Genomic DNA, 115,343 nt, shown 5'->3' on the forward strand with positions numbered 1-115,343 from the left:
ATTCCATATTCCCCCTTTCAAGCTTGTACTTTAAAATATGCATGTACAAAAATATGTGATTGGACAATTACACAAACCATTTTAAAAATGTCAATTTACCATATATTGTGTAATAATGGAATAAAACAGGCTGGTGAGATTGATTTATCTCACCAGCCTGCGGGAATTGTAATTATCCCTTTAAAGAATCAATTACCAGAATCGGTCTCTTCTGTCTCTTCTGTCACTACGTCTGTCGTCTTTTCTGTCTTCATCGCCAATAATTCTAACTCTATCAGCACGGATAATAACTTCTTCTGCATCAATAAAGACTCTTCTGACTTCTCTGCGCTCATCATCACGACGTCTTCCATCATTACTCATTCCATATCCCCCCTTTCAAGTTTGTACTATAAAATATGCATGTACAAAAATATGTGTTTGGACAATTACACAAATTTTTAAATGTATCTCTTTCCTAGCTAGGATGGCTTTGAAGGAGATTGGTTCTAAAATGTTGAAATAAGGTAAAAATAGAACTAGGCAGCCGATTATTGGATTGGAGGAAGGTTAAGAAATGGATGTAATTGAAAAGGCACTGCAAACAGCAAGTAAAAGTCATGAAGGACAATATCGGAAGAACACGGATATTCCTTATATTACACACCCCGTGGCGGTTGGAATGATGTTATTGAAAGCAGGCTACAGTGATGAAATTGTCGCAGCAGGAGTCCTGCATGATACGGTTGAGGATACGCCGCTTACACTTGAAGATATAGAGAAGGAGTTCGGAGCTAAAATAGCAAATATCGTTGAAGGCAGTTCAGAACCTGATAAATCACTTCCATGGATAGACAGGAAGGAGCACACAATCAACTTTTTAAAAACAGCTTCTGAAGATATTCGAGCTGTTGTCAGTGCAGATAAACTACATAATATCCGTTCTATCATTAGAGATTATGAGAAAATTGGTGAGGAAGTTTGGAAAAGATTTAATGCAGGGAAAGAACAGCAAAAGTGGTACTACACAAATGTGGTAGAAAGTTTAGGTACCCAGTCCACTTTTGATTTATTAAAGGAATTAAGAAATGAAGTAGATAGACTTTTTGAGGGGATGAGTAAGGATGAAGGAATACAAGGTAAATACATATGAAGAAGCGATATCGGTAATACAAGAAATTGGATTTCTGCCATTGGCACAGCTTATCCCTAATTATCCTTCACTAGACAGTATCACTACGAAAGAACATTGGCATACAGGTTCCGAGATGGACCCATGGCTATGGCGTGCGAAATTTCCAGGGGATGGAGTAGCGACATATGGAAAATTTGTTAAGAAGAAATCAGTTTTAATCTCTAGTGAAATGTTACCCTTGATTCGTGCTATATTAGGATCCCCTCTTTCTGTTAATGAGCGATATCGAGATGGAATAATGTCAAGAGAAGCAGTAGAGCTGTACGCACAGATAAGTGAGAATGAAGGAATCGACACGAGAGTTTTGAGAGTTCGAGCCGGAATGAAGGATAAAGATATGAAAAAGCCATTTGATAATGCCTTATTGGAATTGCAGGGCTCCATGGATATTGTGGTATCAGGTACAAAGGCAAAAACAAACGAGGCAGGCGAGAAAAATGGCTGGAGCAGCACTTCCTTCGAAACAATGGAATATTGGGCAGAGAAAAATAAAATAAGTGAAACAACTGTCGAAATAGATGACGCTAAAATGGAACTAAGAGATCATTTTACTAGTTTTTGCAGCCCAGAGACGATAAAAGCATTTAATAAAATATTTAAGTTTTAGTCGAAAAAGAGGTAATCGTAATGATACCGGGTTCCGTTTCCTATCGCAAAATCAAAAAAATGCAACCAAATTTGCACGGTGTTTTGTATATGTTTTTGTAATAAAAAATAAAATGGCTCAGTTCACTATACTGAGCCATTTTTAATATTCATTTTCTATAGTTTGTTGAGCTAACGCACCCCTTTACTTTAAGTACAATATTTCACAATTATAATCGTCATATAATAGGAATTTAGTAATATCATTATTGAGTTTTCAATTTGATAATACGTTCACTAATAAACCCCACTAGCATCCCAACTACGATTGGTAATAGAGCAATCTCAGTATTCGAGAGTGAAATTTTTAATTTAAGAAAATCAATATCAGCTATAAAGCCTATAATATATAGAAATATCATCGTTCCAAAAGAAGCCATTAACGGGATCCAAAAGGACTTATTCACAACTCCACCTCCAATTTATGTATTAATTTCTCAACTAAAGCAACCCGTTAATATAATAAGAAATCTTATTTATATTCAATATCTAAGGAGGAGAAAACTACCTACCCATAATACAATTGCAATTTGTGTTATTAGATACATTGCAAATTCAAAGTTTGTAAGTCTTCTTTCTCGCTTCGTTTTTTTCAACTGTCTTACATAAAAAAATGAACATAAGAGTAGTATTGCTATCGATAATCCATATATGTTTTCCAAAACGTTAATCAAAAGAATATCCTCCTCTATCAGAGAAAAAAGTGCTATATCCTCTTCCAAATAAGTACCCTTTAGTTGAATAATCAGGAAATTAAATTTTGTATCCTATTTAATGAGTTAATAATAATGTATAAAGGCAACTATATAGCAATAACAATATTACTTTCTAAGATTGCTTTTCAAAATTTTATTCCCTTCCGCAACTTAGAAACAAGCAGATATATATAGATGCTAACAACAGAAAAAAATAACCATAAAAATTTACGCTGCTATTTTCACTATTGCACCCGATAGCCATCCATGAAGCGCAAAATCGGCGCTTCACCACAGAGAATGAAAATGGTTATAACCCGTCAATACTGATTCTACGGCTGGGAGAGGAAGGTCGATGAACTATGGTGCGTTAGAGCCCATCCGATAGTCTGACTCCAACGACCACGGTGCACCACTGACTGTCGCTCCCTTACGGGAAGCACACATGGTAGATTAATCCTATTCTGGTTGCTGCACCAGCCTCTTATAATTAGTGCCGTAGAAAGGATGTTTTCAATGGATGTAGTCATTGAAAGAGCATGTGGTATGGACGTTCATAAGGACAATATTACTGCATGTATTGTGACACCTGAAGGAAAGGAGATTAAAACGTTTTCTACTAAAACTGTTTTTCTATTACAGTTGGTTGACTGGATTAAACAACATAGTTGTACTCATGTCGCTATGGAGAGCACAAGTGTTTATTGGAAGCCAATTGTGAATTTACTTGAAGCTGAGGATATTGAGTTTTTAGTTGTGAATGCCCAACATATGAAGGCAGTTCCAGGACGCAAAACAGATGTAAAAGATGCAGAATGGATTGCCAAGCTTCTTCGCCACGGACTGCTCAAAGCAAGTTATATTCCAGATCGAAATCAACGTGAACTGCGTGAGCTAGTTCGCTATCGCCGAAGTATTATCGAAGAGCGAGCCAGGCAACATAACAGAATCCAGAAGGTGTTAGAAGGTGCGAACGTTAAATTGGGATCTGTTGTTTCTGACGTTCTGGGTGTTTCGGCTCGGGATATGCTCGATGCCATTGCCGATGGTGAGGAGGATCCTGAAAAACTAGCAAACTTTGCGCGACGCTCTATGAAAAAGAAGAAAGAAGAGCTGGAACTCGCCCTAAAAGGCTATATCAATTCACATCAACGCCTCATGTTAAAAACCATTTTAGGTCATATTGATTTTCTCACTGAGCAAATCGAAATGCTTGATAAGGAAGTTGCAGAAAGAGTCAGTTTTCATCAAGAAGATGTGGCACGATTGGATTCGATTCCTGGTATAGCGACCAGAATGGCTGAGCAAATCCTGTCTGAAATTGGAACTGATGTAAAAAAACAATTTCCTACAGCAGCTCATATGTGTTCTTGGGCAGGGTTAGTTCCCGGACAAAACGAAAGTGCGGGAAAAAGAAAATCAGCCAAAACTAAAAAAGGAAATAAGTATTTAAGATCGGCGTTAACCGAAGCAGCTCATTCAGTAAGAGGATCCAAAAACTATCTTGGAGCACTGTATAGGCGTACAGCGTCACGAAAAGGCAAGAAACGTGCTGGTATTGTAGTCGCTCACGCAATGTTACGTATCTCTTATTATCTCTTAACCCGACAAGAAATGTATGTAGACTTAGGCGAAGACTACTTTGATAAGCAGAGACAACAATCAATTGTTCGACATTCTCTAAGACGACTCGAAAGTTTAGGATACACCGTTACGCTAGAAGAACCTAAAGCTTCTTAATCCAGTTCACTTTATTACCATAAATCAATGAAATTGGCGCTCTCCCCTTTTTAAAAAAACGAATGAGCTGCGTCTTCTTCAGTATTGCCTTTTTCACTTTATTACAGAAGTTAATTTTCATGGTAGTTCAACAAGCATTATTTCTTTTTAGAAGATTTATACCCAATAATAATAATAACAGCAATAATTACGGCGAACCATATATACCAATCCATTTGATTTCCTCCTTAACTAACATCAATATGATAATTTGTTAAATAGCAGCGGCATTTCGGAAAACAGCCATATACTAAGAGTTATGCTCTTTACACCAGAATATTCCTTATTCCAGTAACCTGCTTCGTTAGTGAAATAGCGATTGCTTTATTAAACAATCTGGCTCCCGTTTGTTTAAAAAGACTATTGGTTTTCTATCTTGCTTCTTACAATAAAAATAGCTCCTAAATTACATCCAATCCCTATTAGATGCATAATAAGATTACCTGTCTTACCAAAGCTATCTACTGTTAATCCAATTAAAAAACTCCCAAACAAAATAAGTAGAATAGCAAAAAATAAGTTCAAATTCTTTTCAATCCTCCTAGCCCGACCACAAAATCAATTTGATGTTCTTCTTAAGTAGTTGTAAAGAAAATCAACTTCTTGGAAACATGTTTTTTTCTTTTTCTTTAATTGTTCGTGTTATACCCCAAAATAAGAAACGATATAAAATTGCAAAACCAGCAAATAAATAAACGAATTCAAAAAGAGTGAAAGGCTCATAATCAATTAAATAAGAATTAATATAAACTAATACTAAAGATAATAATTCTATTAAAGAATCTTTAAATCCGTTTTTTTTATACAATTTTTTAGAACTTTCTATATTTAAAAAATCACTATGATTGTTACTAAAAAAACCTTTAAGAAAGCCAAAGATCAATAAAAAAACTCCTAAAGCAGGTCCATATGAAATATTTATTAGTTGTGTTATAAAACAATAAACTATTGTGAATAAAATTAAGTGCATTTTAAATAAAACACCTCTTTTTTATTTACCAACTATAAAATCAACATTGAGAGACAGTGAATAATACTTTAATACGGTTGAAATAATCACAAGTTTCAAATTTTGTAAAACTTTCCAAAATATAGTTAAAAGCAATCTATCTTATTTAAGATTACTGTCAGTTAGTTGAAGAATATGTGCCACAACTCTTAAGTTGTGACACTTTTTAAATGAAAAAAAGACCACCTCGCATGAGATGGACGTCTTAAAATCATGAAAGTAAAAACAGCGTTTTCCTGTGGTCATGAAAAACGCTGTTAGAAAAATTAACGTTGTGTATCCACTTCACTTTAAGCACGCAGTTTTTTCTAAATTACAAATCCATTTATAAAATCCTAACAGGATTAGAAGAAGGATAGGATCGAGTATAGCAGCGTGCCACAGCTTCCACCAGCCATAATGAAAATATCCCCATGGATTAGGCAGCAAGGTTATAACCTCGTAAATTAAAATAGCAATAACAAAACTGACTAAATAAAAAAGTTGTTTTAACCATGCCTTTTTGTAAGGATACCAATTTAAAAAAATCATATTTACCGGCGGGACTAAGAAAACATGAGGGAGAATTCCTCTCCATTCTAACTCTTTGTCGAAATACCAATAGGCATGATATTTGAACTCCACAAATAGATCAAAAAGTATTTGAAAGGAAATTGTAAATAGCCAAATGTGAAGGATTTGATTCCCTGTTAGTTTTCTGTTTGTTGTAAAAGCTATCAAGTTAAAGGTGCAAATTGCAATCAAAAGTCCTATCATAAATTTTCCCTTTTTTACTTTTAATGTTCCACTAAAAAAAGGTACTATGCAATGATAAAAAAGGATTCAAAATATATACATTTTTATCCATAAATACTATATAGTTTTCATAATAATATGTTTGATATAATAGTCTTAAGAAGTAGTGTCCTATTTTGGGTCACTGCTTTTTCGTACATGTGAATATCAATAGGGAAACGATTTAAATAAGACATGACAAAAGGGGCTAAGGTCACCGCTGTGATTTTGTCATTTAGCTTCACAGCAGATAGGACTAATCGGTATAGATTAGTTGGGAGATGAAAAAGATGTTGAAAAATTTTGAATCACTTAATGAGCTTAAGATACGCATTTATCTTTGGGTAGTACCATGTATTATCATTGCTCTCATCTCTAATACACTTTTACAAAATATTGATGCCGCATATAAATTTAATTTTACGATAAATAACACTCTAACCATATGGTTTTTCATCAGTTGGTTTTTATTATACAAGAGACTTTTTGTTCAATTCACAGAATACTCCAATTTGGTTTTAATCAGTTTTTATCATGTAACGACCTTTTTTGATGCTGTCCGCAACTATATGGTTGTATCTGGGGGTTCACTTGGTGATTTTATCATTTGGATGCCGATTATTACTTTATTCTTTTTCCTAACTCTAGGAACTAAGCGCGGGCTTTACTTTTCAATTGTTATATTTCTTACAACCTTTGTAATGGGAATTATGTATTTAAACAGTCTTTCTGCAGAATCGATTGATTCTTTAGGGCAATATTACTTTGCGAATCTAGTTTACATTATTGTTCTCTACTATGCTCAGCATATGTTTAAGACATATGCTGACCTGGAAATGTTCAGAAAGTACGCCTATTATGATTCATTAACCAGAATTGCAAATCGCCTGCGGATTGATGAATGGCTTGAAGATAAGCTAGAGTTATTAGCGGATAACCAAGAGGAATTTTCGGTTATATTTTTTGATATTGATCATTTTAAGGAAGTAAATGATAACTTTGGTCACAAAATAGGTGATGAAGTACTAGTTGAGTTAGCAGTACTCATCCAACGTCACCTTACCAATCGAGAGCTGTTTGGCCGGTGGGGAGGGGAAGAGTTCATTATCATTTCTAATTCACTAGGGGAGGATACAGTAAAGCTTGCGGAGAATCTTAGACAAGTTGTTACAAAGCACTCTTTCAAAGGGGCTGGAAACCTTACTGCAAGCTTTGGAGTCACTGATTCAAAAGCAGGTGACAGTATTGATTCACTATTGAATCGTGCTGACAGGGGGTTATATCAATGCAAGAACTCTGGAAGAAACCAAGTTAGCTATATTAGGTAAAAAAGGTTAGTGCTGAGCACTAACCTTTTTTAATTCTGCCCTTTTACAGGTACGTTATTTTTGGAAAATAGAAAAGGGGTCAAAAAAAGTGCTTGGTACAGAAGTACCAAGCAGAATTATGGGAAGTTTTTAAGAAATAAGGTTCCTAAAACCTAAGTCTCAAATAAGTTACCTTTATCATAAGATAAACATTTGTAGAAGTTATAGAGAAGTTATGTGGAAATTATGAAGATGATATTAAATGAAAAAAAGGATCGGTACCCGAGTACCGATCAAATTATGGGAAGTTTTTAAGAATAAGGTTCCTAAAACCTAAGTCTCAAATAAGTTACCTTTATCATAAGATAAACATTTGTAGAAGTTGTAGAGAAGTTATGTGGAAATTATGAAGATGAAAAAAAATATTTTTTCATAGAGTGAAAATGGACAAAAAATCTAATACTAAGTTTGCCAGATTCAATTTTTTATTAGGAGATGATTTTTTGAACAAATTTTTACCCAAATTCATGCTGCTGCTTCTTTCCTTTGCATTATTTTTCCCAGCATTCACAAATGCGGAAGAGACCAAACAGGTAGAGCGGCAAACACAGCCGTTAAGTCAGAAAACTTGCCAACTTAGGGTTGATTTGAGGCATCTTTGGAATGAACACGCTTTTTGGACAGAAAAGCTTGTAGTAAGTTCCATTGCAGGGCTAGAGGACCAAAAACAGGTGCTGGCAAGATTATTGAAAAACCAGGACGATCTTGGGAATGCAATTAAGCCCTATTACGGAGAGGAAGCAGGTAACAAGCTTGCACAGTTGTTAAGAGGGCATATTCTGATTGCCGGCAAGGTTGTGGCTGCAGCGAAAAGCGGGAATCAGGCTGACTTAAAAAAATACAATACTGAATGGCATAAAAATGCAGATGATATAACCAACTTTTTATCAGCTGCAAATCCTAACTACAATAAAAGAGAATTAAAGGACATGATGTATACGCATTTAAAATTTATCACAGATGGTGTGGTTGCCAAACTTAAAAAGGATTGGAATGCGAATATTACAGCCTTAGACAATAATCAAGAACATCTAATGCATATGTCAGATTTCCTTGCAGATGGAATTATCAAGCAGTTCCCAAATAAGTTTTAAAAAGAAATGGAGCCCAACTAGTCGTTGGGACTCCATTTTTTAATGTGGTAAGAATGCTAGCTGATAAAAGAACAATACAGCGAAAATATATAAAAGCGGGTGAACCTCACGCCATTTTCCTTTAGCTATTTTCAGAAGCGGATAGCTGATGAAACCCAGTGCAATTCCAGTGGCAATGCTCGATGTTAGCGGCATGCTTAGAATCACAAGGAATGCCGGAAACGCTTCATCTAATTCATTCCATTTAATTTTTGCAATGCTTCCCATCATCATACTACCAACAATAATAAGGGCAGGAGCGGTAATCGCGGAAATACCTGAAACGGCACTGACAAGAGGGCCAAAAAATGCCGACAGAATAAACAAAGCCGCAACCGTAAGGGAAGTTAATCCTGTCCGTCCGCCAGCCGCAACCCCTGAAGTTGATTCAATATATGCAGTTGTTGGACTCGTACCAAACATGGCACCGATGGATGTAGCAACAGAGTCGGAGAGCAATGCTTGACGGGCACGTGGTAATTTCCCATTTTTCATTAAACCTGCTTGATTTGCAACACCAATCATTGTTCCGGTGGTGTCAAAGATTGTTACTAGAATGAATGAAAAGACAACTGCATATAGGCTGTGCCCAATGACATCACTTAAAGCTTTTATAGGGTTTCCTACAATTAAACCCTCAGGAAGAGAGGGAAGTGAAACAAATCCTTGATCAAAAGAAAGTTGGTTGGTAAAAAAGGCGATTAACCCGGTAATAATCATTCCAAAAAATAATGCTCCATTGATTCGCAGCGCCATCAGAATTAGGGTAATAGCTAATCCGACTATTGCCAGCAGGGCCGAAGGAGATTGCAGGTCACCCAATCCGACTAGGTTCGTAGGGTGAGCAGTAATTATATGAGTAAGTCTCAAACCAATAAAAGCAATAAATAAACCAATACCTGCTGTAATCCCGTTCTTGAGGTTATCTGGGATAGCATCAATTAATTTTTCTCTAAAGGGTGTTAAGGACAAGATGACAAAAATGATTCCAGCAATAAAAACTGCCGCAAAGGCTGTTTCATAATTAATATCTTGGTGACCACCAACAACTGAATAGGCAAAGAAAGCGTTTAGTCCAAGTCCAGGTGCAATGGCGATTGGATAATTAGCAAATAATGCCATCCAGAGTGTCCCCACTACAGCGGAAATGATGGTTGCCGTAAAGACTTGTTCAAAGGGTACACCTGCATCAGCGAGAATTACTGGGTTCACAACAACAATGTAAACCATTGTAAAGAAGGTTGTAAAACCTGCGAGTAGTTCTGTTTTTGTGTTAGTTTGATTTTCTATAAGTTTAAACATAGGATTCCTCCAAAACGCGAACATTTTTTTAGCAACTTTTATATAATATTCGTTTTCAACGATAATTTCAATTTTTTTAATATAAAACAAAAGGAGGTTATCCTTAAAGAAGTGGGGTTGTATGAACAAAATTCCTGCTTGGACCGTTAAGGATAAAATAAAAAAAGAGCACTGTGCTCTTTTTTATTATCCCCAAACTTCATCGAGTGTCACACGAAGTAACTGATTTAAAAGTTCGGTGGGATTGGGTTTATCGACAAATAATTCTTTTACATATTGCTCTAAATGCGCGATCTCATTTTCTAGGAACGGATTGATGATCTCAGTCCTAGGCTTACGTGCAAGAACTTCACCAGCCATTTTTTGTTTGATAAGATCGTCTATGAAATTTCTAATATCCCCAGTTGGCAGGATATCCTCAATCAACTGATGAAATCCATTAGGGGGAAACTCTTTATGCTTTTCAATCCATTTAGCCGCCAAGAGCGGCCTAAATATGTTGAAATATCTTTTTATTTTTACTTCCTCCCGATTTAAATAGTCACGATAATTCCCTTTCGCCATTTTTAAATAGTGGTGGATACCGGAAACTGGAGAAAAAATCTGGCTTTCCAGCTCTTGCATTTTACTAATGGTGGAGTATTTCTTGTAATAAACAATATTCGAATGGAGCCATTCCAAGAGGGGCGGATTTGATTTGCGAAACAACCGTAAGGCTTTGGTTAGTTCCCATCCATTTAAGTCAAGGAGTTCGTCTATTGGGATTGAAAGCTTATCGTGTTTTGGAACCTCCAGCACATCACGCCTTTGATCAATTGAGAGATACCACTCCTTTTTATGTACGTAAATAAAGCACACATCATAGTCACTGTTCATGGAAGGAAAGCCCCACGCTCTGCTTCCAGATTCACAGGCATAAAGGATTTTAACTTCATATTCATTTTCTATTTGTTTGAGTACTTCTAAAATGTGTTCTATCAATCCAAAAACCCCAATATTTTCATTTTTACTTCTCCTTAAGACTTAGGGAATAACACTCTTTTTGTTGGAATATATAAACAATAAGGCATTATTCCTTTTTTATTGAAAAAAACAGGAGGAGATGTGATGTTATCAAGACAATTAATTATATACTTCCTGCTTTGTTTAATTGCGATTGTGATGGTGAAGGAATTTTCATTTAGTCCTGAGTCTTTTTCTGGAAATGGTAATCCCGCCATTCTTCTGTTACCCTTTGTTCTGCTCACCTTTTCCCTTTTTGGCTATGAATTATTTTTAAAACTTAAGACTGCTCCTTTTAAAAGAGCTGCTTGGAGGAATATTGTAGTTGGTTCCATCATCGTCCTGATTGCGGCAAGTGTAATGGAGATGGTGTATTTTAACGAGCTAATTCATCAATTAGGCGGACCGCCCACGAATGACGAATCTCGAATTTATCAATTTTCTTGGCTTAATCAATACACAAATACAATATTTGTGAATATGTATACGTTCTTCATATATGTTTCTACATTAACACTCCTCATATCCCTAGTTCGCTGGAGAAAAGAGTAAAGACCATTTATTATAGGTTACCTCAAATAAATTGAAACCAAGTTTTCATAGAATCCCCATAGATAAAATTATTTCCCAAAAGGATCGAACAATTATGTTTGTATATAAAAATCTTCTTAATAATAAATGTTTTTTGCTGTTGTTTCTGTAAAGTTTATCCTATAATAGGTTTATAGATGTTCACAAAATTGTCAAATTTACATTTTTACTTATACTAGAAATAGGGTAAACATAATGAGAAGTATGGAGGGGAACGAAATGATTAGAATGGCTGTTGCAGGTGTTTTGGGTTTTGTTCTAATTTTTATAGAGTCCATGATCGTGATGAAAATAAAAGGATATCACGGAATTGAGTTTGGAGGCTTAGCACCTTTTATAAACGTGTGGGCTATGAATTTCTTTTTTGTATTTGCTATACTCACTCAAATCACAAATTGGTATCAAGATCGAGTCGGTTTTGAACAAGGTGAAGAAGATAATATCTATTAAAATAAAAATGCCTCAATCACAACACTGTGACTGAGGCATTTTTATTTTATGCATGTTGTTTCGCAGTTTCTTTCCCTTTTAATACAGTTTTGCGGATGAATGGTACCACCCAGCGGTCTAAGCCAATGCGGCCAGCGTTGTAACCTGCTGTTAAGATGATGAAGCCTAAGAAAAGGTCAGTTGGAATATGTGAAACGGTTCCTGCTAAGAAGAAAGAGAAGTTCATGACTAAACCAAAGAACATGGCAGCTGTTGTTAAACATCCTAACATAAGTCCTAAACCTACTAATGTCTCGCCCCAAGGAACAATGAAGTTGAAGATATCCACGTTTGGTATCGCAAAGCTTTCAAGGAAGTTCACATACCAGCCGTAAACCACATTGCCATCTGGCCCTTTAACTGGATTTGCCACGGCATTTCCTAAGAAGCCAGAAGCATCGAATGCGCCGCTCTTTAGTTTTCCTAGTCCTGCAGAGAACCAAGCATAACCAAGGTATAAACGTAACACTGTTATGATTCCAGCTCCAATTTTATTTTCTCTTATGAAATTGTTAAACATAAATAATTCCGCCCTTCAAAAATTAATTTGGATTTAATAGTTACAATATAAAAGATTTTTGTAGTTAATAACATAAGTACTGTGATATGTTCACACTTTGTTAAAAATATTTTGACAAACTTTTGAACAACTTTCATTTAAGCTACTGATTTTGCCTTTTCTTTCAATCCAGTCGTTTTCATTGTTTTACGAATAAATGGTACTACCCAGCGATCAAGACCGACACGCCCAGCATTATAACCTGCAGCTAAGATGATAAAGCCTAAGAAAAGGTCAGTTGGAATATGTGAAACGGTTCCTGCTAAGAAGAAAGAGAAGTTCATGACTAAACCAAAAACAATAGCAGCTGTTGTTAAACATCCTAACATAAGTCCTAAACCTACTAATGTCTCGCCCCAAGGAACAATGAAGTTGAAGATATCCACGTTTGGTATCGCAAAGCTTTCAAGGAAGTTCACATACCAGCCGTAAACCACATTGCCATCTGGCCCTTTAACTGGATTTGCCACGGCATTTCCTAAGAAGCCAGAAGCATCGAATGCACCACTTTGTAATTTCCCTAGTCCTGCAGAGAACCAAGCATACCCTAGATATAAACGTAAGACTGTTAAGATACCAGCCGCGATTTTGTTTTCTCTTAAAAAGTTCATAAACATTTTGAAGCATCTCCTCGTTAAATAAGTTATAAATATTTATTACACAGCTAATATAACAAATTAATCTCGAATTGAGGGTAGTTTGTTCACTAGTTCACATATCTGTAAAAAAGATGTGAACAAACTGCGAACATAGAAAGGAATTGACGAAACTAATATCATTAGTTAAAATAAAACTAATGTTATTAGTTAAAGGGGATGACTCATAATGAGGGTAATTAAAAATGGATTTCTATATCAGGTTACGTTTTTGGCAAATCTTTTTCCGGTAAATTGTTACTTGGTCGAGGAAGAGAAAGAGCTAACCTTAATTGATGCTGCACTGCCATATAGTATGAAGGGGATAGTAAAGGCAGCAGACAATATTGGGAAACCAATTACTAAAATTATATTAACCCATGCACATGAGGACCATGTTGGTGCACTTGACAGGATAAAAGAGGCGCTGCCAGATTTGCCCATTTATATTTCTATTAGGGATAACAGAATAATGAATGGTGACATTTCTTTAGACCAGAATGAACATCAAACACCTATAAAAGGCGGAGTTCCAAAGAATTTGAAAACGAGAGCAAATGTTTTACTGAAAGAAGGAGACCTTGTTGGATCATTAGCCGCCATTGAAACACCTGGACATACTCCGGGATCGATGTCCTTTTTTGATACTCGGACTAAGGCGTTGATTGCCGGGGATGCATTTCAAACAAGAGGTGGGATGGCGGTTGCTGGAGATATCAAACCTTTGTTTCCTTTTCCTGCGCTTGGCACATGGAGTAAAGAAACTGCATTACTAAGTGCAAAGAAATTAGTAGACTTTAAGCCAACACTTCTTGCAGTGGGACACGGAGAAATGGTCGAGAATCCAATTAGGGAAATGGACCAGGCGATTCGAAGCCTAGAAAAGAAAGTAAAATAGAGGAGTTTTTATCAATGTCACCGAGACCTAAAGTTGGACTTGAAATAAATGAAATTCTTGAAGCAGCAGGCGAGATTGCGGATGTGTTTGGGATTCAGGAGGTTACATTAGCAAACCTGGCAAAAAAACTTGGAATCCGACCTCCTTCGTTATATAACCATTTTGATGGACTTGGCGGGTTACGAAAAAAAATGGCTATCTATGGGATTAACTGTCTATATGAAGAATTAGCCCCATCTGCAATCGGAGTGTCTGGAGATGAGGCAGTGCTGGCAATTAGTAATGCCTATGTGAATTTTGCACGGAAACATCCGGGTATTTATGAAGCAACCTTAATGGCACCTGATATGGAGGATGAAGATGTTCAACAGGCTGGTGCCAAAGTGGTTGAACTATCTGTTCGTGTATTGCAGGCATTTGAGTTAAAAGGCGATCGTGCTTTACATGCAGTTAGAGGGCTGAGGAGCATCTTACATGGCTTTTCTGCATTAGAACAAAGTGGCGGTTTTAAGATGGATTTGGATTTAAATGTGAGTTTAGAGATAATCATTAAAGCATTTATTAATGGAATGCGTGCTAGCTAGTTTTTAGCGAGAAAATTGAAATCGCGGATATATTTGGTTTAACGCGGATATATTTGATTTAACGCGGATATATTTGATTTAACGCGGATATATTTGAATTATCGCAGATATAATTAAATTAACGCAGATATCCTCTAATCCAAGCTAAGTAAATCTTCCGGAGTGGGGTTCAAACGTCTTCTTCAAGGGGAATTTGTTTAAGAGAGAGGAAAAAATTTATCAAATCCTCAGAAATCCTTAAAAAGCTGACAGAATAAGAAGAAATTCACATATTTCAAGTGACTTGCCAATTGGCAAGTCTTCTTTATTAATTTTGATGTTATAATGATAGTAATATTTAGACCAAAGGAATGAAAATATATGCGGAAACTTGAGAAGTTTGGTTTGGTTGTGGACGTTGAAACAACCGGTTTAGGACCGACTACAGATGAAGTGATAGAGCTAGCATTGAAACTATTTTCTTATCGAACCGATACAGGGGAGGTTCAAGAAATTATAGAAGAAGATTCTTTTTTGAGAGAACCACTTTCCAGTACTGCTAGAAGGAACTATGACCGAGCCTACCAAATTCATGGGATTCCCTATGAATTAGTAGAAGGGAAGAGTTTCACGGATGGAAAAATTAAAACCTACTTTCATCGAGCTGATTCGGTCTTTGCACATAATGCCTCGTTTGACAGAAGTTTTCTTTATCATATGTATCCAGAAGTAAATGAATTAAAGTGGTATTGTACAATGAGAGGTGTCAAATGGAAAAACTATGGTTTTCCTAATGGTAAACTCTTAACACTTTTACAAGCGCACCAAATCACAAACCACCAAACACATAGAGCACTTGATGATATTACATACCTCATGGACCTGCTCACAAAAACAAGTCCAAATGGAAACCTCTATCTTCAAGAAGTACTCGAAAATGGTCCAATGAGAAAATACCAGCCAACAGCTACACGAACTAAAATGGGATAATATCGGTAGTCAGGTTGTAGAACAAATGGCTCTGCTTTGATGACATTAAGCTCACTATATCTGAAGCGATATGGTCATCATTGCCTTCATGATGACACATTCTCTAGTTTTCCAAAGGGATATGGTCATCATCGACTTTATGAAGACCAATTTCTTTGGTTTTCTTATTAGGATTGGTCTTCATCTACCTTATAAAGAAAAGTCGCCAAATCGGCGGCTTTTTGCGTCTTAAATATACCAATCATTATGGGTAAACGTTTATCATTCAGCTAAAAATTTCAGAAAAGCAACTCAAAACGGAGCCCGTTAGTATTTTGTCTTTTTTGTCCGCCTGAGGTGGAAAGTGTCCACGAGCGGTGAATACCTTTTGGGTGTCACCTTGGTGACAGGCACCGTATAAAAGTCACCGTATTACAAGTATCTGTCCTCCACGATTTTGCAGTGGTGCATTTGGTGACCGGCAATGATGTAGGCGATGGCTCTTGTGGTGATTTCCGTTCCGTTTGCGTTGCCTATGTTGGCCCATGCGCTTTCTGGGAGGTTTTGAACAAGGGTGATGGTTGAGTTTCGTGCTGCCTTGAAATCCTCTAGAATCGTTTTTAATGATAAGTTGTTTGTTTGTGCTGCTTGGACGTAGTCATTTTCGTCAAATCCTGCTAAAGGTGTTTGATCGCCGCGGCCAACACGCAAAAGTCGATAACTCATAATTCTTTCGGTATCAGTAATGTGTCCTAACACTTCCTTAATGCTCCACTTTCCCGGAGCATATCGATGTAAACTGACTTCTTCGGAAATGCCTTCAAAAAGGGTAATTGTCTTTTTAAGATTCTCTTGAAGCAGCTGAACTAAGTTAGCTTCAGGAACCAGATTTACATATGGTACATAATAATCAGGATACTCATTTTTAGTTGGACGTTGAAGCAATTTCTATTCTCCCCTTCCAATAACCTCATTAATGGCGAATTCGTAATGGGGCATAATAGCTACCATACTTATTCATAATTAAATAATACATTGAAAACTGAGTTTTGTTAATGTTTCCTAAATAATTACATATCTTAAAAACGGAAAAAATAAATATAAAACGTTTACAAAAAGTTATTGACGAATAGTTTAGAGGGTGATATTCTAAGTGTACAGTTAATTTGTTAGTTCATTAAACTAATTAATTGGAAGGTACAAGCATTCTCGAGATGACAGCATTTATTTTTAGTATTTTAGTATTTTAGTATTTTAGTAAGGGGTTACACAAAATCGGTTTCAATGCAATTCGCAATTATGTAAGGGCTTTATTTTAATTATTTTAGAATGATTTTATGGGAGGGTTAACAATGGCACAAGCATTACAAAAGAAAGTAGAAACCTCACAATCAGGTGGGAAAGCAGTCCGTCCGTTTGGGATGAAGGATAAATTAGGTTATTTGTTTGGTGATTTTGGAAACGATTTCTTCTTTATTCTAGTTGCATCGTTCCTTATGGTTTATTACACCGATGTATATGGTCTTAATCCAGCTGCTGTCGGGGGACTATTCCTGATTGCACGTTTATGGGATGCAGTTGCTGACATTACATGGGGTCGCTTCATCGATACGAGGAAAGCAGGAAAGAATGGAAAGTTCAGACCTTGGATCTTTAGAATGTCATTTCCACTTGTCATTACTGGTATATTAATGTTTGTTCATATTCCAGGAATGTCTGATGGATTTTACCTTGCTTATGCATATGTAACCTATATTATTTGGGGAACATTATATTCTACTGTTAATATTCCTTATGGCTCTATGGCTTCTGTAATCACAGGTGATCCTGTTGAACGTACGGCATTATCTAGCTGGAGAACATTAGGGGGGAACTTTGCTGGGTTAATCATTAATGTTGTAGGACCAATGATTTTGTTTGTTGACAATAAAGCAGATGCAAATCGATTCCTTTTAGGCGCTATCATTTTCGGTGTTCTTGCAATCGCTTGTTATATGGCATGCTATAAATTATCTGTTGAACGTATTGTAATGGATGAAACAAATAAACCAAAAGCGAGCTTTGGCAAAACTGTAAAAGGTCTTGGTAAAAACAGACCACTCATTGTGTTCCTTACTCTTTCTTTACTGTTCTTGGTTTGCTTTATGTTAATTGGTACTGTAAACGTGTATTTATTTAAAGATTTCTTTGGAAACGCTAAAGCATTAAGTATGGTTGGTCTTCTTCAATCAGTTGCAGTATTTGTTGGTATGCCAATGATAAGACCGTTAGTTTCAAAATTTGGTAAAAAAGAAGTGGCCTCAGCTGGTCTCTTACTTGCAGCAACTGTATATGCGGTTTTATTTTTCTTACCTAACTTAACAGCAACACAATTTATTGCAGTTTTAACAGTTGGTATGTTTGGTTATGGAATTTTCAACCTAGTTATTTGGGCTTTCGTTACAGACATCATTGATTACCATGAGTATTTAACAGGACTTCGTGAAGATGGAACTGTTTACTCTATCTACTCAATGGCTCGTAAAATTGGACAGGCAGTTGCTGGTGGTGTTGGTGGTGCAGCGATTGCAGCGGTTGGTTACCATGCTGGTGCCGACGCTCAATCGGCTGAAACGCTACAAGGAATTCATACACTTGCTACATTAGTACCAGCGGTGATACTTACTGTTATATTCTTAATGATTGTATTCCTGTATCCATTAAACAAAAAACGTACTGAACAACTTGCAATTGATTTAGCTGAAAGAAGAAACTCAAAATAAAAACTAAATTATATTTAAAGAAAAAGGTAGCAAAGACTGTTTGCTGCCTTTTTCTATTCTAAAAAAACCCTTTTTGCATTTTGTAACTGGTTCTGTTACCTGTCACAAAAGTCCAAAATGAATATTAAAATGACCATTAAATTGTATTTGAATTTGATGGTCATTTTTTATTGATATAACGTGAAAAATTATAAAAATAGGCGTGAAACTGTAGTCCAATTTGTATATCAAAATGTAAGATTAAAGAGATTTCTGTTACCTTGCAAATTGGACTGCAAAATGCTGTGTTTTTTATTTACAAAACCACGTTTTTCTTTGTCCTCTGCCCTGTTATTATTGATTGTTGATTTTCGTGTAGGTATGAGAATTCATAGGCGGAGAATTTCCGGCTAATGGATAAAGAGGAAGCAGAAGAAGCAGATATAAGCGGAGAAATTCCGGTTAACTGCTCTAAATAAGCTAAAAATCAAAGATTTGGATCATATAAGCGGAAAAACTCCGCTTATTTTTAAGGGAATAAGGGTATTTCCCAATTTAAACGGAATTTTTCCGGTTATTTTTCAAACACAGTGAAATCAACATTCAGTTGTATAACAAAGCCTTGGCCATAAAATGCATTATACAAATACATTAGGTGGCACTTTGTAATATTTTTTCATAACAAAAAGCCCTGCATTTTGCAGGACAAAATGTATAACAAATATAAGGACATTGTTAAACGCATTTTTATAAAAAGTGACAGGTAACAGAACTCGTTATGCATTTTGCTAGGGTTTAATCGTTATTAGGGCGAAAACTGGAAGTCGCCGACACCTACTATGGTTCTCGAACAAACTAACATTTCTAAAAACAGGGAACATTAACACTACAAGCGCATACAAAATTATTGACGAATAATAAAATGGGTGATATTCTAATTGTGCAATTAATTTGTTAGTTCAATAAACAAACTAATTGAAGCGGAAACATTCTCGAGAAGTCATGCTATTGTTGTGAGTATTTTAGTAAGGGGTTACACAAAATAGTTTCAAAGCAATTTATTACAATCTAAAAATGATTTTTTAGAGTATTTATTGGGAGGGCAAAGATATGGCTCAAGCATTGCAAAAGAAAGTAGAAACCCCACAAACAGGTGGGAAAACAGTACGTCCATTTGGTATAAAAGATAAATTAGGTTACTTGTTTGGTGATTTTGGAAACGATTTCTTCTTTACGCTAGCTGCCGCTTTCTTGATGGTATTCTATACGGATATTTTTCATATTAATCCAGCTCATGTTGGAATTTTATTTGCAGTCGCACGTCTTTGGGATGCTTTTGCTGATGTAACATGGGGTCGTTTCATCGATACGAGAAAGGCAACTGCTCAAGGGAAATTTAGACCATGGATTTTAAGAATGTCAGTACCACTTGTAATCATGGGTATCTTGATGTTCGTAAAAATACCTGGTATGTCACATGGCTTTTACCTTGCTTATGCATATGTAACATATATTCTGTGGGGTACATTATATTCTACTGTTAATATTCCTTATGGCTCCATGGCTTCAGTGATTACAGCTGATCCTGTGGAACGTACTTCACTATCAAGCTGGAGAACTTTAGGCGGTCAAATGGCAGGTTTAATTATTAACGTAGTTGGACCCATTATTTTATTCGTTAATAATAAACCGGATGCAAATCGCTTTATTATCGCAGCATTAATTTTCGGTGGACTTGCAATTGCTTGTTACATGGCTTGTTATAAATTATCTGTTGAACGTGTCGTCATAGATGAAACGAATAAAGAAAAAGTGAATTTTGGCCAAACAATGAAGGGGCTTACTAAAAACAAACCATTAATGGTGTTCCTTGTAGCTGCTTTGGCATTCATGATTGTCTTTATGTTAATTGGTACGGTAAACGTATATTTATTTAAGGATTATTTCGCTAATGCTAAAGCATTAAGTATGGTTGGTCTTCTTCAAGCAGTTGCAGTATTTGTCGCAATGCCATTTATTCAACCATTGGTTAAGAGATTTGGTAAAAAAGAAGTGGCTTCTGGAGGATTATTAATCGCAACTCTTGTATACGGAGTTCTATATTTCCTTCCAAATTTAACAGCAACACAATTTATCGGAATATTAACAGTTGCTATGTTTGGTTATGGTATTTTTAACCTTGTGGTTTGGGCGTTTGTTACTGATGTAATCGATTATCACGAGTATTTAACAGGTCTCAGGGAAGATGGTACCGTTTATTCGATTTACTCAATGGCACGTAAAATCGGTCAAGCGGTTGCTGGCGGTGTTGGTGGTGCAGCGATTGCTGCTGTAGGTTACACTGCAGGTGCCGAAGCACAAGCAGCTGAAACGCTACAAGGAATTCATACACTTGCTACTTTAGTACCGGCAGTTACACTTGGTGTTGTGTTCCTACTTATTGTTTTCTTGTATCCATTAAACAAAAAGCGTACTGCACAACTTTCAAGGGATTTAGCTGATAGAAGAAAAGCTTAATAGTTAAAATGTGGAAGGGTTGTTAGGCTGCGGCTTAACACCCTTTTCTTATGCAAAAATCCCCTTTCAAAAAATGAATGAAAGGGGATTTCAAGAAAGCGATTTCAATTTTTATCGATTTTCAAATGGTAAATTTAACATCGGAATATTTAAGAAATGTTTAATGGCAAGAGCGCAGGCACCTAGTTCACATGATTTTTTTCCAATAGTAGAGATCAATAATTCTCGGTAATGACTGATAGACGAATTAAGATTACCTTTAATTTTTTCAAGTGCATCTGGATACATACGCAAGAGTTCACTATCTAGTACAAGCACATCCGGGTTGTACATATTAATCATATTGTTTAAACCTATTGATAAGTAAAAGATAAATTGCTCCATTAAGGTTTGAACTTCTTTATCACCTTCATCAAGCCATTTTTGAATATGTTGATAGGTTAGATGCTTCATTTGTCTAGTTTCGGATAAATATTCGAAAATACTCGATTCAGAGGAGTACTTCTCCCAGCAGCCTTTGTTTCCACAATTGCATGGCTTACCTTCCGGAACGACAATCATATGCCCTATCTCACCGGAAAAGCCATCGTGACCGCGGAAGAAGTCATTATTCATCATCATTCCGAGACCGATTCCTGAATAGAGAGTGGCAGACAATAAATTATTCGTTTCGTGGTGAACAAATACCCGCTCAGCAAAAGCACTCAGATTAGCATTGTTTTCGAGATAGATGTTAATGCCAATTTGTCTTTCAAGATCTGTTTTGAGGTTAATCTTATTCCATTTTAAGCGTGGAATATAGTGAATAACTTCATCCTTTCCTACAAGACCATGAATGGCCAGGACAATGCCGATCATCCCATAACGACAATCAGCGAATTCTGCTTTATATTTTTCAATTTGATTAATTAAGACCTTAATAATTTCTGAGTATTCATTCGTATCTATTTCAATTCTTTTGGAGCGTACTGGACTGCCCTTTAGGTCAGTAACAGTAAAAGAAATATGATCGTAATCAAGGTCTATTCCAAGAGCGTATCCAGCCTCACTATTTAAGGAAAGCATGATTGGCTTCCTGCCAACTGTATAGTGCTCAAGTTGTGTCTCTATAATAAGTCCTTCCTCTATTAAGTCAGCTACCTGTGCTGATATGGTTGCACGGGTTAGGGCTGTAGCTTTCGATATGTCTGCTCTAGATATTAAACCTTCTTTAACAATTTCTTTAAGAATAATTGATCTGTTTATTTTTTTTATATATGCCGCATCACCGGTAATCATTTATTTCCCCCATTTCCAAGTAACCGCTTTCCTATACTAATATTATAACAGTTAATTTCATTAAGGTCTTGTCACTTTTTAATAAAATAATAAACTGTCAATTGACTAAACAAAATAAACATGCTAAGTTAGAAATGTATTTAATTTGTTTACTAAACAAATTAAGAAATAATATATTTTATATAATTTGTAAGGGGTTACAGTGAAATACTATTTATTAAAGAAGGAGGATGTAAAATGAAAAACTTTTTAGACAAAGACTTCTTGCTAGACACAGAAACTGCCATTAGGTTATATGAAAATGCAGCAGAGGGATTACCGATTTTTGATTTCCACTGCCACCTTGACCCTCAAGAGGTATGGGAAAATAAGTCTTACGAAAATATAACTCAATTATGGCTTGGCGGCGACCATTATAAATGGCGTACTTTGCGTATGAATGGTATTGGTGAGAGATACATTACCGGTGATGCAAGTGATTGGGAAAAGTTCTCTGCATGGGCTGAAACAGTACCAAATTTAATTGGAAATCCACTTTATCATTGGACCCACATGGAATTAAAAATGTTTTTTGGGATTGAAAAAAGATTAAGCCCAGCAACAGCTCGAGAAATCTATGATGAATGTAATGAAAAGCTAAAAACGAGTGAATTCACTGCTAGATCGTTTATTAATCGAGCAAATGTGAAGTTTATTGGAACAACTGATGATCCTATTTCAACTTTGGAATACCATAAATTATTGAAAAATGATGAATCCTTCACTCCTATCATTGCACCAACCTTCCGTCCAGATGGAGCTCTTTTTATTGAGCGACCAACATTTGCAAGCTGGGTTGGAAAATTAGAGCAGGTTTCAGGAATTAAGACTAATTCATTAGAGGGATTCTTAGCAGCACTTCAACAACGTGTTGATTACTTCCATGAAAATGGTGGCCGTGCATCCGATCATGATATTCAAAAATTAGAAGTATATGTAGAAACAACACAAGAAGAAGCTGAAAGAATCTTCAATAAAGGGTTGAGCGGCGACCAGCTTTCCGACGAAGAAATCAATGCATATCGTTGTTTCTTATTAACTAAGCTTGGAAAAATGTATGCCGGCAAACAATGGGTCATGCAGCTTCATATGGGTGCAATAAGAAATAATAATACAAAAATGAAAGAGCTTATTGGTCCAGATACTGGCTTTGACTCTGTTGGAGAATCTAATTTTGCGGAAGGTATATCTCGATTACTTGACGCGTTGGAACAGCAGAATGCGTTACCAAGAACCGTGTTGTTTAACCTAAATTCTAAAGATAACCCTGTATTAGCTGGAATGATGGGTAACTTCTATGAAGAAGGCGTTCCTGGTAAGATTCAATTTGGTTCCGGCTGGTGGTTTAATGACCATATCGATGGAATGGAAAGACAAATGAAGGATCTTGCTAACGTAGGTCTTTTGAGCCACTTTATTGGAATGTTAACAGATTCTCGCAGTTTCCTATCTTACGCTCGTCATGAATACTTCCGCCGTATCCTATGCAACATTTTAGGTGAATGGGTAGAAAGAGGACTAGCGCCGGATGATATGGAGTTCGTTGAACAAATGGTTAGAAATATTGGCTACAATAACGCAGAAAAGTTTTTCTTGGAGCGTTAATAAAGTAAAGAATAGGGGGGCCATTTATTATGGTCCAACCCTAGATTACATAGGTTTTAAATCTATTTATTTGAGTATGCTAAAGTTGGACAATAACTTAATAATTAATCAATGATTGCATAAGGAGTCCTTAAGTGTTAAATCCTATCAATACTGAAACATGTGGCATTATTGATTTAAACAGTATTTGGAAATTCTGATATAATAGTCGAATTAATTGATGTTCTTACATTTAATCGGTATTATGGATGGCAGAGCTTTACTGATATATTGAAAAAAAGAAAGAGGGATACTAAATGTCTAAACAACAAATTGGAGTAGTTGGTTTGGCTGTAATGGGTAAAAACCTTGCATTAAATATTGAAAGCAGAGGTTATTCTGTTGCTGTTTTTAACCGTTCTTATGAAAAAACAGAAGAATTTTTAAAGAACGAGGCTGAAGGAAAAAACTTTGTTGGTGCTAAAACTGTTGAAGAATTCGTAAATTCATTAGAAAAGCCCCGCAAAATTTTATTAATGGTTAAAGCTGGTGGTGCAACAGATGCAACTATCGACTCTTTAAAACCATACCTTGAAGAAGGCGATATCCTAATCGACGGAGGGAATACATTCTTCCAAGATACCATTAGACGTAATAAGGAACTAGAAACTGCAGGATTCCATTTCATTGGAACTGGCGTTTCAGGTGGAGAGGAAGGCGCATTAAAAGGTCCTTCTATCATGCCAGGCGGTAAAGAAGAAGCATATAATCTTGTTAAACCAATCTTAGAAGCCATTTCTGCAAAAGTAGAAGGCGACGCTTGCTGTACGTATATTGGTCCAAATGGTGCTGGTCACTATGTGAAAATGGTCCATAACGGAATTGAATATGGCGATATGCAATTAATTTGTGAGGCTTATTTTATTCTAAAGAACGTTCTTGGATTAGATGCGAAAGAGCTTCATGAGGTTTTTGCTGAATGGAATAAAGGTGAACTAGACAGCTATTTAATTGAAATTACTGCAGATATCTTCACGAAAGTGGATGAAGAAACAGGTAAACCAATGGTTGACCTAATCCTCGATACTGCTGGCCAAAAGGGAACAGGAAAATGGACAAGCCAAAATGCATTAGACTTAGGTGTTCCACTTCCAATTATCACAGAATCAGTATTTGCCCGCTTTATTTCTGCTTTGAAGGATGAGCGCGTTAAGGCTAGCAAGGTTCTTAATGGGCCTGAAGTTAAGGCTTTTGATGGCAACAAAGAAGAACTAATTGAAGCTGTTCGTAAAGCTTTATATATGAGCAAACTTGTTTCTTATGCACAAGGTTTTGCCCAAATGCGTGCAGCGTCAGAGGAATACGATTGGAATCTTCGTTACGGCGATATTGCGATGATTTTCCGCGGCGGCTGTATCATTCGTGCTCAATTCTTACAAAAAATTAAAGACGCATATGATCGCGATCCTGAATTAAGAAACTTATTATTAGATCCATACTTCAAAGAAATTGTTGAAAACTATCAGCAGCCATTACGTCAAGTCCTTGCTGTGGCAATCGAGCGTGGAATTCCAGTTCCTTCATTTGCAAGCGCAATTGCATACTATGACAGCTACCGTACAGAAACGCTTCCAGCAAATCTATTACAAGCTCAACGTGATTATTTTGGTGCGCATACGTATCAACGTACTGATAAAGAAGGTATTTTCCATACAAACTGGATGGAATAAGATTCCTTGTTTTCCTATTAAAAGACAAAACTGCCATAAAAGTGGTCGGTTTTGTCTTTTTTTTTGCTGAAACAATAAACTAAAAAGCAATATCAGTCAAAAATAATAAAAATGAAAGCAGTTTCAGAGAATGCTTTATTTTTATTGAAGGGGTAAAATATAAGTAAGCTTAATAACGCTTAAGAAAGGCGTGAAGGCTTTGGAAGAACTAGTTAATTTGCCTTATAAAAGAAAAGTATTGGATGAATGGATGACAGCGTTTTATCGCGTGCAGGGAGTGGATTTCTATAATTTTCAATTTCACTCTCACCATGAATTTGAGATCTATTTCTTTTGCGGCGAAGATTGTAAGTATTTAATTAACAATCGAATTTATGAATTAGTGCCTGGTGATATTATCCTTTTGGATGGCATGACCTTGCACAAGGCAAACCCTGGGGGCGAGAGTGCTTATACGAGAAGTATGGTTCATTTTTCACCAACTTGGATATCCGGATTGATATCCACTCTAGGTATACCGAATTTACTAGATCCTTTTAAAAAACTTAATAATCCACTTTTGCGTACGCGATACGATGAAAATGGTCAATATGTGGATGGACAGATTAAAAAAATTTCTGGACTTTTATCTGAAATTGATGAAGAGCTTCAACGTACAGGTAAAAAGAATGAATTATTAGAGGCTGAAGTTAAACTTGAGATGATTCAACTGCTGCTATGTATTTATAAAATGAGCCAGCAGGACTTGGCACATGTCACAAGTAAAAAGACAGAAAAGGAGATACATGCGGAAGATATTGCTTCGTGGATAAGAGACCACTTTAATGAGAAGATTAGTTTAGACCTTATTTCATCTGAACTTAATTTAAGTAAGTATTATGTCTCGCATGTCTTCAAGGAAGTTACAGGTTTTACTGTAATGGAATATGTAATGGGTTGCAGATTGAACCAAGTTAAGTATTTATTAGAAATGGAACCAGACCTTAGCATAGCTGAAGTATCATCCTCTTCGGGTTTTGAGAGTCTCGCCCATTTCAGCCGATACTTTAAAGAAAAAGTTGGGGTAACCCCTTCCAAGTATCGGAAAAACAAACTTACAACCGGCAACCCATTAATAAAGGAGGAATTCGTTTAAATGAATCAAGATTTAATGATTTCAGGATTTTCAGATGAAATTTCATCAGATTTTGATACACAGCTTGAAGTCGTATCAAATCTGGGAATGAAATATATATCACTTCGTGGTATTGATGGGAAAAATATTGGGGATTTTACCGTCGATGAAATCAAAGAAACAGTACAGCCAAGACTGCAAAAAGCTGGAATTGGTGTTTCTTCCATCGGCTCACCTATTGGTAAAGTATTTATCAATGATGAAGAAGGCTTTGCTAAACAAAAGCTTATGTTGGACACGCTTTGCCAAATTAGCAACTTGCTCGATTGTAAATATATGCGAATCTTCAGCTTCTATATTCCTAAGGGAGAAAATGCAGATCAATATCGTAGTCAAGTTGTTAGCAAGCTTAAAGAATTTGCAGCCATTGCAGAAAAATACAATGTTATTTTGCTGCATGAAAATGAAAAGGATATCTTTGGTGATATCGCAAGACGCTGTCATGAAATTTTAACAGAAGTGGATTCTCCTTACTTTAAAGGGATTTTTGACTTCGCTAATTTCGTCCAGTGTGGTGAGGATTCACAAGAGTGTTACGATCTCTTAAAGGATGAGATTGTTTATATACACATAAAGGATGCTGTAACATCAGATAGTCAAAATGTTGTCTGTGGAACTGGCGAAGGTAAAATACCGGAGCTATTAAGTCAATTTATTAAGAGCGGCTATAAGGGCTTTTTAACTCTTGAGCCCCATCTCGTTCTATTTGATTCTTTAAAGGATTTAGAGCTTGAGGATGCGACCGAGATTATTAAGGACAACAAAGGGCTGGATGGTGCAGGCGGCTACAAGCTTCAATATGAAGCATTATTAGAAATTCTAAACAAAATTGAAAGCGAGGAAGTTTAATTATGGCTGATGTAAGATTAGGGATTATTGGATTAGGTGCTGAAGGTGGTATGTACGCTAATTTGATTGCTGAAGGCAAAGTTAAAAATATGGTGATTGGTGCGATTTGTGATAATGATCCTGCTAAAAAACAAGTAGCAGAAGAGAAGTATCCTGGTGTGCCTTTCTACGATAATTATATCGCTATGATGGAAAGCGGTGACGTAGATGCGGTCGTTACAACTGTTCCGCATTACCTCCATCCAGAAATGGGAATTGAAGCATTAAAACGAAACCTTCATGCATTAGTGGAAAAACCAGCTGGTGTTTATACAAAACAAGTAAAAGAGTTAAACGATTTTGCAGCAACAAAGCCTGAACTTAAGTTTGCAATTTTCTTTAACCAGCGTACAAATCCACTTTATAAAAAACTAAAAGAACTTATTGATAATGGTGAGATTGGCAGTATTCGCAGTACCAACTGGATTATTACTACCTGGTGGAGACCTCAAGGGTACTACAATCAAAGTGAATGGAGAGCAACTTGGGGCGGAGAAGGCGGCGGTGTCCTTGTAAACCAAGCGCCACACCAAATTGACTTGCTTCAATGGATTTGCGGCATGCCGAAAAAGGTTTATGCAAAATTAAACTTTGGCTATCAAAGAGATATTGCGGTTGAAGATGATGTAACAGCAGTATTTGATTATGGAAATGGTGCTACTGGTGTATTTGTAACGAAGACACACGATGTAGTAGGGACAGACCGTTTAGAAATCCATGGCGATAAAGGAAAAATCGTTGTTGATGATAGTAAGAAAATCACCATCAAGCGCCTGAAACAATCTGAGAATGAAATGAGCAATTCCATGGATATGTCAGATGTTATGAAGCTGTTTATGGGCGGCGGTGCTGGAGATATATTCACTGAAGAAGTAATTGAATTCGAAAGCGTTTGGGGCAAACAGCACGCTGATGTATTAGAGGACTTTGCTTCTGCGGTTGTAGAAGGTACACCATTATTAGCACCTGGCAGCGACGGCATTAATGGTGTTAGACTTGCAAATGCGATGCACCTGTCAGCCTGGTTAGGCAAGGAAGTAGAAATACCATTTGATGAAGATTTATTCCTAGAAGAATTAAATAAACGGATTGCCGAAGAAGGTAAATATCCGGTTAGAAAGTAATCAAAACAAATGAAACGAACTCATCGCTAATGCAGCTTTGAGTTCGTTTCAAAAGTCTGCTTTCCTTAATATCGTTGTTAAAAACTTAAAGCCGATTTTAACGTGGAAATATCTTTTTTGCACTTTAGAATTTAGTTTACTGGCCTTTTTCTTATTAAATAAAAGTAACAAAGTTTAAGAGAAAGAGCCTTTAAAAAGGGGAGAAGCAAATGCTTAAAGTTGCAGTTATAGGGCTGGGGACGATTTCAACTATTCATATACCAGCGATAAAAGCTAACCCAAATGCTGAATTGGTGGCTGTCTGTGATAATAACGAAACATTATCAAAATCAGTACCAGAAGCAACCTTTTACAGTAACTATCAAGAAATGCTTGAAAAAGAAGACTTAGATTGTGTTCATATCTGTCTGCCCCATTATCTGCACTACCCTGTTACAAAGGCTTGTGTGGAAAAAGGTGTTCATGTTTTTCAAGAAAAACCATTGGGTCTGAACACGGAAGAAGGTCTTGCTCTGGTGAAACTAGAGGAAGAATACAATGATATAAAAATCGGTGTCTGCCTGCAAAATCGCAACAATGAATCAGTTGAAAAATTACAAGAGATTATCAGTTCTGGTGAATATGGTCCTATTAAAGGGGTTAAGGGTCTAGTAGCATGGTTTAGATCAAAAGACTACTATGACAGCCAGCCATGGCGCGGGCAATGGAAATATGCCGGCGGTGGAGTGATGATCAATCAAGCGCTGCATACCTTAGACCTAATGCAGCTGGTTGGCGGTGAAATTGAATCAATCAGAGGTTCAGTTGATCAACTATTGGATTATAACATCGAAGTGGAAGATACTGCTTCCGCCCGTATACAGTTTAAAAATGGTGCTAAGGGATTATTCTTCGCTACGAATGCAAACGCTGATAATTCTAGTGTTGAACTTGAGGTTCTTTTTGAAAAAGAAAGGCTTATCATCAAAGATAGCATCCTGACAAGAGTGAATGAAGCAGGGGAAAAGGAAGATTTGATGGAGGATGCCAAGCTGCCAGGTTCCAAACATTATTATGGAGCTAGTCATGCAAAAACCATTAATCAATTCTATTCCGCCATTACAGAAAACACAGAAGACTATATTCATGCAAAAGATGCACTTGCATCCATTGCGATTATTGATGCAATTCATCTGTCATCAGAGAAAAAACAATCAATACAAATGGAGGTATTTCAATGAAAAAGGGAAAAATCGGCGTTCAGATGATGATGCTTAAAGGTAAAGTCGAAGAACTTGGTGCCTACGAAACAATGAGAAAAGTTAGTGAGCTTGGGTATCATGCTGTAGAGGTTTCTCAAATCCCAATGACTCCGGAGAACGTAGCGGAGATAAAAAGGGCGAGTGCAGATTTTGATATTAAGATTGCGGCTCTTTCTGCTGCTGTAGAGCCAATGCTTCCTGGAATGCCTGGTGAGACATTGACAAGTGACTTTGAAAAAATCGTGAATGATTGCAAAACACTTGATTGTAATTATTTGCGAATTGGCATGATGCCGTTAATGGCTATGGGGAATAAAGATAAAATTATGGAATTTATTGCCAAAGCTGAAGAGATGGCTCATAGATTAGCAGATCATGGAATTGAATTGTATTACCATACACACCACTTAGAATTCCAAAAGTTCGACGGTGAATATTTATTAGATATTATTAAAAATAATACCACTAAGCTTGGATTTGAATTAGATGTTCACTGGATTCAAAGAGCAGGTGTAAATCCTGTGGAATTTGTTAAAGGATATGCCGGCCGTATTTCACTCTTACATTTGAAGGATTATCGAATTGGTCAAATGGATTTAAGCGATGTTGACTTTAAAGACATGGCTAAATTCTTTAACATATTCACGAATACGATTGAATTTGCTGAACTCGGTGAAGGAAACCTTGATTTAAAAGCAATCCTGGAAGCTGGACTTGAGAGTGGAGCACAGTATTTCTTGGTAGAACAAGACGATACCTATGGACGCGATCCATTCGAATGCCTAGAGGTTTCTGCTAATCACTTGAGAAAACTAGGCTATGCAGACTGGTTTTAAGTTTGCTAGACATATGTAGTAGAAAGCAGCAGCGGGAACCCGCTGCTGTTTTTGTTTGGAGATTAAACTCTATGATTTAAGAATAATTGGATTTTTGAATAAATGGGTCAAGGTAAGAGTGGTAGTTTTGAGGATTTACAAAAAAACCAATTCACATTTTATTTTTGTGAATTGGTTACGATTGGTTCATGTGTATCAAATGGCAAGTATTTGTCATTCTTCTCAAGCTTCTCAATTAATGTTACCAAGAACTTTTTCATGTGGTTAGCCCCCTATTGATTTGATACCTTAATTATGGGGGATTAGGGGATTTTTAACAATGTTGCTGAAAACGGAAACAATTGCAATGAAAACGACAACAATGGTGATGAAAGCGTCACTCATCTGCTGTTATCTCACTAATTCACATTTTTTCTCATATTTTCGCTCATTTTCAAAATTTGTATATATATAGAAAGAAATAGCCTTGATTACGGACTATTTCTAGCAACTTATACGGTATGCAAATTTGATTCTTCAATATTCAAACTTAACTCCGAAATGTCTAAAAATTTCTTAATAGCCAAGGCACAAGCGCCCCGACTACATGCCATCTTACCAAAATCAGATATCAGCAGCTCCCGATAATGACCAACAGTAGAGGTCAGATGGGCATTTATTTCTATTATAGCGTCCGGATACATTTGCAGCAGTTCACTATTAATCACTAGAATTTCTGGGTTATAGAGGTTAATAATATTATTAAGCCCTATCGATAAGAACTTAATATATTCTGCCATTAGCTTACAGGTGATGGGGTCTTTCGTTTTGAGCCAATGGTGAATCTCCTCATTGGTGAGATCTTTCTTATTCTGTCTCTCAGACAATTGTTTGATAAAACTTGACTCAGAGGCATATTGTTCCCAACAGCCTAAATTTCCGCATCTACAAGGATGTCCATCAGGAACGACAATCATATGACCAATCTCACCTGCAAAGCCATCGAATCCTTTAAGTAATTTACCATTTACCATGATTCCTAGACCGATTCCTGAATATAGACTAACCGATAATAAGTTCTTGCTTTGATAATGTTTATAGACAATTTCGGCAAATGAGCACAGGTTCGCATTATTTTCTAAGTAAATATTGACACCGGTTTCAGTTATTAGGTCGGATTTTAGATCTTTGTTACGCCATTGATGATGTGGGACAAAATAGATTATTTCATCATTATTTACAATTCCATGAATTCCAATGACTACACCAAATAGTCCATAACGTTCTTGAGAGCATTTCTGTTTATAGCTTGTTATCTCTTTGATTAGCATCTCTCGAATTACATCATAATCAGTGGTGTCCATTTTCAATGATTTAGTCTCGAGCGGAGTTCCGGTTAAATTGCATAATGTGAAAGAGACATTGTTTTTATCAAGGTCTATGCCTAAAGAAAATCCAGCTTGATGGTTAATCGAAAGCATGATGGGTCGTCTGCCTAGACTCTTATGCTCTTGTTGGGTTTCTATAATTAATTCTTCTTCTAATAAGTCAGCTACTTGGACTGAAATCGTTGCTTTATTGAGGCCGGTTATTTTTGCTAAGTCTGCTCTTGAGATCATCCCATGTTCAATGATTTTAGAAATGATGTGTGATCGATTAATCTTTTTTATAAATGACGCGTCTCCAGTGACCATATAAAGCACTTCCTTGTAAAAAGTCTATTAAAAAAATTTAAATATATTGTTTTTTTTATGGTTGCTTTTATTTGACGAAAAAGTACCATAATGATATTATACAGGTAATTAGTTTGTTTGGTAAACAAATTAAAATATTTTTCCAACAATTTAGTACATAGGGGATTTTGAAAGGGATTACAAGGGAACAATAATCGTGGATTTAGTGTTATTCTATACATGGAATTTAATTCCCTGTGGAACACTTAGTAGTATAAAAAAAAGTGAGGTAATGTAATGGGAATTCTTCAGGACTTATTAAAAGATATTCCAGTGCCAAAGATGGCAAAAGTGAAAGTGAAGTTTGATGATAAGAAAATCGCTGAATTAGAACCAGTATTAACAGAAAGATTACAGCAAGAACACATACGGTCCAAAATCAAACCTGGAATGGAAATTGCTGTTGCAGTTGGAAGTCGTGGTCTTGATCGCCTTGTAGAATTAACTGCAGTAACGGTTAAATTCTTAAAAGATTTAGGCGCGAAACCGTTCATTGTGCCAAGTATGGGGAGTCATGGCGGTGCGACGGCTGAAGGGCAGCGGGAAGTACTCGCCCATCTTGGCGTTACAGAAGAAAGTGCCGGCTGCGAGATTCGTTCTTCGATGGAAGTAGTGAAAATCGGGGAGTTACCGAATGGTTTGCCTGTATATATTGATAAATTTGCTTCAGAGGCAGATGGAATTGTTGTGATCAATCGTGTGAAGCCGCATACTGCATTCCGTGGACCAGTCGAAAGCGGCATTATGAAAATGATTAGTATTGGTTTAGGTAAGCAAAAAGGCGCTGAGGCTTGTCACCAATTAGGTTTTAAGTATATGGCAGAAAACGTACCTGCTATGGCGAAAATGATGATGGAGAAAAAGCCATTTTTATTCGGGGTGGCAACGCTTGAAAACGCATTTGATAAAATAGCTGTCGTTGATGTACTTTCTCCAGAAGAAATTATTGAAAAAGAAGCTGCCTTGCAGGCAAAAGCAAAAGAATTATTACCAAAACTCTTTTTCGAACAACTAGAAGTCCTTGTTATTGATCAAATTGGTAAGAATATCTCTGGTGATGGTATGGACCCAAATATTACGGGACGATATCCTACTCCATATGCACATGGCGGGCCAGATGTTAACAAAATGGTTGTACTTGGCTTAACTCCACAAACAGAGGGAAATGCCAATGGGGTTGGAACAGCGGATTTTACAACGCAGCGTTTAGTAGACAGAATGGATCTGGAAGTAACATACGCAAATGGCTTAACTTCAACAGTTGTAGCACCGACTAAAATTGCCACTACTTTACCAAATGATCATGAAGCCATCCAGGCAGCCGTAAAAACAAGTAATATTTTAGATTTTTCAAAAGTGAAGATGGTTCGTATTAAAAATACATTAGAGCTGAGTGAGATTGAAGTATCAGAAGCTTTAGTCGACTATGTGAAGCAACATCCAAATATGGAAGTAATTTCAGACCTTTATGATTTACCTTTTGATGATAAAGGAAATTTATTTTAAAAACTAGGGAGAGTTGAACATGACAAATTTATTTGATTTAGCGGGAAAAACAGCAGTAGCAGTTGGTGGAAATGGAGTATTGGGCTCGGCGATGGCAAAAGGCTTGGCTGCGCATGGTGCGAAGGTAGCGATTGTTGGCCGTAACTTGGAAACAGCAGAAGCAGTCGTTAAGGAAATTAAAGACAATGGCGGAGAAGCCAAAGCATTTCAAGCGGATGTTAGTTCTAAAGATTCCTTGCTTCAAGCAGCCAGTGAAATTGAACAATGGTCTGGCGGCTGGGATATCCTTTTAAATGCACCTGGTACCAACAGTGCCACACCGTTTTTTGAACTTGGCATGGATGAATACGATAAAATCATGGATATTAACTTGAAGGGCATTATATTAACTTGTCAAATTTTCGCAAAGAAAATGATTGAACAAGATAGAAAAGGCAGTATCATTAATATTTCGTCTGTATCATCTACTACACCTCTTTCAAGAGTATTTACGTATTCAGTATCAAAAGCAGGGCTAAACAGTGTAACACAATTTTTATCGCGTGAATTTGCTCCTAATGGAATTCGGGTAAATGCAATTATCCCTGGATTCTTCCCAGCAGAACAAAATCGAAAAATTTTAGATAAAGAGCGTATTGAATCCATTATGAAACATACTCCTATGAATCGCTTTGGGGAAGCGGAGGAGCTTCAAGGTGCAACTGTATGGCTCGCGTCAGATAAGGCTTCCAGCTTTGTAACCGGTGCTCTTATTCGTGTAGACGGCGGTTTTGGAAGTATGACGATTTAATTCTTGGACATATGACTGATGTCCATTTAATATGTTTAATAGTGGATAAGAGAGTGTAGGGGAGATGAGACACTTGCTAACAGAGAAATACAATAAATTACAGTCTATACTCCGTGACATGGAATCAGTCGTTGTAGCATTCTCAGGTGGTGTGGATAGTACTTTTTTGCTGAAGGCAGCTGTGGACACATTAGGTACGGAACGTGTTCTGGCAGTCACAGCAGATTCGGAAACGTATCCTTCTAGCGAGCTGGAAGAGGCGAGGGTTTTAGCTGAAAAAATCGGCGTTAAGCACCAAGTGATTGAAACATCTGAATTAGCGATTCCTGGTTATGCAGAGAATAACAAAAACCGATGTTACTTTTGTAAAAGCAGCTTATTCGATCATTTACTTCCTGTACTGGAAGAAAAGGGATTCCAAAATGTGATTTATGGAGTCATTGCCGATGATATGAATGAACATCGTCCCGGGATGCAGGCGGCTAAGGAGAAGGGAATCCGAGGTCCGCTTCTAGAGGCCAACTTGTTTAAACAGGAAATACGAGAGCTTTCTCAGAAGTTTGATCTGCCAACATGGGATAAACCCTCCTTTGCTTGCTTATCTTCAAGGATTGCTTACGGGGAGTATATTACAAAGGAAAAGCTGACAAAGGTTGAAAGAGCTGAAAGCTTTTTGAAAAGTCTTCGTATTCGCCAAGTCCGAGTTCGAACACATGATGAAATTGCTAGAATTGAGGTAGAACCGAACGATATGAAGACGGTTCTTGAAAATCATGATTCGATTGTTAGAGAACTTCAAGAGTATGGATATAAATACATTACCTTGGATTTACTTGGTTATCAGAGTGGCAGTATGAACAAAGTTTTATCTTAAAATTAAAGAAAAAGGCTTTGGAAATTTCCAAAGCCTTTTCTACTAATAAAATGACAACAGGATAGTGGAAAAGGAAGATGATTATGTCAAGAGAGTTTGTAATGGGACTAGATTTTGGTACCACTAGCGTGAAAGCATGCATATTTGACATTAATGGCAAATTAATATCAGAATTCGAGAAAATGAACAGTTTTCATTATCCAGAGCAAGGATGGTCTGAGCAAGATCCAGTTGAAATAGAACGATCTGCTGTAATGGCTATCAAAGGGGCAATGGAAAAGGCTAGAATTGACAAGGATGAACTGATTACTGTGGGATTTTCGGCTGCCATGCACTCACTCATATGTGTGAATGAAGAAGGCAGTCCGATTTCCCCTGCTCTGATTTGGGCAGATGGAAGAAGTTATCCTCAGGCAGAAGATGTGAAAAAAACGATAGGCAGCCGCATTTATGCAAAAACAGGAACACCTATTCATCCGATGACACCCTTTAATAAATTGTTATGGATGAAAGAAACAGACTATCAGCCTTATAAAGAAGCAGCCTATTTTATATCCATTAAAGAGTATGTAATCCAGTGCTGGTTTGGGCAAAGGGTCATTGATTACTCAATGGCGTCGGCTACAGGATTATTCAATCCTGCTACACTTGATTGGGAGCCTGAGGTATTAGAAATGACCGGGATATCCAAGGAACAGCTATCTGAAATTGTTCCCCCTACGAAAGTGTTGTCTGGGCTTAAAAGAGAAATTGCTGACGAAATGGGAATTAATCAAGAAATGCCGTTTGTTATGGGTGCAGCAGACGGTCAGTTGGCAAACCTAGGAATTGGCGCCATTCTACCTGGAGAAGTAGCTGTTTCTGTTGGTACAAGTGGAGCAATCAGACAATTCAACAAAGGAGTAAAAATTGATGAAAATCAAGAAACATTTTGTTACTCCTTTACAGCGGATACCTCTATTGTTGGTGGGCCGACAAACAATGGCGGGATTGTCCTACAATGGTTAAAAGATCTGCTTCATGACCAAAGAAGTTTTACCGATTTCCTTGCTGACGCAGAGAAGGTTGCTCCTGGTGCAGATGGAATTTTATTCCTCCCTTACTTAAATGGGGAAAGAGCACCAATCTGGAATCAGCAGGCAAAAGGTAATTTTTATGGAGTTTCGATTACTCACAAGAAAGAACATTTTATTCGTGCAGTCCTCGAAGGTATCACCTTTAATCTCTATCAAATCGGTAAAGCGTTGGAAAGGTTAGCAGGTGAGCCCCAAAAAATCTACGTTAACGGTGGATTGGCAAGGTCTCCACTTTGGCTGCAAATGATGGCCGACATCTTTGAAGCGGAAATTTATGTTCCCGAAAGCCATCATAGTGCTGCATGGGGAGCAGCTTGGACCGCTTTAGTCGGAATTGGTAAGGTAGATTCTTTTGAAGAAATCAAAAAGAATATCCCGATGGGGGATGCCGTGTTACCAAATAAAGAAAACAGTAAAGTATATAAAGCAATTTATGAAAACTATGAAAAGCTTGCTAAGGATATGGTGAAGTTTTTCTAAAAAGGATTGCGGCTGGGTTGTCGGAAAAGGGTTTTGAGGACAAATCTAGTTAGGCTGGACTGGAGATTAGTCCTCAATAAAGGGTCTTGAGGACAAATCTAGTTTCGCGGAACTGGAGATTAGTCCTCAATAAGGGGTCTTGAGGACAAATCTAGTTAGTAAAGACTGGAGATTAGTCCTCAATAAAGGGTCTTGAGGACAAAACTAGTTTTACGGGAATAGGATTAGTCCTCAATCAGCGGTCTTGAGGACAAAACTCATCGAGGAACCAAGAGATTTGTCCTTCATCAACGCAGTAACAGTCAAATCTCATCAAGGAACCGAAATAATTGTCCTTCATCAAGGCAATTAAAGGAATCACACTAGACATAAGGGGGGAATCATGTGCTTGAAGATATTTTAAGACAAGTTCAAAAAGGAACCCTCAGTATTGCTGAAGCAAAAGATCAATTAGCGACATTTGAAAATTTGGGGTTTGCAAAGGTTGACCATCACCGGAAGAAACGCCAGGGCTTTCCGGAAGTTGTCTATGGTGAAGGGAAAACAGCTGAACAAATCATATCGATTATTCAAGCATTAAGGGCAAGAAATAATCAGGTCATGGTTACAAGAATTTCCAAAGAAAAGGCTGCAACTGTTCAACTTGAATGTCCTGAATTTATCTATCATGACGTTGCCCAGATACTATTTTGGAAAAAACAAGAAGATACCAAAGTTAACTCTAATGGATATATAGCTATAATCGCTGCAGGAACCTCGGATTTAAGGGTAGCAGAAGAAGCAGCAGTTACCGCAGAAATATTAGGAAGTAATGTCCATCGTATTTATGATGTAGGTGTGGCTGGAATTCATCGTCTTTTAAATCATGCTGAAGAAATTCAAAATGCGACGGTTTCTGTGGTGGTAGCTGGGATGGAAGGGGCACTTCCAAGTGTTGTGGGCGGACTCGTTTCACATCCAGTTATCGCAGTTCCGACCAGTGTCGGTTATGGGGCAAATTTTAACGGGTTATCTGCCTTGCTTACGATGCTGAATTCATGCGCTTCTGGAATTAGTGTTGTCAATATTGATAATGGTTTTGGCGGCGGGTATAACGCGGTATTAATTCATCAACTTGCAATAAAAGGGGAAAGAAATGAAGACACTTTATTTTGATTGTTTTTCAGGAGTAAGTGGGGATATGGTTATAGGCGCTCTCATTGACGCAGGTGCCGACCCAGTAAAATTGGTAGAGGAATTAAAGAAACTACATATTGAAGATGAATATGAATTGATTTGGAAAAAAATTGTAAAGAACGGGATAACAAGTACAAAGTTTGATGTGGTCTTATTAAATCAAGATCATCAGCATAGCCATCATGACCATGAGCATGAGCACATCCATACCCATGACCACAATCATGACCATGGACACACCCATGACCATGAACATGAACACATCCATACCCATGACCACGATCATGACCATGGACACACCCATACCCATGACCACAATCATGACCATGGACACCACCAGCATGATCACCGCTCTTATAAAGATATTGTAAAGTTAATTGACGAGGCTGATTTTTCACAACAAGTAAAAGATACTGCCTTGAAGATTTTCAAGAAAATTGGTGAAGCAGAAGGGCTGATTCATGGAGTTCCATTGGAGCAGGTTCATTTCCATGAAGTGGGTGCGGTAGATTCAATCATTGATATAATCGGCACAGCAATCCTAATTAATCAATTAGAAATATCAGTAATTAAATCATCACCAATTCCTGTTGGAACGGGGAAAATTCGGATTGATCATGGTCTCTATCCAGTACCGGCCCCTGCAACACTGGAGATTTTAAAAGGTGTTCCGATTGAACATTCGGAAGTTAGATTTGAGCTTACGACGCCAACGGGCGCTGCGATTGTTGCGGTCCTCGCTGAGGAATTTTGCTCAATACCTTCCATGAAAGTTAGTTCAATTGGCTATGGAGCAGGAACGAAAACTTTTAAAGACCATCCTAATGTTGTAAGAGTCATAATCGGTGAATAAGCCTTCCTGAATACCGCCATCTACAAGACTAGGGCGGTATTTTTGTAAGCATAGACCCGTTATAGTGACCCCAAACTTCTCGGAAACAAGTTTACGGTAACTATAGACTCGTTATAGTGACCCAAATCCTTCTAAAACAAGGCTTGCGGTCATATAGAGATACAAAAAATGTGAGAGGAGCTGACCGGAATGAATTCTCACCCTCCTAATCATGAACACATAGATGATCAGATGATGAAAATGGAAGTGAATCTGGATAATATTCCTGGTGAGTGGCTTGGTTATGTAATGGACTTACTTTTCGATGCGGGTGCCAATGATGTCTTTTATACCCCCATCTATATGAAGAAAAACAGACCAGGAATCTTGCTGCAGTTACTTTGCTCACTTGAGAATGTAGCGAAAATGAAGGAAATACTTTTTAGGGAAACAACCACGCTGGGTGTGCGTTACTATCCTTTAACCGTACACAGGTTAGAAAGAGTATACAAAAAAACTGACACAGAGTGGGGACCTGTAACCGTAAAAGAAGGAATACTAAATGGACAAGTTGTACAGCGGGCACCTGAGTATGAGGAATGTAAGAGCCTGGCACAGCTCCATGATATCCCTTTAAAAAAGGTTTATGAACAGGTTTGGAAGGCTCTAGATTAAAAAGGTTCTTAAGAACATAATTAAACAAGGCTGTCCAAAATCCAGGCGCCCTTGTTTAATTATGTTCTTTATTTTAAATATTTCTACCCTATATTGACTACAAAGAACATGAATGCTACACTGGGTCTTAAAAATTAGTTTATTAAACAAACAAAAAAACAAGTTATCCTTGATTTTGCACTTTCAAATTAATGAAAAGGCTTTCTAAAAATCACAACCCTAAAAAAAACACAAATTCTTCTAAAAAAACAACATTTTAAAACATCCTTCATAAACGTAAAATGTTAATAAAGTAAACGTTTTCAACTAAGGGGGGAGTCACTTGGATTTTATCAAAAAGTTTTTTAAAGCTATCGATTCTATTTTCGAAAAATTCACATTAGTAGCTTTAGTATCGCTAATTTTAATTGTCACCACACAGGTTATGACGAGGAAATTATTTAACTTTGTTTTCTTTTGGTCGGAAGAAATTACCCTTTTGCTACTAGCATGGTTTGCCTTTATGTCCATTGCAATCGGCTTTAGGGAATATATTCATTTAGGAATTGACTCGTTAACAAACCTATTTCCAAAATCTTTTAATAAAGTCTTAGATAAAATCATTAGTGCTACTATTTTTGCATTTGGTTTTTATCTGGTCGTCCAGGGTTGGGAATTTACATTGTTGACGATGGAATCAACACTTCCGGCAACAAAACTTCCTAGTAGTATCACGTATGTGGCGATGCCGATTACAGGAATTATGATATGTGGTTACTCGCTTCTGCAATTCTTCAATATTAATACAACCAGACATGATGGTGTGGAGGAGGGAATGTAAAATGGATACGAACACAATCGGAATTATTATCTTAGTCTCAAGCTTTGTTATTCTAGTGCTGCTTCGTTTTCCGATTGCTCTTACGCTTGTGGTATCGTCCTTGCTAACAGTAATCTATATGAAAATCCCACTTCCTGTTATTGGCCAGCAAATGATTCAAGGAGTTAACTCCTTTTCCTTGCTCGCTATTCCATTCTTTATCCTAACAGGACAAATTATGAGTGAAGGTGGACTTGCGCTAAGGATAGTGAATTTTGCCAGTTTACTAGTAGGAAGAATACGCGGTGGTCTTGCAATGGTAAATAGTGTTGCCGCACTGTTTTTTGGAAACATCTCTGGGTCAGCTGTGGCGGATGTTTCATCAGTAGGATCTGTCATGATTCCGATGATGAAAAAGAAAGGATACGAAGCAGATTATGCAGTTGGGGTTACAATTGCCTCAGCTATCCAAGGTGTAGTAGTACCACCAAGTCATAACTTGGTCCTTTACTCTTTAGCAGCTGGGGGCGTATCAATCGCCAGTCTATTTATGGCAGGTGTTGTGCCTGGATTCATTATGTTAGTTGCTCTTATGATTACAAGCTATATTATTGCTAGAAAACGTGGATACGGTAAAGCAGATCCGGTACCAAAATCTCAATATCTCAGCATTATCTTACATGGCTTTTTATCCTTGAGTCCCGCCGTCATCATACTTGGCGGAATCATGAGTGGTTGGTTTACAGCTACAGAGTCAGGAGCATTAGCTTGCTTATACTCTTTTATTCTAGCATTCGTTATCTATCGAGAAGCACCACTTTCAAGTATGTGGAAAATACTTACTAGGACAATGAGAACCGTTTCAATGGTATTTTTCTTAATAGCAGCGTCCGCTTCTTTTGGCTGGATTCTTGCCTATTTGCAAATACCTGCTGCTGTAACAGAACTGTTTTTAAGTATTTCTGATAATCCACTTATCATTTTATTGATTATCAATATTTTATTACTGCTCCTTGGTGCGCCAATGGACATGGCACCAATGATTTTAATCATGACACCGATTCTCCTTCCAGTTGTAACCAGCTTTGGAATGGATCCTGTCCATTTTGGAATCGTATTAATCTTAAACGCAGGTATTGGCTTATTGACACCACCAGTTGGAACCGTTTTATTTGTCGGAGCGGCGATTGGAAAGGTCTCAATCCAGCAAGCTACGAAAGCGATGATGCCATTTTTCTATGCTTTACTTGTTGTTCTGTTAATTATCACCTATATCCCAGAGGTTGTTCTGTGGCTTCCGAATATGTTAGTCAAATAGTCTAGGATTAGGTGAAGATTATATAAAAAATAATAAAAAAGGGGTGTTGATTTTGTTTAAGAAAAAGGTTACAGGTATTTTAGCTGCCACATTGTTAATGGGTACATTCCTTGCAGCTTGCAGCGGGAAAGAAGAAACAACTAAGACTGGTGGAACGAAAGAAGAGGAAAAACCATCTTATACGTTCCGTTTAGCTGACAACCAGCCAGCAGATTATCCGACTGTCTTGGGTGACAAAAAGTTCGCGGAGTTAGTAGAGGAAAGAACCGATGGACGTATTAAAATTGAAGTTTACCCTTCTGCACAGTTAGGCGATGAAAAATCAGTTCTTGAACAAGTTCAACTTGGGGCGATTGAGTTTACACGAATCAATTCCAGCCCGCTTGCCGAGTTCAATAATCAATTTACTCCACTAGGACTTCCATATGTATTTGAGAGTGAAGATCATCTTTGGAACTTCTTAAATGGAGAAATGGGAACGAAATTATTAGATGGACTTGAGCAATCTAAGATGAAGGGATTAGCTTATTACGATTCTGGATCACGTAGTTTTTATTCCACTAAAGAACTTAAGGGTGTAGAAGATTTAAAAGGACAAAAGATTCGTGTTCAACAAAGTAAAATCAATATTGATTTCATGGCTGCCTTAGGTGCTAGCGCTACTCCAATGCCTTATGGAGAAGTATTCAGTGCCCTTCAAACAGGAATCATTGATGGAGCAGAAAATAATCTGCCAAGTTTAGATTCATCTAACCATTTTCAAGAAGCTAAGAACTTGATTCTTGATCATCACCAACGTATCCCTGAAGTTCTCTTAATTAGTAAAGTTGCTTGGGATAAGATTGACGCAGAAGACCAAAAGCTCATTAAACAAGCTGCTTTAGATTCTGTTGAAACACAAAGAGCTGAGTGGGATAAATACGAAGAGAAATCTACAAAGAAATTAAAAGACGCGGGTGTTACATTTACCGAAGTTAAAGATCTTAAGCCTTGGACAAATGCTGTAAAGCCTATGGTTGATGAATATACAAAAGAGTACAAAGAAGTTATGGATGCGATTGAGAAAGCTCGCCCATAAACTTTTATTACAAAAATGCCTAGCTGGTTATTTTCACCATTTACCAGCTGGGTGTTTTCTGTTTTTATTATAGGTAAGAATTAGAAATAAGGAAGTGGAAGAATGCAAAGTCGATGGAAGAAATTAGATGAGTTTTTTGAACGATATATTCTCTTGAAAAATCAATCTCTAATGACGAAGCTTTGCATTTTTTCTAGCTTTCTCGTTATTTTTCCTGTCCTTTCAGTGGCAATCATTTCATATGCACGCTCCTCCGTTGAATTGGAAAACGAGCTCCGACAATATAGCGGACAAATTATAGATCAGGTAGAATCACATGTTGAATATTATTTACAGGAATTTGAGATTACTAGCTTAAAAATTATCAACTCTCCAGATGTATCAAGCCTTTTAAAAAATGAAAAGAGTGTTAATGTAGTGGAGGGAGCACGGAACACGTTAAAAGATGCTGCGTATTCTCGTGCAGATATATCCAATATCACAGTTTTAGTGGATGACGATATTGTCATTGATACCCTTGGGGTAAGGAATTTCTATCCCTCTCCCAATATAAAACAAGAATATTGGTATTCATCCGTTCCTTTAAACGGAATGACTATGTTAGTAACTAGAACTCTAAAACTAAAAAATAAAGAGCAGCCGGTCATTTCTCTTGTAAGGAGATTATACAATCCTGATACTCTCCTCCCTGTCGGAATGCTCATTATAGATATTAATTTTAGAAGAATTGAGGAAATTTCAAACAAAGTCACGATTAGTAGAAACGGATATTTTTTTATATTAGATGCAAACGGGCATTATGTATATCATCCTGATTATTCAAAACTTGGCACTAAGATAGAATATAACCAGCTTACAAAGCTTAAAACGAATGAAAACAGTACACAAATTTTAGAAAATGAGCGCAAGGACTTTGTCACCTATACGTATTCCCCGAATATAGGCTGGAGCTTTTTTACCGCAGTACCTTATAAAGATATAACGGGGGGAATTATTCAAATCGGAAGAACAATCATCTTGACTATCCTGATCTCATTGATTATTGCCTATACAATTGGCTTCTTCTTTGCAACAAGTATCATTCGGCCTATCCGGCGCCTAAAGCGATTTATGAAGGAAGTTGAAATCGGAAATCTCAGTGGTAGGGTACTGGTCGAGTCAAACGATGAAATTGGACAGTTATCAGCTGGTTTTAATAATACAGTTGAGAAACTCTCTAATTTACTTGAAGAAGTATATATTTCTAAATTAAGAGAAACAGAAATGTCACTTAAACAAAAAGAGATTGAAATTAAGATGCTTCAGTCCCAAATGAATCCACATTTTTTATACAATTCCTTAGAAACCATCAGAGGGATGGCGTTAGAAGAAAATCAGGAGAATATTGCAATTATGTCTTTTTCCCTTGCGAAGCTTCTCCGCTATAATCTTAAAAATGATTCTTCCACTGTTAGCTTGGGAGAAGAAATTAAGTTTTGTCAAACGTATCTGCAGATTCAAAAATTTCGCTTCGAGGAACGATTTGAGTATGAAATAGATATTCCAGAATGGGCCATACAGCAACAGGTTGTTAAATTTTCACTTCAACCCTTAGTTGAAAATTGCTTTGTTCATGCCTATGGTCAATTTAGTCAAAAATTCAGGATTACCATTTCAGTTGTTCTAGATTCTGAATCTTCTTTTACCATTCGAATTGAAGATACAGGTACTGGAATACCAAACCATATTTTAGATGAACTTACAAGAAAAATTGAACAGAAAACAACAAACTCTGATGGGAAACATATCGGAATCTTAAATGTCCAGCAAAGGATTCATCACGTGTTTGGTTCAGAGTTTGGACTAACAATTAGGAGTCAATTGGGAGCAGGAACAGTGGTAGAGATGCATCTGCCAATAAAGGAAAATAGTGATGTAGGTGAGATGAAATGAAAAAAATCTTGTTAGTTGACGATGAGAGATGGGTACGTACTGCTCTTAAGTGGACAATAAATAAATTGAATCTTCCCCTGCAGGTTGCCCATGAATGTCAAAATGGATTAGAAGCCTTGGATTGGATTAAAGTGAATGAGGTAGACCTAGTGCTAACGGATATCCGAATGCCTATTATGGACGGTCTTGTCTTAGTGAAAGAACTTAGTAAATTAAATGGATCCTATGATGTTATTGTCATCTCAGTTCATGATGAGTTTCAGTTTGTTCAGCAAGCAATCCGGAGTGGTGTCACAGATTATCTCCTTAAACCGATTGAAGAAACGGAATTAAAAGCCTGTCTAGAAAAATGGTTAAATGAAAAAGGCAATGAAGAAAAAGCGATTAAAAACACTTTTTCTGAGAAGGAAAATCTTCCTTTATCAACAATTGAGAGAGTCATTGAATATATCAAGAAAACACCTCTTGATCAAATTACATTAAAAGAAGCAGCAGAGAGTATTCATATAAATCCCAGTTATCTGAGCCAGCTGTTTAAACAACAGCTTAATAAAAAGTTTGTTGATTATGTAACGGAATTAAGAATCGAAGAGAGTAAGCGTTTATTGCAAAATACAACCTTAAGAATGTCTGAAATTGCCGAAAGAGTGGGATATTCTGATTTAGCTTATTTCAGTAATAACTTTAAGAGAATAGTAGGAAGTTCTCCATCAGAGTTCCGGAATATCAAAAGCAAAACCAGCGCTGGTAAATTAAATAAAAGATAAGGGTGAATCAGAAATTTATATTTCTGATTTTTTTTACAAGTAGGAAGAAAGTCGTGGGTATTATTGACTAAATATTCCATATATTAAAAAATTACAAAAAAACCTAAAAAAACTCGCTATTTGTAAACCTATCCCGAATTATAGAATTAGATATGGAAGCGCTTTCCATTAAAAAGAGTAACTGGTTGTTTAGAAAACTCTTTTTAAAAGAATTTCTTTAGGAGGGGATAGAATAGTAGTTTTGAAACGTATTGAAGACTGATTAATTACCAAAATTTCAATTTAAAAAAGGGGAGGAAGAAAAAATGGCTTCATTATCAAAACAAATAAAAAAATCTTCAAAACTAAGAAAGAAACTTCTTGCAACCGCACTTACTCTATCATTAGTTGCTCCAGTTATTGGACCACAGGCAATTTTTGCACAGGATGACCAAGGATATACAGGTGAGGAAGGAGAAGCTACTCCTTATTCTGGACGAGGTGCAATTACAACTTTTAAAATTGCAAAAGCTGAAGGCCAGCCAGAAATTGAAGTAGCAACTCAAGATCGAATTCTTGAAATTGACGGCAAATATTTTAGAGATGCCAATGGCAATAAAAGATTAGATGGATATGAAGACTGGACAAAGCCAGTTTCAACACGTGTTGCAGATTTGATTAGTAAAATGTCCCTTGAGCAAAAAGCTGGATTGATGTACATAAATACTCACACTCCAGAAGCAGATCCATCAGATGGGAAATTTGTAACCCCTAATAACAGTAAAATTGTTACTGATAAAAAATTGCGCCACGTTATTTACCGTCTATCTCAAAACTTAGGCGATGTTGCCAATTATACTAACCAAATGCAGCAATTAGCAGAGGGTCTAGAATTAGGTATTCCGGTTGTGATCACTTCCAATCCAAGAAATTCTGCTTCAACAGATTATACCAATATTACCAATGCTAAAGACCAACATACCTTCTGGCCAGGAACTTTAGGTTTAGCAGCAGCCAGGGATGTGGAAGCTGTTGCTGAATTTGCCGATATTGCTCGTCAGGAATGGAGAGCGGCTGGTATTCGAAAAGTTTATGGATATATGGCTGACGTTGCAACAGATCCACTTTGGGCACGGATTGAGGAGACATTCGGCGAAGATCCAAAATTGGTTGGAGACATGAATTATGAAATCATTAGAGGGTTCCAAACTGAAAAACTTGGCAATGACAGTGTGGCCATCACAGTTAAACACTTCCCTGGCGGTGGAGCTCGTGATGATGGACAAGATCCTCACTTTGCAAACGGAAGCTTTAACATTTATCCTACTGAAGGAAGTTTGGAGAAGTATCATATTCCTCCTTTCCAAAGAGCAATCGAAGCGGGTGTAGCATCCGTAATGCCTTATTACGCATATCCAAGTAATGATAGTGCTGATCAAGGTTTAGAACCATATAGTGAAACTAAGCAATTTGAAGAAGTTGGTATGACTCTAAATAAAGGAATCATAGATTACTTACGAGAAGGTCTTGGTTTCAAAGGATACATTAACTCTGACTCAGGTGCAGTTGCGGGCAGTGCATGGGGTTATCTAGTAGATGAAAATGGAAATCCAATTCCAAATGTACAAAAAGTGGCCAAAGCATTAAATGCAGGAACCAATATTATTTCAGGTGGGTCAACACCAGAGTTAGTAATTCAGGCTGTTAACGAAGGTTTAACAGATGTATCAAAAGTTAACGAATCCATTACTTATACCCTATCAGAAATGATGACATTAGGTCTGTTTGAAGACCCATATGTAAATCCTTCAGAGGCCATCGCTGCGGCAAACAATCAAGAAAATAGAGCATTAGCTTATGAAGCACACCAAAAGTCAGTCGTTCTAATGCGTAATGATAAAATCGAAGATGGTAAAAAACTATTACCATTAACGAATGGAAAGTTAAAAGATGTTAAACTATATGTTGAAGGATTTATTGGAGTTGCTCCAGGAAGAAATAATCCAAATCCTCAAAAAACTATTAATGAAGAATCAGCAAAACAAACTGCTGCATTTAATGCAGACTTAAAGAAAATGCTCAAAGAAAAATTCCCTAACATTACGTTAGTAGATAGTGTTGATCAAGCAACTCATGCATATTTATATATTAAACCAACTCAATCTAACTGGGATAATGACCCACGTATTGATGTTAATGAAACAACAGGTATTCTTGAATTAGATCGAATCATTGAAATTCAAAAAGCTGTTCCAACAATTACTGCGGTAAACTTTACTAACCAATGGTTAATTAACGAACTTGAGCCAAATGCTGCTGCATTAATTGGTACTTTTGGTACACAACAAGAGGCAGTATTTGATGTAATCACAGGTAAATTCAAACCTGCAGGAAAACTTCCATTCGCTATTCCAGCTAGTGCGGAAGCAGTAGAAAAAGAAGTTGGGGATGTTCCAAGCTTTGCGCCTGAAGAATATGCAGATTTCGAATATGTAAATAAAAATGGTGACAAATACGAATACGGATTTGGTCTTTCTTACAGCGATGGCAACAACGGTAAAGCTGTTGGTAAACCTGACCATGCAGGCGAAAAAGGGAAAAAATAGTTCACTAGCTTTATTATAGCTATAGATTGAAACAAAAAGAGATGCTGCCTCATTCCCTAAAGCAGCATCTCTTTTATTTATACTCTTTTTTCGAAATTTACGCGTTTGTTAATGAAATATATAATCGGCATACCTACTGCCATCACTACAAATTCACCTGCTGCTACAGTTAGCCAAGTAAATAAGAATGGCAGCTCAAATGCTAAGTTTAATTCGAAGGCGATAATAAACATAGTAACAGTGAAAACTACCGTATTGACAATCATTCGTTTCCATATCCCTTTAATATAACGTGCGGATAGGATCGTAATGGTCAAAGCAATCACGGATTGTCCTACTCCGAAAATAAGGTCATAAGCAACCATTGGTGAAAAGAAAAGATTGCTGAAAAATACACCCAAAATGATTCCGAAAATGTACTTTTTATTGAAAACGACTAGATGGTTAAACATTTCGGATACACGAAATTGTACATTTGTGAAGCCAAAGGGTGCGATTAAACCGGAAACAGCAATATATAACGCTGCTAATATCGCGTTTACGACAAGTGTTTTTATTTTCATTAAAGTTCTCTCCTTAGTTTTTTTACGTGGGAGGTTCTCGAACCACGTTTTATTGACAATTTATTATTTTAGTATATATGAATCTACTAGTCAACAAAAAGTATTAACTAGTATCTTCGTTTAATAAATTATGTCAATAAAGTATATTTTATGTAAGGGTATTGGATAATTTTTCCCTTTTTGCACATTCTAAAAGTAAAAATGAAATCTGGCCTAGATTTATTCATGAAAAATTTATGCTCCAGGATACCCCCTTTTAAGACTTCGTGCTATTATATTTCTTATGAATCCATTACTATGGTTGAATAATATTCTGAATATTAATAAAATAGAAGTGAGAGGGGGAGCTAGATGGAACCCATTATTGCTTTAGAAGATGTATCATTTACATATAAAATCAATGAAGACTCTTCCGTTCCTGTTCTTAAGAATGTCTCTTTTTCCATTTATCCAGGTGAATATGTTGCGATTATCGGCCACAATGGTTCTGGTAAATCAACATTATCCAAGCATTTTAATGGGCTCTTAACACCTAGTTCAGGGGATGTTTGGGTGCAAGGTCATAATACGAAGGACGAAAGCAAGAAACTCGACATTCGTAAAACGGTTGGTATGGTCTTTCAGCATCCTGATAATCAAATTGTTGCGACCATTGTGGAGGAGGACGTAGCTTTTGGGTTAGAGAATATCGGTGTACCGAGAGCAGAGATGAAACACAGAATTGATGAAGCTTTAGAGGTAGTGAAAATGTCGGAGTTCAGGAAAAGGCCGCCACACCACTTATCTGGAGGACAAAAACAACGAGTGGCAATAGCTGGAGTACTGGCAATGCAGCCAGACTGTATCGTGTTCGATGAGTCTACAAGCATGTTAGATACCTTTGGCAGAAATGAAGTCCTCCAGGCTATAAGGAAAATGAATAAGATGGGGATGACGATTATAACAGTTACCCATCGTATGTCTGAGGCAGCAGAAGCAGGCCGCATTATTGTGGTCGAAGACGGGAAAATTGTTATGGACGGAAATCCTCGTGAAATTTTTAAACATAAACAGGTATTAATGGATCTTCAATTAGATGTCCCAGCCGTTAGCCAGATGGCTGATATCGTCCATAGTCAAATTCCGATGTTTTCAAAAGAGTTAATCCAGGAGGATGAACTAATTAATGAAGTAAATAGAGTATCAAAAGCAAGGAGCGGGGAGATGGTCTGATGCCTGGGCAGCCAGTTATAGAAATAGAAAATTTATATCATACATACATGAAGGGAACCCCAATGGAGCATACAGCCCTGAAGGGGACTAGCATGGTTGTCAACGAGGGAGAATGTATTGCCATTATTGGCCACACCGGTTCAGGAAAATCTACTTTAATCCAGCATTTTAATGGTCTAATCCGCCCGATTTCTGGGAAAGTCATCATTGATGGAGTAGATTTATCTAAAAAACGAATTGACATAAAAGCGTTACGGAGAAAAGTTGGGCTTGTTTTTCAAAATCCAGAGGACCAAATTTTTGAAAAATTAATTGGCGATGATATTGCCTACGGACCTTTTAAACTTGGTTTGCCTTTGAAAGAAGTAAGGGAACGGGTTAAATGGGCGATGGATATGGTCGGCTTAAATTTTGAGGAAATGAAGGACAGGCAAACATTTGCCTTAAGTGGTGGTCAGAAGCGTAAAGTTGCACTAGCTGGAATCCTAGCGTTACAGCCAAAGATTTTAGTTCTTGATGAACCGACAGCAGGTCTTGACCCAAGGTCTCGGAATGAGGTGCTTGATAAGATTAAATTCTTAAATAAAATGGAAAACCTAACAGTCATTTTTGTTTCACATAATATGGAAGAAGTCGCTTATTTAGCAGACAGAGTTTATGTCATGGCCAATGGTTCTGATGTGTTATCAGGTACTCCAGAAGAGATTTTTACTGACAAGGAAAAATTACAGCGCTACCAAATTGGAACACCTGAAACGGTACAGGCTCTTTACCGGCTAAAAGACCTTGGATACAATGTGGATACTGCTGCTTTTACAATATCGGAAGCTGCTAACGAAATCATAAAGGTTCTTGCCAATGGGGAGGGGGAGAATCATGGCTAGTGAATTTGAGCTATCGCGTAACATAACGATTGGACAATACGTACCAACCGCTTCCTTTATTCATCGGCTAGACCCAAGAATAAAGCTGTTAGTGTTCACTATTCTTGTTTTAGCCATAGCTCTCAATACTAGTTATTTGGGGAATTTTCTCGGTCTGCTATTGTCTATTTATTTATTTTGGGCATCCAAAATACCAATCAGTTATGGCTTATCTGGCATCAAGCCAGCTATTCCCTTTATCATAATATTGGGTTTGCTTCAGCTTATTTTCCAAGGTAGTGTTTTTTCAGGCGGGACTGTATTCTTTCAGTTTGGGTTCATCTTGATTACGAGTGAAAGTATTCGATTAGTGATTGTTTCGGCCATACGTTTTGTAGAAATCATTTTATTAAGCAGCGTTCTGACGCTATCGACTTCAACAACTGAGTTAACCCATGCCATTCAAAGTCTCTTAAGCCCTTTGAAAAAAGTAAAATTTCCTGTCCATGAGATTTCATTGATTATTACCATTGCCATACGGTTTGTACCAACCTTTGCAATTGAAATGGAAAAAATGATGAAGGCGCAAGCTTCAAGAGGGGCAGATTTCGGATCTGGGGAATGGTGGAGAATTATTCAGAGGACGAAAGATATGTTTCCGATTATTATCCCCTTATTTACAATTGCGTTATCTAGGGCAGAGGATCTCATCTTAGCCATGGAATCCCGCTGCTATACACCAGGAAATGAGAGAAGTGCCTATTCCGTTTATAAGGCACTAGGACGAGATTACATCGTTTTAATTATTGGACTGATATTATCATCATTATTACTTTTTTATCCATTTCCATTTTAGATAAATTTAAAGGGGAGAAATTGAATGAAGGGTTCATTAACGGTTAGAAATATTGTTATAGCTGGTGTACTTGGTGCGATTGCCATTCTTTTGGGTGTAACCCGAATCGGATATATTCCTGTACCTACAGCAGCTGGAAATGCGACCATCATGCATATTCCAGCAATTATTGGTGGGATAATGCAGGGACCGGTTGTTGGAGCTATCGTCGGCCTTATCTTTGGTGTTTCGTCTTTCTTAAATGCAACGGTGCCCCTGTTTAAAGATCCATTAGTTGCTATTCTGCCACGGCTTTTTATTGGGGTTATTGCATGGTTGGTGTATGTTGGGATTCACAAAAAAAGTGAATATCTTGCTATTGGTGCTGCGGCATTTTTAGGGACCTTGACCAATACGGCACTTGTTTTAACGATGGCTGTAGTCAGAGGCTATATGGCGGCTGGAGTAGCATGGACTGTTGCCATAACGAGCGGAATTCCTGAAGCTATTGTTGGGACGATTGTGACTTTAGCTGTCGTCTTAGCTTGGAAACAAATTGGAAAAGGGAAAAAATCTAAGATTTCAGAGGATTTATAATCATTGGTAACCTTAAAAAAAAACCCATTGGCGGCTTGGTCCACAATGGGTTTGTTATTAATACGATAATAAATGGGGATTATATATGCTGCACCATGTTGAAATATATGTTTCGAATCTTACTAAAAGCATTGAATTTTGGGAATGGTTATTAACGGAATTGGGATATGAGGAGTATCAAAAGTGGGATAGTGGAATTAGTTGGAAACATCAAGAAACGTATCTTGTTTTTGTTCAAGCCGAGGAACGGTTCTTAGATATCCCCTACCATCGAAGTAGAGTGGGATTAAACCATCTTGCCTTTCATGCAAAGTCCAAGGAACAAGTAGATGAATTTACCAAAAGATTGAAGGGAAAAGGGGTCAAAATCCTTTACTCAGATAAACATCCGTACGCTGGAGGTACAGACTATTACGCTGTTTTTTTTGAAGACCCAGATCGAATCAAAGTAGAATTAGTTGCGCCAAGTTCGCCTTAATTTGTTTGGGCTTTAAAAGTGTGATTTATATCACGAAACTCTGCCTGTTTTTTCTTTATAATCAAAAGAAAGTAAAAGGGGTGTGTGACTTGGAATATAAATTTAAGACACTTTATAGTGAAATTGGCGGTCAGGAAACGATTGATAAGCTTGTCGCTGCTTTTTATCCTCGGGTATATGCAGATCCTGAATTAAGACCGTTGTTTGAAGGGGACATGGAGGAAATAATGAGGAAACAAAGAATGTTTCTTCCACAATTCTTAGGAGGTCCGGCTCTTTACAGTCAAGAATTCGGTCCACCGGCAATGAGAGATCGACATCTTCCGTTTGAAGTGACGCCAAGAAGAGCACAGAGCTGGCTTCGCTGTATGAAGGAAGCCTTTCAAGAAATTGGTCTTTATGATAAACCAGCAGGACTTGCTTTTTATGATCGGTTAACACAGGTTGCTGGTATTATGGTTAATAGTCCGGATTTAGATTAGAGTATCAAAAGGTGTCCTCAAACGTGGTCACCCTTTTTTGATGCTTGTTACCCATTTTGCATCGGCACGCGATAGGGATACTTTATCACTGCTTATTTTTTTAGCAAAGGGAAAAAGAGCGAATTATTTGTAAATTAATGCACGAATATTTAACTAGATTTTTTTACATTACATTAATCAAGTCTAAACGTAGATTACATATTAGCTAAACAATTCTCCCATACAATTACATTTGTAGACACATAGAAAAGGGAGATGGAGAAAAATGAAAAAAGCATTTGTGATTGGAGCAGGCCTGGCTTTTAGTTTATTATTTAGTCCTTTTCAACAAGCTTTTGCAGCAGAAACAACTGGGGAGTTACGAAAAGTGGATAATGTTGCTCACCGCGGAGCAACTGGTTATGCACCGGAAAATACGATTGCCGCTTTTGATAAAGGTGTCGAAATGAAAGCTGATTATATTGAAATTGATGTCCAAAGAAGCAAGGATGGGGAATTGGTCATCATTCATGATAATACGGTTGACAGAACAACAGATGGTACGGGATATGTGAAAGACTTAACCTTTGAACAGATTAGAAGTCTTGATGCAGGCAGCTGGAAGGGCGAAGAATTTACAGGTGAGAAAATTCCTACATTCGATGAAGTTCTTGACCGCTATCATGGTAAAACTGGTATTTTAATAGAACTAAAATCACCTGAGCTTTATCCAGGAATTGAAGGACAGGTTGCACAGAAATTAAAAGAACGAAACCTTGATAAACCACAAAATGAAAAGATCATTATTCAATCGTTTAATTTTGAATCTATGAAAATAACAAACAGCTTGCTTCCAAAGGTGCGGATTGGTGTCCTTACATCCAATAGGGCTCACACAACGGAACAAGCTTTGAAAGAATTTGCAACTTATGCTGATTACTTTAACCCAAGCTATGGAATCGTATCAAAAGAATTGGTTGATCAAGTACACTCGCTTGGAATGAAAATCCAATCCTGGACAGTTCGAAGCCATGAAGCAGCTCAATTTCTATTAGATATGAACGTGGACGGAATTATTACCGATTATCCTGATTATGTAGATCCAAGAAAATAGGACAAACTATCACCAAAAGAGGGAAAGCTTTCATCCCTCTTTTTTCTAGTATTCCAGACGTCTGTATACCCCTGGAGAAACGCCATACTTCTTATGAAATACTCTATGAAAATAAGGATAACTTCCGAAGCCACAATCCTCGGCAATTTGCTCGAGTGTCAAGGATGTGTATTTCATTCGCTCAATTGCAGCGGACAAACGGATTTCAAGGGCATATTCAATCATCGTTTTTCCAACGCTGCTTTTGAAAAGATGAACGGACCGGGAGATGCTAAGACCAGCATGCCTTGCCACATCCTCGACTTTAAATGCGGTTGTGGCATGTTCTTCTATGTACCGCATCATCCTTGTCACAGTATAGGGGACGTTGAAAGAAGGCACCGTTTCATTAATGGCCCGTTCTAAAGTTAAGCAGAGAGCTCGCAGCAAATAGCCTGTGAGCTCTTCGTTTTGGCTGGAGGCTGGACGGCGTTTTTCAATCATAATATGTCGCCATAGAACCAGCAGCTTATTATCCAAATCGATTCTGGAGACATCTGGCCTCTCGGAACGGTTCCACCATTCGTCCACCCATGCACCTTCGCATACTAAATGATAGTCGCCGCTGTTTTGGCCCGCATTTACCAGTAGTTCATAGTGATCCCCTGGTTTTATGAGCAGGAGGTCTCCCTTCTCGAGTTCCATTTTTCTACCCTTCACTATTACTTCACAAAGGCCTTCTGTTTGCAGGCGGAATAGATAAGAGGGGTATCCGGATTTATGCTGCGAATGATATCCATTTGTGTGATACGAATAGCCGCAAAAAAATATGTTCGTTGTCATAAACATTTCTCCCTTTTTATAAGGCTCTGTTAATTATTATTGTTGTCCGACCTGTTTTCTGTCACGTAAAACTCTTCTATGTAACATCTAACTTCCTTATGCCATTGATTACGGTCATCATTTACGCCTCTTGGTTACCACATTTTCATTTCCAACAAGACTACGGTCACCAATAGCCCTCGTTGATGACCACTTTCTCAATTTCAACAAGATTACGGTCACCAATAGCCTTCATTGGTTACCACATTCTTAATCCCAACAAGAATAAGGTCACCAATAGCCCTCTTTTGTGAACAATTCTTATTAGCAATATATCAACAAAGTAATTTAACAAAGCCTTTAATAAAATAGCAAAATAGTAGATGTTTTGATTATATCATCTATGTTTAAATGCAGATTCAGGCATTATGATGTAATCAAATAAGGTATGTTCTGAGAAATGGGGGAGAAGGTTGACAAACATTCCAATAGCAGTACAAATGTACACTTTGCGGGAAGAAAGTGAAAAGGATTTTGCTGGCACATTAAAACGAGTAGCGGAGCTTGGCTACGATGGTGTTGAATTTGCGGGGTATGGCGGATTGACTGTGAATGAGGTAAAAGTGTTATTGGATGAATTTGGGCTAAGGGCAACAGCCAGCCACGTGCCTCTGGAAGAATTGGAAAACAATCTATATCAAGTCATTGAAGAACAGAAAATATTAGAAAGCCGTTATGTGGTTTGTCCGTATTTACAGCCAGAACGCCGCAGCATAGAGGATTACAAAGCCCTTATTTCATTTTTAGATAGAGCTGGTGAATTATGTCGTCGGGAAGGCATCACCCTTTGCTATCATAATCATGATTTTGAACTAGAGCGCTTGTCCAATGGGAGATCAATCCTTGAAGCCATTTTTGATAAAACGAGCGCGAACAATGTTAAGGCAGAGCTGGATGTGTATTGGTTGGCAAAAGCGGGTGAAAACCCGGTTGAGTGGATGAATCGTTATAAAAATCGAACACCTCTCATTCATTTGAAGGACATGACGACAGATGATGAACAATTTTTTGCTGAGCTTGGAACAGGCTGCGTTGATATTGAAGCAGTACTGAAAATAGGAGAAGAATCAGGGGTCCATTGGTGGATAGTTGAGCAGGATTTTAGCCGCCGTACACCATTCGAGAGCATTGAAATCAGTTTAAATTACTTAAAATCAGTAAAGGGTAATTAAGTTATTAAGTTCAATATTTTACACCTTATTTGTCAATGTAAGCCGTTTCATTATTTTTTCCATTCTCTAAAATAAATGGTAAGTAAAAGATATAAAAGGAGTAGATTGATTATGTTGAAAGTAACTGTATGGAATGAAAACCGTCACGAACAAAAAGATTCGGTTGTAAGGGATATTTATCCTAACGGCATCCACGGTGCAATCGCTGAATTTCTTAAATCTGAGGGATACGAAGTAGGAACAGCTACTCTAGATGAACCAGAGCATGGCTTAACGGACAAAGTTCTGGAAAATACAGATGTATTAGTTTGGTGGGGTCATTTAGCACATGGTGAAGTAAAGGATGAAATTGTTCAAAAGGTTCAGCAGCGTGTCCTCGACGGCATGGGCTTAATAGTTTTACATTCCGGGCATTTCTCAAAAATCTTTAAAACATTAATGGGAACAAGCTGTAATTTAAAATGGCGGGTAGCAGACGAAAAAGAACGGCTTTGGGTCGTGAGCCCAAGCCATCCAATTACAGAAGGAATCTCTGAATATATTGAATTAGAAAAAGAAGAAATGTATGGGGAGCATTTTGATATCCCACAGCCAGATGAACTGATCTTTACAAGCTGGTTTGAAGGAGGAGAAGTGTTTCGCAGTGGATGTACATACCAACGCGGGAACGGGAAAGTATTCTATTTCCGTCCAGGTCATGAAACATATCCTACTTACCACAATAAAGACATTCAACGTGTCATTATTAACGCTGTGAAATGGGCAGCGCCGGTAAAACGTGAACGACCAGTTTATGGAAATGCTAAACCACTTGAAGTAATTGGAGGGAAGTAAACATGGGAAAATTACGAGTAGCTGTGATTGGCTGTGGCAGTATTGCCCAGCACCGCCATTTACCTGAATATAAATCGAATAAAAATGTTGAGCTTATTGCTGTTTGTGATATCAATGAGGAACGCGCTTTAGTCGTAGCGGAAAAATATGCTGTAAAAGCCTGTACAAACTATGAAGAGTTATTAAGCAACGGATCAGTGGATGCAGTAAGTGTTTGTACTCCCAACTATCTTCATGCCCCCATTTCAATCGCTGCATTAAAATCTGGAATTCACGTACTATGTGAAAAACCAATGGCAACATCTAAGGATGAAGCAGAAGCGATGATTGCAGCAGCAAAGGAAAGCGGAAAAAAGTTAATGATTGCTCATAATCAGAGGTTTGTACCCTCTCATCAAAAGGCACGCAAGTTAATCGAGGACGGAGAAATCGGTAAAATCTATAGTTTCCGCACAGCATTTGGTCATGGAGGTCCTGAGGGCTGGAGTGTCGAAGGTAAAGAAGGCTGGTTCTTTCAAAAAGAAAAAGCATTTGTAGGTGCCATGGGTGACCTTGGTGTTCATAAGACCGATTTACTCCGCTATGTCCTAGGTGAAGAAATTACAGAAGTAGGATCTTTTGTTGAAACAAGTGCAAAAGATTTCGCTGATGTTGATGATAATGCAGTATGTGTCCTAAAAACCGAAAGTGGTATCATAGGAACCCTTGCAGCAAGCTGGGCTTACGTCAGCAAGGAAGATAACTCCACGATTATTTATGGAGAGAAGGCCATTCTTCGTTTAGAAGATGACCCAACTAATTCTTTAGTGGTTCAATATGCGAACGGAGAAATAGTGAATTATCAGCTTGGCAAAATCCAGTCCAATGGTGCTGGTGGTCAGAAAAATTCTCATGTGATTGATAAATTTGTGGATTCAGTTGTTCATGATCAAGAAGTGCTTGTAACCGGTGAGGAAGGTATGAAATCATTGGAGGTTATTTTGGCAGCACTCGAGTCCAATGAAACAAAACAAATAGTAAGAGTGAGAGAAGGATGAAAAAACTTCGCATTGGAATTATTGGGGTCGGCGGTATTGCTCAAAGCCGTCATATTCCTGCGTTTCTTCAGTTAAATGATATTTGTGAAATTACTGCACTAAGTGATGTTAACCTTGAACGAGCACAGGAAACCGGTGATAAATATAACATCGCTCATGTTTTTGCGAATTATCATGATCTTTTTTCACAGGTTGATGCTGTATGTATTTGCACACCAAATAAATTCCACGCAGAAATCACGATTGCTGCCTTTGAAGCGGGTGTACATGTATTATGTGAGAAGCCGATGGCGTTACGGGCGGAGGAATGCGAGGCGATGATCACGGCTTCTAAAAAAGCGGATAAGGTTCTCGCTATTGCGTATCATTACCGTTTTATGAAGGAGTCCCAGGCAGCCAAAAAGGTCATGCAAGAAGTAGGGACACCGCTTGTGGTAAGAGTTCAGGCGTTAAGACGGCGCAAAGTACCTGGATGGGGAGTTTTTACTAATAAAGACTTGCAGGGTGGCGGCAGTTTGATTGATTATGGATGTCATCTGCTTGATTTAGCTCTTTGGCTGATGGGAAATCCAAAACATCTCACGGTGACAGGCACCGCCTATAACACGTTAAGTAAGACAGCTAATCAAGTCAATCAATGGGGTTCGTTTATTCATGAAACCTTTAATGTCGATGATCATGTGACCGCCTATATTCAATTTGAAAGTGGTGCTTCTATGTTGTTTGAAACATCATGGGCAGCCAATATAAAGGATGACGCCGAGCACCTCAGCATTTCAGGTGTAGACGGAGGGTTAAGTGTCTTCCCATTTGAACTATACACCTCGAAAAACGGAATGCTGGTAAACAGTGAAGCTGCTTGGCTTCCAGGTGAGGAAGAACCAGGTCACTCTCAGGCGAAGAATTTTATTCATACTTGTTTAGGAATGGAAGAGTTGGTAGTGAAGCGAGAAGAGGCGCTTCAGGTTTCACAGATCATTGATCGAATATATGAGAGTGGGGGAAATCATTTATGAAACTAGGGGTATTTACCGTCCTTTTTGCAGAAAAGTCCTTTGAAGAAATGCTCGATGCTGTAAATGAAGCTGGCCTTCATGCAATTGAAATTGGAACCGGCTGTTACCCAGGGAACAGTCATTGTGACTTAGATGGTTTATTAGAAAGTGAGGAAGCACGCAAGCACTACATCCAAAAAGTCGAGGAACGGAATCTAATTATCAGTGCGTTCAGCTGTCATGGCAATCCCATTTCTCCTGAAGAGGCATTTGCGAAAAATTCTCATGAAACTCTATTAAAAACGATTAAACTTGCTTCACTTTTGGGAGTACCCGTTGTTAACTGTTTTTCTGGTACCGCAGGAGACCATGAGGGAGCAAAATATCCAAATTGGCCTGTTACTCCATGGCCGAATGAATATGGGGATGTGCTAAAGTGGCAATGGGAAGAAAAATTAATCCCATACTGGAAAGAGGTCGGCCAATATGCGAAGGAGCACAATGTAAAAATTGGACTGGAGCTTCATGGCGGCTTTTTAGTACACACACCTTACACACTTTTAAAACTTCGTGAGCAAACATGTGACGCAATTGGTGCCAATTTAGACCCAAGCCATTTATGGTGGCAGGGAATTGATCCCGTGGCAGCAATCAAAATTCTAGCAAAAGAAAATGCGATTCACCATTTTCATGCGAAAGACACATACATTGATCAGGAAAATGTGAATATGTATGGATTAACGGATATGCAGCCTTATGGAGAATTAAGAACGCGCGCTTGGACCTTCCGATCAGTTGGCTGTGGACATAGTTTAAAAGAATGGTCAGATATGATGAGTGCGCTGCGGACCTACGGATATGATTATGTTGTTAGTATTGAGCATGAGGATGCAATCATGTCGATTGAAGAAGGCTTCAAACGTGCTGTAACCAATTTGAAATCAGTTTTAATTGAAGAGCCAGTTTCGCAAATGTGGTGGGCGTAGACATCAAGGAAGGGTTGCGGATATGAATAAAAAATGGTGGAAAGAAAGTGTTGCCTATCAGGTGTATCCCCGAAGTTTCATGGATAGCAATGGCGACGGGATTGGCGATTTAAAAGGAGTTACTTCCAAATTGGACTACCTGAAAGAATTAGGAATCGATGTGATTTGGCTGTCTCCGATGTACAAATCACCAAATGATGATAATGGTTACGATATTTCTGATTATCAAGATATTATGGATGAATTCGGGACGATGGCCGATTTTGATGAACTGCTTGAAGGAGTTCACAGCCGGGGAATGAAATTGATTCTTGATTTGGTCATCAACCACACGAGTGATGAGCATCCTTGGTTTATTGAGTCCCAATCTTCAAAAAACAATCCTCAACGAGATTGGTACATTTGGAGTGAGGGCAAGGATGGGAAGGAACCGAATAACTGGGAATCCATTTTCAGCGGTTCTGCGTGGAAATATGATGAAAGTACTGAGGAATATTTCATGCATATTTTTTCAAAAAGGCAGCCCGATTTAAATTGGGAAAACCCCGAGGTTCGAAATGCTTTATACGATATGGTGAACTGGTGGCTGGATAAAGGAATCGACGGCTTCCGTGTTGACGCGATTTCCCATATTAGAAAAGAACCAGGTTTCCCAGATATGCCGAATCCAGCAAATTTAGATTATGTGCCATGTTTTCCTTACATGATGAATGTGGACGGAATTGATGAATGGTTAGCGGAGTTTTCTCAGAAAACGATTAAAAACTATGACATTATGACTGTAGGGGAAGCAAATGGTGTCGGGCTTGATGACGCGGATAAATGGGTTGGCGAAGAAAACGGTTATTTTAACATGATTTTTCAATTTGAATTTTTAGGACTTTGGGAAAAAAATGCAAAGGGAGAAGTTGATATTCGTGCGTTAAAAAAGAATTTAACCAAATGGCAAAAAGGATTGGAAGGCAAGGGCTGGAATGCTTTGTTTATCGAAAACCATGACCAGCCTCGCCGGGTTTCAAGCTGGGGGAATGACAAGAAATATTGGAAAGAAAGTGCGAAAATGCTTGGCGCGATGTATTTCCTTATGAAAGGCACCCCATTTATCTATCAGGGCCAGGAGATAGGGATGACCAACGTTCAATTTCCTTCAATTGAAGATTACAACGATGTTGGGATGGTTAACTTCTATAAGGTCGAAACAGCAAAAGGCCGCCCCCATGATGAAATTATGAATATTATCTGGAAGCAATGCCGTGACAACGCACGAACCCCGATGCAATGGAATGCCGGCAACATGGGCGGATTTACTACGGCTGAACATACATGGCTGGGTGTAAATCCAAATTATCGTGAGATTAATGTCGAAGATCAATTGGATGACCCGGAATCAATTCGTTCTTTCTACAAAGAATTGATTCAATTACGTAAAGAACATCCATTGTTTGTATATGGAACATATGAATTGTTATTATCGAACCATCTTAAATTATTTGTCTATACCCGTAGATTGGGAAGTAAAAAAGCAATCATCATCAATAATTTTAGCTGTGAATCAACGAGGGTACATGTTCCAAACAGTGTGTCTTATTCTAAGTCGAAACTAGTCCTTCATAATTATCAAACAGCAGATAAAAAGCTCCGGAAAGAATTCACACTTAAGCCTTATGAAACAAGAGTTTATTTACTGAAGTGAAACAAAATCTTCATCAAGCAGGTTAGATTAAAACAATATAAAAAACGTAAGGAGGAGAAGCCCCTTACGTTTTTTGTATGCTATTCTATTATGAATCTAATACTAGTTTTGTAACTCGCTCCCAAGGTTTGGAGAGCCATCGCTTTAGCGCAAAGCAGCCGCGCAGCCATTCATCTGCTCCCTGAGCAAGCCATACTCCTAAAAGTCCTAGGCCATAATGAACACCAAATAGATAGCTAAGAAGAACTGCTACTCCCCACATAGAAATAATACCAATAACAACTGGAAAACGAACATCCCCAGCAGACTTTAACGAGCTCATCAAGACGATATTCATAGCTCTTCCAGGTTCAACGAAGACAATAGCCCATAACACTGGAAGTCCAATCATAATAATTGTTGGGTCCTCTGTAAATAAATTTAATATAGAGTGCCCGCCAATAGCAAAGACCAGCGATGCAAAGGTTGAAGCAACCATTGCGATTTTTAAGGTGCTGATTCCACGTTTTAAGGCCCGATCAAATTGTTTCCCTCCAATATATCGTGCTACTAAAAGCTGGGTACCTTGACCAATCGCGAATGTGAACAAAAAACAAAGCATGCTAATATTCAATATATAAACTCTTGCAGCTAATGAGGATGTACCCATTGTAACAACAAAGCTAGTGATGACCACCTGAGATAATTGGTAAGAAAGATTTTCTCCAGCTGAAGGAATCCCAATCCGGAGTAATCCCCGAATATCATCTTTTGATACGTTGAATATGTCTTTGAACACTATTTTTAAAGAAAGTCTGCTATATAGCAAATATAATAGGGCGATAACAGCATAGGCACGTGCCGCAAAGATAGCCCAGGATACACCAGTCACACCAGTAACCGGCAGTCCGAAGATTCCGGTAATTGCTATGATATTTCCGCCAATACTTATTAAATTCATATAAACGGTAACCATCATTGATTCCTTGGTGTATCCATTACTGCGAAGGATTGCACTTAAAGCCAGAGATAAGGATTCGAAAAAGAGTGAAAGTGCACATATTCGTACAAAGGTAAGTCCATAGTCAAAAACGGCACCATGAACATTATATAAACGAAGCAGCGGCTCTCCTAAAAAGAAAACAATAATGGCAATCGATATTCCAAACCAGAAATTCAATCCAAATACGGAATAAGATAATTGCCTGGCACGCTGAAGTTTTCCTGCACCAAGATTTTGACTGATTAAAACAGTTGCACCAATTGAAGTGACATTAAAAACCAAAATGAAGATATTTAGCAGTTGGCTAGCTACACCAACACCTGCTACTGCTTGATCGGAATAATGACTTAACATTAACGTAGCCACAATCCCCATTCCCATATGGAGTGCCAGCTCAATAAAGAGCGGCCAAGTAATACTGAAAAGACTCTGTTCTTGATAGTTGTTTTTTTGTTCCTCCACGATTTTCTCCTAATCCAACGTTGTTTTATCAAATAAGCTTTATTCTACTCCTATATGATTGATTTATAAATAGGAAAATAAAAGTTTAATAGTGTAAAAATCGATGCAATATGTAAATATAATTGAATTTTTATATATCCAGTAATTTGCTATTTTAAATCTATACCATCAAAAATTGGAGACAACCATGTTAAAAAAAGGAAATATATATAGGTTTTTGTTAATCCTCATTATTTGTTTATTGGCTACTCTGGAAATAGCTGATATTGTAATCCTAGAAATAACCAGAAAATAGAATAAATTTAATAAGAGCCTGCATACTAAATTCTAAAGAACAAAATAACTATTTCCACGTTAAAATCGGCTTTAAGATTATAACAACAATATTTACGAAAACAGCCTATTCCAAAAAGGAGACCTTCATTTGAAGGTCTATTAGTTTCCCCATTGTAATTGTACTTTTAATGTACAACAGTTCGCGGGTGCATTTGGGTCTACGTGTGCTGTAAGTTCAAATGTCACACCAGTTGGCGTATATTTTGTCCTCACAGGCACTTTTAGTCCAATTGTTTTAATTAATTTATCCACTTCGGAAGTGTTTCCCTGTTGTGCAGCTGACATTATCTTAACATCAAAATCTGAATCTCCTAATCTGTCCAAAAGGATACTACCTTGGTCCATTAATAGCCGATAGGTCTTAATGGATTTCTTGAAAACATTTACATCCACCTGCGGATATTGACGGGGTATTGGATTATGATAATTCGGGTAAACAGGCGGCCGAGGTTGTGGTGGGTAAGGATAATGGTAATAATACATCATAGCGCTCCTTCCATAGTAAAGCACAAGGCATTATACGTTATGAAAGATAGACATTGTTGGTTACACGTAAAAAGCGCATGGATGATGAGCTCCATGCGCTTTTTATAGAATTAGAAAATATAAACATCGCCGCTTGAAACGGAAACATCTATCTTATGCTTACCAGAACCATAGGCTCCTTTAAGGCCTTTCTTATCACTGCTAGTAGTGGTTAAAGGAAACTCACTCGAAATATTTCCACTGCTTACGTTGCCATTTAAAATAAAATCAGCGTTATCAGGCAAATCAAGGTTCACATTTCCAGAACTAAGGTCAATATCAATTGAATCATTTAATTTATCCATTTGCACGGAGAACGTTCCTGATGAAACATCTGCATTTAGGGCGCCGGTATAGTGTTCAATATCTAAATTTCCAGAGCTAAGGTCAAAAGTACCTGTTTTTGTAATTAAAGTGTCAATTTCAACTTTGCCAGAAGAACCATCATGTGTAAATTCATCAACTTCTAAATGATCGAGATTTACATTTCCTGAACCAATATCCAAAGAAAGTTTATTTAATTTCATTGATTCGCCAGAGAAATCCAAGCTGCCTGAACCAATTTGAATGTTTATATTCCTGTTATAGTCTTCAGGAATATAGATTTTTAGTTGGCTTTTTTCTGAAAAAGAGAACCAATTAAACATTTTCCTTTTCGTTTCAACTATAATCCTGTTACCTGTTTCCTCAACGATTAGCGAGCCTTTGCCAGTTAACACTGCTTCTACATCATTTCGGTCTTCAGGAATAATCGTTGTCTGAACGCTGCCCACATTTATCTCAATGGTGTCTATTGTCTTCGAAAGTGCAGCCCTGCCATCTTTACTTCCTTCAAATGCAAAACCATCAAACTCGAATGACTGATTAAAAACAATATATAACCCCGAGATAATTAATAGAAGAATCACTATTCTCTTCATCTTAATATCCCTTCCCTTCACTTCTATAGCTTAATCATAAGGGATTTCTCAAAAACTACCAATGCACCAGAGATTTAATTATTCCTAAGACCTGAGATGTATTACGGACAAAATCAGTTAATGACTCAGCCTAGAAATATTACTTGTAATTTTTGTCGAATACCGAAATATTGAAAATGTGATATTCTTTGTAATGGAGGTGTTAACATTGAAAAAAATTAGTCCAAAAGAACTTCATGAAAGAATGCAAGGAGAAGAAAAAGTACTTCTGCTAGATGTTCGAGTAGAAGAAAAATATAATGAATACCATATTGAAGATTCACAGGTGCTCTGTCTTAACATCCCGAAAACGGTAATTTTCAATCTTGAAGAAAGGGATGAGCTAGCACAAATAACGAAGGAACAACCAATCGTTGTTACCTGCACCACTGGAAATTCCGCCACGAAATGTGCCGATATTCTTGACGGTCTCGGCTATCAAGTCGAAGTCTTAGAAGGTGGTCTTACGGCTTGGAACGAATATAGAAAATAAGCTTGGAGAGAAGCAACATGCTGCAGAAGATAAATAAACAACTAGAAAAAATTATGCCCTTAATTACTCCCACAAGTGTAGTATTGGGAGTTTTACTTTCTGTTTATATTACAGACTTTTCCTATTTAATTCCTTGGATATTTGCGTTTATGACATTTGCAGGAAGTTTGAACTCGAATTTTAAATCATTATCAGATGTGGTCAGGCATCCGCTTCCAATACTTGCTGCGATGGTGTTATTGCATATCCTGATGCCAATATGGGCCTTGGGTGTCGGTCATATAACGTTTCAAGAGGATGTTTTTACGATTACAGGCATTGTGTTAAGCATGGCCATTCCTACTGGAATAACCAGCTTTATGTGGGTTTCAATTTATAAAGGAAATATCCCATTGACCTTATCCATTATTCTTATAGATACGATTCTTTCCCCGTTGATTGTTCCGTATTGTTTGTCTTTCTTAATAGGGGAGAAAATTGAAATGGACTTTATAAGTATCATGCAAGGATTAGTTGGAATGATTGTTTTGCCTTCGATTCTTGGAATGCTGCTAAATCAGCTTCTAAAGAGGAATGTGACGAAAAAGTTAAGTGCAAATTTGGCACCTTTTTCAAAAATCAGCCTTGGCGTTGTAGTCATGCTAAATGGAGCAGTCATTGCACCTTATTTAAAAAATATAAATTTAAAACTAGTTAGTATCATCCTAGTGGTCTTTTTTATTGCGTTAACCGGTTACCTGTTTTCGTTTCTAATCGGTAAACTAATTAGAAGTGATCGAGAAACAGTCGTTTCTTTGACTTTTTCAGGTGGAATGAGAAATATAAGTGCCGGGGCTGTTATTGCTGTTACCTATTTTTCTCCGGCAGTTGCTGTACCGGTAGTTGTTGGAATGCTATTCCAGCAAATCCTTGCTTCCTTAACCGGCCATTTTTTAGCCCGTTATTATGACAAGAAAACGATTTATTTAGAACAGAGTCATAGAGTTTGAAATTTTGGCACTTCTGCATAGAAGTGTCATTTTGTATGGCAAAGGGTTGTAATGGGAAAAGTAAATGAGAAAATTTTCGTTGACATGAAACCAAATGGTTTTATATAATTCAGGAAGCGAAACCAAATGGTTTTATATCAAAGTGTGAAGGTAGGAGAAATCAATGGAAAATACATTACAAGATATTAAACAAACAGTTGTCATTCATGCACCTATTAATAAGGTCTGGGAACAAGTATCAACTGCAGAAGGGATTGCAGCTTGGTTAATGCCTAATGACTTTAAACCAGAAGTAGGATATGAATTCCATATCCAATCTCCATTTGGTCCATCTCCGTGTAAAGTGACTGAATTTAATCCTCCTCATTCTCTGTCGTTCATTTGGGATACGGATGGCTGGTTTTTATCGTTTACTTTAAAGGATTTGGGTGATAAAACAGAGTTCACCCTTATTCATGGCGGCTGGCCTCAATCTGACGCAATTATTGGCAAGGCAAACCAAAAAGCTTCTGCTATTCGTGATAATATGTCTCAGGGATGGGCAGGTATCGTTCAAAAACTGCGTACCCTATTGGAGAGCTAAGTGTCACCCTCCGCACAAAAGCATGATGTATTTCAAGCGATTGCTGACCCCACCCGAAGAAAAGTACTTAAGTTACTCGCGGAAAAAGAGTTACCCATTTCAGAAATAACATCTCATTTTCCTATGAGTCGTACAGCTATTGCCAAGCATCTCCAAGTCCTTTCAGAAGCAGAATTGGTAAGCGGACGAAAGGTTGGGAGAGAAAAAATTTATCGGCTGCACCCTGAGCCGTTAACGGAACTAAAACAATGGCTTTCCTTCTACGAAAAATTTTGGGAAAACAAACTTTCGATACTCAAGCATATCGTTGAAAGCTCTGAAGATCATAGGTTGCTGGTAATAAAATCAGAAGAAACCGACAAAAAATAATGTCGGTTTTTTTGTGTAGGGTTATAGTGACCGAGAGATGGAATAATAAAGTGTTTGGGTAACTATGATAGGTTCATAGTGTCCGAAGAGCATGTAGAAAAGGCATTTGGGTAAATGCAGGAAGCCTGGAGTGTCCGAAGAGCATGTAGAAAAAGCATTTGGGTAAATGCAGGAAGCCTGGAGTGACCGAAGAGCAGGTAGAAAAGGCATTTGGGTCAATGCAGGAAGCCTGGAGTGACCGAAGAGCATATAGAAAAAGCATTTGGGTAAATGCAGGAGGCCTGGAGTGACCGAAGAGCATGTAGAAAAGTCATTTGGGTCAATGCAGGAAGCCTGGAGTGACCGAAGAGCATATAGAAAAAGCATTTGGGTCAATGCAGGAAGCCTGGAGTGACCGAAGAGATGTAGAAAAGTCATTTGGGTCAATGCAGGAAGCCTGGAGTGACCGAAGAGCAGCCAATCTCCAGGTTCCTCATTTTTAAAAAGCTAATTCCAAGAATATTATGATAAGATAGTGGTAATCACGTGTATAGGAGAGAGGGATATGTTGGCGTTTATTTTGGTCGTGCTGATACTTTTTCTAATCCCAGGGCCAGCAGTGTTATTGACCTTGACTCAAACCGTAAAAGGCGGATTAAGGGCTGGAATCATTACCGGTGTTGGTATTGCTGTTGGAGACTTAGTTCATACGATTGCAGCAGTTCTTGGACTCTCGGCCATTCTAATGACATCAGCATTAGCCTTTGAAGTGGTGAAGTATTTAGGTGCAGCCTATTTAATCTTCTTAGGAATAAAGGCATTGTTCGAATCAGCAAAAAAGCAGGAACAGCCAAATGTAAAAAAAGAGAAATCTGGGGTATCTTTTCGACATGCATTACTAATTGAATTACTTAACCCAAAAACGGCGTTATTTTTCCTAGCGTTCTTTCCGCAATTTGTTAAAACAAATGGCCCCCCAGTGGTCTATCAACTATTAATTCTAGGGTTAGTCTTTGTATTAATGAGTATTATGTACACCTCGACCTTAGCCTTTCTAGCAAGTTCACTAGGTAATAAGCTGTTTGCAAAAAATAGCATGATGTCCCGCTGGCAGGGAAAAGTCGTAGGAACTATTTATATTGGATTGGGTTTACAATTGATCCTCCAAAGTCAAAAATAAAAGCAGGCGGCACATTTAAAAGTGTGTCGCTATTTTATTGACAACCTCCAAGGATTTGTGATATTTAAATAATGTCGGTGTTAGCACTCTGAGGTCGAGAGTGCTAATGGTTAAAAAACTATTTAATCCAATAAGTAAGGAGAGATTTCGATGGCAAAAAAGCAGTTTAAAGCTGAGTCCAAAAGGCTGTTAGAAATGATGATTAACTCTATTTATACACATCGTGAAGTATTTTTAAGAGAGTTAATTTCTAATGCAAGTGATGCGATTGATAAAATCTATTACAAAGCGTTAACAGATGATACGTTAAGCTTCGATAAGGATAGCTACTTTATTAAAGTAATCCCTGACAAAGAAAATAGAACCTTGAAAATTATTGATACAGGCATTGGTATGACCAAGGAAGAACTTGAGACTAACCTTGGTACTATTGCGAAAAGCGGTTCATTAGCCTTTAAAAAGGAAACCGAACTAAAGGACGGCTATGACATTATTGGTCAATTCGGCGTCGGCTTTTATGCTGCATTTATGGTGGCAGACCTAGTTACTGTAACGAGTAAGGCATTAGGCAGTGAGGAAGCATACAAGTGGGAATCGAATGGAGCAGAGGGTTACACAATCGAATCTGCTGAGAAAGATTCTTTAGGTACTGAGATTGTTTTAAAAATCAAAGAAAATACCGAAGATGAGAATTATGATGAGTTTTTAGAAGAGTATCGTTTAAAGTCAATTATTAAGAAATACTCAGATTTTATTCGCTACCCAATTAAAATGGATGTTTCTGGCAGCAGACCAAAAGAAGGCAGTGAAAACGAGTTCGAGGAATATGTAGAGGAACAGATAATTAACAGCATGGTTCCAATTTGGAGAAAAAATAAAAGTGAATTAATTGATGCTGATTATGAGAACTTCTACGCAGAAAAACGTTACGGTTTTGATAAGCCTATTAAACATATCCACATCAGTGTGGATGGGACAGTTCGATATAATGCCATTTTATATATCCCTGAAAAAACTCCATTTGACTTTTATTCAAAGGAATTTGAAAAGGGCTTAGAACTCTATTCAAATGGCGTTTTAATTATGGACAAGTGTGCTGACCTGCTGCCGGACCATTTTAGCTTTGTCAAAGGTATGGTTGACTCTGAGGACCTGTCTCTTAACATTTCAAGAGAAATGCTCCAGCATGATCGCCAATTAAAGCTTATTTCAAAAAATATCAACAAAAAGATTAAAAGCGAATTGCAAAGCTTGTTAAAAAATGAACGAGAAAAGTATGAAGAGTTTTATAAATCATTTGGCCGCCAGTTAAAATACGGGGTTTATAGTGAATTTGGTGCCAATAAAGAAGTATTACAGGACCTAATCATGTTCTACTCTTCAAAAGAGAAGAAGTTCGTAACGTTGGATGAATATGTATCAAGAATGCCAGAAGAACAAAAATATATTTACTACGCTTCTGGTGAATCGATTGAAAGAATCGATAAGCTGCCGCAAGCAGAGTTCGTTACTGAAAACGGCTTTGAGATTCTCTACTTCACTGAGGATATCGATGAATTTGCCATCAAAATGTTAATGACTTACAAGGAAAAAGAATTCAAATCTATTTCAAGCGGAGACCTAGGAATTGAAGCGGAAGATAACAAGAGCGATTCCGAATCAGAAGCAAACGAAAACAAAGAAATCTTTGACTATATGAAAAACATTTTAGAAGGTAAAGTTAAAGATGTTAGAGTTTCAAAACGGTTAAAGTCTCACCCTGTTTGCTTGGCTACAGAGGGTGACATATCCATAGAAATGGAAAAAATACTTGCTGCCATGCCTGATAATCAAAACATCAAGGCAGATAAGGTGTTAGAAATTAATAAAGATCATGAAGTCTTCCAATCATTAAAGGAAGCTTTTGAAAATGATAAAGAAAAATTAAATCTGTATACAAAGTTACTATATAATCAAGCACTACTTATAGAAGGACTACCAATCCAGGATCCGGTAGAATTTACAAATGATATATGTAAAGTAATGGTATAAACAATCCGAATTTCACCTAATTCATTGTTTATTGAATACTTTTAAAAAAAACATGTATAAGCTGCCGCTCTCACACAAAAGTGAGGGCGGCATTTTTTATTATGACTTACTTATTACTTTTTGATTTCCTTGTTTTACTTTTATTAGAGTTTTTGGCATTTCGGTATTGTGAAGGAGAAAGATTGGTTACCCGTTTAAAGGATTGAGCAAAAAAGGACTGGGAAGAAAAGCCGGTAATGGTTGATATATTAGAAATCGGGTAGTTGGTGGTTTCTAATAATATTTTACTTTCCCGAATACGGGTTTGAATCAAGTATTCAATCGGAGAAACACCGAATGCTTTCTTAAAGGAATGAGCAAGGTAGTATTTATTGATATGACCAACCTCAGCTAAAGTATCCAAATTGATTTCTTCACGAAAATACTGCTTAATATAATTTTTGATAAAGGCAACATCTTTACTAATCTTTTTAGTAGAGGTTTCCTCCAATGTAAATGCCTTTTTCCTCATCATTTTAAGCAACAAAATTTCTAATATGTTTTGTATGAGCAACTCATAATCTTCTTTTTGGTTTTCAACTTCTTCAATCAATTGTTGGAGGTAAAAGAGATAGACGTTTTGCTCCTGTTTATAATTGAAAAAAGTGACCTCTAATCCCGGATCATCTGGAGATGAAAAAGCTAGACCTTGGATGCCAAGTGCAATATATTCAAGGGGGTGATCGACACCAGACTTTTCCGTGTGCTCGGCATTCGGATTGATGACAATTAAATCATGCTCTTTGACGGGGATTTCTTTTTTTGAAAAAATGAAAGTCCCTTTGCCCTTAGTAATATACAATATTTCAGTAAAATGATGAGTATGATTGGTGCTATGCCAATCTTTATCGTATTTTGCTTTTGTTACATAGAGAAGTTTAACTGGAAGATGGCCCCGTGCTGATGGTGGAACCTCATAAATTTCATTCGACAAATTACTTCCTCCTTCAAAGGCATTCTATTAAACTGAATTATAGGTTTTTTAGTGAATAATTACAATGGATAGCAAGATACCTAAAAAATAGAACAAGATGTTTATTGTGAAAGCGTTTTTCTAAACGTATACTTTACCTATAAAGATATAAAGAAATAAGGGGAGGATCAACATGAAAAAGAAACTTTTGTTGGCAGGTTCGATTGCAATGTTATCTCTAGGCCTGATGGCCTGTAATAACGATCAAAAGGTAGATTCAAAGAATGGTAAAGCCTCTAGTGAACAACAGACCCTTCATGTGGCAGCATTAGAGTCAGCATATGGTAAAGATATGTGGACCAAAGTGATCGATGCGTATGAAGCAGCAAATCCAAAAGTTGATGTTGAATTGACTGTGGATAAGAATCTCGAGGATGTTATCAGCCCGAATATGAAAGCAGGGAACTATCCGGATGTAGTTTTATTGGCAACCGGAAGAAAACTGGCACTGACAGAAAATTTGATTAAAGATAAAGCTTTAGAAGACATTTCGGATGTTTTGGATAAAAACGTTTATGGTGAGGATGTCAAGGTTAAGGATAAGTTGGTACCAGGTTTTACTGATACACTGGCGACCAGCCCTTATAATGACGGGAAAACTTATATGGCACCGATGTTCTACAGTCCAACTGGATTGTTCTATAATGCCGGCTTGTTAAAAGAAAAGGGCTGGGATGTACCGAAGACTTGGGATGAGATGTGGGCGTTGGGTGATAAAGCGAAAGCTGAAGGAATCGCATTATTCACTTACCCTACCACCGGTTACTTTGATGCATTCTTCTATTCTTTACTATTAGAAGCTGGCGGACCTGACTTTTACAATAAGGCGATGAAATATGAAGATGGCATTTGGGAATCTCCTGAAGCAACGAAGGTTTTTGAAATTGTTGGAAAGTTAGCTAAATACACAGAGCCAACGACTGTTGCCAATGCCAATGACAAAGACTACACGAAAAACCAACAATTGATTCTTGATAACAAAGCACTGTTTATGCCAAATGGTACGTGGGTCGTTGGTGAAATGGGAGAAGCACCTAAAGTGGATGGCTTTGAGTGGGGTATGACAGCATTGCCGGCTATTGATAATGGCGGTGATCGTTACGCCTTTACCTTCTTCGAACAAATGTGGGTGCCAGCTCAAGCTAAAAATAAAGATGCAGCGAAGGATTTCTTAACGTATGTTTATTCCGATGAAGCAACGGAAATTTTTGCAGAAGCTGGTGCGATACAACCAATCGAAGGGATCTCCGAAAAGCTGACCGGTGACAATAAGCTATTCTATAGTATTTATGATTCCGGAGCTAAAGCAGGTATGGGTGGATTTGCCGCAACAGAAGCCGTTGAGGGTGTCAGCATGGCAGATACATTATTCAGAACGATCGACAGTATTGTTTCTGGTGATAAAAAAGTAAAAGATTGGCAAGAGTCCGTTGAAAAAGTGAGCGACCAATTACGGTCAGCATTAAAATAATAGTTCACTAGTATAACGGTGAGTATCTTCCTCACCGTTATATTTATTAAATGAGGTGATATCCATGAATAAGACAACGGAAAAAAGGATTTTTATTTTTGTTTGTACGGCACCCGCACTGATTTTGTTAACCATTTTTATGATTTTCCCTACGATTGAGGTTTTCAGGATGTCCTTATATAAGTGGGGTGGGTTTTCTAATAATAAGGTATTTGTCGGGCTCGATAACTTTAAAATCTTATGGAATGATATGAACTTCTTTCGGTCTCTCCAAAACAGTATTGTATTGATTGTTATCGTCACAATCATCACCATGCTAGTAGCGATTTTGTTTGCCACTTTGTTAACGAGAGAAAAGATGAAAGGCAACAGCTTTTTCCGGATTATATTCTATATCCCTAATATCTTATCCGTTGTGGTCATTGCTGGGATTTTTTCTGCGGTTTATGATCCTACCACAGGCTTGTTGAATAATCTATTTGCTTTATTTAACCTTGAGAACCTTCAAAAAATGTGGCTTGGCGATCAAAACATTGCCATCTATAGCATCGGCGGGGCACTCGTTTGGCAAGCGATTGGTTACTATATGGTCATGTATATGTCGAGTATGGCGAGTATCCCAGAAAGTTTTTATGAAGCATCTGCTTTGGAGGGTGCTGGACGAGTCAGACAATTTTTCAGTATTACCTTGCCGTTGATTTGGAATAACATTAGGACAACATTAACCTTCTTCATTATCAGCACAATTAATTTAAGCTTTCTTCTCGTCCAGGCGATGACTGGCGGCGGTCCTGACGGGTCAACGGAAGTATTTTTAAGCTATATGTATAAGCAGGCTTACACCAATTCTTCTTATGGTTACGGTATGGCTATTGGGGTGGTAATCTTCCTTTTCTCATTCGCATTATCTGCGATTGTCAGTCGCGTTACCAAACGGGAAGTCCTGGAGTATTAAGGGGGTCCATGAACAATGAAAACACAAAAAGGAATGAGTGCAGAAACAGCTTATCGCTTGTTTATCTACGTCGCTCTGATTACATTAGCAATCTCTATCATTATCCCTGTGGCATGGGTTTTCTTAGCTTCAGTGAAGCAAAATTCGGAATTCTATGGCAGCCCTTGGGTCATGCCGAAAGGCTTCTATTTTCAAAACTTCATCGATGCTTTCCAAAAGGCAAACATGGGTACCTACATGTTGAATTCGGTCATGGTGACTGCCTTGGCGCTGCTCATTTTATTGATCGTCGCCTTGCCAGCAGCCTATGTGTTGGCCAGATACACCTTTAGAGGCAGTCAATTTATGAATTCCTTGTTTAAAGCTGGATTATTTATCAATGTGAACTACATAGTTGTTCCAATTTTCTTGATGTTATTAGACGGGGATAACTTTTTACGCGAACAATTTGGAAATGGATTCCTACTGGACAATCTATTTAGCTTAGCTGTGGTTTATGCGGCGACTGCTTTGCCATTTACTATTTACTTGTTATCCAGCTATTTTCAATCACTGCCATCAACATACGAAGAAGCTGCATTGGTCGATGGGGCTGGATATTTCAAAACGATGATTTCGATTATGATACCGATGGCTCGGCCAAGTATTATTGCTGTCATTTTATTTAACTTTCTTGCTTTTTGGAATGAATACATTATTGCCCTGACTTTGATCCCAGGTCCAAATAAAACCTTGCCTGTTGGGCTGATGAACTTAATGGCGGCACAAAAATCAGCAGCAAACTATGGCCAAATGTATGCGGGAATGGTTCTTGTTATGCTGCCAACCTTGATTTTATATATCATTGTTCAAAAGAAATTGACACAAGGGATGACCCTTGGCGGTTTAAAAGACTAGAGGAGGATTTACATGAAAAAGAAAATAGGCCGCGTTACTTTGCCAAGTGAAGAAAATTTTCTTAAAGAAACAAAAGAATTGATGGAACGATGGGGCGCGGATGCGATTCGAGATAGCGATGGAACAAAATTAGATGATGATATTAAACAATTGGATGCAAAAATTTATACGACTTATTTTGTGGCCCGCGGCCACAATGAGTTCGCCGAGAGCCACATGGATGAATGCCAACAGCTTTATTTAATGAGTTTGTTCAATACTGCACTTACGGACACACTGGAAGTTCATTTTATGAAAGGCTATTTTGAAGAACAATTACGGCCGGATTACATCCATGATCCTAAGAAATACTGGGAAGTCATCGACCGGACAACCGGAGAAGTGCTCGACACGAATGATTGGGAAGTAAGCAAAAAGGACAATCGTGTCTTGATTACGAAGGCAATTCCTTGGCATGAATACACCGTGTCATTCTTAGTTTATGCGATTTGGGATCCTACACAAATGTACAATCATATTACCAACAATTGGGGCGATAAGCCGCATGACATTCCTTTTGATGTTAGACAGCCATACTCCAATGAATATATGAAAACCTATTTAAACCAATGGCTGACAGAAAATCCGGATACCGATGTGGTTAGATTCACAACATTTTTCTATCATTTTACACTGGTGTTTAATAATCTCGGCAAAGAAAAGTTTGTAGATTGGTTTGGTTATGGGGCCAGTGTTTCGGTGGCTGCCCTAGATGCTTTTGAACAAGAAAAAGGCTACCGCTTAAGACCAGAAGACATTGTTGACCAAGGCTACTACAATACAGCTTTCAGAATTCCGACGCAAGCCTATTTGGACTATATCGATTTTGTTCAACAGTTTGTTGCTAAGGAAGCCAAAGAACTCGTCGACATCGTTCATGAAAGTGGCAAAGAAGCTATGATGTTCCTTGGTGATAACTGGATTGGTACGGAACCGTATGGAAAATACTTCGAAAGCATCGGCTTGGATGCCGTGGTTGGAAGTGTTGGCGGAGGTGCTACATTACGAATGATTGCCGATATCCCACATGTCCGTTATACAGAAGGTCGGTTCTTACCTTATTTCTTCCCGGACACGTTTTATGAAGGGAACAACCCGGTGATTGAGGCCAATGAAAATTGGGTCACGGCTCGAAGAGCATTACTAAGGAATCCTGTTGATCGGATTGGCTATGGCGGCTATTTGAGCCTTGCTTATCAATTCCCTGATTTTGTTGCTTATATTGAAAAAGTGACAGGGGAATTCCGCGAAATTTATGACATCATCAAAGGCGTTACACCTTACAGCGGCCTTAAAGTAGCGATTTTGAATTCATGGGGCGGGCTTCGAACTTGGCAGACACATATGGTTGCCCATGCATTATGGTATAAACAAATTTATTCTTATTTAGGTGTTTTGGAATCGTTGAGCGGGGCTGCCGTGGATGTTACCTTCATTAGCTTTGACGACGTCATCAATGATGGGGTGCCCGTGGATGTTGATGTCATCATTAATGCTGGTGACGCTGGAACAGCTTTTTCAGGAGGGGAATATTGGACGAATGAAAAGTTAGTCACCACCATCAGAGCCTGGATTCATAACGGCGGCGGCTTCATAGGAATTGGTGAGCCTACAGCCTATCAACATGAAGGCCATTATTTCCAATTGGCGACTGCCTTAGGTATTGATAAAGAACTAGGATTCAGTTTATCAACAGACAAATATTTTGTGACTCCTGTCGAAGAGCATTTTATTTCTGCTGACAGCACCCAATTCAATTTTGGTGAGGGTATGAAAAATATTTTTGCATTGTCAGAGGAGACGGAGATTATTGAGTATTCAAATGGAGAAGTGCACCTATCCAGCCACTCATTTGGAAAAGGCAGAGCCGTCTATATCGCAGGGCTTCCATACAATGAAGAAAACACGAGGCTGTTGATGCGCGCACTATACTATGCTGCCAATAAAGAAGAGGAATTCCACAAATGGCATGCAAGTAACATCTATTGTGAAGTCCATGCCTACCCATCCATTCGAAAAATGGCAATTGTCAACAATTCGATGAAGGAGCAAACGACGGTAGTCTTTGATGGAGAAGGAAACAGTAAAGAAGTTACCTTGGAGCCTAGTGAAATCCGCTGGGAGGATTTTTCCAATGAAAGCTAAGGTATTAATCATACTAAAAATGGTTGTGTTTATCATTTGTTTGGCATTGATTATCACCGGACAAAAGACAGTTGGTAAACTCGAGCTGGGCATGATGTTGCTCGGATTAGCCGGTCTCTTAGGACTGCTATATGATTACAATCGGAAATATGTGTAAATACCACCCATCATTTCATATACAAATGTAGTGGTGAGGATAAATGAATATTAATAACCCACTGTGAAAAATAGAAATAGCTTCAATTTACTTTGATGTTATTTCTATTTTTTTGTTGTTGAGAAGAAGAAAGAATGATTGAGGTGAAATAAGTGATTCACAATTTAGTCCAACAATTAATCAATCAAGCGTTAACCACACAATTGATTGAGAGGGTAGATGAAAGATATGCCCGCAATCAACTCCTGTCGCTTCTCCATTTGGAGGAGTTTATGGAATTGGAATCGACTAGGGGCAAATATGACGAAATTCCTGATTTACTTGATCAAATCGTTAATTATGCCTGCGCTCAAGGGATTATAGAAGATATTTTTGATGAAAAAGAAATTTTTTCAAGCAAAATTATGAACTGCCTTATCGCCCGCCCATCAACCGTTAATCAGCTTTTCTGGGAGAAATATAAACAGAGTCCAAAAAAGGCGACACAGTATTATTATAAATTAAGTAAAAACAGCAACTATATTCAGATGAAGCGGATTCGAAACAATATCGAGTTTAAGGCAACTACTGAATATGGGATGTTAGATATTACAATTAATTTATCGAAACCTGAAAAAGATCCAAAAAGTATTGAACTAGAACAAGCGGCAAAAAAGAATGACTATCCGAAATGTTTGCTTTGTGTGGAGAATGAAGGGTATGTGGGGCGGATTGGTCATCCAGCCCGTTCCAATCACCGCATGATCCGGGTGAATCTATTAGGAGATCAATGGTACTTGCAATATTCACCATATGTTTACTACGATGAGCATTGTATCCTGCTTTCAGAAAAGCATTCGGATATGAAAGTTAGCCCGAAATCATTTTTACGGCTATTAACCTTTGTAAAACAGTTTCCACATTATTTTGTTGGTTCTAATGCAGACTTACCAATTGTCGGCGGCTCAATTTTATCCCATGATCATTACCAAGGCGGTCATTATGAGTTTGCCATGTCAAAGGCCGAGGCCGACTGGATCTTTGAAATGGCAGGGTTCCCGAAAGTGGAGTGTTCTGTTGTCAAATGGCCAATGTCCGTAATTCGCCTTCGTTCAAAACAAATAAACATGCTTGTTGAAGCAGGGGCGTTTGTTTTAGAAAGATGGAAAAATTATAGTGACGAGGGACTTGAGATTGTGGCGAAAACTGGTGAGACGGTGCACAATACGATTACCCCAATTGCCCGTAAAAATGGGGAACTATTTGAACTAGACCTGGTGCTGCGTAATAATCGAACGAATGCGGAGCATCCACTGGGAATTTTCCATCCACACGCCGATGTACATCATATTAAGAAGGAAAATATTGGTCTGATTGAAGTGATGGGGCTTGCCGTTTTGCCTGCACGCTTAAAAGAAGAGCTTGGGGAAGTGGAAAAATACATTCTTGGTGAATCACATATGGTAGCCGCCTATCATTTAGCGTGGGCTGATGTAATGAAAGTACGATACCAAGCGATTGCAAATAATGCAAACATTGAATCACTAGTAAGAGAAGAATTAGGGAAAAAGTTTTTGAAAGTATTAGAAGATGCTGGTGTTTTTAAGAGAAATGAAGAGGGAAGAGCTGGGTTTCAGCGATTTATCAAAAGATTAGCATAGGGACGAGGGGACAGAAACCTCGTCTCTATGCAATTTTACTATAAATCTGGAAATCACTAAAAAAACAATATTTCTAAAAATTTGGACAATATCTTTATTGTGTAAGCGTTTTAATAAAAGTAAGCTAGATTACAAGTAGAGGGTGGTACTTGATGTTTAGGCATCATCTTCTATTTAAATAGGAAATTCAAAGGAGGAGAGGAATTGAGCAGAAGAAATTACAAGAGATTTAGCCATACCCTGCTTGCACTTGTGTTATTTTTGCCAACGTTATTGACGGGGTTTATTCCGCCGTTACATGTGGTAGCAGAAGTGACGAATCCATGGGTTACCATTTCAAATGGAGGAAATGAAGTAAATGAAATGGTCAACAAGAATGGGAAGGCCTATGCAAGGCTTGGGGCAGGCGCTGGAAATGACAATGGAGCCAAAGCAGCTATTTTTCAAGAAGAAAAGGCAGCAGCAAAAGAAGCAGGAACGATGGAATATACCTTTATTCCTGAATTGAATGGGGCAGATACCAGATTGGGTTTCTATCCTCATTATATTGATCATAATAATTTTGTTTTTGTAGGCTATGACTCTATAGGATGGTTCTATGAATACAAATATCAAGGCAGTGGAACCTGGCTGCAAACTAGACCAAACGTGCCACTTCCAGATGCAGGAACTAAACATTCTATTAAAATTAATTATAGCGGAACCACTTTAAATGTTACTTTAGATGGCCAAGATTTATTTGGACCGGTTACTTTATCTAATGATGTAAATAACCTGCTTACAGGTAAGGAAGCGGTTAAACTGGGTGCATTTGGAGGTAAAAACAGCCAAGTCCTTATTGAACTGGGGGACGCTCTTGGAGATGGAGGCACAGATCCAGGTGATGGAGAACTTGTCGATATTACCGATAGCCAACTGGAAGAAGGAGATTTAAAAATAATTTCAGGCGACGGAAAGGTTTCCTATAATGAAGATGGTTCAGCTACCTTCAAGGTCACCTCTACTCAAAAGAATCGAATTGTCTACAATCAAATGAAACCAATTAAGAATGGTGTTTTTGAAGCGGATATTACACCAGGAACTGGTACGATGAACCGATTTGGCCTCATTTATCGTGTGCAAAATCCATCCGCCTACACGTATGTCGGAACGGGGGATCAGAATAATCAATATTTTGGTGAGATTTTTGGCCCCGCTAATTCGTGGACATCGATGACATCAGACGTGGCATTAGAAGCTAATAAAACATACCATATGCGCTTGAAGTTCATGGATGATGTCGCAACCCTTTATATCAACGATAAAAAGGTGAATTCGTGGACATTATCAGGCGGTGTCGATCAAGCAGGATTACTTGGATTTGAAAAAAGCCGGGGTGCTGCAGACATCACGATTTCCAACATCAAAGTGAAAGAATATATTCCCCCTAAAGCACCAGAAACACCACCAGTAGAAGATACAGTAAGTTCCGACTATATGAATGTTAAAATTGACCAAGTGTTCCCTCGTGTCATCGAATACCATGTTGGTGATAAGGTGATGGATGGTCAAAAAACTCCTGTTTACGGTTTAAAAGTGAACGGCGTTCTTTATTATCCTGAAGTAAGTTTTGAAAAGAAAAATAAAAGTGAAGCATTATATACCTTAAAGGTTGTCGATGAGTATGAAAATCTTGACGCGGTATTTAAGGTCTCTTTAAAAGTCCAAAAAAATAAAGTGATTTATACCTTTGAAGAAATCAAGAATGCCAAGAGCGCCAAGATAGAAACGGTTGAATTTGCGGATCTGAACTTTATCTCCGTCAATTCCACTCAAACCAACGCGAAAGCCAAATTAACGAATCTTAGCAGTGATGTGACCAAACCAGGGGATGTCGATGTCACTGTCGATACATCCTTAGGAGACATCGGAACTTCAGGAAGCTACTATACTGGTTTCCTTTCAACGGACCAATTGAGTGCTGGTGTATGGTCTAGTTCAGAAGTCAATGGTTACCGAAATATAGTAGCGAATCGTTATCAGAGTGGAGATGGCACGAAAGGCCTCGGAATTGGTTCTAGCTTGCTTTATTATCAAAGAGCATTTATGTCCAATCCACAAGCTGATAAACCAACTATAAAAATTGCAATTGCAGAAGATCTGAACGAGGATAAGGAAATTGACTGGCAGGACGGAGCCATTGCCTACCGTGAAATCATGCAGAATATCCTGGGGGCGAATAATGTAAACAATCTTGTCGGCACCCGGATTGCCATGAATTTCGGCTCCCAAGCACAGCAGCCATTTTTAAAAACATTGGATAATGTTAAAAAGGTGGCTCTCGCTACGGATGGATTAGGTCAGTCCGTCCTGTTAAAAGGATATGGAAATGAAGGTCATGACAGTGCGCACCCGGATTATGGCAATGTTGGTGAGCGAATCGGCGGCGCGGATGATTTAAAAACGCTAATAGAAGAAGGTCATAAATACAATTCTGAATTTGGAGTCCATATTAATGCTCAAGAAACGTATCCTGAAGCCAAAGCATTTAGTGAGGATTTTATTGATGGTAAAAATTCCCTAGGTTGGGGCTGGTTGGACCAATCCTATACCATTAATAAATTAAAAGATTTGTATTCTGGGTCACGGGCAAAAAGACTGGACGAATTAAAAGCAGCTGCACCTGGCCTTGACTTTGTTTATTTAGACGTGTGGTATCAAGATCAATGGGAATCGGATCGAATCTCCGAGCAATTTCATGACCGCGGATGGAGAGTCACAACCGAATTTGGTACATCAGTAGCTAATTATTCTACCTGGCAGCACTGGGCTACAGATAAGAATTATGGCGGACCTGCCAGCAAGGGAATCAACTCAGAAGTACTCCGGTTTATTAGTAATCATCAAAAAGACTCTTGGGTATTGAATTGGCCGGAAGCAGGCGGAACGGCTGATCATCCATTGCTTGGCGGATTTGAATTAGCCGGTTTCGAGGGGTGGCAATCGGATAAGAACTTTGACCAGTTTATCCGGATGACATTCGATACCAATCTGGCAACGAAATTTTTACAAAAGTATTATGTCACCAATTGGACAGATGTTGAAGGTGACAAAAACAAAACAAACTTGGAAAAGGAAATTAAATTAGCGGACCCAAGTAATGGGGACGATGTGGTTGTAACAAGAAAAGACAATTCTAGAGAGCGTATCATTACACTTAATGGGAATGTTGTCCTTGATGAACATGCCTATTTACTTCCTTGGGTGGAACAAGATTTTAAAAATCCTACACCTGCTGCTGAAAAATTGTATCATTGGAATTTAGAAGGTGGTACTACAACTTGGACATTGCCAGATGGATTTGTTGGTCCATCTAAAAAGGTTTATGTGTACAAATTGACCGATCAAGGCCGGAAAGATGTGCAGAAAGTCGAAGTGGTCAATAATCAGGTAACCTTGATAGCTGAGGCAGCAACTCCATATGTTGTTATTCCGGACAAAAAGGAAAAGGGCTTACAGGTCGAAAATTGGAGCGCCGAAGCTCATGTCTATGACACGGGATTCAATTCGGGAACCGTCAAAGATGAAGTGACAAAAGTGGCAGGAGATAAAGATGCTGTAAGTGTCATCAGAACGAATCAAACTGGAACAGCACGTAATGTAAGCAGCGGCGACTATTATCTGAATATGGAAAGTCCAGCGGAAAATACAACCGTTTCCCGCTCCATTACTGACCTTGTGCCTGGCAAGGATTATGTGGCAGAGGTATATGTAGAAAACAATAGTGATGTAAAAGCCGAAATCACAGTAACTGGCGGGGTAAAAGATGTAAGTAATTACACACTAAGGAGCCTGCAAAAGAACTTTGTAAAAGCAGACTCGCATGCTTCAAATGATGGATACAATAGCAAAATGCAACGAATGCAAGTAAGCTTTACGGCTACATCTAAAAAGGCTGAAATCATTCTCAGCCGTGAGTCCGGAGAAGGAACTACCAAATTTGATGATATTCGGGTCGTACAAAAATCCTTGAATAATGAAGGTTCATCCAGTGTATTCGAACAAGATTTTGAATCGATCGTGCAAGGAATTTACCCATTTGTTATCGGGAATACGGAAGGTGTAGAAGACAATAGAATTCATTTGTCAGAATTACATGCACCGTATACACAAAAAGGATGGGCAGGCAAAAAATTAGTGGATGATGTCTTAGGCGGAAATTGGTCCGTTAAAGTAAATACTGGTAACAAAGGATTAGTGTATCGCACGATTCCGCAGCACTTCCACTTTGAACCGGGAGTTACCTATAAAGTATCCTTTGACTATCAAACTACGGCCAATGCTTATCGCTTTATCTCAGGGGATCAAGAAATCGATGTTCGAGATATTGCGGCTGCCAAGGGACTGAGTATGAATAGTACACTACCAGCATCTACTGATACTAAAACGGCTGAATTTACTGTCACTGGTTCTGAGAATGGACAAACGTATATTGGGATCTTCAGCGATGGAACTAGCTTGAATGGAGATACCGGGGCAGGAACGTTTATTTTAGATAACCTTCGGATTGAACAGGTGCCTGTCATTACAGGTAATTAGTCGAGTGGTTAGTGACAGAAAAGAAGAAGTTGGAAAAATCCATGTATTCAATTAGTTTGGTTAAATTCAATAATATTACATTTGCTAGTTTTTATGTTAAGTCTGTTTTTAATGGTCAATATTGCATCTCATGTTACTAATACGATTAGGCATGGAGGTAAATAGAAGGGATATTATTCCCTTTTATTCCCCCATGTCTTTTTGTATATGATTTCAAAGGCAAGGATAATTTTCACCTTGTTTTGAGGGTGGATTAAATCATTCGAAAAAGAAATTAATTTTCTGAAGGAGGTAATGAACGTGATTAAAAAGCAATTCTACTTTTTAACTATCGTATTCTTGCTAGTAAGTGGTATCGTTAGTCCATTTAGTAATGTTGTAACGGCCAATGAGGCTCCATCCAGTAATTCGACAGAAGGTAATCAATATGAAATTTACCCATTACCACAAAACCAGATCTATTTAGGAACCAATTTTACCGTGACGGATGTGGTGAATATCGTCATTGAACCTACTATAGATGAGTCCACACGTAACTTTTTAAACAAAATATTGGAATCTAAATCGATCGGGGCAACAATTTCAGAAGAAGTAGTTTCAGATAAAACTAATATCTTAATTGGGACGAAGAATTCCAAGGGATATGTAGAGAACTATGTTAATAAGAATATTGAATATGATTCAGCTATTTTCAATGAATTGGATGCTTATGTTTTGCATATGGACAAGGGACTAGAAGAAAAGGGGACAATCGCCATACTAGGGTCGTCTACGGATGCAGCCTATTATTCCCTTGCTACGTTAAAGATGATTTTTGATCAGATTCCTGGAAAAGACTTAAAATCAGTGAAAATTGAGGACTTTGCTGATGCAAAATGGAGGGGGTTTATTGAAGGTTTTTATGGTTTTCCATGGTCACATGAAGATCGGATAAGTCTTATGAGATTTGGCGGAAACTTTAAGATGAATACTTATATATTTGCGCCAAAAGATGACAAGTATCACAACTCCTCATGGAGAACCCCTTATCCAGCAGAAGAATTAGCTAAAATCAAAGAACTTGTTGATGTGGGTCATGAATCTAAAACTCAATTTGTTTGGGCAATTCATCCTGGATTTAACATGATCAACTGGAATAATTATGACAATGAACTTCAAATCTTACTAAATAAGCTGGATCAACTTTATGGAATAGGCGTTCGTCAATTTGGATTATTCATGGATGATATCAGCACTTCCCAGTCCTTAGCAGAAACAGACAAACATGTAAAGTTAATTACGGATGTCGCTAATTGGCTTGATGCCAAGGGAGATGTGAAGCCATTGATTTATTGTCCTCCTTTCTATAATCAAGGATGGACCGGAGAAGGTGGTAAGCCGTATCTGCTTGCCTTAAAGAATGTTCCAGAAAATGTAGAAATTATGTGGACAGGAAGAAGCGTTGTTGGTTCAGTCAATACGACAGATATGCAATGGCCAAAGGATTTACATGGAAGAGATCCTTATATGTGGCTAAATTGGCCAGTTAATGATTACAAGGATTCAAGGTTGTTGTTGGGTAAGGCAGAGGTATTAACGCCTGGAACCCATAATATTGCAGGTGTGGTCTCGAATCCTATGGGACATGCGGAGCTGTCGAAAATTGCCCTATTTGCAGTGGCGGATTTCACTTGGAACAGTGATGATTTCAATGATGATGAGAGCTGGCTGAATTCGTTTAAATATGTGGCACCTGAGGCTGCAGAAGAACTTCATATCATCGCTTCTCATCTTAGCGATCCATCCCCAAGCGGGCATGGCCTTGTGGTAGGGGAATCAGAAGAAATGAAGCCAGCACTAGAATTATTTTTGAGTAAATTTTCTAATGGGGAGTCTGTTCAGGAAGTAGGGAATCAATTACTAGCTGAATTTGATCGTGTGTTACTTGCGATTAAGGACTTTAGAGAGAAAAGCCAAAATAAAAACATGGAGGAAGAAATTAACCCATGGCTAACTGTTCTGAAATACGTAGTTGAAGCAGATAAAAGTGCTGTTAAATCAGCGATGGCCCTTCAAAATAACGATTTAGATCCAGCATGGGAAGGGCTTGCGAAGGCTGCAACTTCCTTATCAGAATCAAAGACTATTAAAATAAAAAAGTTGAATTATCCTGATGTAACCGTAGAAGCAGGAGTAAAAAGGTTAGCGCCTTTTGCCAATGATCTGATAAAAATGCTAGATGCAAAGATTTCTTTATCACTTAATCCAGAATATACTCAAACCATCACAAGGAGTTCTTACGGGTCTCAAACTTTAGACCAAATGATTGATGGAGATTTAAACACCTTCGCCTATATCCAAACGATTCAAAAGAACGGTGATTGGTATGGAGTAGATTTTGGAAAATCTATCAAGGTTCATGATATCGAAATCATTCAAGGAAGAAATAATTCTGATCATGATATCTTCCAAAGGGGAATTTTAGAAGTATCAAATGATGGCCTGAATTGGACTGCAATTGGCTCAGAAAGGTCAGGATCCAAAATATCAGAAAAAGGACTTGATATTGAAGCAAGATATGTAAGGTACAAATTGACTCATGCCGGCATTCCGGGCGGGAAACCTGACTTATGGACAGCGATAAGGGAATTTACAGTGAATGGCGGCAGTGAAAACGCAGGTATCTATACGAATGTGCCTGAGCTTATGGAAACTCAGTTAAGTACTTCTGAAGAAACGGTGGAAATAGCAAATGTTGAAAATATTACGTTAAAACCATCGCAATATATTGGAATTCAACTTCCGACGATTGAAGAAGTATCTCAGATCACATTGGATCGTTCGGATGTTAATCTCGTGCTGGAGTTGTCAGAAAACGGAGTGGAATGGACACCAGTAACGATTGATGGCCCATTTGCAAATGCCGCCTATGTAAGGTTAATCAACAATGGAGAGGAAGAGGTCACCTTTGAATTACGTAAACTCTTAATAAAAATTCAAAAGTTTACTGAGCCAAACATCACTCATAATTATGAAGGTGTATATAGTGGCACGGTAGATACTTTATTTAATGGGAAATTGGAAGAGAAAACGTGGTTTAGAGGACTGCAGAATGTCGGAAACTACGTGCAGCTTGATTTGGGTGGTATTGTAAAAGTTGAAAATGTTGCCGTGGTCATTAATGATGGAGAAGGGGACTATTTCCGAGAAGGAGACCTGCAGATTTCTACAGATGGTACTACTTGGGAAACAATTCACACCTTTAACAATCCAAATGACCGAAGTTTAAATTTTCCAGAGCATGAGGTTCCTTACCGGTATAAAAGGGCTCAGGTTGATGGTAAATCTGCGAGATATGTAAGGCTTATATCAACAAAAAACCACCCGTATTGGCTTTCTCTAAATGAAATAATCGTTAACGAAGGTTTAGAGAGACCAGGTACTGAAAATCATACACTAAAAGCGGTACCACAAGGTGATCCTGGCAGAGAAGCGATCAATGTAATTGACCAAAAACTATCGACTTTTTATAAGCCAAAAGGGGAGTCGCAGGCGGGATCCTTAAATTATAAAATTTCAAAAAATACTCAGTTAAGCCAAGTCATTATTTTACAAGATCCATCCGCCATTTCAGATGCAGAGGTTTCAGTACGAGACGTGAATGGCTGGCATAAGATAGGTAAACTATCACAATCTTTCAACAGCTTGAACACATCTAGATATAAACATGTTCTAGAAGTTATGATTCAGTGGACTGGTGATGTGAGTCCAATAATTAATGAAATCATAACAGTTAAGAGGGATGGTAATCTACCACGTATCCAGCTTGATCTTCTAGATGAAGAACTGCAATTAGCATTTGATCAAAAACTCGTCACCCATATTGGTATTTTAAATAGCTTGCTTGCGAAGGCCAACACTATTCAGAAACATCAAGGAAATAAGGAACAAACCCTTAAAGTATTGAATGCCTTTGAAAATGAGGTTAAGGCACAATCTGATAAAAAAATAAATAAGGATTACTCAAAATTATTGTTAGAAATTACGGATGAAATGAGAATGTATTTCACCTCTAAGGAATGAAGAACATCGTCTAGTCGAATATAAAATAAGAATGGCAGGCACCGCTAAGCTTATAGTGGTGCTGCCATTCTTTTTAATTTTTTGGCTATTTCGATTTTGATTTTATAGTACCGGGCAACCTGGCGGCCCTATGCAGTATTACTATTAATCTGGAAATCACTAAAAAAACAATATTTCTAAAAATTTGGACAACATCTTTATTGTGTAAGCGTTTTAATAAAAGTAAGCTAGATTACAAGTAGAAGGTGGTACTTTATGTTAAGGCCTCGTCTTCTATTAAAATAGTAAATTCAAAGGAGGAAATATGAAAAATTCAAGAAATAAGTTTAAGAAAACGATTGCAGTACTTTTAGCTGGGTGTATGGTAGGCTCTACATGGTATGCGAATAGTTCCCTGGTACTGGCTGAGGGAAATACGGCAATTAAGCAAGAAGGAAGTCAAACTATTCCACAAGGTTCACAAACGGTTATTTCTTCTAATCAAATGAACGTTCTTGTCGATGTGAATTTTCCAAGAGTAAATCAGTACAATTTAAAATCTGGAAATGGAGCAGGGAAAACTTTTTACGGACAGACTGAGGCATTAGATACAATCCTTATTAATGACGTAGCAGTAAAACCACAAGTAAAAGCAATCATTTCATCCGATAAAATTGAGTACAAGATGACTTTAATAGACGATAGTAACAATATCAATGCGGTTATTACTGCAGAATTGGTTGTTAAAGGAAATATTTTAGAATTCAATATTACAAAAATTGTGGACAACAAAATCGTAAAAACAATTGAAATTCCAAATCACAATTTAATTTCAGTAAATAGTAGTCAAAAAGATGCTGTACTAGATGGAGTACAGATGTCTACAAATACACACATCAATGGTGACAGACAGATAAAGGTTGATAATAATTTGAATACGCAAGATGAAGAGCAAAAAGGATATATGTATGCTTTTCTTTCTAATGATGAATTAAGTGCAGGTATATGGTCTAATACGGAGAATAGTTTAGCAAAAAAATTAGATCCAAATTCTTATGCTGCAAAAACTGATGCACAAAGAATTACAGCTAAGGCTACGACTAATAGTGCAGGGCAAAAAACAATTGGTTTAAGTAGTACATTCTGGACATATCAAAAATCAGAAGAGCATCGTAAGGAAGATGGCACTTTGGAGCTAGAAGATGGAACAGTAAACAAGGTAGATGAATTGCCATCTGCGAAGGTTGTTATTACTGGTGATGCTAATGGTGATAAAAAAATAAACTGGCAAGACGGAGCTATTGATTATAGAAATATTATGAACGAACCTCTTGGGTCAGAAAAGGTTCCAGACTTAGTTGGTTACCGCATTAGCATGAACTTTGGCGGTCAAGCCCAAAATCCTTTCTTAATGACTTTAGATGGAGTTAAGAAGTTTTCTTTAGGTACCGATGGACTAGGGCAATCTATTCTTTTGAAAGGTTATGGTAGTGAAGGGCATGATTCTGGTCATTTAAATTATGCAGATGTTGGAACTCGTATCGGTGGCGCAAAGGATATGAAAACATTGCTAGAGAAGGGTAAAGAATATGGGGCAACTTTTGGGATTCATGTGAATGCAAGTGAAACTTATCCAGAGTCAAAATATTTCCAAGAAGATCGTTTATTAAAAAATCCGGATGGAACTTATAAGTATGGTTGGAACTGGATTGATCAAGGAATAAACATTGATGCTGATTATGATTTAAGAAATGGTAGAGCACAACGATTCAAAGATTTGTATGAAGTTCTTGGAGGCAAAAAGAATGATTTAGATTTTATTTATGTAGACGTTTGGGGTAATGGCCAGTCAGGTGATAATAGTACATGGCCAAGCCGTCAGTTAAGTAAAGAAATTAACAGTTTAGGTTGGCGCTTAGGTAGTGAGTGGGGATATGCAAACGAGTATGATTCTACATTCCAACACTGGGCAGCCGATTTAACTTACGGTGGTTTTACTCTAAAAGGTATCAATAGTACCATCACTCGTTTCATTAAAAACGATCAAAAAGATGCATGGATTGGCAACTATCCCAAGTATGGTGGCGACGCGGATGCTCCATTATTATTTGGCTACAGCATGAAAGACTTCGAAGGATGGCAAGGTAGAAGTGACTACAAAGCCTATATGGATAACTTGTTTGCAGTGAACGTTCCAACAAAATTCATCCAACATTATAAAGTAACACAGTGGGAAGATGGAAATGCAGTTGAAATGACAGATAATAATCAAACTTACAACTGGGTACCAGGCATGAAGGCATTATTAAAAGATGACTCTGGTAAAAATACACTTGTAATTGAAAGAAAGTCTAATGATTTTGCAAATGATAAAGATGGTTACCGTACAAGAACTATGACATTTAATGGTAATAAAATATTTGAAGGCAAACCTGGTGATGAAAAGTATTTAATTCCATGGTCTTGGGATCAAAATGGTAAAAAATTGCCAACAGCGAAGGGAAAATTATACCACTGGAATACAAATGGTGGAGAAACTACTTGGACTGTTCCAACTGGCTGGAAAGGTACAGTTAAAGTTTATGAGTTAACAGAATTAGGTAAAGAAAATGTGGAAGACGTTACGATTAAAAATGGTCAGATCACATTAAATGCAAAAAAATCTACTGCATATGTAATTCATAAAAGAGCGGAATCTAACAAAGATGTTAATTGGAGCGAAGGAATGCATCTTGTAGATACTGGCTTTAACAGCAATTCCTTAAAAGATTGGATAGTTACAGGAGATTCAGAAGCGGTTAAGATTACGAAGAGTGAAGGTAATAATAACATGTTAACAATCTCTAACAATAAAGAGAAAGTAAATGTTACTCAAAAAGTAACGGGATTAAAACCAAATACTAAGTATGCTGCTTATGTTGGTATAGACAACAGAAGTGAAGAACAAGCAAGTATAACAATTTCTTCTAACGGCAAAAAGTATACAAATAGTACTGGTAAATCTATCGCTAAAAACTATGTTAGAGCTTATGCACACAATACTCTAGGCTCCGAGAAAGCAAAAGCAGATGGTCAAATGGCTTCAACAGTAGATGGAACAAGCTATTTCCAAAATATGTATGTGTTCTTTGAAACTGGTCAAGAAGCATCTGATGTAACCATTGATTTATCTAGAGATGCTGGGAATGGTGCAAGTTACTTTGATGATATTCGTATCGTAGAAAATAACGCTAATAACCAAGTAAGCAGTAATCAATTCATACAAGACTTTGAAAATGTTCCACAAGGTATCTATCCGTTTGTAATTGGTAATATTGAAGGTGTAGAAGATAATAGAACTCACCTTGCTGAATTAAATGCACCATATACTCAAAGAGGTTGGAACCAAAAACTAGTAAATGATGTTATTGCTGGTAAATGGTCAATTAAAACGAATGGTTTAACACAACGTAACAAACTTGTATATCAAACAATACCTCAAAACTTCAAATTCAAACCAGGTGTAACGTATAAAATCACTTTTGATTATGAAGCAGGCAGTGATAGAACTTACGCAGTAGTTACAGGTAATGCTCCATTTGAAGAAAAAGGAGTATTAACCATGGATGAATTAAAATCAACAGCAAGTAGCGATAAGGATGCAAAAGCTGGCACATATTCCTTTACATTAGAAGGGGATGAATCAGGTCAAAGCTGGTTTGGTATTTATTCTACTAACAAAGCTGCCGATACTCAAGGTGTGACAGGTGCACAAGCTAACTTTAATGGCTATAAAGATATTATGCTTGATAATCTAGTTATTGAAACGGTATCAAACAAATAGAATCAGTTGTTTTAAAATGGGGGAAATTGACTGCAATGAACAGGTGCCTGTCTCTCCCTGAGTTTTGTCAAAGAGGGAAGTGTTTCTAACACTTCTCTCTGTCCTTTTTACCGTTAGTTGTTGGGTTGATTGTACAAGTGTTGGTGATGTAATTTAGGTTAATAAAAATGTAAATATCGTTGGAGGCAGGGTGAAAATGGAACCATTGCAGCATGATAGTTTAATTCCGTTATATCACCAATTAATGGAAAGATTAAAGGTTTCAATTGAAAAAAAACAATGGTCACCAGGTGATAAAATCCCATCGGAAAATCAGTTAATGGACCAATTTGGTGTGAGCCGAAACACCGCCAAAAAGGCAATTGAGGAGCTTGTACAGGTCGGAATCCTTTACCGCATCCAAGGAAAAGGAACCTTTGTGGCAAAACCGAAATTGCAGCAGTCATTGATGGGGTTCTACAGCTTTAGCAAAGTATTAAGAGAAAAAGGATTAAATCCCAAGGATATTATCCTGAAGATTGAAGAAGTAAAACCAACTGCAAAAATCCGCGAAGCGATCCAGCTTAGAGAAGATGAGCATGTGATTGAAATGAAACGCCTTCGCTGTGCCAATAATGAGCCGTACCTTTTGGAAACATCTTTTATTCCAAAAGGTGTGGTTTCCGATAAGGAACAGCTGAAGAAAGTGGGAGATATATCTTGATATGATCTATTTTCGCAACAATTCAACATCGTGGTAACCAGAGCAAAACAGGCATTTGAACCAGTCCTCATCCGTGCTGACGAAAGTAAATATCTCCAAACGGCGCATAAAGTGATTGAGGCGATGAGGGAATTTTCCAAAGCACAGTATCAAGTGGATGTACTGAAAGTTGAAGTTCTTGTGGATATGAATTTTGTTGAAGGGTATGCAGAGGGTGAAACCGACTATAGTCAGGAAGAAGCTGCTACGTATTTCAAAGAGCAAAGTGAGGCTACCGAGCTGCCGTTTATTTTTTTAGTGCAGGAGTAAGCGCTGTATTATTCCAGGAAACGTTGGAATTTGCCAAACAATCGGATTCGACCTTTAATGGCGTGTTATGCGGCCGCGCTACCTGGAAAGACGGTGTCGCCCCTTTTGGTTCTGGGGGTGAACAGGCAGGCCGTGAAGGGTACAACTTATTTGTAAAAAGAATATTGAAGAATTAAATGTTGTTTTGAAATAGCCCGCCAGCTCCTGGTTTGAAAAGGTTAAAACTAATCATAGATTCGTAGGTCATTAAGTTAGAGGCTATGTCCAAGAGCTTCGGTCACAGGAAGGCCAGTTTCCGCTTTTCATAAAAGATAAGGAAGTATATTAAGTAGAAGCCGTTCTTACATTGATGGAGGGCACTGAAAAAAAATCCTCAACTTAAAACAGCGAGCCTTTCCTCAAATTTTTAGACTAGCGATGGAAGGCTCGTTAAACAATTCTCCATGCAGAAAGATCAGGTTCGAGTCGAATAGTTCCTTCGAGGAAGGGCGTCCAGTACTTGCCTTTCCTCTCCGCTCTGTTTGAAGACCTAATTCACCTGATTTCTCAAAGGTTGCACGCCATCTTTGTAAACATCTCTTTGGCTGATCTTTACCAATTACTTCAATGTTAAAGTCGTTCTCGATAAAAATTTGGGAAGGACTTTTCCCTTTATGATATTCCTTTACGGATTTTATTTTGAAGTCAGGCTCACAGGAAATAGATCGATTTGAAACACGTATAACATTAGGATTCTTCTCTAACTCTTTAATTTGGTATTCGGTAAATAGATTCTTACTCATTTTAAATCCTCCGTCCACAATAATTCTTTTATTATAAACGGGTTTTCATTCAGGGGACATAAAAAAACCCGATTAAGGGGCACTTTTTATTTAGTGTCCTTTAATCGGGTTATAATTCATTTTTTAAGTGAGGGCGGTTTCTTTTTGGGGGCATCATTGAGCGTGTTCATAAGAAAATTCCCAAGAACCACAGCCTAAACATTTTCTATATAAATTAAAATCATAAATATTTCATAATATCTTCACCCTTTTGTCATTATATCGTCCTATGAATACAAGACTTTTAATATATACTCATTTTATTGGAGTATGTACTATATGCATTGTATGTACCATATGCATTGTGAAATTATGAACAATGTTTGTATGGAAGCCCTGAAAGCATTTTTCTACACAATTAGAGCTTAAAGTTTGTTTAGACCTTTACGATTGCTCATTATTTCACAAGGTGTTCTTTATTTATAAAAACAGAAGGGAGTTAAAGAGATATGAAAACTTTTCTTTACTTATTAATAAATTTTATGATTGTCGTTTCCCTGTTAGGCTGTGAGCAGCAAGAAGAAAGCATAAAAGAAAAAATTCAAATGGTTCCAAATGAAGAATATGTGGGTAATCCAAATCCTACCGTAAAGAAAGAGATGAAATTAACGGAAGAAGAAAAGATAGAATTCGAGAAGCTTCAAAAGGAAATCCAGTTAACAAACGAGGTTGAATAATATGACTATCATACAAGAAACGGTAATGAAACAAGATGAACGATTGTTATATTATCAGTTGTTTTGTCATTACTATCGAGGGGATCTACTTCAACTGACCACAGCACAATGGGGACAGTTAGTCAGTATTATAAAAGAATATCAAAATACTAGTTTAATAGACGAAGTGGCTCAAAGTTTACAGATGTTAGAAGAAGTAAAAGAGAACACCATTCAAACTCTTGAGCATGATTACAATCGTTTATTTGTGGGTCCTAATAAGTTATTAGCGTCACCATTTGAATCGAGTTATCGGAACTATGAAGGAAACGTTTTGCAACAGGAAACGTTGAATGTACGGAATTTTTACCATTATGTTGGACTTCAAGTAGCGAATGAAGGGCAGATTCCAGATGATCACATCCAATTTGAATTGGAATTCATTCTACATGTATTAAGTAATCCAACTACTCAAGATAATCTTCAAATCTACAAGATGTTTTTAGAGAAACATCTTATGCAATGGGTATTCGAGCATTGTGGACGAATCGTGCAAAATAGTCAAAATCCGATTACTCACGCGATGGCCGTTTTATTAAAAGAATTTTTACAACTTGAATGCAAAATCATGGAAGGTGGGAATGAAGATGTTATCTGAAAATGTTTCTCGCCGAACTTTTTTAAAGGGTTCTGCAGCATTAAGTACACTTTTAGGACTAGGGGCAATCGGAAGTAAAACTGTGAAAGGCCTTGTTCCGACAGTATCAGCTGAGTCCAATAGTAAGAAACAACAATTTTACAATGCCTGTCCTAGAAATTGTTATGATACATGTTCGATTGTCACAACGGTAGAAGACGGAAGAATTACGTTTGTTACTGGAAACGAAAAAAACCATTACACAAAAGGGAGACTTTGTGTAAAGGGAAATACGTATCCACGAATCGTCTATTCTCCAGACCGAATTAAATACCCTATGAGGCAAAAAGGGCGCGGAACTGGAAATTGGGAAAGAATTAGTTGGGATGAAGCCTATACGATCATTGCCAAGAAAATACTTGCCATCAAAAAAGAGTATGGAAACACGCTGCCAATCTGCTTAAATAAGTATTCTGGTAACTTCAATATATTAAACTATGCAACAGAAGGAATGCTTTCGAGTATTGGGTACACCACACGTGCTCAAGGAACACCTTGTGATCCAGCTGGTTCGGATGCCCAAGCCTTTGATATGGGGACGGCTTATAACAATGATCCAGAGCAATTTATGGATGCTGAGTATATTATTCTTTGGGGAGCGAATCCAGCGTGGACATCTGCCCACTCAATGTACTTTATTGAGCAGGCAAAAGAGAAAGGGACTAAGCTCGTTGTCATTGATCCATTGATTACACAAACCGCTTCAAAGGCAGATGAGTATATTCAAATTAAACCAAGTACAGATGGTGCCTTAGCCCTTGGAATGATTCGTTATATTATGGATCAACACTTATATGATGAGGAATGGGTAAATAACAATTCCATTGGGTTTCATGAATTTATGTCTTATGTAAAAAAGAATATTACGGTTGAATGGGCATCTGAAAAAACAGGTGTACCAAAGTCGTTGATTGAACGGATTGCACGTGAATATGCGACTTCGAAACCTGCTAATATATGGATTGGTTTTGGGATGCAGCGTCATACAAACGGAGGATCTATGGTTCGCGCGATCGATGCTCTTGCTGCCATTACAGGCAATATCGGTAAAAAAGGCGGCGGCGTTAATTATATTGGCGGAGAGACATGGGGATTTAATTACCATACGATGAGCTTTGGAGCACCTCAAGGAACTGTAGGCGAAGCTGATCGTTATGTCAATATGAATAACTTTGGTGCGCAAGTCCTTGAGACAAACGATCCTCCGATTAAGATGATGTGGATTGCCTGTCGTAATCCAATTGCTCAAGACCCCGAGCCAAATGTAGTCAAGAAGGCATTTGATAAGATGGATTTGATTGTTACAGCAGATCTATATATGAATCAAACAGTGGAATATTCGGATATTGTCTTACCTGTCACAACACCATTTGAGACGGTGGGAATCAACGTGAGTTACTGGCATTACTGGATGAATGTGAATGAGCAGGCGATTAAACCGCTATATGAAACGAAGAGTGATTTAGAGATTGCCATGGGCCTTTCAAAGAAATTGAATGAGTTAGAATCAGGTTCATGTACATTCCCTGTTTCAGGTAATCTTGTCGAATGGGTTGAAAAAGAATTTAACGATGACATTAGGGAAATGTTCGGCGTTAAAAGCTGGGATGAATTACGAAAAAAAGGTGGAACAGTTAAGGCAAACGACAAGGTAACCGTTGCCTGGGAGGACCTAAACTTCCGAACTCCATCTGGTAAATATGAATTTTACTCAGAAAAGGCAGTTGAATATGGTCATCATCCACTTCCAGTATTTGTTGAGGAGTATAAAGCACCAAAAGAATATCCGATACGCTGTATTTCACCACACTGGAAATTAGGCATTCATAGTCAATTTCAACATATCGATTGGTTAGGTGCCATCCAAGAGCATCCGTTTGTCGAAATGCATCCGGACTTAGCAAAGAAATATTCCATACGTGAAAATGATATGGTTAACATCAAAAATGAAGCAGGGTATTTGACGCTGCCAGCCAAATTAACAAAAACCACAGATACGGTTGTGATGTATGAGGGCTGGTGGAAAGATGTGAATTATACCGAAAACTTTAATGTAAAGGCATTGCCTTCCGATATGGGTAACTATAAAAAAGGCCAGCTCGGAATCGCCTTCCATGATAATTTTGTCAAAATAGAAAAGGCATAAAGAGGAGGGAGAAACAATGGCGAAAAAACTAGGCTTTTTAGTAAATATTGAACGTTGTATCGGCTGTCATGCTTGTGAAATTTCTTGTAAAAGCTTCTATCAGCTTGAACCATCTATGAGAAGGAGAACGGTGCGGGAGCTGCCGGAGGATCTTGTGGGTTCTCCCGTCCGGGCTTTTGTATCCACTGCGTGTAATCACTGTGATGAGCCTGCCTGTAAAAAGGCATGTCCAGTTGGAGCTTATACAAAACGGGATGAAGATGGAATTGTTGTTCATAATCAAGACCTTTGTATCGGATGTCAAATGTGCGGCAAGGCATGTCCATATGGTGTTCCACAATACAATCCTGTTAAGAAAAAAATGGACAAATGCAGTATGTGTTATGATCTGCTCGATGTAGGGGAATCACCTATCTGTGTATCGAAGTGTCCAATGGAGGCCATTGAAATTGTTGATTATAATGAAGTTCAGCCTTCTCGTGGAGTGTCAATAGTGCCGACATTTGCCGATCCGGCCATTACACATCCAACTACTCAATTTATTTTGCCAAAACCAGGCAAACAGTTTAGGAGGGCATAATAATGCATGATCTTCCACTTGTGATCTTTACCATTTTGTCTCAGCTTATTTTAGGCGGATTTGTGACACTATGGTGGATCGATCGAAAAAAAGCTGGTATATCGCGAAAAACAGGATTACTGATATCGAATTCTTTTCTTATTCTTGGCGGTGTTTCGCTTCTCGTTTCAATGCTCCATTTAGGTCAGCCATTTTTCGCGTACCGCGCGATTTTAAATTTTGGAGTCTCATGGTTAAGTCGAGAGGTGACATTTTATGGAGCATTTGTCGGATTGATTTTATTCTATACATGGTTTTGGTATAAGGAAGATCGCGCAAAGCGCAGCACCATCGGTTGGATCACTTCTATTATTGGAGTTATCGCGATCTTTTCATCCGCCAAAATCTACATGATCCCGGCCATTCCTGCTTGGGATGGTGTAAGTACTCTTTTCGCTTTCTTTCTAACGTCGGTTTTATTAGGGCCGCTATTCGTGGCTGCCATTTTAGCGATCAGAGGAGAAGTAAACGTTAATATTTCTGGTCTTTCGGTTTTAACCCTTGCTGTCACAGCGGTTGTAATGGCAGGTTACTTTTCATCATTGCTCGCTGGTCTGCCAGAAGCGGTTGAAACAGCCAGATTAACGTTCAACCATATATTCTTTTGGATTAGGCTTGTGACGTTTGCAGCAGCCTTTACGTTATTATTTTTATCCTATAAAAATAGCAAATGGCAAAATGTAAAAATCTATTCTGTAGCATTTGCCGTTTTACTCGTCAGTGAATTTTTAGGCAGACTTCTATTTTACGAAACAGCCATCCATTTATAGGTAAATGTTCAGAGGGGGGAATAAGATGAATTTGTTCAACTGGGTAAATGTCATAGATCAAAAAGTGATGACGCTGAAGATTGAGCCAAATCTATGTACCCATATGATTTCGCCTAAAAGCACCTGTCAAAGCTGCGTCAAAAATTGCCCAACAAAAAGCATTTCTTTTTCGAAAAAACAGATTGAAATAGATGATAATTGTTTGGAATGCGGGCTTTGTTCAACCGTATGTCCAACCAATGCTCTTGCTTTGAATCGCCCCCCTCTCAAACAGGTCATTTCAGAACTTGTTCATCAATGTGAGCAAAATGAAAAAGTGTACTTGCATTGTGAAAAAATGCCTGTTTCGGATAGGGATGTGACATCTTTAACGGTGCCGTGTTTAGGAATGATTCCAAGAGAAGCATGGGTTACCGTTATGAGTAAGTGTCAAAATCTTACCATCTATCATTCTGATACAGGTTGTTCCGACTGTGAAATAATAACAGGGGAAAGAGTTTGGAAAGAGGAGCTTCATGCAGGAGAAACGATGGCAGGCTCTTCTATGAATATTACCTCCAATATCACTCATTCAGCAAAACAGAAACCGTTTGATAAAGATCGACGGGCCTTCATATCTAGCTTTTTTAATGAAATCAAAGCAACGAATAAGTTAGCAGTTAAAGAACTATTAGGAAATTCTGAAGTTTTATCCTACCAAGAAAGAAGGCAGGAGAATACACTTTCAAAAGTTAAAAGAGAGTTGGAGGAAGTGTCCCATCATCTATATGAGAAGATGACCAATGAATCTGCTCTTCCTTATATGAATAAACGAGCTTTTCTTTTGGCTCAATTGAAGGAAAATGAAACCTTACAAAAACAAAAGGATATCAGGCTTCCAACTATTACGGCTGATTGCAATTTTTGCGGTGCTTGTACGATTTTGTGTCCAACAGATGCATTGAAAATGCAAACAGAAAATAACAGTCAATCCATTACACTCCAACCTGCAAAATGTTTAGATTGTTCATTATGTGAAGACATCTGCTATTCGAAAAGCATCCAATTACATCAAGTACAAAACAGTACTCTGCTCAAACAGGAGCAAAGACTTATATCACACTGTTGACGGGCAGTACCCCCTTCAAATCTGGAAAACCTTTCATAAGGCATAAAAAAATAACAGCCCGAATTGAAGTGAACCAAAAAAGTTAGACATATCTATATTAAGCAACCTGTTGGATCTGAGACCGGTATTCTATTGGGCTCAGGTCCTTTAACTTACTCTTCATGCGGATATTGTTGTAATAGTAAATATAATCATGTAACTCCTGTATAAAGTGCTCTATATTTTCAAAATCCTGAAGGTAGAGGAGTTCTGTCTTTAGAATGCCAAAGAAGTTTTCAATAACTGCATTATCGAGACAGTTTCCCTTCCGGGACATGCTTTGTGTAATATTCCTGTCTTCCAGAGTTTTTTGGTACTTTGCCATCTGGTAATGCCATCCTTGATCGGTGTGGAGGATTAACTTATCCTCTGGTTTTAATACCTCTAAAGCTTGTTCAAGCATGTCGCCCACTAAATCAAAAGAGGGTCGGAACTTAACTGTATAGGAGATAATCTCACTATTGAATAAATCAAGAATAGGTGATAGGTAGAGTTTCTGTCCAAAAAGGTTGAATTCTGTTACATCCGTTACCCACTTCTGGTTAGGCTTATCAGCTTGAAAGTCCCGATTTAGCACGTTAGGGGCAACTTTCCCTACATTTCCACGATAGGACTTATATTTCTTCATACGAACTTGGCACTTGATCCCCATCTGGTTCATTAGCTTAAGAACAGTCTTGGGGTCAAGAATCAAACCTTTCTTATCAAGCTCCTTTTTAATGTTACGATGTCCATAACGACCTTTATGTTGGTGATATATCTCTTGTATTGCCTCTTTAACCTCAGCGTATTTATCAGGGCGGTCCATGTGTTTTGTCCAATAATAATACGTACTTCTTTTAATCCCCGCAATCTTGATCAGCTCAGCGACTTTATAGTCATTCCTTAGTTCAAAAATTACTTGCGCTTTGATTTTTGTTGTAATTTTTTCTGTTCCTGAACTAAGGCATTCAACTTTTTTAGATATGCGTTCTCCATTCGTAAACGTTCGACTTCTTGGATAAGGGATTCATTTGTTTCGTTGGTCAAATCGTTCTTCTTTCTTTCTTTTGTCATGGGAGGTCGCCCCTTCTTTTTTGGTAAGAGGGCTTCCGCTCCTTCTGTATCAACAGCTCTCCTCCAAGCACTGATGGTTGAGGGATCGGGAATTTTAAATTTCGCCGCTGTATCATTAAGAGATGCCCAATTGTCGTCCATATATTTGAGTACCTCCATTTTAAACGCAGCAGAGTATTTTGTATAACTTTTTCTTAAGGAATCCTCTCCATGTTCCCTATAAAGATTTATCCACTTTTGAATTGTTTTATGAACAGTGCCTAGCTTATTAGCAATATCACGATGTGACAGGGTTCCTTTTTCATACTCTTTTACTGCCCATAACTTGTCCTCAAATGTAAATTTAGCCATATAAAAAACTGCACCTCCATTGTTAGTTTTGTGTCTAACAATTTTGGTGCAGTTCAAATCTGGGCTGTTATCTTTTTTGTTGATTTCATAAAACTCTTTTAAACTCCCTTATATGCCTTACGGTAAATTTCAGCTAATTCGGTTACTAAAGGGAGCTTAGGGTTAGCAGTGGTACATTGGTCTTCAAATGCTTTATCTGCGAGGTAGTCAACCTTGCTATCAAAAGTGTGAGCATCAACATTATTTGCTTCTATACTCATTGGAATGTCAAGCTCTTTTGCAAGGCGGATGATCGCTTGAACAAGGCTTTCAACTCCTTCTTCTGTTGTACTCGCAGGCAGTCCAAGTGTTCTTGCAATTTCCGCATAACGCTTATCTGCAACAAAGTGTGAATATTTCGGGAATGCTGTAAACTTATTTGGTTTGGCTGCGTTATAGCGAATTACATGTGGCATTAATATTGTATTTGCACGTCCGTGAGCAATATGGAATTCTGAACCAAGTTTATGAGCAAGGCTATGGTTGATTCCAAGGAATGCATTCGCAAAGGCCATACCAGCAATAGTTGAAGCATTATGCACTTTTTCACGTGCCAATTCGTCACTGCCATTTCGATAGGCTCTTGGTAGATATTCAAATACAAGCTGGATTGCTTTTATCGCAAGTCCATCTGTAAAATCATTAGCCATACATGACACATAAGCCTCAATGGCATGAGTCAATACGTCCATTCCCGTATCTGCCGTAATATGTTTTGGAACAGTCATAACAAACTGTGGATCGATAATCGCTACGTCTGGTGTTAATTCATAATCGGCGAGCGGATATTTCAAATTTGTTTCTTTATCGGTAATAACCGAAAATGACGTTACTTCTGACCCTGTTCCTGATGTTGTGGGAATCGCTACAAATTGAGCTTTTTCTCCTAACTTAGGATATTTTACAATTCGTTTTCGGATATCAAGAAATTTTTGTTTTAAACCAAAGAACTCAGATTCTGGGTTTTCATAGAACAACCACATGCCTTTGGCAGCATCCATCGCTGAACCGCCGCCTAGGGCAATGATTACATCTGGCTGGAATTTAGCCATCATTTCGGTACCCTTCATTACTGTTTCAATGGATGGATCCGGTTCTACTTCTGAAAAAATTTCACAATGTACATAATCAGGACGTTTCCTTAAATAATATAGTACTTTATCAACATAGCCTAGTTTCACCATTCCAGGGTCCGTTACAATGAATGCTTTAGAGATATTCGGCATTTTAGCTAAATACTGAGTTGAATTTTTCTCGAAATAGATTTTCGACGGAACTTTAAACCATTGCATATTAACATTCCTTTGGGCTACTTTTTTAATATTGATTAAGTGAATCGCACCAACGTTTGTTGAAACAGAATTTCCTCCATAAGAACCACAGCCAAGTGTTAGTGAAGGCATATAAGCATTGTAAATATCACCGATGGCACCTTGTGACGACGGGGCATTGACTATGATTCTTCCAGCTTTCATCCGGTAGCCATACTGCTTAATTACTTTTTGGTCTTGAGAATGGATGACTGCAGAATGTCCTAAACCGCCAAACTCTAGCATTTCTTCTGCTCTTTTTAAGCCTTCTTCAAGATTGCTGACCTTGTAACAAGCTAGGACAGGGCTTAATTTTTCTCTTGAAAGCGGGTACCCTGGTCCGACGCCATTTAATTCAGCAATAAGAATTTTTGTATTTTCAGGAACATTTACTCCTGCCAAAGCGGCAATTTTGCTTGCAGCCATTCCAACAATCTTCGGATTAACAGCACATGAAGTTTCATTAATAACTAATTTTTCAACTTTTTCTTTTTCTACTTCATTTAAAAAATAACAATTATTCGAAATCATTTCATTTTTGACAGCTGAGTAAATCTCTTGATCAATAATAACTGCCTGTTCAGAGGCACAAATCATTCCATTGTCAAAAGTCTTTGATAAAATTAAGTCATTTACTGCTTGATGGATATTGGCCGACTTTTCCATATAGCATGGAACATTTCCGGGCCCAACACCGAGGGCTGGTTTACCAGAGCTATATGCGGATTTAACCATTCCTGCACCGCCAGTTGCAAGAATCATAGATATCTTTGAGTGATTCATTAGTGCTTGTGTAGCCTCAATAGATGGTGTTTCAATCCATTGTATGCAATTCTCTGGAGCACCTGCGATTATAGCTGCATCCCTAAGGATTCTTGCCGCCTCGCTGCTGCATTTCTGTGCGGATGGATGGAAGGCAAAGATTATTGGATTTCTCGTTTTTATGGAAATTAGTGCTTTAAACATCGTTGTGGATGTTGGATTGGTTACAGGTGTAACACCTGCGATCACACCAACCGGTTCGGCAATTTCAATGATTCCTTCGTGTTCGTTTTCGTTGATGATGCCGACGGTTTTATCATACTTGATATTATGATAGACATATTCAGTCGCAAACATATTTTTAATGATTTTATCTTCATAAACGCCTCGTTTGGTTTCCTCAACAGCAAGCTTTGCAAGCAGCATATGCTGATCAAGACCAGCTAAGGCCATTTGCTTCACAATAGTATCAATCATTTCTTGGTCAAAGCTGCGGAATTCATCTAACGCTTTTAGACCATTCTCCACCAAGGTATCAACCATTGTAGTTACACTTTGTATGTCCTTGCTCATTTTTTCTGTCACTGACATTTTAATTCCTCCTATTGCTTAAAACTTTGTGAAACATTTCACAATCATATATAAAAAAATAATAACAAACCAATTGATAGGATCTTACATTGTTACTCACAAACTGGATTTCGTGGTATCTTTTCAAAGGAGATGTCATTAAGTACTTTAGAATATTTTTTTACAATGATGACAAAATTTACTGTCCAAATATAACATGGAATGTTTTCATTATCTTTAAACATCACTGCCTCAAATTCATCACCAACAGTTTCTTCAAAAGTTTCTTTTGTATAAGTTTCAGAATCTGTTGAAAAGGATTTCCATTCGCATACCATCATGTCAAATCACTCCTCGTGCTCTTTATAAATTAATAATAACACCGATTTTTATTAAAGTTTTGTGAAATATTGAACAAACTTTGAAATATTAACGAATATACCAAAAATGGTCCTTTTTTCCTAAACGGAGGGACAGGAGGCAAAAAAAACAGCCCAACTGATGGGCTGTTAGTTATCTTGCTTTTCTTTATCGAACCAAAGCAGCTCTTGGTCCTCTTCATCGCCATTATAGTTTATTAGAATCTCTTCACCAGCTTGAATATCTTTGTAAGCAAAAAAATCAAAGGTATGGTTTTGAAAATTTATTTCATAGGTGGCATTTGGCTGATAGGAATGGTTAAATAACATTCCATAACCTAAGAGAAGGCATGTATGGTTTATGCCATATTCAAACGCATAATCGGCAAGCAATGTTTTTTCAATATGTTCATGCTCCGCATTGGGGTAGGCAATTACAGGTGCCTCGTGGATAAGTTCGCCTTTTTTTATATCACGTGTAGCGAAAACGCCTCTATTGAACTCTCCGTCACTGAGCTTTGAAGATTTTATTTCTATCATGTTTGTCACCTACATTTACTTTCTTTGAAATCAATATCAGGGCTCTTTTTGCGAAACTTTATTGCTTTTTGTAACAAAATTTAATAAGAAAAGAGCTGCAAACTAAATTCTAAAGCGCAAAATAACTATTTCTACGTTAAAATTGGCTTTAAGATTTTAATAACCAGCTTTAAGAAAACAGCCAATATCCTCTTAGTTTGACAGGTAATTGCATTGAAAGCAACCGTTTTTCGAATCCCTCACACGATAGTATGTCGAAAAAGAGCAGAATTTAATCGGCACTGATGTCAATATGCTCGAATTTTGATACCTTAAATAGGCCTTTGTCTGTAAGTTTTAGTTCTGATATGACCGGAAGAGCTAAAAACGAAAGTGTTAAAAATGGATTAAATTCATTGTTAGCGCCAAGCTTTTCGAGAGCGAGATGAAGTTCTTTGAGACTTGAATATACCTCTTGATAGGGTCGGTCAGAGATTAGACCTGCAATTGGCAGTTCCAAGGAAGCAAGGATTTGCCCTTGTTTAACGACAGCCATTCCGCCCTGCATGTCTTTAATTGTATTTGCAGCCATAACCATATCATCATTGTTAGTGCCAGCGATTATTAGATTATGTGAATCATGGGCAATGGTTGTTGCAATTGCGCCTGATTTCAATCCTAAACCTTTAACAATTCCTAACCCAATTTGTTTCGTCATGTGATGTCGTTCGATTACGGCGAGCTTTAACTGGTCAGCACTTGTTGATGGTTGGAATAACCCTTGCCCGCAAACATCCACTTCTTCCACGATATGCAGTGTAACAAGACTGTTGGGAATGATTTCAATGATATTTCCCTTGTTCGAGGCTAGCGGTATGTCCAAATTACTGATAATAATATCATCAAAATTGACTGATTGTCTTAAACCATCCGTGTTGACCTTTTGGTTGTGACCGTAATCTGAAATGAGCTTTCCATCTCTAACTACAGCCATTCCTTCCTTGTAAACCTCTGATATTTTTACAGCATCAAGGTCTTCGAGCAAGGAAAAATCAGCTTTATATCCAGCTGCAATTGCACCCTTATCTTCAAGCCCAAAACATTCCGCTGCATTGATGGTGGCCATTTGAATAGCGGTGATTGGAGATATTCCTTCGGTAATTGCCAGTCGCACATTGTGATCAATACTGCCTTCAAGAACAAGATCATCTAAATGTTTGTCATCGGTAACAAATAAGCACCTTCGGGCATTGTGATGATTTATGGCCGGTATTAATTTCTGCAAATCTTTAGCAACAGTGCCTTCACGAATCATTAGAAACATTCCACTCTTAAGGCGTTCCTTTGCTTCTTCTGCCGTAGTACTCTCATGGTCCGTACGGATGCCTGCGGCCATGTAAACATTCAAATCACTTCCACTAAGACCCGCCGCATGTCCATCTACTTTTTTTCCAAATTTCTTCGCGTCCATTATTTTTTCCAGCATATCAACATCAGCGTTTAGGACAGCTGGGTAATTCATAACTTCCGCTAAACCAAGTACTCTTGAATGCTGATAAAAAGGTGATAAATGTTCGGCCTTTAAATGGGCACCTGAGTTTTCAAAGCTCGTAGCTGGTACACAAGAAGGAAGCATAATATAAATATCAAAAGGAAGGTTTTCAGATGAATCAAGCATATATTGAATGCCAGCAGCACCTAAGACATTGGCAATTTCGTGGGGATCCGCAATAACGGTCGTTACACCATGGGGCAAAAGAACTTTTGCGAATTCGCTAGGTGTGACTAAAGAGGATTCGATATGAACATGACCATCGATAAAGGCAGGAACAACATAACGGCCCTTTGCATCCACAATGTTTTTTCCTTCATATTTTCCGATACCAGCAAAGTAACCATCCACGATGGCGATATCACCTTCGATTATTTCACCATTAAAAACATCAATAATCCTGCCGTTTTTTACAACGGTATCCGCAGGTTCTTTTCCTGAAGCCACAGAGATTCTTCGGGTTAATTGATTTCTCTCCATTTCTCAACACCCTCTAGTATTAGATTAATAATCAACTTTGTTCTTTGAACTTTCCCATGTTCGAAAAGGGAGATTCGCATCCGCAGGGGAAATTTGTTTCATTGGTATCTTTCTGGATTGCATCGGAAGTTCGAGCTGGTCATAGATGAATTGATCATCAAACCCTATTTTTGCTGCATCCAGTTTGGTGCAGGCATAATAAACAGCCTTTGGTCTCGCCCAATAAATGGCTCCGATGCACATTGGACACGGTTCGCAGCTCGTATAAATTTCACAACCTGTTAGCTGAAAATCATTTAAGTAGCTACAGGCAGCACGAATGGCTTGCACCTCTGCATGTGCTGTAGGATCATTCGTGGCAGTGACTTCATTGCGTCCGACACCAATTATTTTTCCGTCTTTCACCACGATGGCTCCAAACGGCCCCCCGTGGTTGGTGAGGACATTATCGAGCGCTTCATCGATAGCTTTTTTCATAAATTGATAATCTGACATATAATCTCCCCTTACTTCATAATTTTATGTCATTCCTGGCAATGTACATATGAAAAGATGATTTGCTTTAAGCAACATTATTCTATATCGAGCATAAAATTACGCTCTTATTGTCAGCTTTGCTAACAGACATTTTATAAAAAAACTTGTTAGATTATATGATGATTATGTAGATACTATTTCGTCATTTCGATATTATAGTGAAAAATAAGAGGAGCAGTTTGCTATGTCACCGATAGCTAACAATAACCGAGCCATTTAGGCAGATTCATAAAAATAGAGAAAGAACAGGTAGTTATTTTTATGGGATCTAGAATATATATAGTTTTAAACAGAACGACAGTAACCTTTAGAAAGTTGGTGATATGGCAAAAAGAATGGAAAGGAGTGGCAAAATTCATGATTGAGGATGTGAATGAAATAAACAGGGAGGAATTTGTTCGAAAATTTGGCTGGGTGTTTGAGCACTCCCCGTGGGTGGCTTCGCTAGCCTGGGAGAGTATGCCGTTTACATCACAAGAGGACCTCTTACAAAAGATGATTAATATTGTTCAAAATGCCGAGGAATCTAAGCAGTTGGCACTGCTTCGTGCACACCCTGATTTAGGAACAAGATTGCAAATGTCCGAGCTTTCTCAGAAGGAGCAGGCTGGTGTGGGGCTTGATAAGCTTACAAAGGAGGAATTTGCAGAGTGTGTTTCCCTTAATAAACGCTATGTAACCAAATTCAATTTTCCTTTTATTATGGCGGTAAAGGGGCAAAACAAGGAAAGTATTTTATTGGCAATGAAGCAAAGAGTTCACAATGCTTACGAGGAAGAATATCGCATCGCCTTGCAGGAAGTCTATAAAATCGCCGGCTTTCGATTGAATGATATTTTTAAATAATTGTAACTTACGGTCAATGCAGAGGGACAGAGTGACCGAAACGTAGAAAAAAATGAATTTACGGTCAATGCAGGATGTCTGGAGTTACCCAAGAGAAGAAAAAAATGAGTTTACGGTCAATGCAGGATGTCTGGAGTTACCCAAGAGAAGAAAAAAGTGAGTTTACGGTCAATGCAGGATGGTCTGGAGTTACCCAAGAGAAGAAAAAAGTGAGTTTACGGTCAATGCAGCTAATCTTAATTAACCTACAAGAAAATAATCTGAGCCTTTTAAAAACAAAAGGAGGCTACCAATATGAAAAGAACGATGAGCTACGGAAAAGCGGATGTTTGGGTTTATCGAACGTACGCAAAGCCGTTAACAGGAATTCGTTTCATTCCCGAATCGACCTTTACAGGACGCAGAAACATTCTGTTTGGCATGAATGTGAAGGTGGCTGTTGAGGGGGATGCATTTTTTTCCTCTTTTAAAGAAGGGGATAACACATTAGTGGTCGCCACCGATTCGATGAAAAATTTTATCCTCAAACATGCCGGAGATTATCAGGGGGCCACACAGGAGGGTTTCCTTGAATTCGTCTCACACCGCCTTCTTGAAACCTATTCACATATGACGACCATCAATATTTCAGGTGAACAGATTCCCTTTGAAGAGCTTCCTGTCCCGACAAATGGCAGCTTTGAACCAAGCCCACTGGTATTCCGCTACTCATTAAATGAACAGGCGGGTGCTTCGATTGAAGTGAAACGTGAAAAGGATGAAATTGCGACTACTAATCACGTAAGCAGTTTAAAGGGTCTCAAGCTTATAAAGGTAAAAGGCAGTTCGTTTTTCGGCTATGTGAAGGATGAATATACCACTTTGCCGGAATCCTTTGATCGTCCGCTGTTTATTTTTCTAAATATTGATTGGCGTTATAACAATCTTGAGGACGCAAGAGGCAATACACCAGATGGGTATGTGGCTGCAGAACAGGTTAGAGATATTGCTTGCACCGTCTTTCATGAACAAAAATCTCCATCCATCCAAAACCTTATTTACCGAATTGGAACGAGAATCCTAGAACGCTTTCCACAGCTACTGGAGGTTGTTTTTGAGTCGAATAACCGAACATGGGAAACCATCTTAGATGAAATTCCTGCCTCGCAAGAAGGGAAAGTATTTACTGAACCTCGTCCCCCCTATGGATTTCAATGTTTTTCAATGACGCGTGATGATCTCAAATCTGACGGAGAATCAAATAAATGACAGGAAAGCTAACTACACATGTCCTTGACATAAGCATCGGAAAGCCAGCCTGCGGTGTGTTAGTGGAATTGGTTAGTGTGGGTCTAAATAGAAAGAGAGAAACCATCGATGCCTCCTATACAAATGAGGACGGCAGATTAAACAAACCTCTTTTAGAGGGAAAGGCTTTGAAAAAGGGAATCTATGAACTTCATTTTTATGTAGGAGACTATTTCCGTAATCGCGGAGCTTCAGCTGAAAATCCATCGTTCTTGGATTGTGTCCCCGTCCGATTTGGTATTTCTGAACCGGCCTCCCACTATCATGTGCCGCTTTTGATCTCGCCAGGAGGGTACAGTACCTACCGAGGGAGTTAGGAGGGAAAATGAAAACAGAACTTTGGGTGAAAAACGGATATGTTTTTACAGACAAAGAATTTCGGTTTGCAACGATAGAAATTAAAGATGGGGTAATCGATGCCCTCTATGAAAATGAAGCTGAACCACTGTTGGATAACGGAGTCAATAGCATTGATGCTAGCGGCTGCTTAGTTGTTCCTGGATTTATTGATGCCCATGTTCATTTTAATGATCCCGGCCGTACGGATTGGGAAGGAATCGAGACAGGCAGTCGTGCAGCAGCTATTGGCGGGACGACAACTATTTTTGATATGCCACTCAACTGTTCCCCTTCGGTTACAACCGTGAAAAATTTGAACAATAAAAGAGATTACCTTACTTCTAAGTCTTATATTGATTATGCATTGTGGGGTGGAATGACGGGTTTTAACGTTAAAAATAGTGCAGAACTCGCACATATGCGTGAGGGGATTATTGCCTGGAAGGCGTTTATGTCAGATAGCGGCATAGATGATTTTCCATTTGTCTCTCCCGACCAATTGAAACTGGCTATGAAAATTGTAGCAAAACAAAATAAAATCCTAGCTCTTCATGCAGAATGGCAAGAGGAGATTCATAGTCTTACCGCTTTTTATAAAAATCAAAAGGGTATAAATGGGCGACAGGCATTTCTGCATAGCCGGCCAATATCAGCAGAAGAGCAGGCAGTCAGCTTTGCACTAGAATTAGCCGCAAAATATGGTACGGCTATCCACTTCGTCCATATCAGTTCACCAAAAGTAGTTGAAAAGATTCAACAGGCTAAAAAAAGTGGGATAAACGTTACAGTAGAAACCTGCCCTCATTATTTAATTTTTGATGAAGAAGATTTCCTTAAAACGGGTGCTGTCCTCAAATGCGCTCCCCCGCTTCGTCCTCGGGAAGAGGTGGAAGGATTATGGGATTGTATTGCAAAAGGCTGGATTGATACGTTTGGTTCCGATCATTCACCCTGTCTTTATTCTATGAAAACTACCGGTTCGATTTGGGAGGCATGGGGTGGAATTCAAGGGGTTCAATTTACATGGCTTGCCTTATTAGATGAGGCACTTAAAAGGAAGATTCCTCTTAAACAAATACTTCCTTTAGGCACTGCAAATGTAGCCGAGCGTTTTGGCATATCGGGTAAAAAAGGGAAGATTCAACAAGGGTTAGATGCAGACTTAGTCCTCATTTCATTGGATGAAACCACAGTTTCAGATCAACAGTCATTTGCTTTTAAAAATAAATATTCCCCCTATGAGAATAGAAAATTTCTATTAAAAATAAAGAAAACAATTTTACGTGGGAAAGTAATTTATGACGACCAAACAGGAGTAGCTAAGGAAAAGTATGGTGAATACATCCAGCCAAGGGAGGGAGCTTATGGGCCAATTCCCCACTAACTTAGGAGAGGCAATAGAGTGGTTAGCCTCATTTGGAGGAGAGCCAGATGCCGGTGTGACTCGGACTCTTTATACCCAGACTTGGAAGGAAGCCCAGCAAGCATTAAAGGGATGGATGGAGGAAACTGGGCTGCTAACAAATTATGATTCTATTGGAAACTTATTTGGGAGATTGCCTTCACCTTACTCGAATGCCCAGACTATCTTAATTGGATCACATGTAGACACGGTTAAGTCCGGCGGCAAATACGATGGAGCTTATGGAATTATTGCCGGAATTCTGGCATTAGATTTTCTAAAAAAGCAGTATGGACAGCCAAAGATTAACCTAGAAGTCGTTTCTTTTTGCGAGGAGGAAGGAAGCCGTTTTCCGTTAGCGTGCTGGGGTTCTGGTATGATGACAGGTGTTTATTCATTAAGAGATATAAGTACTATCAAGGATTCAGATGGAATTAGTTTTGAGACCGCGATGATGGCAGCAGGATTTGGAATTTCTGAGTTAAGGGTCCGAAATGATATTCAAACCTTCATTGAACTACATATCGAACAAGGACCTACTCTTGAAAAAGTAGAAAAGTCAATTGGCATAGTCAAAGCCATTGTTGGTCAAAAACGGTTTCGAATTACAGTGATTGGCGAATCGAACCATGTTGGTACGACCTCAATGAAATGGAGACGAGACGCCCTTCATGGGGCGATAAATATGATTCATGGCTTGTATGAAAGTGTGAAGGAATACGATGAAGATCTTGTGACAAGTGTTGGACAGCTTTTTGTCGAGCCCAATGTCCCTAATGTAATTCCTAATCAAGTTCAGTTTACGGTAGACGCGAGATATCCAAACGAATCGGTTTTACGCTCTTTTTGTCAAGAATTCACCGTAATGTTTGAAACCTATGCTAAAAAACATGATTTGGATATAAAGGTTGAGATGTGGCATGAAGTTCAGCCGGCCCAGATGGATCGTAAACTTAATGAAATCATACAAAGTATCTGCACTCACAGCAATATTCCTTCTCATTGGATGAATAGTGGTGCGGGGCATGACGCCCAACTGTTTGCACGAATTTGCCCTACAACCATCCTATTCGTTCCCAGTAAGGGAGGTATTAGCCATTCTCCACTCGAGTATACTTCAACACAGGACTTAGAAAAAGGTATGGAGGTTCTCATACAACTTTTACATCAATTAGCATACAACCGCTGAGGAGTGATTTTATGAATGAGGATAAAGCAAAGATTGTGCAATGGATACAGAATCATGAGCAAGACCTAGTTGCTTTTTTAAAAAAGTTAGTGCAAACTCCATCTGATAATCCAGCTGGTGATTGTTTACCGATAGCTAGAGTTTTAGAGAAGCAGCTTTCCGAGCTTGGATTTGAAAATGTATCCCTCCTCGAAGTAGACGAAGAAGGTGTAAAGGCAAATGGGATGATTAGTATGGCTAACGTACTTGCTCCTACAGTCTTTGGTGAAGGGGAAAATATTGTGTTAAATGCACACGGAGATGTTGTTCCTCCTGGGTTAGGATGGAGTGTCGACCCATACGGAGGAGAAATTGTTGATGGAAAAATGTATGGGCGAGGAGTGGCGGTATCAAAGTCAGATATTGCTGCTTATACCTACGCGGTACTTGCATTAAAACAGGTCAGAGCTAAGCTTTCTGGAAGTGTGGACCTGGCATTTACATTTGATGAAGAAACAGGGGGAGAAATAGGTCCGCGATGGCTAATTGACCAAGGCTATATCAAGCCCAATCAAGCAATTGTGGCGGGATTCACCTATTCAGCTGTTAACGCTCATAATGGCTGTTTACATTTTGAAATCAAGACAACTGGAAAGTCAGCACATGCGGCATTACCGCATACAGGAATTGATGCCATTGAAGCGACTACTAAAATCTTGCAGGTCCTATATGATTATCGTAAAATACTCGCAGAAAAAAAATCATCGATACCAGGCATTGACTTTCCGACATTGAATATAGGGCTCATTTCAGGTGGAATAAACACCAATGTGGTTCCAGATGAATGCACCATTAGAGTAGACAGACGATTGATTCCTGAAGAGGACTTTGTTGCAGCAGAAGCAGAATTCAGAGAAATTGTTCAGCAAGCAGTTGCTGACAATCCTGGGTTGAAAGTTGAAATAAGGAAAATTCTTCATGCAAAAAGCTTTGGACCTGTACCAGAAAAAACACCGCTTATTCAAGCATTAGCTGCTAACTGGCAATCAATTTTGAAGGATGAGGGTCAGTTACCAATCCACGGAGTACCGCTATATACCGATGCACGTCACTTCTTTGCCGCAGGAATTCCAACGATTATGTTTGGAGTCGGACCCAAAGTATTAGAAGAGGCAAACGGACACCGCGCGGATGAAAACATTCGTCTTTCTGATTTACAGGCTGCTACCAAAATCATCGCTTGTACACTTTATGATTTATTAGCGGGAGGGGGATAAATTGAGTTGTGGTGGGAAAACAGTTTGACACGTAAATCAGAAATTCGGCACGTAAACAAAAAACTTGGCACATAAACAAGGAGATCGGCACGTAAATTAAAAACCTGGCACGTAAAGCATAAAATGAGCCAACGATTTTGTTGGCTCATTATTAAAAAGTATGGGCTAAATCTTTCGCCCTAGCAATGGCGTTTTCCTTAATTTCTTGGGCTTTGTCAGGCATTGCATTGTGACCCTCTACAAATAATCCTTCAAAAGATGGGACTCCATAGAATTTCATTACAATATCAAGGTAGCGGTGACCCATCTCCATTACTGCAGCAGGTCCTTCAGAATAGATACCGCCGCGGGCTTGAATATGTAAAGCCTTCTTATCCGTTAAAAGACCAATTGGGCCTTTTTCTGTGTATTTGAAGGTTTTTCCTGCAACCGATACTGCATCTATATAAGCTTTCATGACAGGCGGAAAGGAAAAATTCCATAATGGTGTTACAAAAATATATTTATCTGCAGAAATAAATTGCTCACAAAGCTCGGAAAGCCTTCCAACCTTTGCTTTTTCTTCGTTGGAAAGTTGTTCGAAGTCCGAACCTGAACGAAGTTTTCCCCAACCGCTAAAGACATCTACATCCAGTTGAGGAATATCTTCTTTATAAAGATCCATATTAATAATCTCATGATTTGGATTCACTTCTTTGTAAGAATCAAAAAAAGCTTTCCCAACTGCCATACTATACGACTGTGTATCATCATGAGGATGAGCTGTTATGTATAATACTTTTGTCATTTACATCCCTATCCTTTCTTAAAAAGCGTGCAGTTTAGTTTGTGACATACACTTTAATTATATTCGGATAAAGTAAGGGAACAAAAAAAGGAATTTGCATGGTTACAAATTCCTTTTTCTTTTAGTTATTATTTCCACTCATGTAGGGGTTACCACTAATGTTTACACGCATTTCGTCTGTTAATGTAAATGGCTCGTTTACTGCTGCGCTGCTGGTGGAAGATTCATTGTTTTGAATACTGCCATCATAATGAATTGGGTTGTTTGTCATAGGTAAATTCACCTCCATATATTATATTGTATACACAATTTTACTATTTATTTGTACCTATTCATAGGTAATTTTTAATATTCTAAAGAGTTGTTTTCTTGGTATATACTGCCTATGAATGGAGTGAGGGCAGCCGCATTTAACCTTTTTATTGTATTTATGATAAAATTTTTAAAAAAGGAGTATCCGATAATGAAATTAATTGACCTGCATTGTGACGCATTATTAAAGCTTTATGAGGGGCAAGGCACGCTGCGTTTTTCTGATGCGAAAGAATTGCAGACAAACAAAGCTCGTTTACATAAAGGGCAAGTCAAGGTGCAGTGTTTTGCGATCTTTATTGATCCAGACATCCCATCAGACCAGAAGTTTCAGGTGGCGCTTGAGCAAATAGATTATTTTTACAAGGAAGTCCTCGGGAAGAATCCAGATATCATTCATATTAAAGAATGGTCAGATTTTGAACGAATTACTATCGGCCAAATTGGTGCCATGTTAACACTTGAGGGCGTCGATGCCATTGGCAATGATTTAATGAAGCTTCATATCCTTTATCAGTTGGGGGTTCGTTCTGTTGGGTTAACCTGGAATAATGCCAATTTAGCTGCGGATGGGGCTGGTGAACCGCGCGGTGGCGGGTTGACGATTTTTGGAAAAGAGATTGTAAAGTTTAATAACGAGCACCAGATCCTTACGGACATTTCTCATTTAAGTGACAATGGAATCTGGGAGGTAATCGAATTAGCCAAGTTTCCTATAGCCAGCCATTCTAATTCACGTACTCTCTGTAATCATCTTCGTAATGTAACAGATGAACAGGCGATGGCGATGTTTAATAGAAACGCAATGATTCATGTGATCTATAATCCCCCTTTTATAA

At 38.0% G+C, this 115,343-nt stretch carries 102 protein-coding genes, 1 pseudogene and 1 riboswitch (2 of these 104 cut by a window edge); of the genes and pseudogenes, 76 read left to right on the forward strand and 27 right to left on the reverse strand.

Annotated elements, in window-relative coordinates:
* A protein-coding gene (locus J2Y03_RS09580; protein WP_165903244.1) for a hypothetical protein crosses the window boundary here: on the reverse strand, positions 1 to 2 show a 2-nt sliver of it. 172 nt of this gene lie to the left of the window's left edge; only 2 of the gene's 174 nt are visible here; only part of the start codon is in view: it crosses the left edge, with 2 bases visible at positions 1 to 2; its stop codon lies off the left edge, out of view.
* Between the two features lie 190 nt (positions 3 to 192).
* Positions 193 to 363 (reverse strand): hypothetical protein, encoded by a 171-nt coding sequence (locus J2Y03_RS09585; protein WP_310193304.1) that lies wholly within the window; start codon positions 361 to 363, stop codon positions 193 to 195.
* Positions 364 to 556: 193 nt separating this feature from the next.
* On the opposite strand from J2Y03_RS09585, the gene J2Y03_RS09590 reads away from it, so the two are divergent.
* Both J2Y03_RS09590 and J2Y03_RS09595 read left to right on the forward strand, forming a co-directional pair.
* Positions 557 to 1,132 (forward strand): HD domain-containing protein, encoded by a 576-nt coding sequence (locus tag J2Y03_RS09590; protein ID WP_310193306.1) that lies wholly within the window; start codon positions 557 to 559, stop codon positions 1,130 to 1,132.
* Positions 1,104 to 1,781 carry an AlkZ-related protein gene (locus J2Y03_RS09595; RefSeq protein ID WP_310193307.1) on the forward strand — a complete coding sequence of 226 codons (678 nt, stop codon included), beginning with the start codon at positions 1,104 to 1,106 and terminating at the stop codon, positions 1,779 to 1,781. The genes J2Y03_RS09590 and J2Y03_RS09595 overlap by 29 nt, the downstream gene beginning before the upstream one ends.
* 244 nt (positions 1,782 to 2,025) lie before the next feature.
* On the opposite strand, the gene J2Y03_RS09600 is transcribed toward J2Y03_RS09595, so the two are convergent.
* Positions 2,026 to 2,226 (reverse strand): ATPase, encoded by a 201-nt coding sequence (locus J2Y03_RS09600; RefSeq protein WP_310193309.1) that lies wholly within the window; start codon positions 2,224 to 2,226, stop codon positions 2,026 to 2,028.
* 75 nt (positions 2,227 to 2,301) lie between these two features.
* Entirely contained in the window at positions 2,302 to 2,514 is a 213-nt protein-coding gene (locus J2Y03_RS09605; protein ID WP_310193987.1) for a hypothetical protein, read from the reverse strand.
* A 516-nt stretch (positions 2,515 to 3,030) separates the two neighbouring features.
* Between J2Y03_RS09605 and J2Y03_RS09610 the strand changes: the two genes are divergently transcribed.
* On the forward strand, positions 3,031 to 4,254 hold the full coding sequence (locus J2Y03_RS09610) for an IS110 family RNA-guided transposase (protein ID WP_310193990.1): 1,224 nt from the start codon (positions 3,031 to 3,033) through the stop codon (positions 4,252 to 4,254).
* Positions 4,255 to 4,888: 634 nt separating this feature from the next.
* Here J2Y03_RS09610 and J2Y03_RS09615 read toward each other — a convergent pair.
* Positions 4,889 to 5,176, reverse strand: a complete 288-nt coding sequence (locus J2Y03_RS09615; RefSeq protein WP_310193311.1) for a hypothetical protein — start codon at positions 5,174 to 5,176, stop codon at positions 4,889 to 4,891.
* A gap of 1,190 nt (positions 5,177 to 6,366) precedes the next feature.
* On the opposite strand from J2Y03_RS09615, the gene J2Y03_RS09620 reads away from it, so the two are divergent.
* Positions 6,367 to 7,404 (forward strand): GGDEF domain-containing protein, encoded by a 1,038-nt coding sequence (locus J2Y03_RS09620; protein WP_310193314.1) that lies wholly within the window; start codon positions 6,367 to 6,369, stop codon positions 7,402 to 7,404.
* Positions 7,405 to 7,886: 482 nt separating this feature from the next.
* Positions 7,887 to 8,537 (forward strand): glycosyltransferase, encoded by a 651-nt coding sequence (locus J2Y03_RS09625; RefSeq protein WP_310193316.1) that lies wholly within the window; start codon positions 7,887 to 7,889, stop codon positions 8,535 to 8,537.
* A gap of 39 nt (positions 8,538 to 8,576) precedes the next feature.
* On the opposite strand, the gene J2Y03_RS09630 is transcribed toward J2Y03_RS09625, so the two are convergent.
* Positions 8,577 to 9,878 (reverse strand): NCS2 family permease, encoded by a 1,302-nt coding sequence (locus tag J2Y03_RS09630; RefSeq protein ID WP_310193319.1) that lies wholly within the window; start codon positions 9,876 to 9,878, stop codon positions 8,577 to 8,579.
* A 186-nt stretch (positions 9,879 to 10,064) separates the two neighbouring features.
* Positions 10,065 to 10,859 carry a nucleotidyltransferase domain-containing protein gene (locus J2Y03_RS09635; RefSeq protein WP_310193322.1) on the reverse strand — a complete coding sequence of 265 codons (795 nt, stop codon included), beginning with the start codon at positions 10,857 to 10,859 and terminating at the stop codon, positions 10,065 to 10,067.
* A gap of 126 nt (positions 10,860 to 10,985) precedes the next feature.
* On the opposite strand from J2Y03_RS09635, the gene J2Y03_RS09640 reads away from it, so the two are divergent.
* Positions 10,986 to 11,432, forward strand: a complete 447-nt coding sequence (locus tag J2Y03_RS09640; RefSeq protein ID WP_310193324.1) for a hypothetical protein — start codon at positions 10,986 to 10,988, stop codon at positions 11,430 to 11,432.
* 258 nt (positions 11,433 to 11,690) lie between these two features.
* On the forward strand, positions 11,691 to 11,921 hold the full coding sequence (locus tag J2Y03_RS09645; RefSeq protein WP_132096291.1) for a hypothetical protein: 231 nt from the start codon (positions 11,691 to 11,693) through the stop codon (positions 11,919 to 11,921).
* A gap of 46 nt (positions 11,922 to 11,967) precedes the next feature.
* On the opposite strand, the gene J2Y03_RS09650 is transcribed toward J2Y03_RS09645, so the two are convergent.
* Together J2Y03_RS09650 and J2Y03_RS09655 are read right to left on the reverse strand one after the other, a co-directional pair.
* Complete coding sequence (locus tag J2Y03_RS09650; RefSeq protein WP_310193327.1) at positions 11,968 to 12,480, reverse strand: DoxX family protein; 513 nt, start codon at positions 12,478 to 12,480, stop codon at positions 11,968 to 11,970.
* 137 nt (positions 12,481 to 12,617) lie between these two features.
* A complete protein-coding gene (locus J2Y03_RS09655; RefSeq protein ID WP_310193329.1) occupies positions 12,618 to 13,136 on the reverse strand; it encodes a DoxX family protein in 519 nt (172 codons plus the stop codon).
* A gap of 208 nt (positions 13,137 to 13,344) precedes the next feature.
* Between J2Y03_RS09655 and J2Y03_RS09660 the strand changes: the two genes are divergently transcribed.
* The 3 genes from J2Y03_RS09660 to J2Y03_RS09670 all read left to right on the forward strand — a co-directional run bounded on the left by J2Y03_RS09660 (position 13,345) and on the right by J2Y03_RS09670 (position 15,605).
* On the forward strand, positions 13,345 to 14,052 hold the full coding sequence (locus J2Y03_RS09660) for an MBL fold metallo-hydrolase (RefSeq protein ID WP_310193332.1): 708 nt from the start codon (positions 13,345 to 13,347) through the stop codon (positions 14,050 to 14,052).
* Positions 14,053 to 14,066: 14 nt separating this feature from the next.
* Positions 14,067 to 14,636, forward strand: a complete 570-nt coding sequence (locus tag J2Y03_RS09665) for a TetR/AcrR family transcriptional regulator (RefSeq protein ID WP_310193335.1) — start codon at positions 14,067 to 14,069, stop codon at positions 14,634 to 14,636.
* 360 nt (positions 14,637 to 14,996) lie between these two features.
* Positions 14,997 to 15,605, forward strand: coding sequence for an exonuclease domain-containing protein (locus tag J2Y03_RS09670; RefSeq protein WP_132096301.1), 609 nt, complete (start codon positions 14,997 to 14,999; stop codon positions 15,603 to 15,605).
* Positions 15,606 to 16,016: 411 nt separating this feature from the next.
* On the opposite strand, the gene J2Y03_RS09675 is transcribed toward J2Y03_RS09670, so the two are convergent.
* Positions 16,017 to 16,529, reverse strand: coding sequence for a DinB family protein (locus J2Y03_RS09675; RefSeq protein WP_310193339.1), 513 nt, complete (start codon positions 16,527 to 16,529; stop codon positions 16,017 to 16,019).
* Between the two features lie 407 nt (positions 16,530 to 16,936).
* Between J2Y03_RS09675 and J2Y03_RS09680 the strand changes: the two genes are divergently transcribed.
* Together J2Y03_RS09680 and J2Y03_RS09685 are read left to right on the forward strand one after the other, a co-directional pair.
* Positions 16,937 to 18,346 carry an MFS transporter gene (locus J2Y03_RS09680; protein ID WP_310193340.1) on the forward strand — a complete coding sequence of 470 codons (1,410 nt, stop codon included), beginning with the start codon at positions 16,937 to 16,939 and terminating at the stop codon, positions 18,344 to 18,346.
* Between the two features lie 1,089 nt (positions 18,347 to 19,435).
* The gene (locus tag J2Y03_RS09685; RefSeq protein WP_310193343.1) at positions 19,436 to 20,842 is read left to right on the forward strand and encodes an MFS transporter; all 1,407 of its coding nucleotides are present in this window, start codon (positions 19,436 to 19,438) and stop codon (positions 20,840 to 20,842) included.
* A 111-nt stretch (positions 20,843 to 20,953) separates the two neighbouring features.
* Here the strand turns inward: J2Y03_RS09685 and J2Y03_RS09690 are convergent, their stop codons facing one another.
* Positions 20,954 to 22,120, reverse strand: a complete 1,167-nt coding sequence (locus J2Y03_RS09690) for an ROK family transcriptional regulator (RefSeq protein WP_132095788.1) — start codon at positions 22,118 to 22,120, stop codon at positions 20,954 to 20,956.
* 237 nt (positions 22,121 to 22,357) lie between these two features.
* On the opposite strand from J2Y03_RS09690, the gene uxaC reads away from it, so the two are divergent.
* The 7 genes from uxaC (at position 22,358) to J2Y03_RS09725 (ending at position 30,736) form a co-directional block, all read left to right on the forward strand.
* Complete coding sequence (uxaC, locus tag J2Y03_RS09695) at positions 22,358 to 23,764, forward strand: glucuronate isomerase (RefSeq protein WP_310193347.1); 1,407 nt, start codon at positions 22,358 to 22,360, stop codon at positions 23,762 to 23,764.
* 296 nt (positions 23,765 to 24,060) lie between these two features.
* Positions 24,061 to 25,473, forward strand: a complete 1,413-nt coding sequence (gene gndA, locus J2Y03_RS09700; protein WP_310193348.1) for an NADP-dependent phosphogluconate dehydrogenase — start codon at positions 24,061 to 24,063, stop codon at positions 25,471 to 25,473.
* A gap of 199 nt (positions 25,474 to 25,672) precedes the next feature.
* A complete protein-coding gene (locus tag J2Y03_RS09705; RefSeq protein WP_310193350.1) occupies positions 25,673 to 26,608 on the forward strand; it encodes an AraC family transcriptional regulator in 936 nt (311 codons plus the stop codon).
* Positions 26,609 to 27,496, forward strand: coding sequence for a sugar phosphate isomerase/epimerase family protein (locus J2Y03_RS09710; protein WP_310193353.1), 888 nt, complete (start codon positions 26,609 to 26,611; stop codon positions 27,494 to 27,496). It abuts the gene before it with no gap.
* Positions 27,497 to 27,498: 2 nt separating this feature from the next.
* Positions 27,499 to 28,659, forward strand: a complete 1,161-nt coding sequence (locus J2Y03_RS09715) for a Gfo/Idh/MocA family protein (protein WP_207909497.1) — start codon at positions 27,499 to 27,501, stop codon at positions 28,657 to 28,659.
* A 209-nt stretch (positions 28,660 to 28,868) separates the two neighbouring features.
* Positions 28,869 to 29,879 (forward strand): Gfo/Idh/MocA family protein, encoded by a 1,011-nt coding sequence (locus J2Y03_RS09720; RefSeq protein ID WP_310193356.1) that lies wholly within the window; start codon positions 28,869 to 28,871, stop codon positions 29,877 to 29,879.
* On the forward strand, positions 29,876 to 30,736 hold the full coding sequence (locus tag J2Y03_RS09725) for a sugar phosphate isomerase/epimerase family protein (protein ID WP_132095803.1): 861 nt from the start codon (positions 29,876 to 29,878) through the stop codon (positions 30,734 to 30,736). Before J2Y03_RS09720 ends, J2Y03_RS09725 begins: the two co-directional genes overlap by 4 nt.
* A gap of 491 nt (positions 30,737 to 31,227) precedes the next feature.
* Here J2Y03_RS09725 and J2Y03_RS09730 read toward each other — a convergent pair whose 3' ends face one another.
* The gene (locus tag J2Y03_RS09730; protein WP_310193360.1) at positions 31,228 to 32,409 is read right to left on the reverse strand and encodes an ROK family transcriptional regulator; all 1,182 of its coding nucleotides are present in this window, start codon (positions 32,407 to 32,409) and stop codon (positions 31,228 to 31,230) included.
* A 276-nt stretch (positions 32,410 to 32,685) separates the two neighbouring features.
* Here J2Y03_RS09730 and J2Y03_RS09735 point away from each other — a divergent pair, with 276 nt between their 5' ends.
* The 13 genes from J2Y03_RS09735 to J2Y03_RS09795 all read left to right on the forward strand — a co-directional run bounded on the left by J2Y03_RS09735 (position 32,686) and on the right by J2Y03_RS09795 (position 48,336).
* Positions 32,686 to 33,954: a nickel pincer cofactor-dependent isomerase, group 22 gene (locus J2Y03_RS09735; protein WP_310193364.1), complete on the forward strand. Its 1,269-nt coding sequence runs from the start codon at positions 32,686 to 32,688 to the stop codon at positions 33,952 to 33,954.
* Between the two features lie 19 nt (positions 33,955 to 33,973).
* The gene (locus tag J2Y03_RS09740) at positions 33,974 to 34,744 is read left to right on the forward strand and encodes an SDR family oxidoreductase (protein ID WP_310193367.1); all 771 of its coding nucleotides are present in this window, start codon (positions 33,974 to 33,976) and stop codon (positions 34,742 to 34,744) included.
* A gap of 73 nt (positions 34,745 to 34,817) precedes the next feature.
* Entirely contained in the window at positions 34,818 to 35,618 is an 801-nt protein-coding gene (larE, locus tag J2Y03_RS09745; protein ID WP_132095811.1) for an ATP-dependent sacrificial sulfur transferase LarE, read from the forward strand.
* 83 nt (positions 35,619 to 35,701) lie between these two features.
* Entirely contained in the window at positions 35,702 to 37,174 is a 1,473-nt protein-coding gene (locus J2Y03_RS09750) for a gluconokinase (protein WP_310193370.1), read from the forward strand.
* 384 nt (positions 37,175 to 37,558) lie between these two features.
* Entirely contained in the window at positions 37,559 to 38,329 is a 771-nt protein-coding gene (gene larB, locus J2Y03_RS09755) for a nickel pincer cofactor biosynthesis protein LarB (RefSeq protein ID WP_310193372.1), read from the forward strand.
* The gene (larC, locus tag J2Y03_RS09760) at positions 38,310 to 39,203 is read left to right on the forward strand and encodes a nickel pincer cofactor biosynthesis protein LarC (protein WP_310193375.1); all 894 of its coding nucleotides are present in this window, start codon (positions 38,310 to 38,312) and stop codon (positions 39,201 to 39,203) included. The genes larB and larC overlap by 20 nt, the downstream gene beginning before the upstream one ends.
* A gap of 189 nt (positions 39,204 to 39,392) precedes the next feature.
* The gene (larC2, locus tag J2Y03_RS09765; RefSeq protein WP_132095819.1) at positions 39,393 to 39,857 is read left to right on the forward strand and encodes a nickel pincer cofactor biosynthesis protein LarC2; all 465 of its coding nucleotides are present in this window, start codon (positions 39,393 to 39,395) and stop codon (positions 39,855 to 39,857) included.
* Between the two features lie 322 nt (positions 39,858 to 40,179).
* Positions 40,180 to 40,677, forward strand: coding sequence for a TRAP transporter small permease (locus tag J2Y03_RS09770; protein ID WP_310193381.1), 498 nt, complete (start codon positions 40,180 to 40,182; stop codon positions 40,675 to 40,677).
* A 1-nt stretch (position 40,678) separates the two neighbouring features.
* Positions 40,679 to 41,974 (forward strand): TRAP transporter large permease, encoded by a 1,296-nt coding sequence (locus tag J2Y03_RS09775; RefSeq protein WP_310193384.1) that lies wholly within the window; start codon positions 40,679 to 40,681, stop codon positions 41,972 to 41,974.
* A gap of 52 nt (positions 41,975 to 42,026) precedes the next feature.
* Positions 42,027 to 43,052, forward strand: a complete 1,026-nt coding sequence (locus J2Y03_RS09780) for a TRAP transporter substrate-binding protein (protein ID WP_310193386.1) — start codon at positions 42,027 to 42,029, stop codon at positions 43,050 to 43,052.
* A gap of 102 nt (positions 43,053 to 43,154) precedes the next feature.
* Entirely contained in the window at positions 43,155 to 44,984 is a 1,830-nt protein-coding gene (locus J2Y03_RS09785) for a sensor histidine kinase (protein ID WP_310193389.1), read from the forward strand.
* Positions 44,981 to 45,751 (forward strand): response regulator transcription factor, encoded by a 771-nt coding sequence (locus J2Y03_RS09790; protein ID WP_310193390.1) that lies wholly within the window; start codon positions 44,981 to 44,983, stop codon positions 45,749 to 45,751. The genes J2Y03_RS09785 and J2Y03_RS09790 overlap by 4 nt, the downstream gene beginning before the upstream one ends.
* 305 nt (positions 45,752 to 46,056) lie before the next feature.
* Entirely contained in the window at positions 46,057 to 48,336 is a 2,280-nt protein-coding gene (locus J2Y03_RS09795) for a glycoside hydrolase family 3 protein (RefSeq protein WP_310193393.1), read from the forward strand.
* Between the two features lie 77 nt (positions 48,337 to 48,413).
* On the opposite strand, the gene J2Y03_RS09800 is transcribed toward J2Y03_RS09795, so the two are convergent.
* Positions 48,414 to 48,899 (reverse strand): QueT transporter family protein, encoded by a 486-nt coding sequence (locus tag J2Y03_RS09800; RefSeq protein ID WP_310193396.1) that lies wholly within the window; start codon positions 48,897 to 48,899, stop codon positions 48,414 to 48,416.
* A gap of 7 nt (positions 48,900 to 48,906) precedes the next feature.
* Positions 48,907 to 48,951, reverse strand: a riboswitch (PreQ1 riboswitch).
* A 299-nt stretch (positions 48,952 to 49,250) separates the two neighbouring features.
* Here J2Y03_RS09800 and J2Y03_RS09805 point away from each other — a divergent pair.
* The 7 genes from J2Y03_RS09805 to J2Y03_RS09835 all read left to right on the forward strand — a co-directional run bounded on the left by J2Y03_RS09805 (position 49,251) and on the right by J2Y03_RS09835 (position 54,459).
* A complete protein-coding gene (locus J2Y03_RS09805; protein WP_310193399.1) occupies positions 49,251 to 50,111 on the forward strand; it encodes an energy-coupling factor transporter ATPase in 861 nt (286 codons plus the stop codon).
* Complete coding sequence (locus J2Y03_RS09810) at positions 50,111 to 50,995, forward strand: energy-coupling factor transporter ATPase (protein WP_132095835.1); 885 nt, start codon at positions 50,111 to 50,113, stop codon at positions 50,993 to 50,995. The genes J2Y03_RS09805 and J2Y03_RS09810 overlap by 1 nt, the downstream gene beginning before the upstream one ends.
* Positions 50,988 to 51,830, forward strand: coding sequence for an energy-coupling factor transporter transmembrane component T family protein (locus J2Y03_RS09815; RefSeq protein WP_132095837.1), 843 nt, complete (start codon positions 50,988 to 50,990; stop codon positions 51,828 to 51,830). The genes J2Y03_RS09810 and J2Y03_RS09815 overlap by 8 nt, the downstream gene beginning before the upstream one ends.
* Positions 51,831 to 51,854: 24 nt before the next feature.
* Positions 51,855 to 52,406, forward strand: a complete 552-nt coding sequence (locus J2Y03_RS09820) for an ECF transporter S component (RefSeq protein ID WP_310193404.1) — start codon at positions 51,855 to 51,857, stop codon at positions 52,404 to 52,406.
* Between the two features lie 85 nt (positions 52,407 to 52,491).
* Positions 52,492 to 52,884 (forward strand): VOC family protein, encoded by a 393-nt coding sequence (locus tag J2Y03_RS09825; RefSeq protein ID WP_132095841.1) that lies wholly within the window; start codon positions 52,492 to 52,494, stop codon positions 52,882 to 52,884.
* A gap of 89 nt (positions 52,885 to 52,973) precedes the next feature.
* A complete protein-coding gene (locus J2Y03_RS09830; protein WP_132095843.1) occupies positions 52,974 to 53,366 on the forward strand; it encodes a globin domain-containing protein in 393 nt (130 codons plus the stop codon).
* A 265-nt stretch (positions 53,367 to 53,631) separates the two neighbouring features.
* Positions 53,632 to 54,459, forward strand: coding sequence for a glycerophosphodiester phosphodiesterase (locus J2Y03_RS09835; RefSeq protein WP_310193409.1), 828 nt, complete (start codon positions 53,632 to 53,634; stop codon positions 54,457 to 54,459).
* Positions 54,460 to 54,504: 45 nt separating this feature from the next.
* Here J2Y03_RS09835 and J2Y03_RS09840 read toward each other — a convergent pair whose 3' ends face one another.
* Positions 54,505 to 55,281 carry an AraC family transcriptional regulator gene (locus J2Y03_RS09840; protein ID WP_132095847.1) on the reverse strand — a complete coding sequence of 259 codons (777 nt, stop codon included), beginning with the start codon at positions 55,279 to 55,281 and terminating at the stop codon, positions 54,505 to 54,507.
* Between the two features lie 452 nt (positions 55,282 to 55,733).
* Between J2Y03_RS09840 and J2Y03_RS09845 the strand changes: the two genes are divergently transcribed.
* The 6 genes from J2Y03_RS09845 to J2Y03_RS09870 all read left to right on the forward strand — a co-directional run bounded on the left by J2Y03_RS09845 (position 55,734) and on the right by J2Y03_RS09870 (position 62,037).
* On the forward strand, positions 55,734 to 56,492 hold the full coding sequence (locus J2Y03_RS09845; RefSeq protein WP_310193415.1) for a sugar phosphate isomerase/epimerase family protein: 759 nt from the start codon (positions 55,734 to 55,736) through the stop codon (positions 56,490 to 56,492).
* Between the two features lie 111 nt (positions 56,493 to 56,603).
* Complete coding sequence (locus J2Y03_RS09850) at positions 56,604 to 57,326, forward strand: ThuA domain-containing protein (RefSeq protein WP_310193417.1); 723 nt, start codon at positions 56,604 to 56,606, stop codon at positions 57,324 to 57,326.
* A gap of 2 nt (positions 57,327 to 57,328) precedes the next feature.
* On the forward strand, positions 57,329 to 58,363 hold the full coding sequence (locus tag J2Y03_RS09855; protein ID WP_310193420.1) for a Gfo/Idh/MocA family protein: 1,035 nt from the start codon (positions 57,329 to 57,331) through the stop codon (positions 58,361 to 58,363).
* Positions 58,360 to 59,379 carry a Gfo/Idh/MocA family protein gene (locus tag J2Y03_RS09860; RefSeq protein ID WP_310193423.1) on the forward strand — a complete coding sequence of 340 codons (1,020 nt, stop codon included), beginning with the start codon at positions 58,360 to 58,362 and terminating at the stop codon, positions 59,377 to 59,379. The genes J2Y03_RS09855 and J2Y03_RS09860 overlap by 4 nt, the downstream gene beginning before the upstream one ends.
* Positions 59,376 to 60,344: a sugar phosphate isomerase/epimerase family protein gene (locus J2Y03_RS09865; RefSeq protein WP_310193426.1), complete on the forward strand. Its 969-nt coding sequence runs from the start codon at positions 59,376 to 59,378 to the stop codon at positions 60,342 to 60,344. Before J2Y03_RS09860 ends, J2Y03_RS09865 begins: the two co-directional genes overlap by 4 nt.
* A 22-nt stretch (positions 60,345 to 60,366) precedes the next feature.
* The gene (locus tag J2Y03_RS09870) at positions 60,367 to 62,037 is read left to right on the forward strand and encodes a glycoside hydrolase family 13 protein (protein WP_310193429.1); all 1,671 of its coding nucleotides are present in this window, start codon (positions 60,367 to 60,369) and stop codon (positions 62,035 to 62,037) included.
* A gap of 88 nt (positions 62,038 to 62,125) precedes the next feature.
* On the opposite strand, the gene J2Y03_RS09875 is transcribed toward J2Y03_RS09870, so the two are convergent.
* From J2Y03_RS09875 to liaG, 3 genes are all read right to left on the reverse strand, one after another.
* The gene (locus J2Y03_RS09875) at positions 62,126 to 63,481 is read right to left on the reverse strand and encodes an MATE family efflux transporter (RefSeq protein WP_310193431.1); all 1,356 of its coding nucleotides are present in this window, start codon (positions 63,479 to 63,481) and stop codon (positions 62,126 to 62,128) included.
* A gap of 435 nt (positions 63,482 to 63,916) precedes the next feature.
* Entirely contained in the window at positions 63,917 to 64,300 is a 384-nt protein-coding gene (locus J2Y03_RS09880; protein WP_310193433.1) for a hypothetical protein, read from the reverse strand.
* Between the two features lie 113 nt (positions 64,301 to 64,413).
* Positions 64,414 to 65,262: a LiaG family protein gene (gene liaG, locus J2Y03_RS09885; RefSeq protein ID WP_310193436.1), complete on the reverse strand. Its 849-nt coding sequence runs from the start codon at positions 65,260 to 65,262 to the stop codon at positions 64,414 to 64,416.
* Positions 65,263 to 65,461: 199 nt separating this feature from the next.
* Between liaG and J2Y03_RS09890 the strand changes: the two genes are divergently transcribed.
* The 7 genes from J2Y03_RS09890 to htpG all read left to right on the forward strand — a co-directional run bounded on the left by J2Y03_RS09890 (position 65,462) and on the right by htpG (position 70,925).
* The gene (locus tag J2Y03_RS09890) at positions 65,462 to 65,794 is read left to right on the forward strand and encodes a rhodanese-like domain-containing protein (RefSeq protein WP_310193993.1); all 333 of its coding nucleotides are present in this window, start codon (positions 65,462 to 65,464) and stop codon (positions 65,792 to 65,794) included.
* 17 nt (positions 65,795 to 65,811) lie between these two features.
* Positions 65,812 to 66,783, forward strand: a complete 972-nt coding sequence (locus tag J2Y03_RS09895) for a bile acid:sodium symporter family protein (RefSeq protein WP_310193439.1) — start codon at positions 65,812 to 65,814, stop codon at positions 66,781 to 66,783.
* A 163-nt stretch (positions 66,784 to 66,946) separates the two neighbouring features.
* Positions 66,947 to 67,366 (forward strand): SRPBCC family protein, encoded by a 420-nt coding sequence (locus tag J2Y03_RS09900; protein ID WP_132095873.1) that lies wholly within the window; start codon positions 66,947 to 66,949, stop codon positions 67,364 to 67,366.
* Complete coding sequence (locus J2Y03_RS09905; RefSeq protein ID WP_310193442.1) at positions 67,367 to 67,735, forward strand: ArsR/SmtB family transcription factor; 369 nt, start codon at positions 67,367 to 67,369, stop codon at positions 67,733 to 67,735. It abuts the gene before it with no gap.
* Positions 67,736 to 68,073: 338 nt separating this feature from the next.
* Positions 68,074 to 68,217: a hypothetical protein gene (locus J2Y03_RS09910; protein ID WP_310193445.1), complete on the forward strand. Its 144-nt coding sequence runs from the start codon at positions 68,074 to 68,076 to the stop codon at positions 68,215 to 68,217.
* Between the two features lie 62 nt (positions 68,218 to 68,279).
* The gene (locus J2Y03_RS09915; protein WP_310193448.1) at positions 68,280 to 68,894 is read left to right on the forward strand and encodes a LysE family translocator; all 615 of its coding nucleotides are present in this window, start codon (positions 68,280 to 68,282) and stop codon (positions 68,892 to 68,894) included.
* A gap of 150 nt (positions 68,895 to 69,044) precedes the next feature.
* On the forward strand, positions 69,045 to 70,925 hold the full coding sequence (gene htpG / locus J2Y03_RS09920; protein ID WP_310193450.1) for a molecular chaperone HtpG: 1,881 nt from the start codon (positions 69,045 to 69,047) through the stop codon (positions 70,923 to 70,925).
* Positions 70,926 to 71,031: 106 nt separating this feature from the next.
* Here htpG and J2Y03_RS09925 read toward each other — a convergent pair whose 3' ends face one another.
* A complete protein-coding gene (locus tag J2Y03_RS09925; protein WP_310193453.1) occupies positions 71,032 to 71,898 on the reverse strand; it encodes an AraC family transcriptional regulator in 867 nt (288 codons plus the stop codon).
* A gap of 172 nt (positions 71,899 to 72,070) precedes the next feature.
* On the opposite strand from J2Y03_RS09925, the gene J2Y03_RS09930 reads away from it, so the two are divergent.
* The 11 genes and pseudogenes from J2Y03_RS09930 to J2Y03_RS09980 all read left to right on the forward strand — a co-directional run.
* Entirely contained in the window at positions 72,071 to 73,408 is a 1,338-nt protein-coding gene (locus tag J2Y03_RS09930; RefSeq protein WP_310193456.1) for a carbohydrate ABC transporter substrate-binding protein, read from the forward strand.
* 64 nt (positions 73,409 to 73,472) lie between these two features.
* Positions 73,473 to 74,363, forward strand: a complete 891-nt coding sequence (locus tag J2Y03_RS09935; protein ID WP_310193458.1) for a carbohydrate ABC transporter permease — start codon at positions 73,473 to 73,475, stop codon at positions 74,361 to 74,363.
* 15 nt (positions 74,364 to 74,378) lie between these two features.
* Complete coding sequence (locus J2Y03_RS09940) at positions 74,379 to 75,260, forward strand: carbohydrate ABC transporter permease (RefSeq protein ID WP_283954003.1); 882 nt, start codon at positions 74,379 to 74,381, stop codon at positions 75,258 to 75,260.
* A 12-nt stretch (positions 75,261 to 75,272) separates the two neighbouring features.
* Complete coding sequence (gnpA, locus tag J2Y03_RS09945) at positions 75,273 to 77,444, forward strand: 1,3-beta-galactosyl-N-acetylhexosamine phosphorylase (protein ID WP_310193466.1); 2,172 nt, start codon at positions 75,273 to 75,275, stop codon at positions 77,442 to 77,444.
* On the forward strand, positions 77,434 to 77,601 hold the full coding sequence (locus tag J2Y03_RS09950) for a DUF6903 family protein (RefSeq protein WP_283954005.1): 168 nt from the start codon (positions 77,434 to 77,436) through the stop codon (positions 77,599 to 77,601). Before gnpA ends, J2Y03_RS09950 begins: the two co-directional genes overlap by 11 nt.
* Positions 77,602 to 77,753: 152 nt before the next feature.
* Positions 77,754 to 79,241 carry a UDP-glucose--hexose-1-phosphate uridylyltransferase gene (galT, locus tag J2Y03_RS09955; RefSeq protein WP_310193469.1) on the forward strand — a complete coding sequence of 496 codons (1,488 nt, stop codon included), beginning with the start codon at positions 77,754 to 77,756 and terminating at the stop codon, positions 79,239 to 79,241.
* Between the two features lie 204 nt (positions 79,242 to 79,445).
* A complete protein-coding gene (locus J2Y03_RS09960) occupies positions 79,446 to 83,819 on the forward strand; it encodes an endo-alpha-N-acetylgalactosaminidase family protein (protein WP_310193470.1) in 4,374 nt (1,457 codons plus the stop codon).
* A gap of 300 nt (positions 83,820 to 84,119) precedes the next feature.
* Positions 84,120 to 87,881, forward strand: coding sequence for a beta-N-acetylglucosaminidase domain-containing protein (locus tag J2Y03_RS09965; protein WP_310193473.1), 3,762 nt, complete (start codon positions 84,120 to 84,122; stop codon positions 87,879 to 87,881).
* Between the two features lie 304 nt (positions 87,882 to 88,185).
* Positions 88,186 to 91,683 carry an endo-alpha-N-acetylgalactosaminidase family protein gene (locus J2Y03_RS09970; protein ID WP_310193476.1) on the forward strand — a complete coding sequence of 1,166 codons (3,498 nt, stop codon included), beginning with the start codon at positions 88,186 to 88,188 and terminating at the stop codon, positions 91,681 to 91,683.
* A 196-nt stretch (positions 91,684 to 91,879) separates the two neighbouring features.
* Complete coding sequence (locus J2Y03_RS09975; RefSeq protein WP_310193479.1) at positions 91,880 to 92,386, forward strand: GntR family transcriptional regulator; 507 nt, start codon at positions 91,880 to 91,882, stop codon at positions 92,384 to 92,386.
* Between the two features lie 105 nt (positions 92,387 to 92,491).
* A pseudogene (locus J2Y03_RS09980) lies at positions 92,492 to 92,888 on the forward strand (beta/alpha barrel domain-containing protein); the annotation flags it as partial.
* Between the two features lie 205 nt (positions 92,889 to 93,093).
* Here J2Y03_RS09980 and J2Y03_RS09985 read toward each other — a convergent pair.
* Positions 93,094 to 93,477 carry a hypothetical protein gene (locus tag J2Y03_RS09985; RefSeq protein ID WP_310193481.1) on the reverse strand — a complete coding sequence of 128 codons (384 nt, stop codon included), beginning with the start codon at positions 93,475 to 93,477 and terminating at the stop codon, positions 93,094 to 93,096.
* Positions 93,478 to 93,965: 488 nt separating this feature from the next.
* Here J2Y03_RS09985 and J2Y03_RS09990 point away from each other — a divergent pair, with 488 nt between their 5' ends.
* Genes J2Y03_RS09990 through J2Y03_RS10015 form a run of 6 tightly spaced genes read left to right on the forward strand, consistent with a single transcriptional unit; the run spans position 93,966 to position 99,512 of the window.
* A complete protein-coding gene (locus tag J2Y03_RS09990; protein WP_310193482.1) occupies positions 93,966 to 94,193 on the forward strand; it encodes a hypothetical protein in 228 nt (75 codons plus the stop codon).
* A 1-nt stretch (position 94,194) separates the two neighbouring features.
* A complete protein-coding gene (locus tag J2Y03_RS09995; protein WP_310193483.1) occupies positions 94,195 to 94,830 on the forward strand; it encodes a TorD/DmsD family molecular chaperone in 636 nt (211 codons plus the stop codon).
* Positions 94,820 to 97,015, forward strand: coding sequence for a molybdopterin-dependent oxidoreductase (locus J2Y03_RS10000; RefSeq protein WP_310193485.1), 2,196 nt, complete (start codon positions 94,820 to 94,822; stop codon positions 97,013 to 97,015). The genes J2Y03_RS09995 and J2Y03_RS10000 overlap by 11 nt, the downstream gene beginning before the upstream one ends.
* A 16-nt stretch (positions 97,016 to 97,031) precedes the next feature.
* A complete protein-coding gene (locus tag J2Y03_RS10005; RefSeq protein WP_310193486.1) occupies positions 97,032 to 97,595 on the forward strand; it encodes a 4Fe-4S dicluster domain-containing protein in 564 nt (187 codons plus the stop codon).
* 2 nt (positions 97,596 to 97,597) lie between these two features.
* On the forward strand, positions 97,598 to 98,404 hold the full coding sequence (locus tag J2Y03_RS10010) for a dimethyl sulfoxide reductase anchor subunit family protein (RefSeq protein ID WP_310193487.1): 807 nt from the start codon (positions 97,598 to 97,600) through the stop codon (positions 98,402 to 98,404).
* Positions 98,405 to 98,429: 25 nt separating this feature from the next.
* Positions 98,430 to 99,512, forward strand: coding sequence for a 4Fe-4S dicluster domain-containing protein (locus tag J2Y03_RS10015; RefSeq protein WP_310193488.1), 1,083 nt, complete (start codon positions 98,430 to 98,432; stop codon positions 99,510 to 99,512).
* 97 nt (positions 99,513 to 99,609) lie between these two features.
* Here the strand turns inward: J2Y03_RS10015 and J2Y03_RS10020 are convergent.
* The 6 genes from J2Y03_RS10020 to J2Y03_RS10045 form a co-directional block, all read right to left on the reverse strand.
* A protein-coding gene (locus J2Y03_RS10020) for an IS3 family transposase (protein WP_310193489.1) occupies positions 99,610 to 100,958 on the reverse strand; the annotation gives its coding sequence in 2 pieces (ribosomal slippage) (positions 99,610 to 100,514 and positions 100,514 to 100,958; 1,350 coding nt in all).
* Positions 100,959 to 101,056: 98 nt separating this feature from the next.
* Positions 101,057 to 103,660 carry a bifunctional acetaldehyde-CoA/alcohol dehydrogenase gene (adhE, locus tag J2Y03_RS10025; RefSeq protein ID WP_310193490.1) on the reverse strand — a complete coding sequence of 868 codons (2,604 nt, stop codon included), beginning with the start codon at positions 103,658 to 103,660 and terminating at the stop codon, positions 101,057 to 101,059.
* Positions 103,661 to 103,752: 92 nt separating this feature from the next.
* Positions 103,753 to 103,980 carry a hypothetical protein gene (locus tag J2Y03_RS10030; RefSeq protein ID WP_310193493.1) on the reverse strand — a complete coding sequence of 76 codons (228 nt, stop codon included), beginning with the start codon at positions 103,978 to 103,980 and terminating at the stop codon, positions 103,753 to 103,755.
* Between the two features lie 168 nt (positions 103,981 to 104,148).
* Positions 104,149 to 104,538 (reverse strand): SET domain-containing protein, encoded by a 390-nt coding sequence (locus J2Y03_RS10035; RefSeq protein ID WP_310193494.1) that lies wholly within the window; start codon positions 104,536 to 104,538, stop codon positions 104,149 to 104,151.
* Between the two features lie 271 nt (positions 104,539 to 104,809).
* The gene (ade, locus tag J2Y03_RS10040; RefSeq protein ID WP_310193495.1) at positions 104,810 to 106,549 is read right to left on the reverse strand and encodes an adenine deaminase; all 1,740 of its coding nucleotides are present in this window, start codon (positions 106,547 to 106,549) and stop codon (positions 104,810 to 104,812) included.
* 24 nt (positions 106,550 to 106,573) lie between these two features.
* On the reverse strand, positions 106,574 to 107,044 hold the full coding sequence (locus tag J2Y03_RS10045) for a nucleoside deaminase (RefSeq protein WP_310193496.1): 471 nt from the start codon (positions 107,042 to 107,044) through the stop codon (positions 106,574 to 106,576).
* Positions 107,045 to 107,347: 303 nt separating this feature from the next.
* Between J2Y03_RS10045 and uraD the strand changes: the two genes are divergently transcribed.
* The 6 genes from uraD (at position 107,348) to J2Y03_RS10075 (ending at position 113,405) form a co-directional block, all read left to right on the forward strand.
* Positions 107,348 to 107,932 carry a 2-oxo-4-hydroxy-4-carboxy-5-ureidoimidazoline decarboxylase gene (gene uraD / locus J2Y03_RS10050; protein WP_310193497.1) on the forward strand — a complete coding sequence of 195 codons (585 nt, stop codon included), beginning with the start codon at positions 107,348 to 107,350 and terminating at the stop codon, positions 107,930 to 107,932.
* Between the two features lie 294 nt (positions 107,933 to 108,226).
* Positions 108,227 to 109,180 (forward strand): factor-independent urate hydroxylase, encoded by a 954-nt coding sequence (gene pucL / locus J2Y03_RS10055; RefSeq protein WP_310193498.1) that lies wholly within the window; start codon positions 108,227 to 108,229, stop codon positions 109,178 to 109,180.
* A complete protein-coding gene (uraH, locus tag J2Y03_RS10060) occupies positions 109,177 to 109,536 on the forward strand; it encodes a hydroxyisourate hydrolase (protein WP_310193499.1) in 360 nt (119 codons plus the stop codon). Before pucL ends, uraH begins: the two co-directional genes overlap by 4 nt.
* 8 nt (positions 109,537 to 109,544) lie before the next feature.
* A complete protein-coding gene (gene allB / locus J2Y03_RS10065; RefSeq protein ID WP_310193500.1) occupies positions 109,545 to 110,942 on the forward strand; it encodes an allantoinase AllB in 1,398 nt (465 codons plus the stop codon).
* The gene (locus J2Y03_RS10070; protein WP_310193501.1) at positions 110,923 to 112,149 is read left to right on the forward strand and encodes a M20 family metallo-hydrolase; all 1,227 of its coding nucleotides are present in this window, start codon (positions 110,923 to 110,925) and stop codon (positions 112,147 to 112,149) included. Before allB ends, J2Y03_RS10070 begins: the two co-directional genes overlap by 20 nt.
* Before the next feature lie 11 nt (positions 112,150 to 112,160).
* A complete protein-coding gene (locus J2Y03_RS10075; protein ID WP_310193502.1) occupies positions 112,161 to 113,405 on the forward strand; it encodes an ArgE/DapE family deacylase in 1,245 nt (414 codons plus the stop codon).
* 151 nt (positions 113,406 to 113,556) lie between these two features.
* Here the strand turns inward: J2Y03_RS10075 and J2Y03_RS10080 are convergent, their stop codons facing one another.
* Both J2Y03_RS10080 and J2Y03_RS10085 read right to left on the reverse strand, forming a co-directional pair.
* Positions 113,557 to 114,192, reverse strand: a complete 636-nt coding sequence (locus J2Y03_RS10080) for an FMN-dependent NADH-azoreductase (RefSeq protein ID WP_310193503.1) — start codon at positions 114,190 to 114,192, stop codon at positions 113,557 to 113,559.
* Positions 114,193 to 114,313: 121 nt separating this feature from the next.
* Positions 114,314 to 114,463 (reverse strand): hypothetical protein, encoded by a 150-nt coding sequence (locus J2Y03_RS10085; protein ID WP_310193504.1) that lies wholly within the window; start codon positions 114,461 to 114,463, stop codon positions 114,314 to 114,316.
* 192 nt (positions 114,464 to 114,655) lie between these two features.
* On the opposite strand from J2Y03_RS10085, the gene J2Y03_RS10090 reads away from it, so the two are divergent.
* Positions 114,656 to 115,343 carry the 5' portion of a dipeptidase gene (locus J2Y03_RS10090; RefSeq protein WP_310193506.1) on the forward strand. 248 nt of this gene lie beyond the right edge of the window, so only the first 688 of its 936 coding nucleotides appear in the window; its start codon is at positions 114,656 to 114,658; the stop codon falls past the right edge of the window.

The organism is Neobacillus niacini (assembly GCF_031457145.1).
In the GTDB taxonomy this organism is placed as follows: Bacteria; Bacillota; Bacilli; order Bacillales; family Cytobacillaceae; genus Neobacillus; species Neobacillus niacini_J.

What these genes read in the sequence shown, in the direction of transcription:
- J2Y03_RS09730 (WP_310193360.1), bottom strand. Translation starts at nt 32,409, where the DNA reads ATGGTCACTGGAGACGCGTCATTTATAAAAAAGATTAATCGATCACAC.
- J2Y03_RS09915 (WP_310193448.1), top strand. Translation starts at nt 68,280, where the DNA reads ATGTTGGCGTTTATTTTGGTCGTGCTGATACTTTTTCTAATCCCAGGG.
- larC (WP_310193375.1), top strand. Translation starts at nt 38,310, where the DNA reads ATGAAGACACTTTATTTTGATTGTTTTTCAGGAGTAAGTGGGGATATG.
- J2Y03_RS09650 (WP_310193327.1), bottom strand. Translation starts at nt 12,480, where the DNA reads ATGTTTAACAATTTCATAAGAGAAAATAAAATTGGAGCTGGAATCATA.
- J2Y03_RS09935 (WP_310193458.1), top strand. Translation starts at nt 73,473, where the DNA reads ATGAATAAGACAACGGAAAAAAGGATTTTTATTTTTGTTTGTACGGCA.
- J2Y03_RS09750 (WP_310193370.1), top strand. Translation starts at nt 35,702, where the DNA reads ATGTCAAGAGAGTTTGTAATGGGACTAGATTTTGGTACCACTAGCGTG.
- J2Y03_RS09715 (WP_207909497.1), top strand. Translation starts at nt 27,499, where the DNA reads ATGGCTGATGTAAGATTAGGGATTATTGGATTAGGTGCTGAAGGTGGT.
- J2Y03_RS10080 (WP_310193503.1), bottom strand. Translation starts at nt 114,192, where the DNA reads ATGACAAAAGTATTATACATAACAGCTCATCCTCATGATGATACACAG.
- J2Y03_RS09860 (WP_310193423.1), top strand. Translation starts at nt 58,360, where the DNA reads ATGAAAAAACTTCGCATTGGAATTATTGGGGTCGGCGGTATTGCTCAA.
- J2Y03_RS09610 (WP_310193990.1), top strand. Translation starts at nt 3,031, where the DNA reads ATGGATGTAGTCATTGAAAGAGCATGTGGTATGGACGTTCATAAGGAC.
- J2Y03_RS09620 (WP_310193314.1), top strand. Translation starts at nt 6,367, where the DNA reads ATGTTGAAAAATTTTGAATCACTTAATGAGCTTAAGATACGCATTTAT.
- J2Y03_RS10075 (WP_310193502.1), top strand. Translation starts at nt 112,161, where the DNA reads ATGAATGAGGATAAAGCAAAGATTGTGCAATGGATACAGAATCATGAG.
- J2Y03_RS09685 (WP_310193343.1), top strand. Translation starts at nt 19,436, where the DNA reads ATGGCTCAAGCATTGCAAAAGAAAGTAGAAACCCCACAAACAGGTGGG.
- J2Y03_RS10015 (WP_310193488.1), top strand. Translation starts at nt 98,430, where the DNA reads ATGAATTTGTTCAACTGGGTAAATGTCATAGATCAAAAAGTGATGACG.
- J2Y03_RS10085 (WP_310193504.1), bottom strand. Translation starts at nt 114,463, where the DNA reads ATGACAAACAACCCAATTCATTATGATGGCAGTATTCAAAACAATGAA.
- J2Y03_RS09655 (WP_310193329.1), bottom strand. Translation starts at nt 13,136, where the DNA reads ATGTTTATGAACTTTTTAAGAGAAAACAAAATCGCGGCTGGTATCTTA.
- gnpA (WP_310193466.1), top strand. Translation starts at nt 75,273, where the DNA reads ATGAAAAAGAAAATAGGCCGCGTTACTTTGCCAAGTGAAGAAAATTTT.
- J2Y03_RS09930 (WP_310193456.1), top strand. Translation starts at nt 72,071, where the DNA reads ATGAAAAAGAAACTTTTGTTGGCAGGTTCGATTGCAATGTTATCTCTA.
- adhE (WP_310193490.1), bottom strand. Translation starts at nt 103,660, where the DNA reads ATGTCAGTGACAGAAAAAATGAGCAAGGACATACAAAGTGTAACTACA.
- J2Y03_RS09865 (WP_310193426.1), top strand. Translation starts at nt 59,376, where the DNA reads ATGAAACTAGGGGTATTTACCGTCCTTTTTGCAGAAAAGTCCTTTGAA.
- J2Y03_RS09985 (WP_310193481.1), bottom strand. Translation starts at nt 93,477, where the DNA reads ATGAGTAAGAATCTATTTACCGAATACCAAATTAAAGAGTTAGAGAAG.
- J2Y03_RS09710 (WP_310193353.1), top strand. Translation starts at nt 26,609, where the DNA reads ATGAATCAAGATTTAATGATTTCAGGATTTTCAGATGAAATTTCATCA.
- J2Y03_RS10045 (WP_310193496.1), bottom strand. Translation starts at nt 107,044, where the DNA reads ATGTCAGATTATCAATTTATGAAAAAAGCTATCGATGAAGCGCTCGAT.
- J2Y03_RS09740 (WP_310193367.1), top strand. Translation starts at nt 33,974, where the DNA reads ATGACAAATTTATTTGATTTAGCGGGAAAAACAGCAGTAGCAGTTGGT.
- uxaC (WP_310193347.1), top strand. Translation starts at nt 22,358, where the DNA reads ATGAAAAACTTTTTAGACAAAGACTTCTTGCTAGACACAGAAACTGCC.
- J2Y03_RS09975 (WP_310193479.1), top strand. Translation starts at nt 91,880, where the DNA reads ATGGAACCATTGCAGCATGATAGTTTAATTCCGTTATATCACCAATTA.
- J2Y03_RS09670 (WP_132096301.1), top strand. Translation starts at nt 14,997, where the DNA reads ATGCGGAAACTTGAGAAGTTTGGTTTGGTTGTGGACGTTGAAACAACC.
- J2Y03_RS10005 (WP_310193486.1), top strand. Translation starts at nt 97,032, where the DNA reads ATGGCGAAAAAACTAGGCTTTTTAGTAAATATTGAACGTTGTATCGGC.
- J2Y03_RS09720 (WP_310193356.1), top strand. Translation starts at nt 28,869, where the DNA reads ATGCTTAAAGTTGCAGTTATAGGGCTGGGGACGATTTCAACTATTCAT.
- J2Y03_RS09835 (WP_310193409.1), top strand. Translation starts at nt 53,632, where the DNA reads ATGAAAAAAGCATTTGTGATTGGAGCAGGCCTGGCTTTTAGTTTATTA.
- J2Y03_RS09820 (WP_310193404.1), top strand. Translation starts at nt 51,855, where the DNA reads ATGAAGGGTTCATTAACGGTTAGAAATATTGTTATAGCTGGTGTACTT.
- J2Y03_RS09645 (WP_132096291.1), top strand. Translation starts at nt 11,691, where the DNA reads ATGATTAGAATGGCTGTTGCAGGTGTTTTGGGTTTTGTTCTAATTTTT.
- J2Y03_RS09775 (WP_310193384.1), top strand. Translation starts at nt 40,679, where the DNA reads ATGGATACGAACACAATCGGAATTATTATCTTAGTCTCAAGCTTTGTT.
- J2Y03_RS09810 (WP_132095835.1), top strand. Translation starts at nt 50,111, where the DNA reads ATGCCTGGGCAGCCAGTTATAGAAATAGAAAATTTATATCATACATAC.
- J2Y03_RS09590 (WP_310193306.1), top strand. Translation starts at nt 557, where the DNA reads ATGGATGTAATTGAAAAGGCACTGCAAACAGCAAGTAAAAGTCATGAA.
- gndA (WP_310193348.1), top strand. Translation starts at nt 24,061, where the DNA reads ATGTCTAAACAACAAATTGGAGTAGTTGGTTTGGCTGTAATGGGTAAA.
- J2Y03_RS09995 (WP_310193483.1), top strand. Translation starts at nt 94,195, where the DNA reads ATGACTATCATACAAGAAACGGTAATGAAACAAGATGAACGATTGTTA.
- J2Y03_RS09585 (WP_310193304.1), bottom strand. Translation starts at nt 363, where the DNA reads ATGAGTAATGATGGAAGACGTCGTGATGATGAGCGCAGAGAAGTCAGA.
- uraH (WP_310193499.1), top strand. Translation starts at nt 109,177, where the DNA reads ATGACAGGAAAGCTAACTACACATGTCCTTGACATAAGCATCGGAAAG.
- J2Y03_RS09660 (WP_310193332.1), top strand. Translation starts at nt 13,345, where the DNA reads ATGAGGGTAATTAAAAATGGATTTCTATATCAGGTTACGTTTTTGGCA.
- liaG (WP_310193436.1), bottom strand. Translation starts at nt 65,262, where the DNA reads ATGAAGAGAATAGTGATTCTTCTATTAATTATCTCGGGGTTATATATT.
- J2Y03_RS10000 (WP_310193485.1), top strand. Translation starts at nt 94,820, where the DNA reads ATGTTATCTGAAAATGTTTCTCGCCGAACTTTTTTAAAGGGTTCTGCA.
- ade (WP_310193495.1), bottom strand. Translation starts at nt 106,549, where the DNA reads ATGGAGAGAAATCAATTAACCCGAAGAATCTCTGTGGCTTCAGGAAAA.
- J2Y03_RS09895 (WP_310193439.1), top strand. Translation starts at nt 65,812, where the DNA reads ATGCTGCAGAAGATAAATAAACAACTAGAAAAAATTATGCCCTTAATT.
- uraD (WP_310193497.1), top strand. Translation starts at nt 107,348, where the DNA reads ATGGGATCTAGAATATATATAGTTTTAAACAGAACGACAGTAACCTTT.
- allB (WP_310193500.1), top strand. Translation starts at nt 109,545, where the DNA reads ATGAAAACAGAACTTTGGGTGAAAAACGGATATGTTTTTACAGACAAA.
- J2Y03_RS09850 (WP_310193417.1), top strand. Translation starts at nt 56,604, where the DNA reads ATGTTGAAAGTAACTGTATGGAATGAAAACCGTCACGAACAAAAAGAT.
- J2Y03_RS10010 (WP_310193487.1), top strand. Translation starts at nt 97,598, where the DNA reads ATGCATGATCTTCCACTTGTGATCTTTACCATTTTGTCTCAGCTTATT.
- J2Y03_RS09735 (WP_310193364.1), top strand. Translation starts at nt 32,686, where the DNA reads ATGGGAATTCTTCAGGACTTATTAAAAGATATTCCAGTGCCAAAGATG.
- J2Y03_RS09940 (WP_283954003.1), top strand. Translation starts at nt 74,379, where the DNA reads ATGAAAACACAAAAAGGAATGAGTGCAGAAACAGCTTATCGCTTGTTT.
- J2Y03_RS10035 (WP_310193494.1), bottom strand. Translation starts at nt 104,538, where the DNA reads ATGATAGAAATAAAATCTTCAAAGCTCAGTGACGGAGAGTTCAATAGA.
- J2Y03_RS09785 (WP_310193389.1), top strand. Translation starts at nt 43,155, where the DNA reads ATGCAAAGTCGATGGAAGAAATTAGATGAGTTTTTTGAACGATATATT.
- J2Y03_RS09795 (WP_310193393.1), top strand. Translation starts at nt 46,057, where the DNA reads ATGGCTTCATTATCAAAACAAATAAAAAAATCTTCAAAACTAAGAAAG.
- pucL (WP_310193498.1), top strand. Translation starts at nt 108,227, where the DNA reads ATGAAAAGAACGATGAGCTACGGAAAAGCGGATGTTTGGGTTTATCGA.
- J2Y03_RS09790 (WP_310193390.1), top strand. Translation starts at nt 44,981, where the DNA reads ATGAAAAAAATCTTGTTAGTTGACGATGAGAGATGGGTACGTACTGCT.
- J2Y03_RS10030 (WP_310193493.1), bottom strand. Translation starts at nt 103,980, where the DNA reads ATGATGGTATGCGAATGGAAATCCTTTTCAACAGATTCTGAAACTTAT.
- htpG (WP_310193450.1), top strand. Translation starts at nt 69,045, where the DNA reads ATGGCAAAAAAGCAGTTTAAAGCTGAGTCCAAAAGGCTGTTAGAAATG.
- J2Y03_RS09800 (WP_310193396.1), bottom strand. Translation starts at nt 48,899, where the DNA reads ATGAAAATAAAAACACTTGTCGTAAACGCGATATTAGCAGCGTTATAT.
- larC2 (WP_132095819.1), top strand. Translation starts at nt 39,393, where the DNA reads ATGAATTCTCACCCTCCTAATCATGAACACATAGATGATCAGATGATG.
- J2Y03_RS09725 (WP_132095803.1), top strand. Translation starts at nt 29,876, where the DNA reads ATGAAAAAGGGAAAAATCGGCGTTCAGATGATGATGCTTAAAGGTAAA.
- J2Y03_RS09630 (WP_310193319.1), bottom strand. Translation starts at nt 9,878, where the DNA reads ATGTTTAAACTTATAGAAAATCAAACTAACACAAAAACAGAACTACTC.
- J2Y03_RS09950 (WP_283954005.1), top strand. Translation starts at nt 77,434, where the DNA reads ATGAAAGCTAAGGTATTAATCATACTAAAAATGGTTGTGTTTATCATT.
- J2Y03_RS09595 (WP_310193307.1), top strand. Translation starts at nt 1,104, where the DNA reads ATGAAGGAATACAAGGTAAATACATATGAAGAAGCGATATCGGTAATA.
- J2Y03_RS09640 (WP_310193324.1), top strand. Translation starts at nt 10,986, where the DNA reads ATGTTATCAAGACAATTAATTATATACTTCCTGCTTTGTTTAATTGCG.
- J2Y03_RS09680 (WP_310193340.1), top strand. Translation starts at nt 16,937, where the DNA reads ATGGCACAAGCATTACAAAAGAAAGTAGAAACCTCACAATCAGGTGGG.
- J2Y03_RS09900 (WP_132095873.1), top strand. Translation starts at nt 66,947, where the DNA reads ATGGAAAATACATTACAAGATATTAAACAAACAGTTGTCATTCATGCA.
- J2Y03_RS10070 (WP_310193501.1), top strand. Translation starts at nt 110,923, where the DNA reads ATGGGCCAATTCCCCACTAACTTAGGAGAGGCAATAGAGTGGTTAGCC.
- J2Y03_RS09805 (WP_310193399.1), top strand. Translation starts at nt 49,251, where the DNA reads ATGGAACCCATTATTGCTTTAGAAGATGTATCATTTACATATAAAATC.
- J2Y03_RS09990 (WP_310193482.1), top strand. Translation starts at nt 93,966, where the DNA reads ATGAAAACTTTTCTTTACTTATTAATAAATTTTATGATTGTCGTTTCC.
- J2Y03_RS09840 (WP_132095847.1), bottom strand. Translation starts at nt 55,281, where the DNA reads ATGACAACGAACATATTTTTTTGCGGCTATTCGTATCACACAAATGGA.
- J2Y03_RS09825 (WP_132095841.1), top strand. Translation starts at nt 52,492, where the DNA reads ATGCTGCACCATGTTGAAATATATGTTTCGAATCTTACTAAAAGCATT.
- J2Y03_RS09665 (WP_310193335.1), top strand. Translation starts at nt 14,067, where the DNA reads ATGTCACCGAGACCTAAAGTTGGACTTGAAATAAATGAAATTCTTGAA.
- J2Y03_RS09690 (WP_132095788.1), bottom strand. Translation starts at nt 22,120, where the DNA reads ATGATTACCGGTGATGCGGCATATATAAAAAAAATAAACAGATCAATT.
- J2Y03_RS09855 (WP_310193420.1), top strand. Translation starts at nt 57,329, where the DNA reads ATGGGAAAATTACGAGTAGCTGTGATTGGCTGTGGCAGTATTGCCCAG.
- J2Y03_RS09970 (WP_310193476.1), top strand. Translation starts at nt 88,186, where the DNA reads ATGAAAAATTCAAGAAATAAGTTTAAGAAAACGATTGCAGTACTTTTA.
- J2Y03_RS09880 (WP_310193433.1), bottom strand. Translation starts at nt 64,300, where the DNA reads ATGTATTATTACCATTATCCTTACCCACCACAACCTCGGCCGCCTGTT.
- J2Y03_RS09815 (WP_132095837.1), top strand. Translation starts at nt 50,988, where the DNA reads ATGGCTAGTGAATTTGAGCTATCGCGTAACATAACGATTGGACAATAC.
- J2Y03_RS09870 (WP_310193429.1), top strand. Translation starts at nt 60,367, where the DNA reads ATGAATAAAAAATGGTGGAAAGAAAGTGTTGCCTATCAGGTGTATCCC.